Raw genomic sequence first — 115,343 nt, 5'->3', positions numbered from 1 at the left:
CAGGCGCATGACGCATGGCATCAAGTGCCTCTTGCGCCTCGGCAAAGTCTTCCTGGGTGATCGCGGGGATCGAATGCTCGAACAGCCACACTTCAAGCATGGTTCTGATCTCAAACAATTCCTCAATCTCGGAAGGTTCAAGCCGCGTCACCTCAGCTCCCTTGTGGGAGACAAGCGTTATAAGCCCTTCGGCCTCAAGCAGCCTGAGTGCTTCGCGCACGGGAATACGGCTGACACCCAATTCATGCGCCACAGCTTCCTGTCGGACCTGGGCACCCTCTTTGATGTCGCCATTAAGTATGCGGTTTCTGAGTTCGTCAGCCACAATGCTGGTTGTGGTTCGTCTTTCTATTCGAGCCATTTGGCTGGTTCCAAATCGAGGTTACGGCGCATTTTCATGGATTGGCCGTTTTCTGAATAGGTCTCTTTTCAAAACGCTATCATGAGAGTTTCGATCTGGTCGAGCAAAAATGACATAAAATATCCAATTAGGGCCAAGCCCGGCCAACTCCTCCCGATAAAAGCAGTCGGTTCAGCGACCGACTGCACAAATATCGGGAGTTTGATTGATTTTTCAGCATATTGCAGAGGAAACGGAGACGAGTTTCCACATGCCTTTAGGGCTCTTAACGCACTTATTGCGGTGCGATCATCTTTTCAGGACGCACCCATTTGTCATAATCGTCTTCTGAAACAAAGCCCAGATTCACAGCCTCCTCCTTGAGGGTCGTGCCATTCTTATGCGCCGTTTTGGCGATCTTGGTGGCGTTATCATAGCCGATATGGGGGGCAAGTGCAGTTACAAGCATCAAGGACCGCTGCATTAAAGCGCCGATCTGGTCTTCATTCGCAGTGATCCCGACCACACATTTGTCAGTGAAACTATGGGCCGCGTCGGCAAGCAACCGGATCGACTGGATTGTGTTGTAGGCGATGATCGGTTTGAAAACGTTTAGCTCAAAATGCCCCTGCGAGCCAGCCATTGCGACGGCGGCGTTGTTCCCCATCACCTGAGTACAAACCATGGTCATAGCCTCACACTGGGTCGGGTTGACTTTGCCTGGCATGATGGATGACCCCGGCTCATTTTCCGGCAGGGATATCTCGCCCAGACCTGACCTTGGACCAGAACCAAGCAGTCGAATATCACTCGCAATCTTGAACAGGCTGGCAGCGAGCGTGTTCAGCATGGCGTGAGCTTCCACCATGGCGTCATGGGTGGCCAATGCTTCAAACTTGTTTGGTGCGGTGACAAAGGGAAGCCCGGTAAAATTAGCGACTTCTTCTGCAAACTTCTCCGCAAAACCAATTTTGGCATTCAGCCCAGTGCCAACGGCTGTGCCCCCTTGGGCGAGAGCGTAAAGCGCTGGCAAGGCGCTGGAAACCCGGCGAATGCCATTTTCCACCATCGCCGAATAGCCGGAGAATTCCTGCCCGAGCGTAAGGGGCGTTGCGTCTTGCAAATGGGTTCGCCCAATTTTGATAATGTCCTTGAAGGCATCGGATTTCTCGGCCAATGCTGCGTGGAGCTTTTCCAGAGCCGGTATCAGGCTGTTGCTGATTTCCTCAGCGGTCGCAATATGCATCGCCGTGGGGAACGTATCGTTGGATGATTGGCTTCGGTTGCAGTGGTCGTTGGGATGTACAGGCGTTTTCGAGCCCAGTTCTCCACCCAGAATTTCAATGGCGCGGTTGGAGATCACTTCATTGGCATTCATGTTGGATTGAGTGCCCGAGCCTGTTTGCCATACGGACAGCGGGAAGTGATCGTTCAATTTGCCCTCGGCCACTTCTTCAGCGGCACTGATGATGGCGCTCCCTATTTTGGGTTCCATGTTGTCGAGTGCGAGATTGGCTCGAGCTGCCGAAAGCTTGATAATACCAAGAGCGCGCACGATGGGCGCTGGCATGGTTTCTTCGCCGATCGGAAAGTTGATCAGGGAACGCGCGGTTTGCGCTCCATAATATTTATCTGAAGGGACTTCGAGTGGGCCAAATGAATCGGTTTCCACGCGCACATTGCTCATAATTCTCTCCCGTCCTTAATATTGGACATGATTGTAAAATGGCTTCAAGAAGTGAGGCCAGTTGGTTGTCTTTCGACCCATTCAGGCGGTCCAGTCAAAAGAGTGCGGTCCCTGTCCTACATTTGTGGTTGATGAGCGTAACGTCAAGTGTCTGAACTCCCAATTGCGGTGCTGACTAAACAGATAAAGGCCATCTCAAGGGAGATGGCCTTCTTTAAAAGACAGTCAAAATTATTGCGATGGTTGCATCAAGTGAGCTGCAGGCTTCCCTTTGCACCCATCAGCATGGGAACCACTTCTTCTGCCGTTATTACCTGCATGCGTTCGTCGATCTCATCCTCGGAGACGCCGTTGTGAACCATACAGGCCTTGCAGACCAGAATTTGCCCACCCTCTTTGAGAAACGCTTCCTGCAGGGGCTGTGCTGGCTGGAACGGCGCACCGATATCGATGCCTTCAAGAGCCCCCTTCTTGGCCAGATGCACGGCATCCACCATCAGCATGATGGTAGCGCTATGACCTTGAGCAAGGGCCTGCACGCCCATGGTATAAGCCACCGTGATTTTGTTGGGGTCGTCTGCGTTATTGAAGAGCGTGCTGACGTAATCTGTTTGCTTGGCCATTCTCTTTCCTCACTGATTAAATTGGAAATGATCATAAAATGCGATTTGGACCGGTTGGGAATCCGCGTCATGGAAATCTAGTATATTATTTATTTCTTATATTCGAATTTTTCAAGAAAACAATTTGCCACAGGTCGGACACGGTCTTGTGTGGAAAGATCTGCACAAAATTTGACGCAGGATTTGCCATAAGAAGGACTTGAAATTTGCCCTCAAGCCCTGCACTCATTGATTTGCGGAATTTCCTTTGCATCAGGGTGACACCGATCAAAGACAGCTCTCCCAATTGATGCAATCAGACATCCATATTTTGGAAGCGGGTGGGCCACCCGTTATCGGAACTGCAAACAAGGACCGAAAATGAGCACTAAAGCATATAAGCTCTTTCCTATGGGAAAGGATGAAACCACTTATCGCAAACTGACCTCCGACTATGTTTCGGTTGAGTCTTTCAAGGGCAAGGACGTCCTTGTGGTCCAAGAAGAAGGCATCCGCCTTCTAAGCGAAACGGCATTCATCGATATCGCCCATCTGCTGCGCCCGGATCACCTGGCACAATTGCAGAAGATTCTGGAAGATGACGAAGCAACCCAGAATGACAAATTCGTTGCGCTTGACCTGCTCAAGAATGCCTGCATTTCTTCCGCGGGCGTTTTGCCAATGTGTCAGGACACAGGTACAGGCATCGTTGTCGGCAAGAAAGGCAAGAATGTCTGGGTGGAAGGCGATGAAGAAGGCGCACTGAGCCAGGGCGTGTTCGACGCCTACGACAAGAAGAACCTGCGCTACAGCCAGCTTGCACCGCTGACCATGTTCGAAGAAAAGAACACGGCCAACAACCTGCCAGCACAGATCGACATCTTCTCTGAAGGGGAAGACGCCTACAAATTCCTGTTCATGGCGAAAGGTGGCGGCTCGGCCAACAAGACCTTCCTGTATCAGGGAACCCCCTCCCTGCTGACCAAAGATCGTCTGCTTGCCTTCCTTGAAGAAAAGATCAAGACGCTCGGCACGGCTGCCTGCCCGCCATACCATCTGGCCATCACCATCGGCGGCCTGTCTGCAGAGCTGAACCTGAAAACCACCAAGCTCGCTTCTGCTCACTATTATGATGAGCTTCCGACCGAAGGATCCGAGATGGCAAACGCCTTCCGCGATCTGGAAATGGAAGAAGAAATCCTGAAGCTCGCACGCGGCACCGGCATCGGCGCACAGTTCGGCGGCAAATATTTCTGCCATGACGTGCGTGTCATCCGCTTGCCTCGCCATGGTGCATCCCTGCCGATTTCCATCGGCGTTTCCTGCTCGGCTGACCGCCAGTGCAAAGGCAAGATCACCAAAGACGGCATCTTCATCGAAGAGCTGGAAACCAATCCGGCACAGTATCTGCCAGAAGTTGATGAGGAAGCTTTGGGTGGCGAAGTCGTCAAGGTTGACCTCAACCAGCCAATGGCAGAGCAGTTGGCTGTTCTGACCAAATATCCGGTCAAGACCCGCCTCAGCCTTAGTGGGCCGCTCATTGTCGCCCGAGACCTTGCTCATGCCAAGATCCGCGCACGCCTTGAAGCTGGCGAGCCGATGCCTGAATATCTGAAAAACCATCCGGTTTATTATGCAGGCCCGGCCAAGACCCCGTCCAACTATGCCTCCGGTTCCTTCGGCCCAACCACGGCTGGCCGTATGGACAGCTTCGTTGATCAATTCCAGTCCTTCGGCGGCTCGATGATCATGTTGGCAAAAGGCAACCGTTCCAAGGCTGTCACCAACGCATGTAAAGAACATGGTGGCTTCTATCTTGGTTCCATTGGCGGACCGGCTGCACGCTTGGCTAAGGACTGCATCAAGAAAGTTGAATGCATCGAATATCCTGAACTCGGCATGGAAGCTGTCTGGCGCATTGAAGTGGAAGACTTCCCGGCCTTCATCGTGGTCGATGACAAGGGCAATGACTTCTTTGCAGAGCTCGATCTGTAAGTAGAGCTGTCGTTACCCTGTCAGTTGACACTATCAAATCACGCGGGTCCGGCCTATCATGGTCGGGCCCGTTCCTTTTTCCTCTTCCCAGTGACATTTAGTGAAAGGATTATCGCCATGCGCAAGAGAACCATTCTATGCCCACTCATCGAAAATGATGGCGCCTATTTGCTCTGTAAGATGCCGTCTCATCGCGGAGTCTTTCCCGGCCAATGGGCTCTTTCGGGTGGAGGATTGGAAGAGGGAGAAACAATCGAGGAAGGCCTGCGCCGGGAGATTCGCGAAGAACTGGGCGAGGCTCTCACAATAGACAGCGTCAAACCATGGACCTTCCGCGATAATACGCGCGTAAAAACCTATCCTGACGGCTCAACCGAAGAGATCTACATGATCTATCTGATATTTGATTGCCACGCGACCAACCGGGATGTCGCATTCAACGAAGAATTTGAAGCCATCGCCTGGGTAACGCCCGAGGAGTTATCAAGTTATGACTTGAACGAGGCCACCCAGGTAACTCTAAAGGCTAAAGGTTTGATTTGATCCCTTGAATCACAGCGAGCGGATACGGGGGCTTTCCCCGACGAATCAATCAATTTTCCACTTCTGATATACATCATTACCCCGCTCTTCGTTTGATACACTAAAGGGAAATGACTATCGCAAGAAAGAACACCTTTTGGCACCGGAGACCTCTTGAACTGTTGCAAAAGCACCACAAGAAGGGCGTGCTTTTAAAAAATAAACAAAATTGTGATAGCAACAAATTCAAAAAGTCTTGCGTGGTCACTTCATATTTAGAAAATAGCCGTAACGCTTTCTTGGCAACAATTTCGTTTGGCTTTGCTCAGCCGGGGCAGTTTAATTGGCTGTTGACGCGAAGCTTGGCATTTTAAATTCGGGACAAAATAATGAGAAAACTGATCACTCTTGGTGCTAGTCTTCTGTTCGGCCTCGCTGTAGCCGTCACAAGTGCTAACGCTTCCAAATATTTCGACATGGAATCGCAGACTTGGAAAGACGTCAATGGCTATGCCCATGGCGGCAAGTCTCCCATCAAGCGCAAGACCGTCAAATATTCAGGCCCTTTTGCCAAATCGGCTGAAGGAACCATTGTCATCAATACCAAAGAACGTCGCCTCTATTATATCATGGGCAACGGCAAAGCCATGAAATACGGAATCGGCGTTGGTCGCCCGGGCTTCCAGTGGACTGGTACCCACCGCGTGAGCCGCAAGGCTGAGTGGCCAGGCTGGACCCCTCCTCCTGCAATGCGCAAGCGTGTTCCGAACCTGCCCGCTCACATGAAAGGCGGCCCGAACAACCCTCTGGGTGCGCGCGCCATGTATATCGGCTCCACGATTTACCGTATTCACGGGTCTAACGAACCATGGAGCATCGGGCAGGCCGTTTCGTCTGGCTGCATCCGACTTGCCAACGAAGATGTGATTGACCTTTATGAGCGCGTTAAAGTCGGCGCCAAGGTGCATGTCATTCAGGCAAACCAGTAATACAGGCAATAATGCCTTTTGGTTGAAACATTTCAAAGCCGGTCCTTTAAAGGGCCGGCTTTTTGTTTAGGGTACTTGTTGTTTGTTATGCAGCATTCCTAGAGGCAAGAGATACTCCTCTTTTGCTAGCCGCGATCAAGCCCTTGTGCTTCAAGCGCTTGCAGATACTCGGCCCAGATCGCGTCCATCGCTTCTCCTGATTCCTTGAAGTAATCCCAAGTGAAATAGCCAGAATCATGCAAATCGGTAAAAAACAGCCGCACAGCATAATTTCCAACAGGTTCAACCTTCATGATTTCAACATCGCGCTTGCCGCCAATGGTCTTTTTCTGCGAAGGGTGATGGCCCTGCACTTCAGCGCTTGGCGATGTTACCCGCAGGAATTCAGCCGAAAACTCGTAGGCACTTTCGTCATCGAAAGCCACTATCAGGCTTTTTTTGTCCTTCTTCAGGCGGATTTCCGTAGGCCAGGCCTTTGTCATGGTGGCGTTCCTTTTATTTCGTTCAATCAGAGCATGCGCAATAAGCCAGTGCGGGGCAAGACCGGGCCTGTCCATCGTCACTTGTTTGTGAAACGCGCTTTGAAGATTGGCAATTGATGGTTTCTGCGATTGACTTGTAAGGGCGGGTTGTATCAACATCCGGTTTTCTCAATTCATGATGAGACAAGTCATAATTAAATGCAAGGAAGAGCCAATGCGCTTTAGTGACGCTGAGGGACAGACAGGAGCCCCGTTGATCGACCCCTTTGGCCGGACAATTACCTATCTGCGCCTGTCCGTTACGGACCGTTGCGATTTTCGATGCGTCTATTGCATGGCCGAGAATATGCATTTTCTGCCCAAGGCCGAAATCCTGACATTGGAAGAGCTGGATCGGCTCAGCACCGTTTTCATAGACCATGGCGTCAAGCGGCTGCGGCTCACAGGCGGCGAACCTCTTGTGCGCAAGGGCATCATGACGCTTGTCTCGTCCCTGTCGCGTCATCTGGAAACTGGCGCACTTGAAGAACTGACCCTGACGACTAACGCCTCCCAGCTTTCTCGTTTTGCCAAGGATCTAGCGGCCGCTGGCGTTCGCAGGATCAATGTATCCCTTGATAGTCTCAGAGAAGACCGCTTTCGCGCCATTACCCGCTGGGGCCGATTTCAGCAAGTCATGGACGGTATTGACGCCGCTCTGGCTGAAGGCATCAAGATCAAGCTCAATGTCGTCGCCCTAAAAGGGGTCAATGATGATGAATTTGACGACATGATCCACTTTTGCCATGAGCGCAATATGGACATCACCTTTATAGAAACCATGCCGATGGGCGAAATCGATCAGAATAGAACCGATCAATATCTGCCGCTTTCCAAAGTTAAACAGGATCTTTCGCAGCGCTGGACCCTATCGCCCTCGCCGCACAAAACCGGAGGACCGGCAAGCTATGTGACTGTTGGCGAGACCGGAGGCCGCATTGGCTTTATCACCCCGCTGAGCCATAATTTCTGCGAGAGCTGCAACCGCGTGAGGATCACCTGCACGGGCACCCTCTTCATGTGTCTTGGTCAGGACGATGCCGCCGACCTGTGCGCTCCGTTGAGGGCTTCTGAAAGCAATGCGGGGATTATCAACGCAATCCATCATGCCATTGAGCGAAAGCCAAAGGGCCATGATTTTGTTATTGACAGACTAAACAATCGCCCCTCTATTGGCAGGCACATGTCAGTAACCGGTGGCTAGAAGCTTCAAGGGCTCTCTTCAGCGCCCTTCATGCCGGTTTTCATCACGAAAGTCTCACACATGGCAATTGGTCAGAAAAGTGGTGCTGTCAGCAGCACCAAAGGGGCACCTCAGCGCGACGATAGGGGCAACCTCTATGGCATCCTCGTCATGCAGGTTTCGGTCTTTTGCTTCGGCACAAACGATACCTTCAACAAGCTTGTGGGCGACAGCCTGACGACCGGTCAAATGCTCTTTTTCAGGGGTATTTTCGCCACCATTCTTGTGCTGATTTTCTGCGCTTTCCTGCGCCAGCTGCGCTATATGCATCAATTCGCAGATCCGATTTTGCTGCTACGCGGCGTGTGTGAGACATTCTCGGCAATCGGCTGCCTTGTGGCGCTCAAATATATGCCTCTAGCCAATGTCTATGCCGTTTTGCAGGCTATTCCCCTTGCCACCACAGCAGCCGCAGCGCTGTTTCTTGGAGAAACGGTTGGCATTCGGCGCTGGCTTGCCGTGTTGGTTGGCTTTATTGGCGTACTGGCCATCGTACGCCCGGGTCTTGAGAGTTTTAACGCCTTCTCGCTCTTTGCCGTTGGCGCGGTGCTGTTTGCCGCCACCCGAGATCTCATCACTCGCCAGATCAAGCCGCATATCTCGCTCTGGATTGTGACCTTCACAACCATGCTCGTATCCACGATCGGCGGCGGTATCCTGGCGCTCATTCAGTTTTACGTCGGGGGTGATGCCGGTTGGCTGCCGCCAAATCCTGAAAATCTGTTCTATCTGTTCATGGCCGCAGCCTTTCTCACGCTTGGCCAATATTATGTTTCCATCGCCATGCAGAATGGGGAGGTGTCTGTTGTTTCCTCCTTCCGCTATGTCTCCATGCCGATTGCACTGATTTATGGCTATCTCATTTGGGGCGACATTCCCGATATGCTCACATGGTTCGGCATCATTCTTATTCTGGGGTCGGGCATCTATACGATTCAACGCGAACGGCAGGTATCGCGCATGCGGCGAAACCAAGAAAAAGACGAGGCGAAAGATCACCTCGTCGCTACGCGGACAGAATTTGAATAGGGGCTTTGGAGCTTCTGGCGGAGCGGCTTGTAACGGGGCCATCACGCTGCACCAAGACCACTCTTTCCAACCAAGGCGGATTTGAGGCCGCGCATCATCTCACGTTATGAAACAACGCGCGGGCTTGCTATTCGACGACAATGGCAGGTGCAGGCTTGGATGCTCCGGCCAGCCCCTTCATCATGTCGTTGGCTATGGAAAGATAGATCGCAGTATGATCGCTTTCGGGTTCTGAAACGATCACCGGATCGCCAGCGTCGGAACGCTCGCGAATATCCATGTGCAACGGGATCTCTCCAAGGAACGGAACGCCGATCTCCTCAGCGGTTGAACGAGCGCCACCATGGCCGAAGATGTCATGACGCGAACCGCAGGTCGGGCAAGCAAAATAGCTCATATTCTCCACGATCCCGAGAATGGGAATATTCACCTTCTGGAACATGGCAATCCCCTTGCGGGCATCGATGAGAGCCAGATCCTGTGGGGTGGAAACGATGACGGAGCCGCTTAGCGGCACCTGCTGGGCCATGGTCAGCTGAATATCGCCAGTTCCCGGAGGCATATCAACAACGAGCACATCGAGCTCTCCTTCCATATCCCAATTCACATCGCGGATCATCTGAGTAAGGGCCGAGACGGCCATGGGCCCGCGCCAAACCATTGGCGTATCCGGATCGACCAGAAGCCCGATAGACATGGCCATCAGGCCGTAGGCCTTGAGCGGATACATCCGGCGAGAATTAGGAACAGCCGTCGGCTTGTCTGTGATTTTCAGAAGCCGCGGAATGGACGGACCGTAAATATCGGCATCCAAAATACCGACCTTCAGGCCATTGGCCTGTAGCGCCAAAGCAAGATTGACTGCCGTTGTGGATTTGCCAACTCCGCCCTTTGCCGAGGAAACGGCAATGATCTGCTTCACGCCAGCGATATCAATTTTACCACCCCCTTGTGGTGGCTTTTTGGGCGTTGGGCGTTGGGGAGCAGCCGTTGCGTTTCCCTGCCCTGCACCCGGAGCACGTTCGGCGGTCAACACCACCATGGCTTTCTTGACACCATCCAGCGAAGCGACTACGGCCTCAGCCCGTTCACGCAACGGCTCAAAGCTATCAGCCTGCTCGGCTGGCACCGAGATAGAGAACATCACGGCCCCGTCCTTGATGATGATATCAGACACCATGCCCGCCGACACGATATCCTGCGCATTCGGCGCCGGTTTCAATTGTTTCAGTATTTCAAGGATTTTGTCTTCGGTCACCGATTGATCACTCTTGTTTTTCCAAAACACAACACATTATCTCGTCTGGTTTGAAATTGTCAGTTCCCCATTGCTGGAACGGTTTGGACCATCCGTCAAGGGCGATAACCGACAACTGCGCGAATAAGTCGCCTGAAAAGCTCATATTTTTAGGCATACGGTTTTATGAGCGCACAAGCGCACCCTCTTTGGTTCGCATTCATGAGGATTTGACTTCTCTTCGCAGTTGCAAATCATGTAGACTTCTTACCGCTATTGATGCTTCAGATTCCATGAAACGCTTGAAACAATGAAGACTCAACACCAGTCAACTGTGGCCGTTATTCTTGCCGGCGGTCAATCGCAGCGCATGCAAGGGGCCAACAAAGCCCTTTTGTCCCTCAATGGCAAATCACTCATTCAAAACACAGTTGATCGCCTTACAGGACAAGCGGATCACATTCTCATCAGCGCTCCGAAAGGGTCCGCCGCATTTCCTCGTGGGTATGAGGTCGTTTCTGACCCTGTCGAAGGATTTGTCGGACCTTTGGCCGGAATTCTTGCGGCCATGCGATGGGCACAGACAGAAGGCGCAGGAGATCTTGTATTGAGCGTTGCCGTGGATACGCCCTTTTTCCCCGACGAACTACTCACCCGTTTCCTCACTCTTCTGCCCGAACAAGGAACGAGACCGGTGATTGCCCGCACAGATAACGGACTGCACCCCACATTCGGCCTGTGGCCTGTCTCTAGCGCCGATGCACTGGAGACATTTCTCTTGGCAGGAAATAGGAAAATGAGACTATGGGCAGAGCAACACCATTGCGTCTATTGTGATTTTGCCCCGCTGCCAATCGGCTCCCACATGATAGACCCATTCTTCAACATCAATCATCCAGACGATTTGAAACATGCAGAGACAATAAGGAGCGCATAGACGCACTTTCCTCTTCATTTCAGGTCGCTTCGGACATTCTTTTCAAGGACACTGCCCAGATGGACACTCACGGTCACAAGATTTTCGGCGTTACCGGCTGGAAAAATTCAGGCAAAACCACGCTCGTTATCGCTCTCATCAAGACCCTGACTGAACGAGGGTTCAAGATTTCATCAGTCAAGCATGCCCATCACAAATGTGACATCGACAAGGAAGGCACGGACAGTTTCCGTCATCGGGAAGCTGGATCAGGCGAAGTCGCTCTCGTCGCAGCAGGCACCCGCTGGGCAATCATGCATGAATGCAAGGATGAACAGGAGCCTCTCTTGAGCGACGTTCTGGCCCGCCTTGAACCTTGTGATCTCGTGTTGGTTGAGGGCTATAAAACAGAGCCTTTTCCTAAAATTGAAGTAAGGCGCGCCGAGTCGATGAAGACCGACCCGATTGCGCCGGAAGATCATTTCATCACCGCTGTTGCCAGCGACACGCCCCAGACTCTTGGCGCGCCAGAGGGCTTGCCTCTGTTTGCTCTTGATGATGTCGAGGGCATTGCTGATTTTATTATCAACATGATGGACCTATAGCTCCGTTGTCTAAGTGACATTTTGCATCAAAACCGGCAATCCGACACCATATTCGCCTGCCAATTGGCATTTCGCCGAAATTCCTTTCTGGATACCCGCGCAACAGAAATTTTTTAATTGTTCTCGCAGCCTGATTGGACGAAGACTACGCCCATGCGAGACTGGCATTCCATGGCCTTTCAATTTGGGCGGGGGAGCCTTGAAGCCCTTAAGGTCAATCCGTTCGACCGTCTCGCCGATATTTTCGACTTCGAAATGGGACAATCAACATGAAACTCACTGCAAAGTTTGCAATTGCCGCCGCGGCTGCCATGATGGCCTGTGGCGCCGCCTCAGCTGCTGAAAAGGTCCGCATCGGTATTGATGGCGCCTACCCTCCATTCAACCAGCTTTCATCTGCTGGCGAATTGTCCGGCTTTGACGTTGATATCTCCAACGCCCTTTGTGCCGAGATGAAAGCTGATTGCGAATTTGTCATTCAGGATTGGGACGGCATGATTCCCGCTCTCATCTCCGGAAAAATCGACGCTGTTGTCGCGTCCATGTCTATCACACCGGACCGCCTGAAGAAGGTCGATTTCTCCAAGAAATACTACAACACCCCTCCGGGAATTGCAGTTCTGAAAGACAGCGGTCTTGAAGGCAAGGATGTTGGCGAACTGGAAGGTCTCACCATTGGTGCGCAAGTATCCACGACCCATGCTGACTATGCCGAGCAGAAAATTCCGGATATCGATCTGAAACTCTACCCCACGCCAGATGAGTATAAGATGGAGCTGCAATCTGGTCGTGTCGATGCTGTAATCGATGACAGTGTCGTGCTTTCCGATTGGGTCAAATCCGAAGATGGCGACTGCTGCAAAATCCTGATGCAGTTGACGCCGGATCCGAAGATCAACGGCGAAGGCGCCGGTATTGCCGTCAAGAAGGGCAACACGGATCTGGCCGACAAATTCACGGATGCCATCGCTGCAATTCGCAAAAATGGAAAATACAAAGAAATCAATGATAAATACTTTGATTTCGACGTGTATGGTGGCGAATAAGCCAATATCGCATTTGCCGGGAGCCTACTTCTCCCGGCAAATTGCTGCCTTACTCCTACAGACTATCAAACTGACGGCCATACTGCTGCCTGATCCTTTCTTCCCCGCTCTGTAATTGCCCATTTTTTATACTATCCCGCAACTTACGCTTTATAGCCATCCGTGCAGAACCATTTCTGTTTGAAGAATAACCAGACCTATACAACACATCGTTTCGTAAAAGATAGCGCAAACGCACCAATATTCCGGAGACGTCTAATATTTGGGCAAAATTTGGTTATCAAACCGTTTTCCCCGGATTGCCTGTTGTCAAATCCAGCAAAATAATGGGAATATGCGCCCCGAGCGGCAAGTCACCGCCCAATCCAGAGAGGCCTATATATAGGCTCGATATTGTATGACCCATCGGGAATGCCGACGGTCTTATCTTTATACAATATGCAAGAGGGAAAATATTATGCGTCTATTGAACAAAATTGCTATTGCAGCGACCGCATTCATGATGGTTGCTGGTGGCGCGCAGGCTGCAGACAAGGTTCTCATCGGTACCGAAGGTGCCTATCCTCCGTTCAACGAACTGACCGCTGATGGCAAGCTGATCGGCTTCGACATCGACATGGCCAATGCGCTTTGCGATGAAATGAAGGTTGAATGCGAATTCGTCGTACAGGATTGGGATGGCATGATCCCTGCTCTGATCGCTGGTAAATTCGATGCGGTGATCGCTTCCATGTCCATCACCCCGGATCGCCTGAAAAAGGTCGACTTCTCCGAAAAATACTACAACACCCCGGGTGCACTGGCTGTGCCTAAAGATTCCGAGCTGGCTGCAATCGATCCTGCCGATCTGCCTGCGGCTGCTGAAGAACTCAAGGGTTTGGTGATCGGTGCACAGTCTTCCACGACGCACTCCAACTTTGCAGAACAGAAACTGCCAGACACCGAGCTGAAGCTTTACCCGACGTCTGATGAATATAAACTCGATCTGGAAGCTGGCCGCCTCGACGGTGTGACCGACGACGTTGTCGTGCTGGACGAATGGGTAAAATCCGAAGATGGCGCTTGCTGCAAGATCCTCGGCACCTTCCCTGCCATTCCGGAAATCTATGGTCAGGGCGCAGGCATTGCCGTTCGCAAGGGCGAAACCGACCTTGCAGACAAGTTTTCCGCTGCCATCAAGGCGATCCGCGCCAATGGCAAATACAAGGAAATCAACGACAAATATTTCGATTTCGACGTGTATGGCGGCGAATAATCGATACGGTTAAAATCAAGCCCGGCAGCAATCCTGCCGGGCTCTTCATTTCAGCTGGCAGCAAATTATGGATTATCTGACACTCCTATCCTACGGAGACACAGGTTGGGGCGATGAGATTGCGCATGGCGTACTCTATACAGTATCCCTTGGCGTGTGCACCTTGCCTCTAGGCCTGTTTATGGGCTTTTTTCTAGCGTTGGGCATCAATTCCAAGGAACCCAGCATTCAGAGAGCGGCGAAGATCTTCACGATTATCTTTCGCGCCCTACCGGAACTTCTGACGTTGTTTATCGTCTATTATGGTGGTCAGATTCTCTTAAACCTGCTGTTCCAAAAAGTGCTGGGCACCAGCATTGAGGTCAATTCCTTCATCGCAGGTATCATTGCGCTGGCCTTTGTCTTCTCTTCCTATGCCAGTGAGGTTTTTCTTTCCGCCTTCAAAGGCATTCCGCAAGGTCAGTATGAAGGTGCTTTCGCTTTGGGCCTGCCCTGGTTCAAGACCATGCGTCTTGTCATTGTGCCGCAGCTCATCAAGCTGGCTCTGCCCGGGCTTTCCAACCTCTGGCTGGTTTTGCTCAAAGATACGTCTCTTGTCTCCGTCATCGGCCTTACCGACACCATGTATGCCACTGGGCTCGCAGCGCGCAACACAAAGGAAGCCTTCCTGTTTTTCGCACTCGCCTGCGTCATGTATCTGGTTTTGACCTTCATCTCCTCTATGGTACTTCAGTCCATCGAAAAACGCGGTCGTCGTGGGGAGTTGAGCTGATGACCATGCAAACAAACTATGTAGCAGATGCCATTCTGGATGCCCGCCCACGGCCAGATAGCATCAAGAACAAATTCTTTACTGGTAGCAAGATCACCGGGTATTTTCTGCTCGGTATCTGGATCGTCTTTTTCGTTAGCATCATCTGGTTTTTATATGACAGTTATGATGCTGACTATATGGCGCGCTATGCCCCCAAATATCTCTACGGCTTCTTGACCACAATTGAACTGGTGGCCCTTTCTGTTGTCTTTGGCGGATTGCTGTCGTTGCCGGTGGCCTTCGGACGCATGTCGAAGGTTAAGCTCTTCAACCGAATTGCCTTTGGCTACATCTATTTCTTCCGCGGCACACCGCTGCTGGCGCAGCTGTTCCTGCTCTATTACGGCTTTGGACAGTTCCGCCATTTCTGGCAGGATATGCATCTGTGGTGGCTCTTCCGCGATAGCTGGTCGATCGCCCTTTTGTCATTTACGCTGAATACGGCGGCCTATCAGGCGGAAATCCTGCGTGGCGCCATCATGAATGTACCCAAAGGCCAGATCGAAGGGGCGCAGAGCCTTGGTTTGCCAAAGTTTGTCACCTTCTTCAAAATCGTGCTGCCTCAGGCGCTGATCGTCGCACTACGGCCTTACGGCAACGAATTCATCCTGATGATCAAAGGCTCCGCTGTGGTTTCCATCATCTCGGTATACGATCTGATGGGCGAAACCCGCCGCGCCTTCTCCCAAACCTACGATTTTCAGGCCTATATTTATGCGGCGATTTTCTATCTCGTTTGCGTCGAGATCATTCGTCGGCTCTGGGATGTCATTGAAAAACGCCTGACGCGTCATTTGCGGCGTGACAATAGCTGATAGACGCGCACTCATCCAAGGCCCGCTCGATTTAGCGGGCCTTTTCCTTTTTGGGCAAATCGCCAATGTTTGCCCTATTACACCCCATATAAGGCTCTTTGAAGCTGGCTACCTTGTGCGCTTTGCCCCACTGTTTAGCGAAACAGTCATTTTATCAGTGACAAAGCCGCCCCGTCTTGCTAGTCAAAATCCCAAAGACCTTACCCATTATCGATGTAAATAGAGAAGACTATGCCAGACCTTCTGCTTGAGCTTTTTTCCGAAGAAATCCCGGCCCGCATGCAGCGCCGGGCTGCTGAAGATTTGAAAAAACTAATCACCGGGGGTCTGGTGGATGCCGGTTTGACCTATGAGGGTGCCCGCGAATTTGCAACCCCTCGCCGCCTTGCTTTGTCCATCACAGGGCTTGCGGCCTCCTCTCCTGATATTTCAGAAGAGCGCAAGGGCCCACGTGTGGGGGCTCCAGAAAAAGCCCTTCAAGGCTTTCTGCGCGGTGCGGGCCTTTCTTCGATTGAAGAAGCCACGGTTCAGACCGATCCGAAAAAAGGCGACTTCTATGTAGCCATCATCAATAAGCCGGGCCGCAAGGCTGAAGACATTATCGCCGAACTCGTTCCAGATGTCGTGCGAAAATTCCCTTGGCCGAAAAGTCAAAAATGGGGTCAGGCTGGCGAAGGTGCCCTGCGCTGGGTTCGCCCACTGCATTCCATTCTGTGCACGCTTTCGGTTGAAGGCGAAGGCTCTGAAGTGGTTCCCTTCACTGTCGAAAGCATTGAAAGCTCAGACAAGACGCAGGGCCATCGCTTCCACGGCAAGGAAGACTTTGCCGTCAAGCGTTTTGACGACTATGTGGCTGGCCTCAAAGAGCGCAAGGTCGTGCTTGATCTTGATGAACGCAAAGAGATCATCCTCAACGACGCCAAAACCCTCGCTTTTGCGCAAGGATTGGAGCTGGTTGAAGATATGGGGCTGCTTGAAGAAGTCGGCGGCCTCGTAGAATGGCCGGTCGTTTTGATGGGCGAGTTCGAACAGGCGTTCCTCGACATGCCGGACGAAGTCATCCAGACCTCGATCCGCGAGCATCAGAAGTGCTTTGTTCTGAAAGATGCCAAAACCGGCAAGCTGGCCAACAAGTTCGTTCTGGTTTCCAACTTGATTGCTCCGGATGATGGCAAGACCATCGTTGCCGGCAACCAGAAAGTCGTGCGCGCGCGCTTGTCCGACGCCAAGTTCTTCTGGGAAACCGACCTCAAGACCGGCCTAGAAACCCGCCTCTATAAACTCGACTCCATGGTGTTCCATGAAAAGCTAGGCACTCAGAGCGAACGCGTCGAGCGTCTTATTGCTCTGTCCGAAGCACTGGCTCCGACCGTTGGCGCCGACAAGGCTCTGGCTGCACGGGCTGCCAAGCTGGCCAAGGCAGACCTTGTTACCGACATGGTGTTCGAATTCACCGAGCTGCAAGGGCTTATGGGCCGCTATTATGCGCTGGCTCTGAATGAGGACCCCAAGGTCGCTGATGCGATCGAAATGCACTACAAGCCGCAGGGTCCGAGTGATGTTGTCCCGACAGAACCTGTTTCTATCTCCGTTGCCCTGGCTGACAAACTGGATCTGCTGACCGGCTTCTGGGCTATCGATGAAAAGCCGACCGGATCGAAAGACCCGTTTGCTCTGCGTCGTGCTGCACTGGGTGTCATCCGCATTTTGGTGGATAATGACATTCGCCTGCCACTGCAGGCCATCTTTGCCACGGCACGCCCGGGCTTTGAACAGGGCGATGATCTATTGTCTTTCTTTGCCGATCGCCTCAGCGTGTATCTGAGAGACAAAGGCGCACGTCATGATCTGCTCGACGCCGTGTTTGCTCTTGGTGGTCAGGATGACATCGTCATGATCGCCAAACGCGTTGAAGCGCTGGGTTCGTTCCTCGCCAGCGATGATGGTGCCAACTTGCTGGCGGGGTATCGCCGTGCAGCGAACATCTTGCGGGCTGAAGAAAAGAAATCAGGCACAAGCTTTGAAGGCGTTATCGAGGGGGCTCATCTGCATGAGCCGGAAGAAGTCGCCCTCGCCTCAGCCATTGAAAAGGCTAGGATTGCTGCCGCAGACGCCGTAGAGGCAGAAGACTTTGCAGGCGCCATGTCAGCCCTCGCCACCTTGCGGGCACCAGTGGACGCCTTCTTTGAGAAGGTGCTCGTCAACGACGAACGCGCCGAGGTTCGCGAGAACCGCCTCAAAATGCTGACGCAGATCCGCGCAACAACGCGTACTGTCGCCGATTTTTCAAAAATCGCTGGCTAACAAATGTTTTTCGAACAGGGCGGCTCATCAGGCCGCCCTTTTTCTTTTTATGACTAGCATGTTCCGCTCTAACGATATGAGGATTTTGATATGGCCAAAGTTACTTTTCTCGGTCTTGGTGTCATGGGCTATCCAATGGCTGCTCACCTTATGCATAAGGGTGGTCATGATGTCACTGTCTATAACCGCACAGCTGCTAAAGCCGAAAAATGGGTCGCAGAGCATGGTGGTTCAATGGCAACGACACCAGCGGCGGCCGCCGAAGGCGCCGACTTCGTGTTCTGCTGTGTCGGCAATGATGATGATTTGCGCGAAGTGACCATCGGCGAAGACGGAGCCCTTTCCACCATGAAGGAAGGCGCCATCTTTGTTGACAACACCACCGCCAGCGCCAAAGTGGCGCGCGAGCTCTATGAAGTTGCCAAAGCGCAGGATGTTGGATTCATTGACGCTCCGGTTTCCGGCGGACAGGCTGGCGCAGAGAATGGCGTGCTCACTGTCATGTGTGGCGGTGATGAGGATATCTTTGCCAAGGCGAAACCGGTTATCGAATCCTTTGCCAAGATGGTCGGTCTGATGGGCCCATCGGGAGCGGGCCAGCTAACCAAGATGGTCAACCAGATCTGCATTGCGGGCCTTGTGCAAGCCCTTTCGGAAGGCGTTCACTTCGCCAAGGAAGCCGGGCTTGATGTGGAAGCTGTCGTTGACGTTATCTCAAAAGGCGCTGCCGGGTCATGGCAGATGGAAAACCGCGCTTCCACCATGGCGAAAGGCGAGTTCGAGTTCGGCTTTGCCGTTGACTGGATGCGCAAGGATCTGGCCATTGTTCTGGACGAAGCACGCAGCAATGGGGCGCACCTGCCTGTAACGGCCGCAGTTGATCAGTTCTATGGACAGGTCCAAAGCCTTGGTGGCAATCGCTGGGACACCTCTTCCCTCATTGCTCTTCTGGACCGCAAATGATCGTAGGATGGGCGACGGAAACGTCGCCTGTTTTCTGTTCTTAAAAGACATAGAAAAGCCCGCGGCGCCCTAAAGGCTCGCGGGTTTTTTGACTCTCGCTGAACGGCAATATGAAAAAGCTACACGGCTGACTCGCTAGCGCGATTCCTTATCGGGCAGATAATTGAGTGGCAAAGCGGTCGTGTATTTTATCTGCTCCATGGCGAATGTGGTCGAGATGTCGCCCACTTCGATGCGCGCAATAAGTTTTTTGTAAAAAGCGTCATAGGCGTCAATATCGGGCACAACGACGCGCAGCAGATAGTCCACCTGCCCAGCCATGCGATAGAATTCAACGACTTCGGGGAAATCCCTGATCACATCTGCGAAGCGCTTGAGCCAATCGGAAGAATGCTCATTGGTGGTTACCGCAACAAAAGCGGTGACCCTCGTGTTGACCTTGTCGGGGTCCAGTAGCACGACGCGACCGGTGATAACCCCTTCTTCTTCCATTTTCTGAATGCGCCGCCAGCATGGCGTCGTGGACAGGCCCACCCGACGTCCGATTTCAGCGACAGGCATAGTGGCGTCTTCCTGCAGGATTTGCAGAATGCGCCGATCCAAACGATCCAGCATGGCTTTCTCCGATCCCTTAAGGAGCGATATATACCCGATCTTCAGACTGGGCTTATGGCGTCGAGACAATGTCCTGGACAAAGATTTTCTCATAATCGCCCCATTAACAAAATGATATCGAAAGAAAATTCTCAAATCAATGTCAATATGTGAGAAATGCCCCTCATCCTTTTGTAGAGCCAATGTTTTGCAGAAAATTTTTCTGCAGCTACCCAGCTAATATCTTGCGCACTTCTTCTTTCAGAAATGGCAAAATGTCTCTTTCAAACCAAGGGTTCTTCTTCAACCAGGCTGTATTCCTCCAAGAGGGATGCGGCAGCGGCAGAATTCGGGGAGCGGCCGTTTCATTCCAGACGGCCTTGGCTTGCTCCACGGTTTGTGTAAGCGTTTTGGCGCGTCTTTTGCCCAGGTGATAGCGCTGCGCATATTGGCCAATCACCAGAATCACCTCCAATTGCGGCATGCCTGCAAAGATCTCGTCGTGCCATGCCTTCACACATTCCTTGCGCGGCGGCAAATCTCCGCCCTTTGCGTCATAGCCGGGAAAGCAAAACCCCATCGGAACAATGGCAATCCTGCGTTGATCGTAAAAACAAGCTCGATCAATCCCCATCCAGTCGCGCAGACGATCTCCCGAAGGATCGTTAAACGGGACGCCGGTCTCGTGCACCTTCATGCCCGGAGCCTGCCCCGCGATGCAAATGCGCGCCGTTGAAGACAGGCGCACCACCGGCCGTGGTTCATGGGGCATTGCAGCGCCGTTTGGGGCATCGCGGCAAATCCGACAGTTCTCAATTTTTTCTGTTAGCCTGTTGAGCTTGGCAGCCTGCTCCACGCGCCTACTCCTTATTGATTGGCACTGCAATAAATAAGACTTATTTGATCTAAATATTCAAATATATTCAACGCCTTCTCTTTTCCTGCCACAACGAATAGCCCACATCTTTTCACCATTTCATTCTTTATTTACCATCTTCTTCAGGCGGATTTTAATACAAATGGGAAATGATGTTTTCAGGAGCATTTTAATAAAAATGAAAAAGGGCGTCACGCATGACCGGTGTTTATAGCACTGATCGGTCAAAGAAGAATTCCCAGCAGGCCAACAGCGCCCGTGCTGCGAAGAGGCGTGCCGTTTTGCGCACCGTCCACGATGTGCGTGAGCAACTCAACAACAAAGACGGATATCGCCCGAGCTTTCGCCATGAGCTGATGCTGATGTATGCGGAAAACCGCATCTCTGCGGCTTATGCCATGCCGGTTCTATTTCTGATATCTGCGGCCATTTCCACGCTCTGGACGACGCCGATCAATGCCCTTTTGTGGGTGGTCGCTGCATTGATCATTCATCTCGTTACGACCCTCTATGTCAAAAGCTTCAAGAAACATTCCGAAAATGATATCGAGCTGAATGACTGGCAAAGGCGCTTCTTGTTCATGGAAGCTCTTGCTGGCATCGTCTGGGCCGCGATCCTGTTGTTGCCGACAACCAAAGACGTTGGATATCTGGAAGAGTATCAGTTTGCGGTGATGCTCGTCGTTATTGCTGTTACGACGATGCTCAGCTTTCCCATTCCGTCTGCGGTTTGGGCCGGCTCGCTGCCAATTGCTCTGGTCATCAATCATTCAATCCTGATGCATTCAAAAGAGACAGATCCAACCTTGTCCCTTATGTCCATCGGGGCGATTGTCTTCTTCATTCTGCTTTCCAAGCGCCTCTATAGTTCCACGCTGGCCATGCTCAATTTTAGGCTTGAGAAGGATTATCTTATAACCGAGCTGGAACAAGCCAAGGCCATCTCGGATGAGTCCCGTCGTCAGGCAGAAGAGGCCAATACGGCAAAAAGCCGTTTTCTTGCCACCATGAGCCATGAGCTTCGCACGCCGCTGAACGCCATTCTCGGATTTTCCGAGATGATGAAAACGGAAGTTTTCGGCCCGCTGCCAAATGACAAATATCGTGAATATTCCAACGACATTCACGCGTCCGGATCTCATCTGTTGAATCTGATCAACGAGATTCTGGATCTCTCGCGCATTGAAGCAGGACGCTATCGCCTTAATGAAGAAGCGGTGACTCTGGCCTATATCGCAGAAGATTGCGAAAATCTCTTGCGGATCCGCGCCAAGGCCAAAGATATATCCATTACACTTGATGCCGACCAGACGCTGCCCAAGCTTTGGGCCGACGAACGCGCAATCCGCCAGATTATTCTCAATCTGCTCACAAACGCGGTGAAATTTACGCCCAACGGCGGCAGCATTACCCTTACGGTAAAGGGTGTTGAAGATGGCGGTCAGATGGTTTCGGTCAAGGATACCGGCATGGGCATTCCCGAGCACGAAATCGAAACGGTACTCAGTGCCTTTGGTCAGGGAACGGCCGCCATTCAAAGCGCAGAAGAAGGCTCAGGTCTGGGACTTTCGATCGTTCAGGCACTGGTCACCATGCATGACGGCAAGTTCGATCTGAAATCCGAGCTGCGTAAGGGCACCACTGTTACGGCAAGCTTCCCGCCAAGCCGCGTGATGGACATGATCCAACCCTCCAAAAACCGTATTCGTCTCAAGAGAGCTGGATAGTCGTTTCTCCCCTCAGGCACTCGCCAAAATCGATACCCCCAGAAGGATCATGCAGGACCAAATAAGGCGATCTTTCAAATTGCCCTCGCCAAGGAGCAGACTTCCCAATAGTACCGACAGGACAACGCTAACCTCCCTTATTGGCGCGATGTAAATGACGGGCGTAAATGTCATAGCAACAAGCGCGAGAATATAGGCCAAGGGATTGAAAATCGCGATGACCAGCAGGCCAGCTTTATGCTCCTGCCAGATCTTTTTGACGGCCCCTGCGCGCTTTGCTGCGACGGGCGCCAGAAGAATGGACCGCCCGAGACTTGAGCTATAGTCGAGCAGCAACGGCGGCAAAGCGAGCACGGACACTGCATAGGCATCCCAGACTGTGTAGCTACCGATCAGCACCCCAGCTCCAACCCCAAACATCAAGGACGACGCTTGTGCCATCGACTTAATCTTTAAGCCACCAGCCAACATCAACACACCGAAGATGATGACCAGCGCGCCCAATGCGCCCTGTATTGTTGCCTGCTCGCCAAGAATGACAACAGCAAAGATCGTTGAGAGCATGGGGCCTGTGGCGCGGGCCGTGGGATAGACGACAGAAAGATCTCCTGTTCGATATCCTTTTTGCAGCAGAAGGAAATAGCCCAGATGCAAAATGCAGCTACCGATGATGAAGCTGATATTGAGCGTATTGAAGGCTGGCATTTGCAGAAAGAAATACACCGCCAACGGGCTATAGATAACCACCGTTATAGCGGAGAACGTCCACACCAGTTCTGGTCCGGCATTGATGCGTTTAACGAAGAAATTCCAGGTGGCATGGCAAAAAGCGGCAGCCAAGACAAGCATGAATCCAAGAAGGGACATGAGAAAAACCTTTCAAGACTAAAATGGGCGCACGTCTAGCGTGCCCTTTCCATCCCCCCTAGTCTTTTGATCTTTCAGGTGTCTGCCCACTTGGGCTCTTAGCAGCGCTCGGTCCAGACCTGCCAAAGGCAGCGGAACCCTAGCTGAACATGGATAGGCTAAAAAGGAAGTTAGCAGTCCCTCTCGTTTTTGTAAATCTGGCGACGCGGCTTTCGACTTGACTGTGGCTAGATACAACAAAGCCGGCACGCGGCCGGCTTTGTATTGGTTTGAAAAGTCCTAGCTGAACCTTAGGATTAAAGGCCGATATCTGCAAATGTTGCCATGCCGTTATGAGCCTGACAGGCTGCCTTGACAACACCTGCAGCCATTGCAGCGCCGGTGCCTTCACCAAGACGCATGCCCAGATCGAGCAAAGCTGTTTTACCCATGGCATCAAGAGCGCGACGATGGGCACCTTCAGCAGAACAATGGGAGAAGATGCAATGATCCAGCGCGCGCGGGTCAAGCTTGTGAAGCACGGCCACAGCCGCAGTGGTGTTGAAGCCATCGACAATTACTGGGACATTGTTGATGCGGGCAGCAAGAACGGCACCGGCCATAGCTGCAAACTCACGACCACCGAGGCGTGCAAGCACTTCGAGAGGCTTGTCGAGATGATCCTTGTGGGTTTCCAGAGCCTTGTTGACGAGATCCACTTTCAGCTGGATGCCCTTGTCGTCAACCCCTGAGCCACGACCACACCAGTCTTCAGCGGAACCACCAAACAGAGCCGTAAACAGGGCGGCTGAAATGGTCGTATTGCCAATGCCCATTTCGCCAAGGCACAACAAGTCCGTACCGCCTGCAATCGCTTCCATACCATATGCCATGGTTGCGACGCAGTCTTTCTCTGACATGGCCGGTTCGACAGTGATGTCGCCAGTTGGATGCTCAATGGCGAGGTCGAAAACCTTGAGGCCAAGATCATAGGCCGTGCAGAGCTGGTTGATTGCAGCGCCACCCTGGCTGAAATTGTCGACCATCAGCTGGTTCAGCTCATTCGGGAATGCAGAAACGCCGTGTTTCGCGATGCCATGCTGACAGGCAAAAACGCCAACGAGCGGACGGAGAATCTGCGGCTTTTCGCGATTCTGCCAGACAGCAACCCATTCAGCCAGTTCTTCAAGCTTGCCAAGAGAGCCAGCTGGCTTGGTCAGAGACGCTTCTCTCTCACGAACTTTGGCGCGCAGCTCTTCATCTGGCTCCGGCATCTTGTCCAGCAATGCCAAGATGTCATCAAAAGGGAGAGCGGAGGAAGTAGGAATCATTTTATTCTACCTTTTAGATTGTTTTGAACACCGGTCGCGGTGGTGGTAGGCGACGGCCGATAAAGCTGAGTATCCGAATCCAGCCACTTAGGGCTCACAAGTCACAGTGTTATCTTGCGTTTAGCATAGTCTTGCGAAAAGCGCTTGCCTCTCCTTGCCGAATTTGCTCATTTCGGATCATTCTTGCCACGAGATATACTGAGCGGTCTGTCACTGAGCAATACGCAATTGTCACGAAAGGTCCTAAGGGAGGATCAAATGCCGGAAATGTCCACGCCAAATGGAAAGCCTTCTCTTCTTATGAGCGTTATTCGATATATTCAGGGTTGGTGGCAGGATATTCTGGATTGTTTTGCCTTTTTCACCCGCCTCCCGGTTCCCGGATTTTTGGGTAAGCCCAGCGAAGGGATGCCCTCGATGCACCGCACAGCGCGGGCTATGCCTCTCATTGGCTTGTTTCTGGCCTTTTTCGCCCTGATTCCAGCGACACTTTTTGATGCCTTGGCATGGACGGCGCCGCTCCCCTCTTTTCTGCTTGCCTGCATGACCATTCTCTCCATGTCGATCGTAACTGGCGGATTGCACGAGGACGGGCTAGCTGATGTAGCGGACGGCTTCTGGGGCGGGCATACCATTGCGCGCAAGCTAGAAATCATGAAGGACAGCCGGCTCGGTAGCTATGGCGCCACCGCCCTTTGCATGTCACTCTTGATGCGCATTAGCATCGTCTATTATCTCTTTGAAAATTATGGTGTAACTCGAGGAGGCCTTGCCTATCTTGCGGCTGGTGTCGTCTCTCGCGTGCCGCTTATGCATGTATGGCACACGTTGCCAGCGGCTCGCATGAACGGGCTTTCTGCGGGTCTGGGAGCCCCTTCCACGCGCACTTATGCCATCTCCATCGCCATGGGAGCGCTAGCGACGGGTCTATTGATTGTGCCTAATTTCGGGTTGGCCTCAGGCATTTCTGCCTTCGTCATGATTGTTCTGGCAAGCCTGATGATGGTCAAGCTGGCAAATCACCATATCAAGGGTCAGACCGGCGATGTATTGGGAGCTTCACAGCAGGTGGGCGAGATCTTCTTCGGCATTGGCCTTCTGCTGTTTGCCTCCATCGGGTGACGACAGATCACGCCCACATTTGCCCTCCCCATGGATTTGACATGATCCAATCCCTATATGGCAGGGTACAGAGAGTTACCGGGGAGATATTTTATGTTCTATGCGCTGATGGGGATTGTCGTCACAGCAGTGGCCATACTGATGTATAATCATCAGTCCGGCGAACTATTTGGCTATCCGATCGAAGCCATAGGCAGCGTCGCTGTGCTTTCGACATTGCTGCTGTTTCTGCTATCGGGACGCGGCTCCCGACGCAGCGCGCCTCCATTGAAATCCCTTAAGTATCTTGTCTTGTGGGCCGCTTTGGGCCTCTTGCTGGTGCTTGGTTACAGTTTCAAGGACGATGCTCGCATGCTGGTCAGCCGCGTAACGGGCGAATTGGTGCCCGGCTCGGCAATGGTTTCGAGCGATGGCAGCGTATCTTTCCGGCGCTCTGCCGGTGGTCATTTTCAGGTGAGTGCGGATGTCAATGGCTCCTCTCTTTCGATGCTTGTTGATAGCGGGGCCAGCGCCGTAGTCTTGACCAGAGACGATGCAGAAGCGATAGGGATCGATACGGCGCGCCTCAATTATATCGCCCCTGTCAGCACGGCAAACGGGCGCACCTTCACGGCCCCCATTGTTCTGGATAGCATTTCGGTCGGAGGTCTTCAGGCCAACAATGTCCGCGCGATGGTGGCGCAGGACGGGGCCCTGCGCGAAAGTCTACTGGGCATGAGCTATCTGGATCGTTTGGGCAGTTGGTCTGTCAGCGGAGATCGCTTGACGATGTCTCGCTGAAATTCCTTTCCTGATTTACACCATCAGCGCAAGGCCTTGAGCGCCTCAAGCACGAGGTCTGATGTTGCGCCGGGCTTGACCGATTCCACGGTCAGAATCTGGCGCCAGCGTTTGGCGCCCGGGCGACTTTGAAACAGGCCAATCATGTGCCGCGTCACCTGACTGGCGCGGCCACCCCGCGCGATATGCGCATCGATATAGGGGATCATGCCTTCAGCTGCGGCAAATGGGTCAACCGGCTCCCCTTCCCCGAACAAATCACAATCCACTCGCGCCAACAGAGCAGGGCTTTGATAAGCCGCACGTCCTAGCATCACACCATCGACATGCTGGAAATGCTCCGCACAGTCTTCCAGTGTCTTAATGCCGCCATTGATCGCGATATGCACGTTCGGCAGCCGCTGTTTAAGACGATAGACTCGATCATAATTCAGAGGCGGAATATCCCGGTTTTCCTTCGGGCTCAGCCCCTGCAGCCAAGCCTTGCGCGCATGCACTGTCAGTCCGTCGCAGCCCGCCTCAAGAACCTTGTCGACCAAAATATCGAGCGCTTCTTCTTCATTTTGGTCGTCAATCCCGATGCGGCATTTAACGGTGATGGGCACATCCGTCACCTTCTTCATCGCCTCAACACAGCGAGCAACAAGATCCGGCTCAGCCATCAGGCAAGCCCCAAACATGCCGGACTGCACGCGATCTGACGGACACCCCACATTGAGGTTGATTTCATCATAGCCAAAGTCGGCGCAAATTCGTGTTGCCTCGGCCAATTGCTCAGGATCCGAGCCCCCGAGCTGCTGCGCCACAGGATGCTCCGCGTCATCAAACCCGATCAGATGCGCCCTGTCGCCATGAATAACAGCAGGCGCAGTTACCATTTCAGTGTAAAGCAAAGCCTTCTTTGAAAGCAGCCGATGGAAATACCGACAATGCCGATCCGTCCACTCCATCATGGGCGCAACAGAGAAGATTTGGCCTTTGACTTCGAAATGGTCTTGCTGCTTTTCGGTCATTTCCGCTTTATTCCATCGGATTTATTGTTGAGGGCTTTGGTGTCGGGATCGTTTCTCACAAACTCCACTTGAATGCAAATGCTGAATTTCGTGTGAGGAGGACTGAATTTGCGCTCTAGATTGAAAAAAGGCCGACAGCAGCTTGTGCGCGTCGGCCTTACTTATTCGCTTAGGACTATCCTTGGCAGACCAATGCCCTATCGCTGGCTGGTTTGCCAATCTGGGTGAATCCATGGCTCAGCCTCATCACGGGACAGCATTTTGCCAAGAATGTGATCGGCAGCCTTTTCTCCAACGAGGATAGAAGGCCCATTGAGGTTGCCGTTGTTAATCTGTGGGAAGATGGAGCTGTCAGCCACGCGCAGCCCTTCGACACCGATCACCTTGAGGTCAGGATCAACCACGGCCATGGGATCATCTTTTGCGCCCATCTTGCACGTGCCGCACGGATGGAATGCGCTCTCGACATTGGAGCGAATAAACTCGTTGAGGTCCTCTTCGCTCGTCACATGAGAGCCTGGCTGGATTTCCTTGCCCCGATAAGGCGCAAAGGCATCCTGCCCAAACAGTTCACGGGTCAATTCGATGCAAATGCGGAAGTCGCGCCAGTCATCCTCATGAGACATATAGTTGAACAGAATGCGAGGATCTTCTTTCGGATCTGCGGACTTAAGCGTTACCTCGCCACGCGATTTGGAGCGCATCGGGCCAACATGAGCCTGGAAGCCATGGCCTTCGGCTGCCACTTGCCCATCATAGCGCACGGCGATTGGCAGGAAGTGGAACTGAATATCTGGATATTTGACCCCGGCAGCCGAGCGCACAAAGGCACCACTTTCAAACTGGTTGGATGCGCCAAGACCGGTGCGGGTGAAGAGCCATTGTGCTCCCACAAGGCCCTTGCCGAAGAGGTTCCAGTATTTGTACAGGGTGATCGGCTTGGTGCAGGCTTGCTGGATATAGAGTTCCAGATGATCCTGCAGATTCTTGCCAACGCCGGGGCGATCGGCGATTACATCAATTCCGTGGCTCTTCAGTTCCTCCGCTGGACCAATGCCCGAAAGCATGAGCAGCTTGGGGGAATTGATGGAGGACGCAGCAACGATCACCTCGCTGTTGGCCGTGATGACCTCGGTCTTGCCCTTACGCAGCACCTCTACGCCCTTGGCACGCCCATCTTCGATCACAATCTTCTGGGCGAACGCTTTGACCAACTCACAACGGCCCGTCTTCATGGCCGGTTTGAGATAAGCCTTGACGCATGACCAACGGTCACCCTTCCAGATAGTGGCTTCCAGTGGGCCGAAGCCTTCCTGCTTTTCGCCGTTGTAATCGGCGGTCATTTCGTAGCCGGCGTCTTTGCCGGCCTGCTCAAAGGCTTTGATCAGCACATTGTCACGCGGACCACGGGTCACATGCAGCGGACCGTTCTTGCCGCGCCATTCAGGATCACCCCCATGGCCGCCCGAATGCCAGTTTTCCATGCGTTTGAAATAAGGAAGCACATCAGCATAGGACCAGCCAGTAGCGCCATTTTCATCCCAATGATCATAGTCGCAAGCATGCCCGCGCACATAGACCATACCGTTGATGGAAGACGTGCCACCAATAATCTTACCGCGCGGCGTAACGAGGCTGCGCCCGCCAAGATAGGGTTCTGGCTCGCTGGCGAATCCCCAATCATAGATCGGCATATTCATGGGATAGGACAAGGCGGCAGGCATCTGGATGAAAGGCCCGATATCGGTTCCCCCCTGCTCGATGACGATGACGGATTTGCCCGCTTCCGCGAGACGATAAGCGGTTGCGCTGCCGGCAGAACCGGACCCGATAATTACATAATCAGCTTGCATTAAAACGGCGCCTCCGTGTCGCCCATACACACGTAAACAGACTTAATCTGGCTATAATGTTCGACGGCAGTCTTGGAATTCTCGCGGCCAACGCCGGACATTTTTATGCCGCCGAAGGGTGCTTCCACTGGTGTAAGATTGTAGGTGTTGATGTAGCAGGTACCGGCTTCAAACTGCGCGGCCACGCGATGGGCCCGGCTTAGATCTTTGGTAAAGACCCCGGCGGCCAAGCCGAAGGCGGTATCATTGGCCCGCAGGATGGCTTCTTCTTCGCTCTCGAAGGAGAGAACCGACATGACGGGGCCGAAAATCTCTTCGCGGGCGATGGTCATATCGTCCATCACGTCGGCAAAAACGGTCAGCTCCATATAGTAGCCGTCACCAGAGATGGTGTTACCGCCAGCAACGAGGCGCGCGCCTTCTTCTATGCCTTTCTTGATGTAGCCTTCTACGATGGAGCGCTGTTTTTCGGAAATCATGGGGCCGATTGTGGTGGCCTCATTCATCGGATCTCCAATGACGGCCCCTTTCATCCGCTCGGTCAGGCGCGCAAGGAAGGCATCCTTGATGCCACTTTGCACGAAAACACGCGTGCCATTCGAGCAAATTTGTCCGGTGGAATAGAAGTTGCCATTGATGGCAGCGGACACGGAATTTTCCAAATCGGCATCGTCAAAGATGATGATCGGAGATTTGCCGCCCAATTCCATGGTTGCGTGTTTGAGCGTAGATGCTGCGCTTGCATAAACCTTTTGCCCGGTTGGCACCGAACCGGTGAGCGACACCTTGGCAATGCGCGGATCTTCAACAAGCGCGGCCCCGACTTCGCCATAACCCTGAATAACATTGAAAAGGCCCGCCGGCGCTCCGGCTTCCTTCAGGATTTCTGCCAACTTCAGCGCTGTCAGCGTGGTTTCCTCGGAGGGTTTGAAGATCATGGCATTCCCGCACGCCAGGGCTGGAGCGGCCTTCCATGAGGCGATCTGAATAGGATAGTTCCAGGCTCCGAGCCCGACGCAAACCCCAAGCGGTTCCCTGCGGGTGTAGACAAAGTCGTCCCCGGCAACCGGGATATATTCGCCTGTCAGGGTTCCGGCCAGTCCGCCGAAATATTCCAGAGCATCTGCACCGGAGGCCGCATCGGCAATCAGGGTTTCGGATAGCGGCTTGCCGGTATCGTGGGTTTCAATTTCGGAAAGCTCCTGATTGCGCTCCCACATGATATGGGCAGCGCGGGTAAGCACCCTGCCCCGTTCGGTGCCAGAAAGAGCGGCCCATTGTTTCTGCGCTGCGGTGGCTGAGGCGATAGCCTGATCGATGATGGAAGGAGTCGCAGCATAGACACGCGCGATCTCTTCACCCGTTGCCGGATAGATGACCGGAATGGGCACTCCGGTATCGTCTTCAACATATTGCCCATTCACAAAATGGCTTGCGGGTGGTTGAAAAACCATGCTCATGCAAATTACTCCTGCGGTTTGGCAATTGGATCCATCGGGCTTGGGTCAGCCTCTTCGATGGATAAATCTTCATTTTCGTGGATTTCGGTACATTCAGCAGCCAGGGCCCTGAGCACATGCTCACCGGCCTCATGTCCCATATTGTCCGTGCCATCGAGGGCATAGCGAAGGTAGAGACCGTCTATGAGGCCAGCGATTCGGCGAGCAACATCAGGGGCGCGCTCTCCAACAAGGGAGCGTAAATCATAGACAAGGTTGCTGTGCAGACGGCGCTGGTAGACATAAAGCAACCTGCGCGCCTCGGCTGATTTGAGGGCCAATGTGTAAAAATTGAGCCATGCGGCAATGGTTTCACGGCGGAAATTCTTATGCTCAAAGCTGGCATAGGCAATTGCCTTCAACCTTTCTTCAGGTGTTCCGGCCTTGCGTAATTCTTCACGCACTTCCATGCCATACCGCATGAGAATATCGCGCATGGCCGCAAGAAACAGGCTGTCCTTGTCCTTGAAATAGTGAAAGGCCAAGCCAGACGAGACACCAGCGCTCTTGGCTATCTGACTGGTTGTTACATTCAGTGACCCGACGGCAGCTATTTCGCGGATTGTCGCGGCGATCAGCTCTGCGCGTCTTTCATGTTCTGCTTTTCTAACCAAAATGAGAAATCCTGATTGAGGGTTGCAAAAATCATTTACCCTGTTATTTATTGACTAGTCAATCAATAACTTTTTATTCCTACACCTAGCGATTTGAAAGCGAGAGACGTTATGAAACTGGCAACCGCCGCCTCCATCCTTGCCCTGTCCACCACTGCTGCCTTTGCTGATTGTTCGACAGTGACATTCTCGGACGTCGGCTGGACAGATATCACCGCGACGACCGCAGCCACTTCAACAGTGCTGAAAACTATTGGCTATAAAACAGAAACCCGTGTGCTATCCGTGCCGGTTACCTACATCTCTTTGGAAGAAGGCAAAGTGGATGTGTTTCTGGGCAACTGGATGCCGACAATGGAAGCCGACATCAAACCCTATCGGGAAAAGGGAAGCGTTGAGACCGTGCGCGCCAATCTGGAAGGCGCCAAATATACGCTGGCCACCAACGCTGCAGGCGCAGAACTCGGTATCAATAACTTTGCTTCCATTGCAGAGCATGCCGATGAGTTGAAAAGCGTTATCTATGGCATCGAGCCGGGCAATGATGGCAACCGTCTGATCATGGACATGATCGAGAAAGACGCCTTCGGTCTTGGCGATTTCTCCGTGAGGGAAAGCTCAGAACAAGGCATGCTCAGCCAGGTGGAGCGTCTTTCCAAACGCGACAAGCCGATCGTGTTTCTGGGCTGGGAACCTCATCCCATGAACGCCAACTTTGACCTGACTTACCTTAGCGGTGGCGACGACTATTTCGGCCCGAATTATGGCGGCGCAACGGTCTATACCAACGTCCGTGCAGGTTATGTCAAGGAATGCCCGAATGTTGGCAAGCTGCTGAATAATCTCGAATTCTCCCTCAAGATGGAAAATGAGATCATGGGCTCCATTCTCAACGACGGCAAAAAGGCCGAAGATGCGGCAGCTGAATGGCTCAAGGCCAACCCGGCCGTGCTTGATGGCTGGCTTGATGGTGTCAAAACCACGGAAGGTGAGGACGCTTTGCCTGCGGCAAAAACGGCCCTTGGTCTTTGACCGGCTCTTATCATGGACCTCGCCACTGGCGAGGTCTTTCCTTTGGTGTGGCAGCCCCATGCCCAAACAAGAAGAAAATAAGGAACATTTACTGTGGATTGGCTCTATTCCCACAAGATCCCCGTCGGGGATTGGGCGAGTGCAATATTCGAATGGATTCGCACCCATCTGGAGGGTGCTCTGGATACCCTCAGTATCATTTTGGAAAGCGCAATTGACGGCATCCTCTGGATGCTGCACACCCCCCACCCTCTCATTGTCATCGCGCTCTTTGTTCTCATCACATGGTTCCTGCAAAGCAACTGGAAAATCTGTCTTTTTGTCGGACTAGGTTTCCTTTTCATTCTCAATCAGGGCTATTGGCGCGAAACCACAGAGAGCCTGACGCTGGTTCTCTCTTCTTGCGCCGTATGCATGATCATCGGGGTCCCGATTGGTATAGCGGCAGCACACAGGCCCAAAAGCTACGCCCTGATGCGTCCCATTCTGGACCTGATGCAAACCCTGCCGACTTTTGTTTATCTTATTCCTGCGATTGTCTTTTTCGGAATTGGCATGGTGCCCGGCCTCATTGCGACTGTGGTCTTTGTCCTCCCCGCTCCTATCCGGCTCACGCATCTGGGCATTTCATCCACTCCCGAGCGGCTTATCGAGGCTGTCCGCGCGTTTGGCGGTACAGATCGCGATGTGCTTTTCAAGGCTGAACTGCCCTATGCCATGCCGCAGATCATGGCGGGTCTCAACCAGACAATCATGCTGGCACTTTCCATGGTCGTCATCGCCGCGCTGGTTGGTGCCGATGGTCTTGGCGTTCCCGTCGTACGGGCTCTCAATCAGGTCAACACCAGCCTCGGATTTGAAAGTGGTTTCGTCATCGTTGTCGTTGCCATTATTCTTGATCGTATTCTGAACAGGAAGAGTGAACAGTGACCGCAGCCATCAAATTTGAAAATGTGTCAATTGTTTTTGGTGACAAACCGGAAACAGCCCTGCCCCTGATGGATCAGGGATTGGATCGTGCCACAATTCAGGAAGAAACCGATCAGGTGATGGGAGTGCACAATTGCTCTTTCGAGGTCAAGGAAGGCGAAATCTTCGTCCTGATGGGCCTGTCTGGGTCGGGCAAATCCACCCTTTTGCGCGCCGTCAACGGGCTGAACCCTGTGGTACGCGGAGCGGTACAGGTCAATACCGGTGATCGCATGATCGACATCACCGAAGCCAACAACAAGGAATTGCGCTACATCCGCAGCCAGCGCGTAGCGATGGTGTTTCAGCAATTCGGTCTGTTGCCTTGGCGGAGCGTGGCCGAGAATGTTGGCCTCGGGCTGGAGCTTTCCGGTATGCCCAAGAAGAAGCGCCGCGACGTGGTATTGGAGCAACTGGCCATGGTGGGGCTCGCGGATTGGGCCGATAACAAGGTCGGAGAACTTTCCGGCGGCATGCAGCAGCGGGTCGGTCTTGCCCGCGCCTTTGCGACGGATGCCCCAATCCTGTTGATGGACGAGCCCTTCTCTGCTCTTGATCCGCTCATCCGTACCAAGCTGCAGGACGAGTTGCTTGATTTGCAGGAAAAGCTAAGGCGCACCATTCTGTTTGTCAGTCATGATCTTGATGAAGCCTTCAAACTGGGCAACCGCATCGCGATCATGGAGGGTGGTCATGTCAGCCAGATCGGCACACCGCAGCGTATCTTTTCCAAACCGGCGGATGATTATGTCTCTGACTTCGTTGCCCATATGAACCCGCTTGGTGTTCTGCGCGCCATTGACGCCATGAACAAACCAAAGTCTGACAGTTACGAAGAAACGGTCGCCGCAGAAACGCTTCTTGCTGATATGCTCGATATTCTGGCCGAGAATGACAAGCCGCTTGGCGTGACCAAAGCAGGTGAAATCGTGGGCGAGCTTTCAGCGCGCAAAGTGTTGAAATTCCTGTCGGGCCATCTTGGTGAAGACAGCTAAAAGCTAAAAGGATATTGCAAGCGTGGACTATTCAACTCTCCTTGATGAAGACGTCCTCGCTTTCATCAAGGAGACGCTTTCCTTTTATCCCGATGATCTGGCACCGGATGATTGGCCCACCCAAAGAGCGGTTTACGACCGCATGGCGGATCAATTTCGCGCAGCTCGACCAAAGGGCCTGCCGGTTTGCGATGATACCATCGCTGGCGTTCCTGTCCGCTGTTATGGGCACCCCAGCGAGGCCATCATCCTCTATGCCCATGGAGGAGGATTCGTTTTGGGAGGCCTTGAAAGCCACGATGACATCTGTGCCGAAATTGCTGTTGCTAGCGGCGTTCAGGTTGTTTCCATCGACTATCGATTGGCACCAGAGCATCCACATCCGGCAGATTTTGAAGACATGCAGGCTGTGGCAAAGGATTTGACACAGCAGCATTCCATTGTGCTTTGCGGCGATAGTGCTGGCGCAACCCTTTGCGCCAGTGTTGCTGGCGTTTGGAATTCCCCAAGACTGCTTGGGCAAGTTCTTATTTATCCCTATTTAGGATATCCCATGAATGGCGGCAGCTTTGACGCTCATGCCAATGCGCCGTTGCTTTCTCTTAACGACCTCATAGGTTTTGCTGATGTACGCGGAGTAAAGCAAGAGACAGCTCGCGCCATTCCGTGTCTTGGAAATTTGGCCCAGTTGCCGCCGACCTTCCTCTTCCCTGCCGAATGTGACCCGCTGCATGATGATGCCTTCCACTATCATAGAGAGGCTAAATCTGCCGGGGCTGATATGCAGATAAAGACCCATAGTGGTTTGGTGCATGGTTGGCTGCGGGCTCGGCACAGGAGCGGAAGAGCCGCTGCGGCATTTGATGATATCCTCAAAACACTCAAAAGCCTCGTTGGCTGAGGCGCGCTTTCTCACGCGTTCAGGAAACCTGCTGGCGAATGGATTGACCGTAAATCCGCTTGAAAGCCTTGCTCAAAGAGGCGCTGTCGGCATAGCCGCACCGCAAGGCGATCTCATGCAGGCCCAGTTCTGTCCCTTCCGCCAGTTCCCGTGCTCGAGCCAGCCGCATATTCTGATAATAACGCCCCGGTGACATATCCATTTCGCTCTGGAACAAGCGATTGAGGCTACGAGGAGAGACATAGGCACGCTCGGAAAGCTCGCGCAGGGACAATGGCCGTTCCAGCGTTTCAGCCATGATATTGATCACATCGTAAATCTTGTTGCTCCCCTTGCCGGAAATCGACGGGCTATTGAGCTGTTCCTTGATGAAACTGCTGCTGTCCTGCATGAACATGGAAGAGGCCATTACGGCCTTATCGGCCCCAAAGCGCTCTGCGATAAGGTCCAGCATCAGATCCAGACCGCTGGACGCAGCTCCGCAGCTCCAGTAGCGCCCTTCCCTGAGATAACCTTGGCTTGTCAAATGCACCTGCGGGTATTCTTCAGCAAAGTCGGCCTGGATCTGCCAATGGGTGGCCACGGTCTGGTCATCCAACAGCCCGGTCCCTGCCAGAACCCACGCACCGGCATCCGCCGCAATCACCGTTTCGCTCTGGCGCACAAGCTGCCCCAGAATGCGCAAATTGTCGGCAGTCACATGTTGCCTGAAGCTGTTGCTGGCCAGAATGACCAGAATATCCGTGCTTTCAAGATCTGCAATTGAAGCGGTTGGTTTAATCTCAAGCCCTGAGGATGTCCACACCGAACCATCGTCGATACTGAGTATCTGCCTTTGGATTCCTTCGCCATATTGCTCTTCAACAACCCGCAAGGGTTCGAGCAAGCAAGACAAGACAAAATTGGAAAATCCATCAAAGAGAAGAAAGCTGACATTCATGATGCTATTGGCCATTTTGGACGTATATTCGGCAATATAGGACAATTATTCGCTGTCTGGCTACTCTATTCTGCCACCCGAAACACCCAAAACCTGCCCTATGGTTTTTAGCAAGAAAACCAACTGTGCGGGTGACTGGAAGATCCGACCACAAGCTCTGTTTCTTCGGAGTTTTAAATGTTTCCAATCTGTTAGGTCGGGTCGCTTGCAAGTGCACTGCAGGCTTGGGCGCACTCTCGCGCTCGTGATCCAGTTTATAAAACTAGCATGCTGAAGCGCAGCGCGGGGCGTTTAATCCGCGTAATGAAAATCAGGACCGGCAGGCATCTGTAGCCCACCGGAAGAGACACCCAGCACCGCAGCTTTATGCCTTGGCGGTGCAGGAACCTATAAACATTGCCTTTTGAAGCCATCCCATCGCGTTGGCAAGAAGAGGCAAAGACAATGCATGTTTCGGCTCGATCGATCCAATCCATTCCGCCTCATCGGGGCCCCGCGAGCCGCCTCTAATTGCGGATGACACCAATAGTAAGACGGAAAAGCAATGAGAAAGCATTTTGAATTTCTTGCCAATCAAACCATTTCTGGCGGCATGTCCCGCCGCGAATTCATGGGGCGCACCGCAGCGCTCGGTCTGGGGGCGGTTGCTGCCAATTCACTGCTAGGGTCTGTCGCGCAGGCAGCTGGTCCGATTAAAGGCGGCACTGCGAAATTCGGCATTGGCGGCGGCCAGAGCACAGACTCGCTCGATCCGGCGCTATCACTCAACCAGATGACCTTCATGGTTCAGCGGACATGGGCAGAAACGCTGCTCGACGTCAATCCGGATGGTACTCTGGATATGCGTCTGGCCGAATCCTACGACTCATCAGATGATGCCAAAACATGGTCCTTCAAGATCCGCAAGGATGTGACCTTCCATAACGGCAAAACCGTGACCCCTGAGGACGTCAAACAAACGCTTCTGCGGCACTCCGACAAGGATTCCAAATCCGGTGCGCTCGGTGTCATGCGCAACATTTCCGGCGTGAAGGTAGATGGAGACAGTGTTGTCGTCGAACTGACCAACGCCAACGCCGACCTGCCCTATCTAATGTCGGACTTCCATTTGATGATCCAGCCCAATGGTGGTCGTGACGATCCGGCAGCAGCCATCGGCACCAATGCTTATAAACTGGTCGAAGCCGAGCCGGGTGTTCGCTTTGCCTTTGAGCGGAACCCTGACTATTGGGATTCCAGTCGGGGTCATTTCGATGCTATTGAAATGATGGTCATTAATGATGACACTGCCAGAAATGCGGCGCTTCAGTCCGGCCAGCTGCATATCGTCAATAAAATTTCGCCCAAGGTTGCCGGTCTTTTGAGCCGTGCCCCGGGCCTCTCTATTAAGCGTGTTGCAGGTCGTGGGCATTATGTCTTCGTCATGATGTGTGACCGTGAACCATTCCACACGAAGGAACTGCGCAACGCCCTCAAATATGCCATTGACCGCAAGGACATGGTCGACAAGATCCTGCGCGGCTATGGTACCGTGGGCAATGACTTCCCTATCAACTCGGCTTATCCCTTCTTTGATGAAAGCATCCCGCAGCGCGAATATGATCCGGAGAAAGCGGCCAGCCTTTACAAGGCATCCGGTCACGATGGCAGCCCGATCGTATTGCGCGTATCCGACAGCGCCTTCCCCGGCGCAGTGGATGCAGCCCAGCTCTATATGGAAAGCGCCAAAGCGGCGGGTATCCCGCTGGAGATCAAGCGCGAGCCGTCTGATGGCTACTGGTCCAACGTCTGGAACAAACAGCCCTTCTGCGCGTCCTATTGGGAAGGTCGCACGGTGCAGGATCAGATGTATTCAACTGCTTATGTATCTTCTGCCGACTGGAACGACACCCATTTCTACAATGATCACTTCGATGAGCTGCTCATTCAGGCCAAGGGCGAACTGGACCAGAGCAAACGCAAGAAGCTCTATAGCGAAATGGCTTATCTGGTACGCGATGAAGGCGGCCTGATCTGCCCGATGTTCAATGACTTCATCGAAGGCGTTTCTGACAAAATCGGCGGCTGGGAAAAGAACGGCGTCTTCCAGCTGATGAACGGCCTCGCTCCAGTCAAATGCTGGATGGCAAGCTAAGCCTTTCTTTTAGTGCCGAAACAATAAAAGGCCCGGCGGATGCGTCGGGCCTTTTTCCTGTTCGATTCTTGAGCATCTGGAGCCCCTAGAGACCTGCTTCGGCAACTTTGATCAGCCCTTCGACATCCATATGCTCGGCAAAATGATCTGCAAGCGCATCCAGCGTGCTCTCGACACCAAGCTGATAACTCTTGCCCGAAGCCGCATGGCCGAGAGATTTAAGGAAAGCCGCGCGGAACTGATCATCATTGAATAGCCCGTGAATATAGCTTCCCATGACCCGGCCATCTGGCGAGGTTGCGCCCTCTTCCTTCCCCTCTATCGTAAAAATCGGACGAGCGCGGTCTGGTCCTTCGCTGCGACCGACATGGATTTCATAACCATGCATGGGCGAGCCACTCTCCAAATGCGAACCGGCAACTTGTACGGTGCGTTTCTCTCCAGCCATGACCGTATCAATATCAAGCAGCCCCAGTCCTTCGCAGACGGCCCCCTTTTCGGTCTCCACGCCTTCAGGGTCCATGATGCGTTTACCCAACATCTGATAGCCGCCGCATAGTCCGAGCACAGACCCGCCCCGGCGCACAATGGCCTTGATGTCGACATCCCAGCCTTCGCTTGTCATCGCTTGCAGATCGCCAATTGTGGATTTCGACCCGGGCAAGATCACCAGATCACTATCGAGTGGGATTGTCTCGCCACGACGAACCATTGTGAGTGAAACACCGGCTTCGGATTTCAAGGCATCCAGATCATCAAAATTGGCAATGCGAGGCAGAACCGGAACGGCAATTTTCAGCGCCGTTCCACTATGCGCGGAAGCGACGTCGCGCCCGAGATCTTCGCTATCCTCGGCGGGCAGACGTACAGCGTCATCGAACCAGGGCAGAATGCCAAAGCCGGGCCAGCCGGTATGGTTGGTTATGATTTCCAACCCTGAGGTAAAGAGTGAAGCGTCGCCACGGAACTTATTGATAACGTAGCCCTTTACCAGTTCTTTATCCGATGGTGTCAGCAGGTGCTGTGTGCCCACCAGCGATGCAATGACGCCGCCACGATCAATGTCGCCAATCAAGATGACAGGTAACCGAGCGGCCTCGGCAAAGCCCATATTGGCAATGTCGCCTTTGCGCAGATTTACCTCGGAAGCGCTGCCAGCGCCCTCGACAACGACGAAATCGGCTCTATCGCTGATGATCTGATAGGACTGCATCACAGATTCCAGAAGCGAGTGCTTGCTCTGGCTATAGTTTCGTGCCTGCATCTGGCCGACCACCTTGCCCTGCACGACGACCTGACTGCCCACATTGCTCTGGGGTTTGAGCAACACCGGATTCATATGCACGCTCGGTTCCAGCCCACAAGCCAAAGCCTGCAGCGCCTGCGCCCGTCCAATTTCTCCCCCTTCGGGAGTGACGGCCGCATTGTTGGACATATTCTGAGGTTTGAAAGGAGCGACCTTATAGCCCTGCCGTTTAAGATACCGACAAAAACCGGCGACCAACATGGACTTGCCGACGTTGGACCCGGTTCCCTGAAACATGATGGCTGGCATGGGCTTTCCTGTTTGTCTTTTCTTGTCTTAGCTGCCAGATGTTATTCTGGATCTGATTGTGATTGTGTTGCCCCATCTTGTGGCGCATCGGGCTCGCCGTCGATCCATTTGAGAATTGGATCAAGCTCGCTGAATTCTGGGCTTTCGGGCAAATGGGGGCGCTTGACCATGATGACGGGAATATGCAACTCCCGTGCGGCAAGAATCTTGTGCGATGCCTTGCCAGCGCCTGAATTCTTCGTCACCAGATAGTCGATATCATAGTCGAGAAAGAGCGACATTTCCTCTTCCATGGACCGCCCCGGCATTCCTTGAATGAAGGTGGCGGAATGGAACATCTGCTCTTCGGCTTCGGCGATACTGCGGATCACGAAATTGCAATCTTTACGGCTTGCAAAGGGAGCGATGGATTGGCGGCCGACCGAGAGAAAAGCCGTTACACCGGAGGGCAACGCGGCTGCAGCCTCGGTGAGCGTTTTCACGACAGTCCATTCATCCTCGCCGGTTTCGGCCCATTCATGCCGCACGAAACGGGCAAGAGGCACACCAGCACTCTTTGAGGCTTCCACCGCATTGCGTGAAATGGCCGTGGCATAGGGGTGGGTCGCATCAATCAAGAGATCGATACCATGATCCTGCATGTAGCTATGCAAGCCTTTTGGACCACCAAAGCCCCCCATGCGAAACTGGAAATGGTCGCTGTCAAATCCCATCCGACTGCGTAGAACTTCCTCGGCCTTGCTGCCGAGCACCCCAGCAAGGGAATAGGTGACATCATGCTCTGTCGACTTGATCACGGTTTCAAGCAGTTCCCTTGCTTCGGCTGTACCACCGAGAAGAAGAATATGGCGCTGTTTGGTCATGGAGCGTGCTCCAGCTGGTCGTAGGTGAGAATCTCGGACTGCGTCAAAAGTGTACCATCCCTCGCAATTACGACAATATCGAGAGCGATTTCACTCGGCCCCAGAATTTTGAATGCGGCGCGTTGCGCCAAATTTGCCACGTGCGGCACAATGGCGACACCGGCAGCCTCGCAAAGCTGCAACACAGCCAGCGCCGTATTGGCCTGCCGAACCTCCTCGACAAGCTCAGGAAAAGCACCAAGGGACGCCACCTCAGCCGCCATCCAGTCGAAGTCTACCTGACTGCGCCCTGAGTGCAAATCCATATGCCCCTGTGCCAGCTTGGTGAGCTTGGCAAAACCGCCCCCTATCGTAACGCGCGCTACGGGATTGCGCCTTAGATATTTGAGCATGCCACCGACGAAATCCCCCATATCAAGCATGGCGAATTCGGGAAGTTCATAAAGGGTGCGCACGGTTTTTTCTGATGTGGAACCCGTACAACCCGCCACATGCCCCTGCCCTTCAGCCCGAGCAACATCAATGCCACGGTGAATGGAATGTATCCATGCGGAACAGGAAAAGGGAACGACAATACCGGTGGTTCCCAGAATGGAAATGCCACCGACGATACCAAGCCGCGGGTTCCATGTATGTTTAGCGAGCTTCTCGCCATTGCGCACGGAAATGGTGATATCTACATCCGAAGCAAAGCCATGCTCTTTTGCAAGCTCCTGCACCACATCTCGCATCAATTGGCGCGGCACGGGGTTGATGGCCGGTTCCCCCACAGGGATCGGCAGGCCCGGGCGCGTGACCATACCCACGCCTTTGCCAGCAAAGAAGCGTACGCCCGAACCGGCAGGACCAAATCGTACAGTTGAAAGAATGAGCGCTCCATGGGTCACATCCGGATCGTCCCCCGCATCCTTGATGATTCCCACTTCGGCGAAATCTCCTTCCAACCGTTCACAATCGAGCGCGAATGAAGGTGTTTGCCCCTTGGGAAGCGTGATCGATACGGGGTCGGGAAAGCGCGAGGAAACCAGCGCTGAAAGGGCCGCTTTGGTTGCAGCAGTTGCGCAGGCGCCAGTTGTCCAACCGCGCCTTAAAATTTGCTCTTTCTGTGCTTTTTCCGTGTCATCCGTCATGTACTTAGGTATATAGTGGAGCCAATCGGGACGCCACATCTAAAAGAGCCAGAGTTAAGAAATACATGTCGAATTCCCCCGTCCAAGATTCCTATAGCCAAATACTGTTTGATGGACTCCCCGAGTTCGAGCCTGGATGGGTTTGGCTCGTTGGCGGTGGCCCTGGAGATCGAGGTCTCCTGACCCTTCATGCGGTCAATGCATTGCGTCAGGCCGACGCGATTGTCTATGACGCACTGGTAGACAAGGCCCTTCTCTCCTTTGCACGGCCAGATATTATCGTGGAATATGCAGGCAAACGTGGTGGGCGTCCCTCTTCCAAGCAGAAAGATATCAATCTGCGCCTTATTGAACTGGCCAAGGAAGGCAAGCGCGTGTTGCGTTTCAAGGGTGGCGATCCCTTTATTTTCGGGCGCGGCGGCGAAGAAGCCTTGCAGCTTGTAGAGGCAGGGGTTCCTTTCCGTGTGGTTCCGGGGATTACAGCGGGGATCGGCGGTCTCTGTTATGCGGGCATTCCGGCCACCCATCGAGATATCAATCAGTCAGTGACCTTCCTTACCGGTCATGACCACACCGGAGAGATGCCCACAGCCCTTGATTGGGATGGCATAGCAAAGGGCTCTCAGGTGATTGTCATGTATATGGCCATGAAGCATCTGCATGGCATTACGAAAAAACTGATGGATGCGGGACGCGACCCTGAAGAAGGGGCTGCGGTTATCTGCAATGCCTCAACCCCACGGCAGGAAGTGTTGACCTCTACCCTTGCCCATATCGCAGATGACGCCCATAATTCCAACATGGAGCCACCGGCCATCGTTGTGATCGGCAATGTGGTCAAACTGCGTGACGGGTTGGATTGGCTCGGCTTTGCCAATGGTGGCAAGATACTTGTCTCCGATCCCCTTGGCATCAAGTCCTGATTGGTCCCCTTCATGAGCACCATGCCACTTCTGCCCACGGGGCTTATTCTCGCAGCAAGTAGCTCGAACGCAGGCAAGACCACGCTATCGCTTGGCTTACAACGTCTCCTGAGCCGTAGAGGCCTCCACGTCACTCCCGCCAAGTGCGGGCCGGACTATATCGATCCGGCTTTTCATGCTGTGGCATCCGGGCAGTCATCCATCAATCTGGACCCTTGGGCCATGACCCGCGAGGATCTGCAAGCGCGAGCCCTGCGGCAGAGCAGTCTTGGCGATCTACTCTTTGTAGAAGGCGTAATGGGATTGTTTGATGGCGCGGCCAAAGGGCAAGGCTCCACAGCAGCGTTGGCGCATGCTCTCGGACTACCGGTCATTCTCGTTCTGGACGTCAAGGGTCAGGCACAGACAGCGGCCGCGATTGCCAAAGGTCTGTGTGAGTTTGACCCTGCGCTAACGATTGGCGGTATCCTGCTCAATCGCGTCGGCTCCAAAGCTCATGAACATCTATTGCGTGAGGCATTTGAGCCACTTGATCTGCCAATCGTTGGTGCAGTGCGCGGCTCGGATCAGTTGCAATTGCCCTCCCGCCATCTGGGTCTTGTGCAAGCGGGTGAACATGACGGTCTTGACGAGATGATCGACCGGATTGCTGACCATATGTCAGAGGACGTTGATCTTGATCTTATCCTGGAGATTGCCAATAAACATAAGGGAAAGACTCCTGTGCCTTCGGGCATTGCCGCTCCCCTTCAGTCTCTCCCCCCTTTAGGACAGCATATAGCCATCGCGCGGGATGAGGCTTTCAGTTTTATCTATCCGCATCTCTTGCAAGACTGGTCTGATCAGGGGGCCGACCTATCCTTCTTCTCCCCCCTTGCCGATGAGCCCCCCTACCAAGATGCGGATGCCATCTATCTTCCAGGCGGATATCCGGAGCTTCATCTGGACAGGCTGGCTTGTGCCGCAACCTTCAGGCAGGCTATGCGCTCTGCGGCTGAGCGCAATGTTCTGATCTTTGGAGAATGCGGGGGCTATATGACGCTGGGGCGGTCTATTATATCGGCTGATGGGGTTGAAACCCCCATGCTGGATCTGTTGCCCATCACCACCAGTTTCGCCGAGACAAAACTATCGCTTGGTTATCGCCAGCTGTCGCATCAATCCGCTCTGCCTTGGGCTTCCCAACTGGCTGCCCATGAGTTCCATTATGCGACCATTACCCTGATGGGTGAAGCAGACCCGCTCTTTGAAGCACGGACGGCAGCCGACAGGGCTCTTGCTTCAATGGGGCAACGGGTTGGATCCGTACATGGCTCCTTTGCCCATATCATCGCCCCATTGAAAAATCAGGTTTGAAGGGTAAGGCGCTTTAGCCCCTCACCCATTCGCTTAGCCTTTCTTGCTGGCCTTTTTCGGCAGGCGCAGGATATGCTCAAACTCAGCGTCATACAGCTTGGACTCTTCGAAATTCTGCGCGCCCAAAGCAGGACCGACAAGAATGAGCGCCGTGCGGGTGAGTTTGGACTCGCGAATTTTCTGGCGCAAGGTTCCAAGCGTCGCATGGATGAAAGTCTGGTCTGGCCACCCTACGCGATAGGCGATCACTGCGGGGCAATCTTCGCCATAATGCGGCGTTAGCTCCCGCTCGATATGGGCAGAATTGCGCACCGACAGATGAATGGCCATGGTTGCACCGGATTGACCGAGTATCGCGAGGCTTTCCCGCTCCGGCATGGAGGAGGATTTCATCGACGTCCGCGTCAGGATAATGCTCTGGGCAATACCAGGAATGGTCAGTTCCGTCCCCAGAGCTGCGGCAGCGGCAGCAAAGGCAGGAACGCCGGGCACCACTTCATAAGGGATTTCCAGCGCATTAAGGCGCCGCATCTGTTCGGCAATCGCCCCATAGATGGAGGGGTCACCCGAATGGACGCGCGCCACATCCTTGCCCTCGGCATGGGCCTGTTTAATATCCTCGATGATTTCATCGAGATTCATGGCTGCTGTGTCTTTGACGAGAGCCCCTTCAGGCGCCTCGGCCACAGTGGCTTCCGGCACCAGAGAGCCAGCAAAGAGGCAGACAGGGCAGCGTTGGATAAGCTTTAGCCCACGCACGGTGATAAGGTCCGGCGCACCGGGGCCAGCTCCGATAAAATAGACAGTCATTCCCTGTTCTCTCCATCAATTCTTTTTGCATATCCGCGCGGGGTGTAAGCCATCCAGCCATTATCCCCTACGGAGCGATCACCAGAGCGCCACTGGCGCGATTGAGACGAGCCCACAAGCACGACCGTCAACATATCGACTTCTTCGATGTCCAGCGTCGCAAGGGTGCGCATCTTTAGCTCTTCATCCGGTCGGCCCAGATTGGACGCGAGCAGAACCGGCGTTTCTTCCGGGCGTTTGGTGAGCAGCATTTCCTTGGCACGCAACAACTGGGTTCTGCGCTTTTTGGAAACGGGATTGTAGAAGGCAACCACGAAGTCTCCTTCTGCAGCTGCTTTGACGCGCTGCTCAATGGTCTCCCAAGGCGTCAGCAAGTCTGAAAGCGAGATGGTGCAGAAGTCATGGCCAAGCAACGCACCAAAGCGTGCCGAGGCAGCCTGCAACGCAGAAATACCCGACACATGTGTGAGCGCCACCCGCTTGGCGGCATCCGACACGCCGCCATTGTCGGCATCACGGTCCAGCAGCTCCATAACCAGAGCGCCCATAGCGTAGATACCACCATCACCAGAACAAATTAGAGCTACATCATGGCCCTTGCCTGCTTCTTCCAGCGCATAGCGGCAGCGGTCTTTCTCGCTCCCCATGGGGAAGTCACATCTGCGTTCGTCATCGGCCATCGGGCCGAGCAGATCGAGATAGAATTTATAGCCGACGAGTTTTTCAGCACTGGCAATGAGGCTGGTCGCCTCGGGTGTACGCCAATAGGGCGTACCCGGACCAATGCCGATCACGGCCAGTGAGCCGCGCTTCTTACCGGGCATCTCAGCTTTGAAAGGCTCGGCGGCAAGTCCGATGGCGCAGGTGGCTTTATCCGATTTCACTTTGGCAACCAGAAGCGAGCCTTCAGACCCTGCGGCGGCAAGGGCTGCTCCTTCTGCAACGCCATGACACCCAACCTCGGCAAAAACCACATCGGAAGGATTTTTCAAACGCTCTTTCTCGGCTTCCAGCTCTTCTACCGCGAAGAAACGGGCCGGCACAGAAAAGTGTGCAGCAGCCTGATGGATTGCATCTTCATCCATTTTGACATCGATGGATGCCAGCAGGCCTATCGCTTCTGGCGCAAGGCTGTTGCTTGCCAGCACACTTTCAATATGGGTGATCAAATCAGCGGCAGCTATGCCCCGTTCGCAGCCCACCCCAACGACGAGTTTTTGCGGGCTATAGGTCAGGCTTGTTTCCGTGCTTGCTTCCGGCACGGGGGCAAAGCTCGCATCAAGACTGATGGCAGCGCTATCGGCACGGGCAATCTCGCTATTGTCCAGCCAATCCAGATCGGATGAAACAGAGACAGCTTCGCCATCAACGATCCGCGCCATAACGGCGGCTGCCTTTTTGGCATGCTGCAGTTTCCAGCCCTTTGGTGGATTGTCGAGCGCCAAGCGGTAACGGCAATCACCAGCAGTGGTGACAGCAGCATGGGCGCTCAGCGCCTCGGCGAGCAGATGAGCCAGATCGTTGGCGCCATGATGTCCGCCCAGCAGTGGCACGACCGACTTGCCATCGCGAGCAACGGCCAACACTGGTGGCTCATCAAACTTGCTATCGAGAAGTGGCGCAAGGGCGCGAATGACAATACCGCTGGCATAAAGCGCAACGATCGCCCGGCCTTGAGAAAACACCCCCTTGAGATGGGCCAGACTATCAGCAAAGGAGACATCGAAGCCTTCTATCTCGCCCTTGCCATGCAGCTCCACCGGATGACCGGCATTCTTGAGTGCAGTCTTGATGGAGACGGCCAGTTCACCTGCTGCCGCACTTGGGCAGACAATGGTAATAGGCATTAGTTTTTCCATGCTTCGTCCCCGTCATAAATAAGGATCATTGAGAAATAAGGCGCTGTGGCGTCCTCAAGCTCGGCAAGCGGGATGGCCTTCTCATTGGCCAGCGTTGCCCGCTCGACATAACCGGCGCGCTTCATGAGATCGAGTTTATCCAACAGGGAGCGCAGGCGCGGCAAATGACGCCCCACCTTCATGATGGCAAAGGAACCGCCAAGCTTCAGGCGGGCTTCCAGCTCTTCGTCCGACATCGGGCCAGCAAGCACCGTCAGCACATCATTGCGACTGACAAGCGGCTGCTTCAGCCGGCAGGCACAAGCGACAATGGAGGTTACGCCGGGAATGATGTCGGTTTCGAAATCACCAGCCAACCGGTCGTAAAGATACATGAAGGTGCCGTAGAAGAAGGGATCGCCTTCGCACAGGAACACCACGTCATTGCCCGCTTCCAGCTGAGCGCGAACCTCGACAGCCCCAACGTCATAGGCGTCCTGAGCGGCTTTACGCTCCGGCCGCATGGGCACCGCTATGGAAATCTCTTTCGTGCCTTCCGCGATATGTGCCTTGGCGATATCGCGGGCAAAGCTGTCGCCCCCTTCTGGTGCCGGATAGGCAATCGTGGTGGCATTGCTGATAAGCCGGGCGGCCTTGAGAGTGATCAGGTCAGGATCTCCCGGACCAACCCCCACGCCGTAAAGGGTGCCTTTATTCTTGCTAGTCATTGATTGTGTTTCTCGTCTTGGTCTCTAAGGGCTTGATGAAAGCCCATTGTGTCACTGGCATGGATGGTTTCCAGCCGAAATAGGGGCCGACAGGCGTCGCCCTTGATATGGAAAGTCTTGTCAGCTCGCCGCCATGCTTTTCGAACATCTCAAGAAGCAGATGCTCTGAGCCGAGGGTAACCGCATGGGCCACAAGGCGTCCGCCGGGCTTCAAGGCTTCAAGGCAATAGGCAACGACCTCTTGAGACAAGCCACCGCCGATAAAAACAGCATCGGGGGCGTCCTGTCCTTCAAGGCCTGCGGGGGCTGTGTCGGCAATGAGCTTGAAGCCTGGAACGCCCAAGCTGTCGGCATTGTGCCGAGCAAGGGTCCGGCGTTTTTCCTGTGGCTCTATGCCGATGGCACGGCATGTGCGATGGCTACGCAGCCATTCAATCGCAACCGAGCCACAGCCGGTGCCTATATCCCACAACAGCGCGCCGGGATGGGGCATAAGCTTGGCAAGCGCACTGGCGCGGATATCCCGCTTGGTCATCTTGCCATCATGCTCGAAGGCCTCATCGGGCAAACCGGCCTGGATGGGGTACCAGCTTTGCAAATGCTTCGGTAGCGCGATAGCGAGCACATTCAGATCGGCGAAGTGTTCTTCTCCAACAGCCAAGTCTCTGGCTGTTGCACAGACCATGCGTTCTGCTGCACCGCCCAGATGCTCCAGAATGGTCAACTCGGCATCCTCGATACCGCGCGCGCAAAGCTGGCTGGCAACCTCCTTTGGTGACGCCCCATCTCGTGACAAAACAAGCAGGCGTGCCCCCGGACAATAATGTGGCAAGAGTGTTTCGATGCTGCGCCCGTGAATGGTCAGCTTTTCAGCTTTATCCAGCGGCCAACCCAATCGACTGGCAGCGAGGCTGAAAGATCCGGGGAACGGCAGTACACGCATATCATTTCTCTGGAAATGACGTGACAGCGTTCCGCCAATGCCAAAATACATCGGATCGCCGCTGGCCAGCACGACGACGGACGTGCCTCTAAGGCTTTCCAATTCCTCAAAGGCGCCAGAGAATGGCGTTGGCCAGCCTCTCTTGTCAGCGCCGTCGGCCAGATCATCGGGTATCATGGCCAAATGCCGTGCGCCGCCATAGATGGTTTTCGCTTCGGCGATAAGCGACCATGCCAGATCACCAAGGCCATCAAGCCCATCTTCGCCGATGCCGATTACGCTCAGCCATGGTGCTTTTTGCTGTTGGTTCATCAATCCGCTCGCTCCTACATCGGTTTGTCACTCTGACCAAGCGCAGCAATGGCCAAAGCATTGACGGCCGCGCTCGCCATGGGCGTTCCGCCCCGGCGGCCGAGCATTGCGATATAGTCAAGCTCAAGCTCTGCGGCTTCACCGACCAAGGCCTGTTTGGATTCCGCAGCACCAACAAAGCCAACGGGAAAGCCGAGCACCAGAGCTGGCTTCCCTGCCCCTTGCCGCACCATTTCCAAAAGCCGGAAAAGCGCGGTGGGAGCATTACCGATAGCGACGATTGACCCTTCCAGATGAGGCCGCCACAGCTCCATGGCTGCGGCTGTTCTGGTGGTTTTCATTTCATTGGCAATGTCTGAAACTTGCGGATCGTTCAAAGTGACCAGAACGCGGTTCTTTGACAGCGCAGCCCCTTGAGCGAAAAAGCGCGGAGAGATGCCTCCGGCAACCATTTGCGTATCCACCAGAATGGTCGTGCCCCGCGTGAGAGCCGCAAGGCCCGTGTCCGCCGCGTTTGGCGAAAAGCGCAAGTCAGCGACGAGATCCGTCATGCCGACAGAATGCATCAGCCGAACAGCAACCGGTTCAAGCGATGGAGGCAAGGTGGCCAGCGCGTCGCCAGCTTCTTGCCTGATGATGGAGAAGGAGCTGGCATAGATTGCTGCCGGATCCTTCTCATAGTGATGTGACGTCATCTTGATACATCCACCCCTTCTCCGGGCAAGCGATGGCTTAGGCCACCGCTCCCGAGAAAGGTTCAGTCCTTCTTGTACATGCTCTTGGGACCAAGCGGATGATCGGCCTGCGGATAGGGATGGTGATGATGGTCGTGCCCATCGCCATGAGAGTGGTCATGCCCGTGGTCATGACTATGTCCATGGTGATGAACATGATCGTGCGCGTGATCGTGACTGTGATCATGATGGTGAGAGTGACCATGATCATGGCCGTGACCTTGGGAGTGAGCGTGGTCGTGGCCATGATCATGGTGGGAATGCTCCGACGAAGGGTGATGCTTGAGACATTCGTTGGTGCATTTATTATCTTCGCAATATTCGCAGTCTTTGGTGTCCACCCCTTCAACATGATGGTGGTGGCTTTCCTGCTGCAGGCCGACTTCAGCCTCGAACCCCAGAACCTGCGCACGATATTTGCACAGCTGACAGTTCATGTTGTTGGTGCCTTCCAGAATTTCCTGAACGCGATCCTCGAAGGTTTCGATCACATAGTCCTGATCATTCAGATAAGCCGCCTTGACGAACTGGATCTCCGGATGACGTGCAGCGACTTCATCTGTGAAATTGTAGATGCGGCGCACGAGGATGCCGGTGAAGAGGAAATAAGGGAACACGATAATGCGCTTGTAGCCAAGCTTGGCGGCATGCTCGAGGCCCGGTTCGACCAGCGGGAATGTCACGCCAGAATAGCAAACCTCGCCCCAGCCAAAGCCCATGCCTTCCCAAAGCATCCGCATCAGCTTGTTGACGTTTGAGTTGGCATCAGGATCGGAGGCTCCACGGCCTACAACCATCAACAATGTGTCGGTCAAAGGCACTTCGCCATGCTCAACATTGGCAGCGTCCACCGCTTCCTGTACGCGCGCGCCGGCGGCCTTGATCATCTTGATATCGAGGCCAAGCTCGCGCCCATATTCAATGGTCACGCCAGGCTTCTTGGCCTGATAGGCATTGAGAACAGACGGAATATCATTCTTGGCGTGGCCCGCAGCAAATAACATACCCGGCACAGCCAGAATACGGGTGCATCCCTGCTCAACCAGTTTGTCGAGACCATTCGAAAGCACCGGATTGGCAAATTCAAGATAGCCGTAATCAACCGGCCAATCAGGAAAGCGCGGGCGCAGGCGCTCGGCCAGTTTGGCAAACTGGTCGACAGCTTCCTTGTTGCGACTGCCATGGCCGCAAATCATCAGGCCTAGTTTTTCTTCGTGATTGGAACTGGTCATTCTGGTCCCCTGTGGTTTTCTCATCATGAGCCGCAATGGCTCCTTGTCTGGTTTTCAGCAGGGGGTTGAAACAGTCCGGCCGCGCACGATCCGATCTCTTTCTTCCAACCTGCAGGTCAGTCTTGGCATCCGGCTTGGATCGGCCTCACTGACTTGATTTTCAGCCCCCGTCATGGGAGGCGCTGCAAAGCATTGGGCCGGGTTTTCATCTCCCGGCAGTTGGTTTGGTGTCATCTCATCAAAAGATCTGACCATTCTCCATTTTTACGGTTCGCGTCACGACCTTTTCCCGAAAGGCGCGATCGTGGCTGACGATAATCATTGCCTGTGGCAGCGAAAGAAGTATTTCGATAAGCCGAATGCGTGTCTTCTCATCCAGATCGTTCGTCGGCTCATCAAGCAGCAGAATATCTGGCTTCATGGCGATGACCGTTGCCAGCGCGACCAGCCTTTTCTGTCCGCCAGATAGCCGATGCGTGACCCGCTCTTTGAGGTGAGACAGGTTCAAAAGCGCCAAAGTCTCCTCAACGATAGCATCCGCCTCAGCGCGGCTGTAGCCCAAATTGAGCGGACCGAAGGCGATGTCTTCCTTGACGGTCGGACAGAAGAGCTGGTCATCAGGATCCTGGAACACCAACCCGACACGACGGCGTAGCTGGATGAAGTCCTCTTCGGTCACAAAATCCTGCCCGAATGCGGTGATGCGTCCATCGTGGGACTTATAAAGGCCCACCAGCACCTGCAAAAAGGTACTCTTGCCGACCCCATTGTCGCCGACCAGTCCGACCCTTTCGCCTTCTTCAAGCGCGAGTGACGCACCGCTCAGACATGGTGCGCTGCCATGATAGGCATAGCTCAGCTTATCTGTTTCAAGCAGCAACGACATGCAACATCTCCAAGGCCAAGAGCGACAGCACAAAAAGGCACGCTATCATCGAAAAGGTCAAGTCGCGTCTTGTATAGTCGAAATCCTTGAGCAAATGAAATTGTCCGTTAAATCCCCGGCATTTCATTGCCATAAGAATGCGCTCGGAGCGCTCGAAAGACCGAATGAGCAGCATGCCGACAAGATAGCCGACGCTCTTGTAGGTGTGCAGATTGTTGCCGGGAGCAAATCCTCTGCATTTCATCGCCGTTTTGAGCCGCAGATATTCGGCGTGCAGCACCTCGACATAGCGCACAGTAAACAGCAACAGATGTACGAGCCTTTCGGGCACCTTCAATTTGGCCAGCGCTTGCCCGAAGGTAACAGCGTCAATGGTTGCCAACAGCGCCAGAGAGGCCATAACAATGGCATTGGCGCGCAACAGAATGACAATGGCCTGCCTCAAGCCTTCATAACTGGCAGAGAAGCCAAAGACAGATGCCATTTCTGTACCGGGCGTCGTAAAAGGCAGCATGACAAGCAACAGAATGATGAAACTATCCACCGTCAAAACCCGTTTGAGGGAGGTGACAAAAGGCATTCTTGCTTGCAGCAGCAGAAACAGACCACCCAAAAAGGCAATCCCCAGGGGAAGGAGTTTGTCCAATTGGACCACGCAAATGGAGAAGACAAACACGGCGACAATTCTCACGCGCGGATCCAGTTCACGGATCCAGAGGCGATGAGAAAAGATTGCGCCAATGCTGTTTGCCTCTGCCCTGCCCAGCCCTTTGGCTCGACCTGCATCCCCCAGAATATCGCTCATGCGGTTTCCTTCGCTGTAGCCGACAGTTTCTTGCGCTCACCGCGCGCGGCGACATAAAAGCCGATGCCGAACAATCCGCAGATGTAGCCGATACCACCAAGGATCGCCTGCATATCGTTCTTCTCCGTATATTCAGAGATCACTTTACGCAGTGGCTTGGTCTCGTTGCGCACAGCTTTGGCAAATTCTGGTTTGAAAGTTTCGAGCTGTTGGTGAACCTCTGCCGCAATGAGTTTCTGCAAGGCTTCCGGGCTGAGGCCTGCGGTTGCTGCCGCATCACCATCTGTGCCTTCACTGATCTCTTCGAGAACAGCGGACACCTCTGCTATCGCCTCACTTTCTTTTGCGTCACCCCCGATCGCATCGGGAAGTTCATCAACAGCCATATGGTAAGTGCCAATATGCCCAGCACCAAGATTGGCCTTGAAAGTCAGAGGCACCTTCACGGTTGGCGTATATCGGAATATGCCGTCTTCGTCTGTTTTGGTTTCACCAAGTTTGGCACCGTCATCAGCAAACACTTCAACCGTTGTATCCGACGACATATCACCGTTGGAAAATCCTAATTCTCCCTCGATGGCTTCACCATCCGCATAAGCGGACATAATAACCTTGTGGGCCAATGCTGGAGAGGCAAATGCGCAAACAAGAAGAAGCAGGCCTGCCGTCGCCATTTGTTTCAATCGGATCATCGGGCTCCCCCCTTGTTCATTGCATGCAAAAGTTCCGGCTTCACTTTGTGGATGAGGTAGATGGCCGCAGCCGACAGAAGCCCCTCAATGATCATGATCGGGATATGAGCCACGAAGACAATTTTCGCCTGAAGTGCAAAATTGTCACCTGAGAAGCCAAGTGCCAGAGCAACAAAGAGCGTCGTCAAGGCGATGGCCAATGCTCCGGCAAAGCCACCAAATACAGCAGCAAGACTGGACGATGTGGTTCGGATCAAAAACGGATTGACCATCAAACCAACCAATACGGCGGGCGCGGCGATATTCAGGGTATTCACCCCGAGCACCGATATACCTCCGAAGGCGAAAAAGACGGCTTGCAGAAGCAACGCCACGAACAATGCGGGAAAGGCAGCCCAGCCGAGAATAATCCCGGCCAGACCGTTCAGGATGAGATGCACGCTCGAAAATCCCAGCGGAACATGGATCAGCGATGCAACAAAAAATGTTGCACTGAGCACACCCGCAGCCGGAATGAGGTCCATCGTCAACTTCCGCAAGCCTACGACGATGCCAACTGCGGACATAGCGGACCCCACAATCAGCACCTCGTTGGAAAGAGCACCATCAACGATATGCATGGCGCACCCTCCGGCTGTGACATGGAAGGCTATTTGAGGTCATAAGCTCTCACCCAAATAACAGCATCCTGGGAAAGCTCCTTGCCTTCAAACTCGGTATCAGGCCCTGTGCCAAGAGCCGCAAAGCCCCAGAAGCCAGCCTTTGGAATACCGAAGGTGAAATAGCCATTCTCATCGGAAAGAGCGACAAGCGCTCCACCCGGAGCCGGTTTGGCAGACGCCATTTGCGGCTTGTTGGCATCCATATCCGGCTCCGCCGCCATATATTCGATCTCGATTTCAGCACCTGCCACCGGCTTGCCTTGCGAAAGGACGCGCCCGGTAAAAGTGGATCCGGCAAGAATATTGGTCGGCTTGTTGAGCGGGACTATTTCGGTTTTGAGCCCAGCGGGTTCATTCCAATCAGTGGGAAGCCCGCCCTTATTCAGATAGCTCTTAGCGATCTGCTGGATATAGATATCTTCGCTCTCTTCATAATAGGGAGCAGGCCGCACGACGAGCGTATAGTCGCCGCTGCGCTTAACCTTCACACTGGCGTCGAACGCATCTGCGTCATTGGCTGAGCCCTGAAAACGCATGGGCACCAGTGTGTCCATCAGGTCAATCTTCTTGCCTTTATGCAGGGCATAAAAGGCTTCCGGCGTGCCCATATCCATAACATGGCCATTTTCAAACGGATGCCAGAATATGAGTTTCAGCGGAACATCGCCCGCTTTGACCAGATTAACCTGTGGGGTATAGACCAGCTGAAAATGCGCATTAGCGGCGCTGGAAACCATGAGGGCGGAAGCTAAAAGCGCCCCTGTCAGTAATTTATGCATAGAGTCATCTCCTGTCGGCAACAAGCCAATTTGGAGACGCTGTGGGAATGGAAGTATCGGCAAGGGACTGCTGGTGTAAAATAGGGCACCAGACTATCTCTCTACCCAACGCTCACCCCGGCGTCTTGTTTAGAGGCGGCAAGGCTGACTATTCAGCCTGTACCAGTCTGATGGCAGGTCTCCTGGCTCACGGGTCATAGCAATTGACTAAACCTTCCCAACACCCCGGTGTCAGTGGATTTCTCTAATCAATCGCTCGCCGCTTACAGTTGCGGGGGCAGCCATGGAGTCGGTCCCTGATGGGTAAGCCTCACCATGTTCCCTTTTCATTTTCTCATCACGCCTGGACGAGAAAAACCATCGAACAATTCATGTGTAGGATTGCAAGCAAGGCATGTCAACTCGCCTTTGGCCCGCCCTATGATTTGGACACAGAAAAGCTGAATTAAATCAGCAATTTTCCTAATACTCGATGCCTTCCTGTGCCTTGATACCAGACCGGAACGGATGCTTGATCAGCGTCATTTCGGTCACCAGATCCGCAATTTCAATTAGCTCATCCTTTGCGTTGCGACCGGTGATAACAACATGGGTATCATCTGGCTTTTCTTCGCTCAGGAACTCCACGATTTCCTCAATCGGCAGATAGTCATAACGCAAGACGATGTTTAACTCATCCAGCAGCACGAAGCGGTTTTCCGGATCGAGAATCGCTTCCTTTGCCGCGTCCCATGCTGCGCGGGCATTGGCGATGTCCTTGTTACGATCCTGCGTCTCCCAAGTGAAGCCCTCGCCCATGGCCTTGATCGTTACCTGCTCGGGGAACTTTTCCAGCATACGCTTTTCGCCCGAATCCCAAGCACCCTTGACGAACTGGATGACGGCGATCTTATGCCCGTGTCCGATGGAGCGGAAGGCCATGCCGAAGGCGGCGGTGGATTTGCCCTTGCCCTTGCCCGTATGAACGATGATCAGGCCTTTTTCCTCGGTCTTGGTGGCGAGGATTTTTTCACGCGCGGCCTTTTTCTTTTTCATCTTTTCTGCATGGCGAGCGTCGAGCTCTTCCTGCGTCATACCGTCTGTCTTTTTCATAGGAACTCCCCTTCCTGCTGAGTGGCTGGTTTCTTGTTTTCTTCCAGATTGAATCGGGCACTGTTAGACTTGGGCGTCCAGAGGCCTCGATCAAGCGCCTCCAAAAAGCGATCAATCATATCATCATAAGCGGGCCGGTTCTTGTCCTTGAGGAAATCGGCAACAGCATCATCCTCGATATAGGCCTCATAGAGCTGATCGAAATGGTGATCGCCAACGGCGTTGGTCGTCGCGGCAAAGGCAAACAGGTAATCAAGCGTTGCTGCGATTTCGAACGCGCCCTTATAGCCATGGCGCATCACACCGGCGATCCATTTCGGGTTCGCCGCCCGCCCACGCACAACGCGTGCGATTTCCTCATCCAGCGTGCGAATAACGGGGCGCTCGGCGCGGGAATGATCATTGTGATAGACCTTCGGTGCAGCGCCACGGAAGCTCTCGACACTGGCAGCAAGCCCGCCTTCAAACTGGTAATAGTCGTCCGAGTCGAGCAGATCATGCTCGCGATTATCCTGATTCTGGATCACCGCATCGACTTTTGACAAACGGCGCTTGAGACTGTCGGCGGCACGGTCACCATATTGCCCGGCGCCATAGGCAAATCCACCCCATGCCACAAAGGCCTCGGCAAAGTCCGAGCGCTTGTCCCAGATTTTCTCGTCGATCAGCGCCTGAAGCCCCGCCCCATAAGCCCCCGGCATGGACCCGAACACACGGAACGTAGATTGCCTGCGGGCCAGATCAGCGTCAACGCCCTGCGCTTCGGCCTCGGCCCTTTCGCGGCGCACACGGGCGGCCAGCGGGTTGGCGTCCTCGTCTTCATCTAACTCGGATACCTGCCGCACGGCGCTATCGAACAGATCGATCTGATGGGGAAAAGCATCGCGGAAGAAGCCCGAAATGCGCAAGGTCACATCCACGCGCGGGCGCCGCAATTCTTCAAGCCGCAGCACCTCTATGCCTGTCACACGTCCCGATGCCGGTTCCCAGACCGGACGGACACCCAGCAGGGCCAGCGCCTGTGCAATATCATCGCCACCTGTGCGCATGTTGGACGTGCCCCAACAGGTCAGTACGATGGCTTGAAGCCATTCCCCCTCATCCTGAAAGTGGCGTTCCATCAGCCGCTCGGCAGAGAGTTCTCCGATGGCCCAAGCCGTTTTGGAAGGCACGGAGCGCACATCGACTGCAAAGAAATTGCGTCCCGTTGGCAGAACGTCCGGCCGGCCTCTTGTGGGGGCTCCCGAGGGACCGGGCGGCACAAACCGTCCGCCAAGACCAGCCAGCAGATGACTGGTTTCTTCGGGCCCGCAGGCATCAATCGCTGCGCTGAGGTCTCCCTCTACCCAATTGAGCACAGCCATTGTTGCCTCAAACCCGTCAGGGCAGACCACCTCCCCTGCAACCAACGCCTTGGCGAGCAGCTCGATCCGCTCGACCGTATCGCCGCAATGGCGCCACAGGGCGTCTGAAAGACGGGCAAGAAGATCAGGGCGCGGACCGTCCCATGCTTTGGCAAAATCGCAATCCAGAGGATCGAAGCGGACGCCAGCCACTGTAAGGTCGAGATCCGCAGCTATGGCGCGGTGGAGAGACTGCTGAGCGGGTTCGTTGCCGCGCGGCACGCGCGCTATGGCGACCAGCAAATCGGTTCGATAGCCCCCTTCAGGCGAGGCACCCAGAATATGCAAGCCATCGCGGATTTGCAGCTCTTTCAGGTCGCACAAATGGGTGTCCAGTTGCTGCAGTGCGGTCTGGTTGTCATCATCCGCCCCCACGCCAGCATCCTTATCAAGGCCGGTTCGGCTGGCCAGAAAGCGGATTTCCTCCAGCAGCTTGTCCGATCGGCGCGGATCCACCCCTTGCGCGGTGTAGAATTCATCCACCAGCGCTTCCAGCTCTTCGCCTGCGCCATGGCTTTCGGCGCGGGTGAGCGGCGGTGTCAGATGATCAATGATCACCGCGCTGGTGCGGCGCTTGGCCTGACAGCCTTCGCCTGGGTCATTGACGATGAAGGGATAGAGATGCGGCACCGGCCCGAACACGGCTTCGGGATAGCAAGCTTCACTGAGCGCGAGGGCCTTGCCCGGCAGCCATTCAAGATTGCCATGCTTGCCTGCATGAATGACCGCATGGATGCCATAGACCTGCCGCAGCCAGAAATAGAAGGCGAAGTAATTGTGCGGCGGAACCAGATCAGGATCGTGATAGGTATCTTTGGGGTCGATATTATACCCACGGGCGGGCTGCACCCCGATGGCCAGATTTCCAAAGGTGAGGATCGCTAGCTGGAACGCTTCGCCGGTGACCATCGGGTCATCCTCTGGCGGTCCCCAGCGAGCCACGACGCCGTTCTGAACGGCCTCAGGCAGTGCCTCAAACATGGCCCTATAGTCGGCCAGAGTCAGCTGGTTCTCGCTCTGGCGGATGGCCTTGCCCAGTGCGTTGGTCGGCCCTTTGAGGATCTGCTGCATCAGCGCGTCGGCATCTTCGGGCACAGGGCCAACCTTATAACCCGCATGTTGCATCGCCCTCATCAAGGCGACAACGGAGGCTGGACTATCCAGCCCAACCCCATTGGCGATGCGGCTGTCCTTGTTGGGATAGTTTGCCAACACCACGCCAACCTTGCGGCTTTTGGGTTCGGAACTGCGCAAGCGCGCCCAGCCTTTCGCCAAGGCAGCGACATACGCAATCCTGTCGCCATGTGGAACCAATTCGACGGGCTTATAGTACGTCTTGCTATCCAGCGCGCCCTCTTCCTTGAAGGCTATGGCGCGGCTAAGAATGCGTCCATCCAACTCGGGCAGAACCACATGCATGGCCAGATCTCGCGCAGAGAGACCGCGCGGGCTTTCTTCCCACGCCAGCTTGCTGGAACCAGAGAGAATGACCTGGAGCACCGGACAATCATACTGATCCAGAATGGTAGGCTCGTAAGCCTGCCCGGCCTTGGATAGAGCAAAAGCGGTGCAATTGAGCAATACAGCGGGTGGCAACTGGGCTAAAGCGCCTTGTAGGAATTCCTGCGCCTCGAAGTCCTTCAAGCTCGGTAGAAAGATCGGCAAGGCATGCAGCCCGTTTGCCTCAAGCGCTTCTGCAAGCGCATCAATCGGCGCCGTCATAGCGCTTTGCACGTAAGACCGGTAAAAGAGAATTGGCACCACAGCTTTTTGCGTTTCATTGGCTACATCAGCCAAATAGCGCTGTAGACCCTCCTCGCCGCTAAAGCTCTCCCCGTGTTTGAGAATGCCCACGCGCGGCAAAGGCACAGGATGGGGCACAGCCTCTATGTCCCCCGCGATCAACGCCTCGGCAAACCGAAGCGCAAGGGCCATATTCTCTACTCCCCCCTCAACACAATAGCGCCAGAGTTGCCGCACAATGGCCACCGGTTCGCTCGACCATTCTGCCAGGCTTTCATCCCACTTGTCATCGCCGGGCATGACGAGCAATTTGACATCATAGCCGCGCGAAAGCTTCTTGAGCTGCTCTAGCCCGTAACGCCAATATTCAACACCGCCAAGAAGACGCAGCACGATGACTTTTGCGTGGCTCGCGGTCTGATCCACATAGAGATCAACCGAATAGGGATGCCCCAGCGCCATAAGGTTGGCCAGACGCACCGAGGCGGCCTCATCGGGGCGAGACCGTGCCGACATGGCAAATGCTGAAAGTTCGCTATCAGCAGAAGACAGAATGAGGATATCACCGGGGGTCTGCCCCAGATCTACGGCTTCTTCGCCGTCATCAATCCGTCCTGCATCAGGCGCCAGTATATGCATGTGGGTACGGTCCTTATTGTCTTCGGCCTTATTATCGTTGGTCTTCTTTAGCCCAGTGTCTTGTTGGCGCGATCAAGATCGAAATCCTTAAGACCAATGACCACCAGCCCAGTCGAGCTCTCAGCCCCCGGATCAAACCAGCTTTCCACGCGGCGCCCGACCGCTTGCACCACAACGCGTGCTTTTTTGCCTTCAATCGCCGCATAGCCTTTGACGCGCAGGACACCGGACTGAGCCAGAACATCTGATACGGCCTGTTTAAGCGCATCCATCGAGGCAAAGGCGCGCGGTGCGACAACTGCCGAATGGAAGTCATCATGGTCGTGATGGTGGTGATGATGGTGATGATGGTGGAGGTCATGATCATCATCGTGCTCGTGATCGTGATCATGGTCGTCATTGTGATGGTGATGATCATGCGCGGCTTCTCGGCTGTCGAGATCCTCTTCCGCGCCCGCTTCAAGGCCCAAAAGCACAGCGGTCGAAACATTGCCATTGGCCGAGTGAATGGTTTTCACCCCATCGCGCCGATGCTCCGCAATGATCGCTTCCACCCTCGCCATGGCATCTTCATCAATGAGATCAGCCTTGGAAATCACAATCATGTCCGCGCATTTGAGCTGATCATTGAAGAGCTCATCAATCGGATTTTCGTGATCGATTGAGTCATCCTGTTCCCGTTGACGCACAACGGCCTCTTCATCGACGCTATAGTGGCCTTCGCTCAGCGCTGCGGCATCGGCGATGGTAATCACGCCGTCGACGGTCACTGAAGCGCGCACGCTGGGCCATTGGAAGGCCTGAACAAGAGGCTGAGGCAATGCAAGACCAGACGTTTCGATAACGACATGCTCCGGACGCGGTTCGCGCTTGAGCAACATTTCCATGGTCGGCAGGAATTCGTCGGCCACCGTGCAGCAGATGCAGCCGTTTTTCAGTTCGACAACATCGTCTTCGGTGCAATTGGGATTGCCGCAGCTGGAAATCATTTCGCCGTCGAACCCCATATCGCCAAATTCATTGACGATGAGGGCAATTTTCTTGTCCCCGGCCTGTTCAATCAGATGGCGGATAAGCGTGGTTTTGCCGGAGCCGAGAAAGCCGGTCACAACGGTGGCTGGAATTTTGGGCGATGACAGAGGAGCCTTGAAAGACATGATGAGCCTCTAGGAGTCGTTTGAGAATTCAGAAGGGAAAGGATGTAACCGGGCGATGGTGTTCTTGCGAATATGCTGCGGGCGTTCGCGCCATTGCGGCAAGCCGTCTTCAGCCTCGACATAGCTTTTTGCAAAGGCAACAAGATCGTCGACCCTGTCGGCGCTGCTGTCGAGTTCTCCGACGACGAACTGATATTTGTCCTTTGCCAGAAGAGCGACAACACAGCTGCGCTTGCAGCTGCTCATGCAACGGGCGGCCTGAATGACGAGTTGGCCATCCAGATCGGCATCGGCCTTCACAGCGGATTGCACCGCGCCAAGCAGCTTCTCGCCCTCAGGACATTCTGTGGCTAGTCTTTCCGGATTCTGTTTGACTGCCGCGCTGTTGCAAGTGCTGCAGATTTGCAAAATTGCCTTATTTTTCAAAGCATGATCCTAACTTCGCATCAAAGCATGAAGGCTTTTGATACCGAGTTCAACGAAACACGCCGATAGCAGGGAGGGAAAAGCAAGGAAGCAAAAATCAATTTGCCTCATCTCCGATACACCCCGACCGGTTAGTGAGAATAGTGGTGGCTGGCAGGTCTCCTGGCTCACGGTCTTGCGCCCTGCTCCCTTCCCAAACCCTTTGGTTCAGTGGTTACAAAACAAGGCAATCCGCTTACAGTTGCGGGGGCAGCCATGGCATAGGCCCCGAGTTGGGTCGTCCGCACCATGTTCCCTTTTCATCTTCCCTGAGTCTGTCTAGGGAAGAACCATCCGATCTCTTTTTGCGTGATTGGCCCGCTGATGTCAATCTTGTTCAAAATCATTATGGTGCCTGAGGCTGGAATTTCTCCAAAGTGATACTGCGGCAAATTCGAGACCAAGACAAAGAAAAAGCCCGATACCGGATGGATCGGACTTTTCACGATAAATCGAAGCGTAGCGGCTATTTAGAGGCACTCAACAACGCTTTCGGCTTGCCTTCATGCCGGACTAGCGGTTACGCGCATCCAATTCGTCAACAGCATTGACGTTGCCTGCGGAGCGCCCGTTGACATCAAAGAATTCCGTGTTTTCAAAAAAGGTATCCGCAATGGTTTTTGCCAATTCAGCACCGATCACCCGTGCGCCCATCGTGATAATCTGGGCATTGTTGGAAAGCGCAGCGCGCTCGGCGGAATAAGTATCATGGCATTGTGCAGCCCGGATGCCGTGCACCTTGTTGGCTGACATGGCAACCCCGATACCGGTGCCGCAGCAAAGAATAGCGCGATCATATTCGCCCTTCACAACGGCAGTCGCGACGCGTTCTGCCATGTTGGCGTAGAATGGATCGGCTTGGCCCGCAACCCTTGAGACCTCGGACACCTCATATTTGCCCTGGCCTGCAAGATATTCTGCCAAAATGTGAGCAAGACCTTCGCCTGCACTATCACCGGCAACAGCAATTTTCATGATATTTCTCCCTATTCTAACTGCTGGTCATGAACAGCGACACACTCTCCCAGGCTTTCGAAACAATCAGAAAGCTTCCATGCAATGAACCCTGACGGGGAGACATTGCCGTGTGGTCGCTGGGTCGTTCTCCGGTTACCGGCACACTTTAAGGCAAGCCGGGCCAGAGAATATGAGGAGGCATGAGCACGCGCAGGGAAAACTGCAGCGCACGCCTCAAGGGGCCGAAGAGCAAACTGCATTTGCTCGGAAAGGAACCCGCACCAATTGACCGCAGCAAGAAAGGGAGAGGTCATGCACCCTCCCGGTTTGCTGCATCAGCAATGGTCAAACTGAGGCCAGCTCCCTCTATGGCGGACAGGGCACCAGCAGAGGGCGCAGTGTCTGTTATAATGTGATCAAACTCTTCAAGGTCGGCGAGTTTGTGCAAGGCGGTGTGATCAAAGCGTGCGTGATTAACCAGCAGACAGCACTTGGTGCCCGAGCGCATCATGGCGCGTTTGCTTTTGACCACCACGTCATCCATATGGAAGACTTCCAGCCCTGAAATAGCTGGCGTGGAGATGAAGGAAATATCAGCGCGCAAATTGGCAAGACAGGTTTCTGTCAGACTACCAAAATAGGCGTTGAATTTGCTCGAATAGCTTCCCCCAAGAGAAATCACTTTGATACCGGATTCTGCCCTGAGGGAATCCAGAATTGCGGCATTGTTGGTGATCACGGTCAACGGGCGTTTTCTTGGCAGGTATTTGCCCAGGAATGCTGCCATTGAGCCATCATTGACCATGACGGTCATGCCCGGATCGATCAGGTTCAACGCAGCTTCTGCCATCGCCATTTTCGCGCCTTGGCTTTGCCTTTCACGATATCTGAAGTCGCTTTCAAAGCGGGTGCCGGACTCTATGGTCGCGCCACCGCGGATCTTGCGGATCATGCCTTCGGCTTCCAGATCATCCAGATCGCGGTGAATGGTCATTTTCGAGACAACAAACTGCTCTGACAGCTTGTCGACCTCAACCTCACCCTGGGTGACCAGAAGGTCCATGATCGCCTTTTGACGGTCCTCGCGCTTCATACGGGCTCCTTTCGAATCCATCTGTTGTTACGCAATGGGCGACTATCGGACAGACTCGAGAAAAATTCAACATAACACCTATTTCACAACAAATAACACATTGCAAATGTTATTTTGAGATTTTTTATTGCATTGTTTTTCACAAAGGAGTAGTCCAAAGGCAACATGGAGGGAAAAATATGTCGGCCTATTCTTCTAAGACAGCACTTGAACACGCACGCCGCGATGCATTGGCCTTTTCTCTGGCCAACTGCATTCGGGCACTGAGCATCGATGCCGTGGAGGCCGCCAATTCGGGCCACCCCGGTGCGCCCATGGGCATGGCTGATGCGGCTACGGTACTCTATAAGAACCATCTCAAATTCGATGCCACTGCGCCTGATTGGCCAGATCGCGATCGTGTCGTGCTTTCCAATGGCCACGCCTCGGCCATGCTCTATAGCCTGTTGCATCTGACCGGTTATGAAGACATGACCAAGGAACAGCTGAAAAACTTCCGCCAAAAGGGAGCCATCACGGCGGGCCATCCTGAATATGGCCACGCCAAAGGCATAGAGACGACCACCGGTCCGCTTGGTCAGGGTATAGCCAGCGCCGTGGGCATGGCCCTCGCCGAACAGATCATGGCCAAGGATTTCGGCCCGGATCTTGTTGATCACCATACTTATGTGTTCATGGGTGACGGCTGTCTGGAAGAAGGCATCGGACAGGAAGCCATTTCCCTTGCAGGGCATCTCGGTCTTGGCAAACTGATCGTGCTATATGACGACAATGGCATCACCATTGATGGCCCGACATCGGTTTCCTTCTCCGATAACATACCCAAACGCCTGTCGGCCTGTGGCTGGCATGTCCAGAGCTGCGACGGGCATGATGCAGCCTCCATCGATGCGGCCCTGACCCTTGCCAAAGCAACCACAGACAAGCCGTCTTTGATTGCCATGAAGACGGTGATCGGGCTCGGCTCGCCAAACAAGGCAGGCACAGAATCCTGCCATGGGTCTCCACTTGGTGCGCAAGAAGCCGCCGCAGCCAAAGCAGCGCTTGACTGGACAGCGGAGCCCTTTGAAATTCCGGGCAATCTGTTGCAGGAATGGCGGATTATCGGCTCCAAGGGCAAGGAAGTACGGATGGCATGGGAAAGCCGTCTGGCACAGTCTGATGAGGCGCTGCAAGCTGAATTTCTGCGCCGCACGGCCCGCACCCTGCCCGCCGAGTTCAAGGCCGCTGTAGCGGATGCACGCAAAGCACTGTTTGACAAGCCACAAAAGGTCGCCACCCGCAAAGCCAGCCAGATGGCCCTTGAAGCGCTGGCGCCAGTATTGCCGGAATTGATCGGAGGCTCAGCTGACCTGACCGGTTCCAACCTGACGCGCGTCCCCGCACTCGACAGCCAGTTCAAAAGAGGCGAACCCGGCCGCTATATCGGCTATGGCGTACGTGAATTTGCCATGGCCGCAGCCATGAATGGCATGATGGCGCATGGAGGCATCATTCCTTATGGCGGCACCTTCATGGTCTTCTCCGATTATGCCCGCAACGGCATTCGCCTGTCAGCTCTCATGGGGATCGGCACCATTTATGTGATGACCCACGATTCCATCGGCCTTGGGGAAGATGGCCCAACTCACCAGCCGGTGGAGCATCTGGCCTCTTTGCGCGCCATGCCAAACCTGCTGACCTTCCGCCCGGCAGATGCGCTTGAAACGCTGGAATGCTGGGAGCTGGCCATTCGGAACCGCAACCGGCCTTCGCTGCTGGCCTTGTCCCGTCAGGCAGTGCCGCAGCTGCGACTGGAGGAAAGCGGCCAAAATCTTGCCGCACGCGGGGCCTATATTCTCAGGCAGGTCGGAGACGGCGAACGCGCCTTGACGCTGCTCGCGACAGGAACCGAAGTCAGCCTTGCGCTGGAAGCTGCTGAAAAGCTTACCAAAGACAAGGGCATCGCCGTGGCTGTGGTCTCCATGCCAAGCTGGGAGCTGTTCAAGGAGCAGGATGCCGACTATCGCGCCAACGTTCTTGGCACTTGCCCGCGTATTGCTGTGGAAGCAGCCGCCAAATTCGGCTGGGCCACCTTTGTTGGTGACGAAGACAATGTCATCGGCATGGACAGCTTCGGCGCCTCCGCTCCGGCAGAAGAACTGTACGAGACATTCGGCATAACAAGCGACGCCATCATCGCGCGCGCCAAAGCGCTTCTCGGACTTTAACGCGCCTTGCGTGGCGCACTGTGTTGTCGCCACGCATACACAAGACTTGAAACGCATGTCCTATACCCTCGCCACTCCCCCTTTGCGAGAGACGACATGCCAATGGGAGAGAGAGAATGAAATTTTTCGTTGATACCGCTATCATTGAAGACATTGTCGAGCTTAATGACTATGGTCTGCTTGATGGTGTGACAACCAACCCGAGCCTGATTGCCAAATCCGGACGAGACTTCAAGGAAGTCATCGCCGAGATCTGCGGCGTGGTCAGCGGACCGGTTTCCGCTGAAGTCGCCTCGATGGACTTTGACACCATGATGGCCGAAGCCGATTGCCTGAGCAAAATCGCCTCCAACGTCGTGATCAAGCTGCCGCTTACGCTTGATGGCCTCAAAGCCTGCCGTACACTGACCGATAAGGGCATCAAGACCAATGTTACCCTTTGCTTTGCAGCCAATCAGGCCCTTCTGGCCGCCAAGGCCGGTGCAACCTACATTTCGCCGTTCGTCGGTCGTCTTGATGATCTCAATCTGGATGGCATGGATCTTATCCGCGAGATCCGCACTATCTATGACAATTACGACTTCAAGACTGAAATTCTCGCAGCCTCCATCCGCTCGGCCAATCATGTGAAGGAAGCAGCATTGGCAGGCGCTGACGTGGCCACCATTCCACCATCCGTCATCAAGAGCCTGGCAAATCATGCCCTGACGGACAAAGGCCTTGATCAGTTTTCCAAGGATTGGGCTGCGACAGGTCAATCCATTCTGTGATTAGGTTCTTGTGATTGGAGCCCTTTAATTGGGCTAAGATTCAATAACATCCTCCAAGAAGAAGAGATGAAGCGGGGAAAAGCAGCCTCTGTTCCCGCTTCACATTATCGGGCTTCCTTCAATCCTATCCAGTAAGAGCCCCACCTCCCCGTATAAGCAACCAGATCCAATTGTCGTTCTCACGGCAATTGGTTTTTTTTGCATCGTCGATTGCAACAATCTGTTCGATCCGAGCATAAAAAATCGGCAGCCCTTAACAAAAGGACTGCCGAGTGAGGTATCTGTCATGGAGAACAGATAGCTTCTTTTTGTGGGGGTTGGGGAATTTCTATCAGCCTTGCATACGCTGCTTGATGCCCTTGGCAAGAGTTTGCAGGATGAGGCAGCAGGAGGTGGCACCAGCATCCAAAACGCCACGAGAGCGTTCACCAAGGCGAGATGCGCGCCCGACCTTGGCCACCATATCGACCGTGGCATCACGCCCCTTTTCGGCGGCAGCTGACATCGTATCAAGGCTTTCGGCAAAATCCTTGCCGGAACGCCACGCTTCATCAAAGGCCTCTGTTGCCGGATAAAGCGCATCAAGAAGGGTCTTGTCACCGACATCCGCAGAGCCGATTTCCTTGACGCCCTCAAAGGCTGCATGCATCATTTTGGCAAAGACCTCGGCATCAAGCCTTTCCTGACCTTCCAGCTCATCAGCCATACTCGAGAAGAGATAGCCGTAAAGTGGCCCCATGGAACCACCCAGATCCTCAATTAGGGTTTCGCTGAGGGTATTGAGGGCATCCGGCAAGGAAGGCAACGGATCGCCCAGCTTTGCGCCGGCCGCCGTGAAGCCCTTGCTCATGTTGATGCCATGGTCGCCATCACCGATGGCGCCGTCAATCTCGGATAGCCAGCCACGGTTGGCGTTGATCGCCTCAATGAGTTCAACGACCAGGCCGCCAGCGTCCTTTATAGCAATGGATGCAGTCATGATTAAATCCTCGTCAGACCAAGAGAACGCGCAGGTGCGGACAACAGACGATCAAGCTCGCTATCCAGCCGCATCATCGTCAGGGTGACGCCCTGCATTTCAAGTGAAGTGAAATAGTTGCCAATGAAGAGATGGCGCGTGTTCATGCCACGAGCTTGCAACACCTCAGCCAGACGATCATAGAGAATATAAAGCTCCATGATTGGGGTCGCGCCAAGTCCGGAAACCAGCAAGGCAACGTCATCATCTTTTTCAAACGGCAGATCCGGCAGGATGTGGTCAAGCATCAGATCGGCAATTTCATTGGCCGGTTTGATTGGCATAACGGCAACACCCGGTTCACCATGGTGCCCGATGCCGACTTCCATATGCCCGTCTTCGATGGAGAAATTGGGCTTGCCAACAGCAGGAATGGTGCAGGGTGAAAGGCCGATGCCGATGCTGCGGGTTGCGTCTATCGCCTTCTGGGCAGAAGCAATCACTTCATCCAGATCAGCGCCTTCATCTGCGCGGGCACCGCCCACCTTCCACATGAGGATTTCGCCAGCCACACCACGCCGCTTCTTGATTTCATCCTTGGGAGCGGATGGAACATCGTCATTGGCCACGACCGTCTTGACGGTCAGGTCATGTTTTGCGGCCTGTTTGACGGCAAGTTTCACATTCATGTTGTCGCCCGCATAGTTGCCATAGAGGCAAGCAACACCGCGCCCGCCATCAGCAGCAACGAAGGCGTCGTGGAAGGCTTTGGCAGAAGGCGAGGAAAAGATTTCACCCACGGCAACGGCATCCACCATGCCATCACCGACATATCCCAGAAAGGCGGGCTCATGGCCAGACCCGCCACCCGTCACGATGCCAACCTTGTCCTTTTGCGGGGCAAGCGGACGCCGCAACACGCGCGCATTCTCTGTGGCCGCGAGAATATCCGGGTGGGCTTTCAAATAGCCGCGGACAGCATCTTCCACGACGAAATCGGGATTGTTAAAGATCCGGTTCATTTGCTTTCTCCATCGTACTTTTCATGGGAGAGTTTGACATCGCAGAGGCAGACATATCGCCGACAATGCGCCCCAGCGCCCTGAGGCTACTGCTGGCTTCTGGTCACCCCATAGTGCATCTGTTTCATTTGGTTCATGACGCGCACCATCTCTTCACTAGAGAGAACAGGCGGCTCACCCATCTGGCGCGCGGTGATATACATATGCGCCAGCGTTTCCACCTCGATCGCCAAGGCGAATGCCTGCTTGATTGTTCCACCCAGAGCGATCTGACCATGCTGGCCAAGTAGACAGGCCTTGCGTCCTTCAAGGGCTTCAAGAGCGGAGTCCGAAAGCGCCTGCGTGCCGAACGTTGCGTATGGGGCACAACGGATATCGTTTCCTCCGGCAACAGCGACCATATAGTGGAAGCTTTCGATCCCCATCTGATGGCAGGCAAGAGCTGTGGCATGCGTCGAATGGCAATGCATCACAGCATCGACATCAAGGCGATTGGTAAGGATATCGTGATGAAACCGCCACTCGGACGACGGCTTGCGTTTGCCTTCAAAATTGCCGTCCGCATCCATCGCAACGATGTCCTCGGCCTCCATCTCGTCATAAGGCAATGAGGTTGGCGTAATCAGGATCTTGTCACCGCTCCGGGCTGAAATGTTTCCTGATGTTCCCTGATTGAGACCAATGTCATTCATTCGTCGACATGCCGCAACCATCTCTTGCCGCAGCTCTAATTCTTCCATCGTCCTTCCTCCAGTTTGGACGGAGCGGCTGGTCTTCTAGAAAATCAGCACAGATCTCCTGTTTCCGGCGCCAAGGGCATTCCCCTGCCCTTGTTAGCGCCAGATTGAACGGTTTGTTTCGTTCTGAATTGTAGGTGGTCCTACCCGCTTACTTCAGGTCAGCTTTCAGCTGGCCATTGGCAAGGTGGGGGCCGAATTCATGAGTTTTTCGGTTTCTTCAAAGCTGACGATACCCGCGTCCGAGCCAAGGCCAGTGGAGACCAATGCGCCACAAGCGGAAGCAAATCGTGCTGCCTTTTCGATATCCCAATCGTGGTTCAACCCTGCAATCAACCCTGCCGTAAAGGCGTCGCCGCAGCCGGTCGTATCCTTGACGTCAATATCAAAAGCAGGCAGCCGGAACATGGCGTCCTGTGTCGCCACGATGCAGCCGTCTCCGCCCATGGTCAGGCAGCAATTGGTTGCGCCGGCATCCAGGAAGAATTTGGCCGCATCTTCAGGAACGCTCAGGCCACACATGGCTTCGGCATCTTCGATGCTGGGAACGAAATAGTCGACAAATGGCAGCGATGGTTTGAGAACATCCAGCGTCTCTGCTGTAGCGGACAAAAGGTCAAACGTCGTCTGACATCCGGCTTCCTTAGCCGCTTTCAGCAATGCGGTGGTCGGGGCTCCATCCAGCTTGGCCAGCAGTGGCATTCCGCCGACATGCACGAATTTGGCATCCAGAATGGCCGGATAGTCCTTTTCGCCAAGGGTCAGCTCATCAGATGCACCACGGCGATGCAACGCCGGACGGTCACCGTTGGGGCGGACATTAAGAATAGTGGATGATGTGGGCACACCGGTTAGCTTGCGCATTTCGGCGATATCGACGCCGAAGCCGGTCAGCGTGTGCAGAATGAAATCGCCCTTCTCATCGTCACCGATGGCACCAACCGCACGGGTATTGAGCCCGAGTTTGGCACAATCGATTGCCGATCCCCCTGCCGTACCAGCGACGGTCAAGCGGATCTCGTCGATGAAGCGTAGCTGTCCTCCCGGCGGGATTTCTTCTACGGGTCGGCCAAGGATATCCAGAATATACAGTCCAACCACACTTACATCAAAAGCCATGATTTTCCTCCTTGCAGTAGACTTTGCAATTATAGCCTCGGCGCGCATTATTCAGCCTCCCGCACCATGGCCATATCTTTGATTTCAGGGTCTCCGGCCAGCTTCTCCCTTAAAGGAGCACGCGCTGACCGGTATAACATTCAATGCCGGTTTGGCTTTTCAACCATACGCCTCATCAGCGGTTTGACGAGTTGGCGAAAAGAGCCCCGGCCAGGATGATGAAACATCCGATAACAAACGTTTGCCAGGTGCTCGGGATGCCAGCCAGAATGAGGACATTGTCGACCAGCGTGATCAACACGACCCCGAGCATGGCGCCGATGACCGTGCCGCCACCGCCGGTTATCCGCGCTCCGCCCAGAACGACGGCTGCAATCACATTCAGCTCATTGCCAGAGAGATCAAACGGGTTTGCCAGACGGTTACTCGCCACATGGATCACACCTGCGATACCGGCCAGCAGCCCAGCATAGGCAAAGACGAAAACCTGTACTTTGCGATGATCATAGCCAAGCCTCTCGGCGATTCCTGCGCTGCCGCCGACAGCAAAGATGGCGCGGCCCATCAGCGTACGGTTTAAAATCCACCATGTGACCAGAGCAGCAACAACCAGCACCAGAACATAGGCTGGCAGAATGGCGATCGAGCCACTTTGCGTGCCGACCCGCATCAGTTCGGCTTTGCCGAAATTCTCCATTGAGAGAGGAATGTTGACGAACAGTTCCGTGCCGATGAAGGTCAGAAGGAAGCCATGGATGACATATTGCGTGCCGATGGTCACGATGAGAGCCGGAGCCTTGAGGTAGTGCACCAGCAGGCCGTTGCCGACACCAATGATCATGCCCCCTAGAGCTGCCATCAGAATGATGACCGGCATCGGCAGCCATGGCATATAGGCGGCAACGGCTGTGGTGATCCAATACATCATCAGACCGGCAATGGCAGCAAAGGACATATCGATGCCACCAGCGGCCAGAATGACCAGAAAGCCAAGTCCGAACAATCCTGTTACCACAGATGCACGGGCAATATCGAAGATGTTGGAAATCTGCCAGAATTCCGGAGATATCGTGCCGATCACGACACAGACGACCACGATCAAGAGCAGAGTGAATATCGGCGGATAGCGGATCATCCAGCTCGCAATACGGGAGATCTGGCTATCGCTTTTCTCACCGTTGATGCTGTCTATTGTAAAATCACTCATGACCGTTTCCCCGTTGGATTTTCCGCTACCATTGCCTGGTAAAGGGTATTTTCTTCCAGATTTTCCGCTTCGAATGTTTCAACCACCCTGCCCCGACGCATGACGAGGATGCGGTCACAGTTCTGAAGCAATTCGGGCAAGTCATCGCTCACGATGATCACGCCCATGCCCTGACTGGCGAGCTTTTGAATGATGCGGAAAATTGTGTCCTTTGACCCGACATCAACGCCCACGGTCGGTCCGTGCAAGACGAAGACCTTCGGCACGATGGTAAGCCCGCGCCCGATCAGAACGCGCTGCTGGTTGCCACCCGAGAGGGATTGAACCGGATCATTGAGATTGGCGATCACGATCTGCAGGTCCTTGACCAGTCGCTCGGCCATCTTCTTGCTACGTAGCTTGCTGACCATACCCATCTTGTCACGCAAATCATCCAGGATCTGGGCAATGATGTTGGATTGAATGGGTTTGGTCAGGAACAGCCCTTCCGAAAGGCGATCCTCCGGCACATAGCCGATCTGTTCCTTAATGGCATCCACCGGTCGGCGCAGATGAATGGTCTTGCCATCCAGCACGACCGAGCCCCCGTCAGCCGGTTCAACGCCAGCCAGGGCACGTGCCAGCTCATTGCGCCCCGAGTCCAGCAACCCCGTAACACCGATGATCTCGCCATGAGCCAGAGAGAAGGACACATCCGCAAAGGCGTTGCGCCGCTTCAGCCCATCGACAACAAGCAGATCCTTCTCACCGATCTCCGTTGAACGATAGCGCACGACATCAATCTTGCGCCCGGTCATCCAGTAGCTCAAATCGCTCTTCTGATGCCCGGCAACGTCGCCTTCCTGTACCTTTTCACCATCACGCATGATAATGAAATGGCCACCAATGGACATCACCTCATCGAGCTTGTGGGTCACGAACAGCACAGCGACACCACGACTGCGCAACTGGTCCACGATTTCAATCAGATTGTCGACTTCGCGCTTGGTCAGCGCGGCGGTCGGTTCATCCATGATCACGAGTTTGGCGTCCGAAGCGATGGCGCGCGCAATCGCGATCAACTGCCGGGTCGCAATGGGAAGCCTGGAGACTTCCGTAGAACAGAAACGTGCGTCTGTCGGCAAATTCACGGATTTCAGCGCCCGCGTTGCTGTTTCTTTCAACTTGCCAAGATCAAGACCTCGCGACAGCTTGCCATCGGCGCCCACCAGCTGTTCCGAAAGAGCAATATTCTCGGTGACGGTGAGGTTTGGCAGAAGCGACAGATCCTGATACACGGTCTCGATGCCGTTTCTCAGAGCGCCAAGAGGATCCAACCCCGAAACCTTTTCTCCACTGATCAGGATTTCCCCTTCATCAGCAGGCTGCGCACCGGAAATGATTTTGATGAGCGTACTCTTGCCGCAGCCATTTTCACCCATGAGGTGATATATTTGCCCCGGATGGATGCAAAGATCGATACCGCGCAGGGCATGGACGCCGCCAAAGCGCTTATGAATCCCACGAACTTCCAGAAATGGCGTTTCATCCTGAGATGCTTCCGCATCAACCTGAGAAAACTTGGGAATGGTGCCTATGCTATTCATGCTATATCCCGCAAACCCTCGGTTCCTCGCGATCAGCTCCGGTTTTACGAAAAAGGGGCCAAATCTGAACGGAGAGACGACCGTTCGACACAGACCAAGAGGGTTTTGTGTCTATGAGTAAACCTTAGCGCCGTGTCCTCATGGCGTGGCGCCAATTTTGATGCAGCCCCTCTGCCCTGCTTCCCTTTGTGCTCTCCAATGCGCTCAAAGTGAGAAGTAGGTTCTTGTGATTGGCTGCATCCTTTGGCCTGAAGAGCGTCACCCGTTGCCGGAAGACGCTCTCCCGGGGAGATTTTCGCGAAAGGAACCGTTGCTGGCTGCTGCGCGAAAAAACTCCATCAACCTTCAAGACTCTGTCTTAGAATTGATATTCGTCGACATTGTCCTTGTTGATGTCGAGCCAAGCCTGACCAACAAGAAGAACCCCTTTACCCGGGCCTTTTTTCAGTTTCATGTTGGTGTAGCCAGGTACACCCAGATCCATGCCGTCTTTGAGTTCTTCACCATTGAGAACCAGATGCGCGATCTTGTTCATGATGAAGCCGGCGTCTTTCGGATCCCAAAGGCTGATGCCGGTGACAGCACCACTCTTGAGGTAGCGGCTCGTATCGGTAGGCATGCCGATACCATAGACACAAACCTTACCGGTCAGCCCGGCTTCCTCGATGGCGCGACCGATGCCGATCACGTCAACAGCAGAACCACCCTGGAAGCCTTTGATGTCAGGATACTTTTTCAGAAGTTCCTTGGCTTTGTTATAAGCGGTGTTTGCATCGTTGAACGACTCATTCTTTGCGGAGACGAGTTTCATATTCGGATATTTTTCTTTGGCGTTTGCCGCAGAAGCATCAGCCCACTGTACGTGGGTCAGGCTGCCGAGCGAGCCAACGAAAGATGTCCAGGTGCCTTCTTCGCCCATGCATTTGGCGATCTGGTCGTTGAAGTGCGCACCAAAGGCATCATTATCGAACGCTTCCATGTCGACCTGGGTGTTTTTCAGGTTGGAGGCTTCGTGTGTAATGACGGTGATGCCGCGATCCATGGCGCGTTTCAGAGCACCTTCCATCATGGGCGGATCAAATGGTACGACCGCGATGGCGTCTACGCCTTTTGCGATCAGGTCTTCGACGAGACGGACCTGCTGGGCAGCATCGCCTTTACCCGGGCCGATTTCCTTGGTGGTTACGCCTTCGGTAACTTTACCATATTCTGTTACGCCCACATCCATACGACGGAACCAGGTTTCGCCGAGCAGCTTGACAACGGTAACGATTTCCTTGTCGTCCTGTGCAACAGCCTGACCTCCCGAGAACATCGTTCCCACCATCAGGGCGCACATTGCGAGTTTGTTCAGTTTAGACATTGCGGTAGTTCCTTTCTCTCCCTAAAACCTTAAAGAACTCCCTCTGGCTCAAATGCCCGGCATCGAGGGTGCCTGCCGGACAGACCGGTCCTTCCCCTTTCAAGATTTGGTGAGGCGCCAGACCCTGAGGTCAAACTTGGACACAGCCAAGAAGACCAGCAGAAGAACGCCCCAGGCGAAGTCCCGGAAAAAGTTCGAGATGTTCAGAAAATTGAACATGCTCGATAGAATCTGCAGCGCAGCTGCTGACAGAATCACGCATGAGATGCGGCCATATCCCCCTTCAGGCTTTACGCCTGCCATCACAACGATCAGGATGGCGATGAGGACATAAGAGGTACCATAGTCCCATTTGACGCTCGAAATGCGCGCAGCAATGATGAAACCAGCAACCGAGGCCAACATTCCGGAAATGGTGTAGGCCGTCAGAAACAGTCTCTTTTCATTAAAACCGGCGAAGCGAGCGGCTTTCGGATTACTTCCAAGGAGGAAGAGCCGCGTTCCGAATGGCGTGAAACGCAGAACAGCACCGATAATGATGGCAATGACCAAGAACAGGGCAAAGCACATCGGAACTCCCATGATGGGCGAATGGCCGAAAGCATCAAGTGGCTCGATATAGCCCAGACGTACACCAGACCCGTTGGTCAGAACGACACTCACCCCTGTAAAGGCAAGCGAAGTGCCGAGCGTTGCGATAATCGGCGTCAGATTGGCACGAGACACCAACAGACCATTGACGATGCCACCTACAAAGCCAACACACAGACAGACAAATCCGAAGACGAAGACATATGTCATCGGACTATCGTCAGGTGATATGAATTGAGGGACCAGCAAGGCTGCGGTGATGCCTGAAAGGTTGGCCAACGCGATGCCAGACAAATCAATGCCACCGTTGCCCGAAATCATCGCCAGGGTCACGCCAATTGCGAGAAGCCCGAGCTCGGGGATCTGGATAGCCATCGATTGAAGGTTATAGGCGTTGACAAAGTCAATTCCAGAAATGGAGACCGCGGCGGTTAAAACCAGCAGATTGACAACAACAAGAAAATTGAACTGGCGGTCGGACGTGACGGATTGCCACAGAGACCTGTTCGACACACTATTGGACATGTATTCCTCCCTTATTGTGACGCAAACCCAACAACCAGGTTCGCGGCCCAATGAATTTTGTTCGCTCGGACCTCACCCCGATTGAACCTGCCAATGCCCTTTGCAAGATCCCTTCCCCCACACATTCGACAAGCCAAACATCTCCCGTTAACTGACGAGCCCATCGACTCCCAGTTGGACTTTGACTTGACCGAACTCGGGTAAAACACCTATTACAGCAGCAAAAGCAGTTGTGACGTTTGGATACCGTTATCCTCTCGTCATATGGACGGTAACCTTTGTCAGATATTTTTGTCAAGTGTCAAAATAGGAATAGTAACCGCACAAATCCCTTGATTTATTTGGGATTGCAACCACAATGACTTTTGCTATAATAATTTGACAATTGAAAAATATAAGTTCGGGAAGGCCTAAGGGATATGAAATCGCCGACAAAAACACAGTCTGGGAAAACGGCTTCGGTGGGGAAACCACCGGCGGCGAATGGCGTTGCAACACCGGCGACCTATCAGAACGACCCTAGATTGTGGGCGGCATGGCTTTATTACCATGACGAATTAACTCAGAACCAGATCGCGTCGCTATTAGGCGTGTCGCGCGCAACTGTTGTCAATTACCTACAAGAAGCACGTGCTAACCACTATATCAAGATCTCGGTACGTAGTGATCTACTCACTAGCATCAATCTGGCACAGACCCTCAAGGATAAATTCGGCCTGAAAGAATGCATGGTCATACCCGATGATGGCGGCCTGCTTTCCCCGACACAACGCATCGGCAAAGCCGGAGCAAGTTTTGTTGAAGGGGCACTGGCGCCTGATGATGTGGTTGGGGTTGCCTGGGGCCGCACCGTGCAGGCACTCGCCAACAATCTGACCGACCAGTCCATGTCGAATCTCTACGTGGTTCAGGTCGTTGGTAGCCAGCGCGGCACATCGGACGGCTTCAGTTCAGAGGAGTGTGTATCCCTCATTTCTCTCAAGCTGCACGCAAAGACTGCCAATCTCCATGCACCGGCCGCTCTGAGCAACAAGGAATTGCGCGATGCCTTGCTGAAGGAAACCATCATACAGGAACAGTTCGCACGCATTCGCTCCTGCAACAAGATCCTGTTTGGCGTCTGTTCGGTCAAGGACAACAGCCTTGTCTTTGCCAGTGGATTGACCAACGCCGAGGAAAGCAAATATTACATTGCAAACGGTGCTGTCGGAGTGATTTCCGGGCGCTTCTTTGACGCGAATGGCAACTGGATTCAAGGACCACTGGATGACCGTCTGATGGGCATCACGCTTGATGAGGTCAGGCAGGTTCCCACACGAATTGCCGTTGCTGGCGGCACCGACAAGACCGCCTCCATGCTCGGCGCGTTGCGAGGGGATTTCATCAATGTGCTTGTTACCGACGAACAAACGGCCCTGAGCATTCTCGACAAAGCCTGACAGTCTGGCCATTACAACGTTTCCGTCCACGAGCGTGCGATGCTATTTAAAGGTTCTTTCACTGAGCGGAAGGCTGAATATCCTCTCAGTGCAAAGACGCAGGAATTCTGCCTCCGCATCAGACGCGCGCCGTTTGGGATTGGAAACCAGAAAGACATCCACAAGCGGCAGATTTTCATAGGGGGGCAATTGGTACAACAGCCCCCGCTCCACATCCCTTCTGGCAACATGGACCGGCAAAGCACCAATTCCGATATTGGCGACGATCATGCGGCGCACCTCGACAAGGTTGGATGAGACCCCATGCCAGCGAGTCGCGGCCTGAACCCGCGCCCGCAGATTCGCCACAGGCTCCAGAGCCCCCCCTTCCACTTCTGTTTGGAAGGATACGCTGGGCTCGCCGATCAATTCCGCAACATCTATGTCTTTCTGTCTGAAGAGCCGGTGGTTCGGACCACAATAAAGAGCGAAATACTCGCGATAGAGAATCTCCGCATCCAGCGTCTCGGCGCTGTTGTTGACGAGGCAGACGCCGAAGCTGGCGCGATTCTGCCCCACCCGACTGACGATCTCTTCACTATCAGCCACAGAGATAGAAAAGGTCACCTTGTCGTGCAGACGGGCATATTGTGCCAACACTTCGTCGAATTGGGGACAAACCACATGGCTTGCAACAACCAACGTAATGTGTCCTCTGAGCTCATCCTCACCACGATCCAATAGAGAGGGAAGCTGGGACACACTGCCGAAGATCGTAGAGCATTCATAATATAGAATATCTCCGGCCCTCGTTACCCTGAACTGGTTGGGTTTGCGCACAATCAGCTTGTGGCCCGTTATTTCTTCAAGCCTTTTAAGCGCAGCACTGACCGTAGGTTGTTTCAACCCCAAGAAATCTGCAGCTTTGGTGATGCTTTTTTGCTCAACCACAACCATGAAGGTTCGGAGCAGGTTCCAATCAAGATTCCAGGGAAACCGCTGTTCATAGGGCCTCATCATAGATCCAATCTATACTCATCATTGGAATTATTTATTTGCTTGATGATACATCCCATGCAACCTTCAAGACAAGGTGGCAAAAATTTAGTCACTGCTAAAAATTAGGCAAAACGCCAGGGAACAGTTTTCGCTTCAAACAGGAGAATCTTAATGATCAACCGTCGCAGCTTGTTGAAGTTTGTCGCAGCCACCGGCACGCTCGTGCTGGCAAGCCTTAGCATTTCCGCTCCGGTTCTCGCCGACGAACTCGACACCATCAAGGAAAAAGGCGTAATTCGCATTGCCATGAGTGGCGCCTATCCTCCATTCAACTTTGTCAATGACGCCAACGAAGTGGTCGGCTTCGACCCGGCCATCGGCACCGAAATCGCCAAGCGCATGGGCCTTGAAGTTGAAATCATCACCACCGCATGGGACGGCATCATCGGCGGCCTCTTGGCCAACAAGTATGACGCGATCGTCGGCTCCATGACAATCACCGAAGAACGCGACAAAGTTGTTGACTTTGTTGGTCCTTACTATGCCACCAAGCGCGCCATCTTCACCAAGGAAGGCTCTGAAATCACAAGCGTATCTCAGCTTGATGATGCCACTCTGGGCGTTACTCTGGGTGAGACCCACGAACAGTGGGCCCGTGAAGCCGGCTACAAGATCCGCACCTATAAAGGCCTGCCGGAATTGCTCATGGAACTGGACAATGGCCGTGTTGATGCGATCGTCAACGACCGTATCGCAGCCATGCTCGCCATCAAGGAAAACGGCTACAAAATGGTTGAACTGCCAGACCTTGATACCGAGGCCTTTGGTGCTGGTATTGCCATCCGCGAAGGCAACCCGGATCTGAAAGCAGCCATGCAGAAGGCACTGGATGACTTGATGGCTGACGGCACCTACCTCGAAATTGCCAACAAATGGGTTGGCGGCGACATTCGCTAATTTCAAAACCAAATATTTTTCAATATAATATGGTCCGCAGGTTTTCTGCGGGCCAATTTTTCCCGAAAGACTTTTCTCATGCAGACTGACTATGGCAAGCTCAGCTGGGAAGAGGTGCGCGATATCGACAAAGACCGCGTCGTGATTCTCAACGTTTCAGCAACAGAAGATCACGGGCCCCACATGCCTCTTGATACCGATACGGTTCTGGGCATGGCGGTTGCAGAAGGTGTAGCCAAAGCCATACCTGATCAGGTTCTTGTCATGCCGCCCATTTCCTATGGCTTCAATGAGCATCACAAGGATTTTCCGGGTGTTATCTGGATACAGCCCGAAACACTGATTGCATTCGTGACCGATGTAACCAAATCCCTCGCGCATCATGGTTTCCGGCGCATACTGCTGCTCAATTCTCATGGGTCCAATCACCCGGTTCTGGATTTGGCAGCGCGAAAGACCGTCATTGAAACCGGCATTCTTTGTGTTTCGGCCTCTTACTGGAACCTGTGCTCGGACAAGATCAATGCGGTTCGCGCGTCCGATATCGGCGGCATCGCCCATGCAGGCGAATTTGAAGCGGCGATCTACAAATATCTGCATCCGGATCTGGTGCATCTGGAAAAGGCCCAGAACCAGAATCTGCATGATGGCAAGAGCAAATTCTTCAACCTCGATTTGGCGCGTGGAGGTGGCAAGGCGATGTTGATGCGCTGGTGGTCTTCGGTGTCCCCTGATGGCACCATGGGCGATCCTGCGCTCGCAACAGCCGAAAATGGCGAAGCTTTCCTGAAAGCTGCGATTGAAGAAACAGCCGATCTGGTGCGTGAAATCCGGGAGCTACCGCTTCTGGAGCGCAAGGATCATCATTGAGGACTGCACTATATGGATATTGATCTTATCCTCCGGGTCTATCCCCACTTTCTCAAGGCGGCCGTACTGACCATCGAACTGTCGGTTCTCACGGCTATTCTTGGCCTTATCTGTGGTTCACTGGGCGCAGCGGCGCGACTGTCGCGCCTTAAGGCAATCCGTTTCATCGGAGCAGCCTATGTTAGTCTGTTTCGTGGCACCCCTGCCCTCATCCAGTTATTTTTGCTCTATTTCGGTGGTCCGCAGATCGGCATTCAGTTGGATGCCTTTCAAGCCGGCGTTATCGGGCTCGGTCTCAATATCGGGGCCTATATGACAGAAACCATTCGTGGCGCCATCATTTCGGTTCACAAGGGCCAGACAGAAGCGGCCAGAACGTTGGGCATGAGTCGTTGGCAGGCCACGCGCTATGTGATCTTGCCGCAAGCCTTTCGCCTGATGGTGCGCCCGCTGGGCGTTAACATCAATGCGCTCATCAAGGGCACGGCCCTAGTTGCGGCAATCTCGGTTGTCGAGCTTACCTATACCGCTCAGCGCTATATCGGCTCAACCTACAAGCCATTTGAAATGTTCATTCTGGCTGGTGTTCTTTACATGATCATCATCTATGCAACCGGACGCGGCATCAGCTGGCTCGACAAGAAGGTGCGGATTCAATGATTTTTCAAGATTTGATTGGAGGCCGTCATGGGGCTTGATTTTTCGGTCGTACCCGGCTTCTTCGACGTCATCATGCAAGGCGTCTTCTGGACAATTGCCATTACGGTGGCGGCAGCTGTTCTCAGTTTCTTTGGCGGCATCTTTTTCGCCGTTATCGCGCTTTATGCGCCGCGTGTGATCAGTTGGCCGATGAAGGGCTTTGAATGGCTCTTCATGGGAACACCACTACTGCTTCAGCTGTTTCTCATCTATTTCGGTCTCATTCAGATCGGCATTGACCTTCCTGCCTTTGTGGCCGGATCGCTAGGGCTCGGACTGCATTTCGCGGTTTATAACTCGGAACTGATCCAGACCAGTATTCTGGCGGTGGACAAGGGCCAGATGGAAGCTGCGCGAACCCTCGGACTCAGCCGCGGCCAATCCCTGCGCTATATCGTGATCCCGCAGGCTGTGCGCGATGTCATTCCCCCGATTGGCAACAACATGATCGCTCTCTTGAAGGACTCGGCTCTGGTCTCGGTTATCGGCGTTACGGAGCTGACCCTGTCGGCGCAGCTGGCCATCGGGCGCACATACCGGCCGTTTGAATTCTACGCGGTTGCCGCGGTTTGCTACTACATCATCAATCTGGGCATGGAAGCGGTGTTGCGTCGTCTCGAACGCCGTGTTCAAGCCTCTCGTTAAGCCTGTCGGAAGGATCATTCCATGACGCATCATCGTCCCTTTGTCGATATTCGCCACGCCCAGAAATGCTTTGGTGAGCTGGAAGTTCTCAAGGATATCAGTCTGCAGGTCGAGCAGCAGCAAATCGTTGCCATCATCGGCCCCAGTGGCTCGGGCAAATCCACGCTCCTGCGCGCAATCAACGATCTTGATCCGCTGACCTCCGGCGAGGTCTGGCTGGATGGGGTTCAGGTCAACAAGCTGTTGCCACACGCCCAATATGAAAAGCATATCAATCAGGTACGCCAGCAAATCGGCATGGTGTTCCAGCATTTCAATCTGTTCCCTCACCTGACCGTGCGGGAAAATATCACGCTGGCACCCAAGCTGCTCAAGGGTGTTTCCGATGATGAAGCCAATGCGCTCGCCGAGCAGCAGCTCGAGCATGTCGGGCTCATCGACCGGATTGACTATCACCCCTCGCAATTGTCTGGCGGCCAGAAGCAGCGCGTGGCTATTGCGCGCGCGCTCGCCATGAAACCCAAACTGATGCTGTTTGACGAAGCAACGTCAGCGCTTGACCCGGAACTGGTCGAAGAGGTCAACCAGGTCATGAAAATGTTGGCTGAGGAAGCCATGACCATGATCATCGTCACCCACGAAATGGGATTTGCCGAGAGCGTTTGCGATCGGGTTCTGTTCATGGATGGCGGTGTCGTCGTCGAGGAAGGCGCCCCTGAGGTTGTCTTCCACAATCCGACGCAAGACAGAACCAAGAATTTCCTTAGAAAGCATCTCGAAGGCGCAAAATGAGCAACAAGACGTCTAATCTCTTCTATCAATCCCGTGCTCCAAGGCCATTTCTGGACCGCGCAGAAGGGATCTATATGTATGACCAATCCGGAAAACGCTATATCGATGGCTCTTCCGGCGCCATGGTTTCCAATATCGGGCATTCCAACCCCAATGTGCTGGAAGCGATGAAAGCGCAGATGGACAAGTCCACCTTCGGCTATCGCCTGCATTTCCGCACGGAACCGTCCGAAGATCTGGCTTCCATGGTGGCAGAACGCATGCCGGGCAATCTGGATCGCGTGTTCTTTGTCTCAGGCGGCTCAGAAGCCGTTGAAAGCGCCATCAAACTGGCGCGCCAATATGCCATCACGCAGGGCAAATCGAGCCGCTGGAAGGTCATTTCCCGTTTTCCGTCCTATCATGGCAGCACCTTCGGAGCGCTGGCTCTGACAGGCTATGATCCGCTTGCCCGCCCATTTGACCCGATGATGCGGGATATGCCCAAGATCGCGGCGCCTGCATGCTATCTGGATCGGGACAACCTGACGGATGAGCAGCGTGGTCTGAAATATGCCGAACTGCTACGTGACGAAATCATCAAACAAGGCCCGGAAACTGTTCTCGCCTTCATCATGGAGCCGATTGGAGGCGCTTCTACCGGCGCTCTGGTTGCCCCAGACAGCTATTACGGACGCATTGCCGAAATCTGCAAGGAATTCGGCATCCTGCTGATCTATGACGAAGTCATGACCGGTGTTGGCCGCACGGGGTCTTTCCTTGCTGCCAATCACTGGGATATCGAACCGGACATCGTAGCGATGTCCAAAGGCTTTGCCGCCGGCTACGCGCCGCTTGGGGCTGTGGTTGCCCGCGAAACCATGGTCGAAGCGTTGCTCGATGCCGGCGGCTTCCTGCACGGCTATACCTATGCCGGCAATCCGCTTGCTTGTGCGGCGGGTGTTGCCGTGCTCAAGGAAATTGATCGGCTAAGCCTCATCGACAATTGTGCCGCCATGGGCGCCCTTCTCAAGTCCCGTCTTGAAGGCCTTATGGAGCGCTATCCCTTTATTGGCGATGTCCGTGGCAAGGGCTTGCTGCTGGCGTTTGAACTTGTCAGCGACAAGGACAGCATGACACCGCTCCCCAAGGAATATAACTGCTATCTCGAACTGGTCGAGCTGGCTTATGAGCGTGGCCTCATCATCTATTCGCGCCGCACGCGTGGAGGAGTGGAAGGAGATCACTTCCTCGTTGCTCCGGCCATGATTGTCAATGAATCCCAGATTGACGAAATCATGGGTATCCTCATCGAGAGCCTTGATGCTCTTGCGGCGAAATTCGATTTGCCAGTGAATGCCTCATGAGACTGCCTCAAAAAGAGCGCTCCATTGAAGATGCCGTCGCCCAAATCAGCGACGGCGCTTCCATCATGGTGGGCGGATTCGGCGTGCCGGGCACGCCTTTCAACCTGATTGCCGAGTTGGTACGGCAGGGGCAGAAAGATCTGACCCTCGTCAAGAATGACGCCAATGAGGCGGGCATGGGCATCGACCATCTGCTGGCCAATGGGCAGGTGCGCAAGCTGATCGTCACCCATCTGGGGCTCAATGGCCATGCCATCGAGATGATGAATAGTGGCGCGCTGGAAGTGGAATTCTGCGCACAAGGCATTCTGGCTGAACGCATTCGGGCTGGCGGCGCTGGTCTTGCCGGTTTCATCTCGGATATCGGCATCGGCACGGAGCTTGCCGAGGGCAAGCAGATTGTCTCGGTAGACGGCAAAGATTTCGTTCTGGAAACAGCCCTGCGCACGGATGTGGCGCTGGTGCATGCAGAACAGTGCGATGCTTACGGCAATTTGTGCTTTGCCAAAACCGCACGCAATTTCAACCCGTTGATGGCAATGGCAGCCGATTGCGTTATCGCCGAAAGCCAGAATTGCCTGCCTATCGGCGATCTTGATCCGGATGCCATCCATACCCCTGGCCCCTTTGTCGATCATGTGGTCGCCCTTAAAGACTTGCACAAGGAATATGCCATTGTCCGACGCTAGACAAAGAATGGTTGCCCGCGCGGCCCGTGCGATTGAGCCGGGCATGCTGGTCAATCTCGGGATCGGTTTGCCGACTCGTGTCGTCAATTACCTCTCTTCGGACATGGAAGTGGGGCTGCATACGGAAAATGGTCTTGTGGGTGTCGGCCCGACGCAGGATTACGACCATGCAGATCGCGATCTGATTGACGCCGGTGGGGCTTATATCAGCGCCCTACCCGGAGGTGCCTTCATCGACAGCGCGGTGTCCTTTGCCATCGTACGGTCCGGCAGGTTGGACCTGACCATGCTGGGCGCCTTCGAGGTGGCCCAGAATGGCGATCTGGCGAACTGGAAAATTCCGGGCAAATTTTCTCCCGGCGTTGGCGGCGGCATCGAGCTGGCACAAAAGGCTGCCCATGTCATGGTGCTGACAACCCATACAGACCGCAAGGGCAATCCCAAGCTGCTTGAGCGATGCTCCTTGCCTCTGACCGCGAAGGGTTCGGTTGAGCGCATCTTCACAGATATGGCCGTTGTGGATGTCACCCCTGAAGGCTTTGCCCTTAAAGAACTGGCAGAAGGCGTCTCGCTTGATGACGTTATTGCAGCGACGGGTGCGCCGCTGATCATTCCGGAAGGTGATATTCCCACCTTCTGATCCGATCACACAAAATATTGGAGGGAGCGACAATGGAAAAGGACATTGCACTCAAAATTCTTTCCGCAGTTGAAGCCAACTTTGACAAACAAACGGATTTTCTTTCCGAACTGGTCAGTCATCCTTCCACGCGCGGTCAGGAACAATCGGCCCAGGCCTATATGGCTGACGCTTTGTCAGAACGCGGTTATTCAGTGGATCGCTGGCAGATCAATGTTGATGATATCCGCCAATTGCCGGGCTTTTCACCTGTCATCGGTTCCTATGATGATGCGGTCAATGTGGTCGGCACCCATAAAAGCGCAACCAGCAAGGGGCGTTCCCTGATCCTTAATGGCCATATCGATGTGGTGCCCGCGGGTCCCCTTGATATGTGGAAAACGCCGCCCTTCTCTCCCAAGGTTGAAGGGGACTGGCTTTATGGGCGCGGGGCTGGCGACATGAAAGCCGGTTTGGTTGCCAACCTGTTTGCTCTTGATGCCCTGCGGTCTGCCGGTTTTGCCCCAGCCGCAGATGTGTTTTTCCAATCGGTGGTCGAAGAAGAATGCACCGGCAATGGCGCTTTGGCATGTTTGCAACGAGGCTACAAGGCTGATGCAGTCCTCATCCCCGAACCCTTCGATGAAACACTGGTCAAGGCCCAGACAGGCGTCATCTGGTTTCAGGTCCATCTCAAGGGGCTGCCCACCCATGTGGCCTATGCGGGCGATGGGGCCAACGCCATCGAAGCGGCCGTGCCTCTGATCAATGCCTTGCACGCGCTTGAAAAACGCTGGAATGCGCCAGAGCACCGGCATCATGATTTTGCCCATCATGATCACGCCCTCAACCTCAATGTCGGCAAAATTGTCGGCGGCGATTGGGCCAGCTCTGTACCGGCATGGTGCGTGTTTGACGTACGCATGGGCGTGTTCCCCGGACAGGACTTGGAGGCAGCCCGCGCTGATATCGAGACCACCTTGCTGCAAGCAGCTGAGGAAAACAGCTTCCTGAGAGAGAATAAACCCACAGTTGTTTACCACGGGTTCATGGCTGAAGGGTATGCCTTATCAGACGATAAGAGTGAACCGGCATCCAGTGCAATCAAGGCGCTTGGCGCAGCCCATAAGGCCGTTACCAACAAGGACCTTGAGCAGATGGCGATCACCTGCACCACGGACACGCGGTTCTTCGGACTTTATGCCAATACACCAGCGCTCGTTTATGGCCCGCATGCCGAAGCCATCCATGGTTTTAATGAGCGTGTCTCGCTGGAAAGCATCAAGCGCGTAACCATGGCTACGGCCCTGTTCATCGCCGACTGGTGCGGATTGGAAGCTCAATAACATATGCTGGCGGCCCCGCCGCTGGCGTCAAAGCCGATCAAAAATCAAAGCGTTGCCCTTTTCGCCCAAGGCTGGCATGTAAGCAACGCCGGAGGAGACAAATATGCGCCAAGCCGTCATTGTTTCAACAGCCCGCACTCCCATTGGCAAGGCCTATCGTGGCGCATTCAACAATCTTGAAGGGCCAAGTCTTGCAGCCCATGCGGTAAAGGCGGCCATGGAACGCGCGTCGCTTGAGGGCGATGCGCTGGAGGAAATCACCTTCGGCTCGGCTTTGACCCAAGGCAGCACGGGCATCAATGTGGGGCGCCATATCGTGCTTGCGGCAGGGTTGCCGGACACGGTGGCCGGCTCCACGATCGACAGACAATGTGCATCTGGCCTTAATGCCATAGCCATCGCTGCGCACATGATCATCAACGAAGGTGTCGATGTCGCCATTGGCGGCGGACTAGACAGCATCTCTTTGGTACAGCTGGAGCAATATTGGAACCAGTATCGTTATCGCGATCCCAATGTGCGCGACAGCTATTATATGTCTATGATCGAAACAGCCGAGCTGGTGGCCGAGCGCTATGGCATCACCCGCGCAGCACAAGACGCTTATGCCCTGCAAAGCCAACAACGCACGGCCCAAGCGCAGAAGGACGGGCGATTCGACGAAGAAATCACTCCCGTAGAAGCGGTCAAGGTTTCTCGAGACAAAGAAACCGGTGTTTCTCAGGAAGAGCGCGTGACGCTGTCGCAGGATGAGTGCAACCGGCCGCAAACCACGCCAGAAGGACTTGCACGTCTCAAACCCGTACTGGGGGCAGACAAGAGCATCACGGCAGGCAATGCCAGCCAGCTCTCCGATGGCGCGGCAGCCTGTGTTCTCATGGAGGCTGCGGAAGCCAAACTGCGCGGATTGAAACCTCTTGGCATTTTCCGCGGCTTTGCTGTGGCAGGATGTGCAGCAGAAGAAATGGGCATCGGTCCCGTACGTGCGATCCCGAAATTACTGGCCCGAAACGGCCTGAAGGTTGAGGATATCGACCTCTGGGAAATCAACGAAGCCTTCGCCTCGCAGCTGCTCTATTGCCGCGATAGCCTTGGCATCGATAATGACAAACTGAATGTCAATGGCGGTGCCATTTCCATCGGGCATCCTTACGGTATGTCCGGAGCACGCATGGCAGGGCATCTTTTGATCGAAGGCCGCCGTCGGGGGGCGAAATATGGCGTGGCAAGCATGTGCATTGGTGGCGGCCAAGGGGCAGCCGGTCTGTTCGAGATCCTTGCCGACTAGGCTGCAATCTAACGCGGATTGGGGGGCCTTGCCTCCTCTTCGCTTCACTTGCGCAGCAGTACGGCACGCTCGATCATGAATTTTTCCGCTTCGATCATATGCTCACGCATGATGGCACTGGCCAGCAGAGCATCCCCCATTTTTAGCGCACGCAGCAATTTGACCTGATAGTTCACGCCCATTTCCCTTTGCCCCCAGGGTGTCGGCTCTGAATAGATAGCGCGACATTCGGACTTATCCTGCAACAGGCTATGCAAAAAACGACAGACGAATCCCATCAGGCGGTTCTTGCTGAGATTGGCCAAACCGGAATGGAAGTCCAGCTCGGCCAAGCGCTGACGATATTCGTCTTCGGCTGATACGGGTTCATCCTGATAGAGATAAATCAGCGACTGCAGATGGACAAACTGCTCGTTAGACAAGGTTCCCGCCACCTCTGCGGCCAGCACGGGCTCAAGCTGCTTACGCAAGGCATAAATATCGGAGATGGATGGCGGCTCGGCGAGAAAAAGATTGTCCAGAAACCGGATGGCATCTTCCGGATCGATGGAGGAGACGAACAGGCCCCCACCCGGCCCTGTCTTACTGACGATGAGGCCCTCAATCTCAAGGATCTTGAGTGCTTCACGCACTGTGCCTCTGGAAGCATTGAGGGTTTCGGGGGTCACCCAGTCTGCCGGAATACGATCCCCAACCCGCAGGTCGGCGGTCACGATCTGGTCCCTCACCTTATCGGCAATCACATCGGGGCGTTTGCGTCGACGGCTGGACAGAGTGTGATGGGGCGAAACGGCTCTCCGCCCCAGATCGTCTTCGATAGACATCTAGTCTTTGTTCTCCGGATTGAAACAGGCGCTGAGGTGATCGGCCTTTTTGCCCGCTGCGTCAAGTTTGGGTGCCTCGTTTGTGCACATATCCAACCGTCTTGGACAACGCGCATAAAAGGCACAGCCCGGTGGCGGATTATAAGGGTCGGGCAGCTCGGTGTTCGCATCTTCAGACAACATCGACTTGCGCCCGGGTACGGGAGCGGACTTTAACAAAAGACGGGAATAGGGATGATGTGCCTCTGCAAAGACATCCGCAGCATCGCCCAGTTCGACCATGCGCCCAAAATACATCACCGCAACGCGATCACTGATGCTTTCGACGACAGACAGGTCATGGCTGATAAAAATGTAGGTCAGGCCGAATTTTTCTTTCAGATCGTCGAGGATATTCAGCACCTGAGCCTGAACGGATACGTCCAACGCCGAAACCGGCTCATCTAGCACGATCAGTTCGGGGTCAGCCGCAAGGGCGCGGGCAATCCCGATACGCTGCGCTTGACCGCCGGAAAATTCATGCGGATAGCGGTCAAGGAATTCCGGAGCCAGATTGACCGCTTCCATCAGCTCCACCAGCCGCGCTTCCCTCTCTTCTGCATTCAGCTTCAAGAGCTGGATCAATGGCGCTTCCAGAATGGTGCGGATCTTTTTGCGCGGATTGAGCGAGGCAACAGGATCCTGAAACACATATTGCACCTTGCGGGCCATCTGCCGACGGTCTTTCTTGACCTCAGCCACCATGTCCTTGCCCGCAAAAGTGATCGCACCGTCTGTTGGGAGATCGAGCCCAACAACCAAACGAGCAAGCGTTGACTTGCCACAGCCGGATTCGCCAACGATGCCTAGCGTTTCGCCCTTGCGGACCTTGATATTGACGTTCTGCACCGCATGGACAGCTGGCAAGACTTTGCCGAACAGGCTTTTGCCACCACCAAACAGGCGGCTGACATCACTGATTTCGAGAAGCGTATCGGCTTGGTTCATGGTCATGCTCTCAGACATCGCACTCTCCTTGCTTTGCCTTGTCACCGGACACTGGATAGAGACAACGCACCGTGCGCCCCTCACCCAGATCTGTCAAAGCTAGGTCGCCCTTGCGGCAATCGTCTTTGGCATAAGGACAACGCTCGGCAAAGGCGCAACCATCAGGCAGTGCGTTGACAACGGGCGGGCGTCCCTCAATGGCATCCAGTCGCCGGTCCGGCTCACCAAGCACAGGCACGCAGGCGATGAGCTTTTCTGTATAGGGATGGGCCGGAGAGGAAAGAATTTCCTCCGTCGTACCCGTTTCCACGATCTTGCCGCCATACATCACCGCAATCCGGTCGCACATGGTGGAGACCACACCGAAATCATGGGTGATGAAGAGAATGCCGACATTGCGTTCCTGCCGCAATTTATTGAGTAGCGAAAGCACCTGCGCTTGCACAGTGACGTCGAGCGCGGTGGTTGGTTCGTCGGCGATGATCAGCTTGACGTCGTTGGCCAGTGCCATGGCTATGCAAACCCGCTGACGCATACCGCCCGACAATTCATGCGGATAGACCTTTAAACGCTCGGCGGGGTTCGGGATACGAACCGTCTTGAGCAGTTCTTCAGCCCTTGCCATGGCGTCCTTGTGCGAGATCACCTGATGGGCTCGGATGGCTTCCACCAATTGATCACCGATGGTAAAGAGCGGATGCAAGGTTGAGAGCGGATCCTGAAACACATGGCTGACGGCGAGCCCACGCAGCAGGCGGATTTCTTCGTCGCTCTTGGAAAACAGATCCTCGCCCTCAAGCAGCGCAGCACCGCCCACGATACGGCCGGGAGGCGTTGGCACCAGACCCATGATGGACATGGCAGTCACGGACTTGCCCGAGCCGGATTCTCCTACAAGGCCAAGGCACTCCCCTTGGCGCACTTTGAGATCCACGCCGCCAACAGCCTTGTAGACATCTGAACCGACATGGAACTCGGTTTTAAGCCCCTGCATATCAAGGGTGGCGTCTTCCTGCGGGGCAATGTCTGGCACCTGGTCGCGCATGACGGCAGTCCGCATGACAGGCCGCGCCAGAGCACCTGATTTCAAGCGCGGGTCCAGCACATCGCGCACACCGTCTCCCAGCAGGTTGATGCTCATCACGAGGATGAAGATCATCACACCGGGAATGATGGAAACGTGCGGTGCCGTAAAGAGAATCTTGCGCCCATCCCCCAGCATGGAGCCAAGGTCAGCCTGCGGCGGCTGTGCCCCGAGACCGAGGAAGGAAAGACCGGCAGTTTCAAGGATCATCCAGCCAATGGTGGTGGACATGGTGATAATGATCACCGGCAGCACATTGGGCAGGATCTCGCCAAACAGGATTGATGCATTCGACTTGCCCGAAAGCCTTGCCGCGTCGACAAATTCCCGCCGGGAAAGTCCGACGGTGATGCCCCTGATATTGCGGGCAAAGAAAGGGATATTGACAACGGCAATGGCATATAGCGCGTTGAGCAGCCCCGGCCCCAGCGCAGCCACGATGGCCAGCGCCAACAGGATATAGGGAAAGGCCATGATCATGTCGATGCCGCGCATAAGGAGATTATCCGTACGCCCTCCGGCATAGCCAGCAACCAGACCGATCAGAGAGCCGATGAAGGCGGCGATCAATGTGGCTGAGACGCCCACAGCGAGACTGACGCGCGTGCCCCAGATCAAACGGGAAAGGATGTCCCGCCCCAGCGCGTCGGTTCCCAAAAGATGACCATCAGCGAAAAGGGGTTGCAGGCGATTGGCAGGCTCTGTCACATCGGGGTTGACCAGTGGCAACAAGGGAGCTGCCAGCGCCACAACAAAGACGAACGCCAGCACAACGAGCCCAGCGGTTGCCAGCGTGTTGTTCAGCAGCAGACGCAAAGTGCTCGGTCTGCCGCCGGATTTCTTCTTTTTGGTGGGTGTTTCGATCGTGGTCTCGGACATCAGCGCAACCTCGGATCAAGAATGGACTGGATGACATCGACCAGCAGATTGAATAGCACATAAGCGGCGGCAACAACGAGCACACCGCCCTGCACCAGCAAAAGGTCGCGCGTGGAAATGGCCTTGACCAGCATGGAGCCGATGCCCGGCCACTGGAACACCGTTTCGATATAGACCGCACCGCCGAGCACGAAACCGGCCTGAATGCCAATCACAGGAATGACGCTGACCATGGCGGCCTTGAAGGCATGAACATAGATGACGCGCCGTTCCTTGATGCCCTTGGCGCGGGCCGTGCGGATATAATCCTGCCGCAGCACTTCAAGCATGGAGGTGCGCGTGAGGCGCGCAATAACGCCCGTGGCGACAACAGCCAATGTAATGGCTGGCAGTGTGAGATGATGGATGAGATCAGGCAGATCGCCGCCGCCATAGATCGCATACATGCCGCTTGGCGGGAACAAACGCCATTTAACGGCAAAGGAAAAGATCAGGAGCAGGCCAAGCCAGAAAGATGGCATGGAAATACCAATGAGCACCGTGAAGGTTAAGCCCTTGTCAGCCCAGCTATATTGTTTCACCGCCGAGATAACCCCGGCCAACAGCCCGAAAATGGAACACAGCACCAGCGCAGGCCCGGCCAGAATAAGAGTGGCGGAGAAGCGCTCCAGCACTTCATCGATCACAGGTCGGTTGAGCGTGTAGGAACGGCCGAAGTCGCCCTGCAGCATGTTGCCCAGCCAGATGAAATATTGCTGCACCATCGGCTTGTCGAGGCCGAGATCCTGATTGAGTTTGGCAACATTCTCAGGCGTGGCAAAAGAGCCAAGGATCGCCAGAGCCGGATCGCCCGGAATCAGAGCCATGATGACGAAAACAATGATGGATAGTCCGAACAGAACCGGAATCGCAGCAAGCAGCCTCTTTGCGACATAGGCACCCATGGCCCTACTCCGAGTTTTTGAAAATGGCCGCCCCGCCCTGCTGTCAAATATGACAAACAGGGGTCGAAATGCGGGACAGCGGATCGGCGTTGGTCAGATTATGGCTCCCCCTTCGCCATATGTTGGAGACGGGGGAACCGGAGCTCTCACGGTTTGGCAACATCCTGCAGCATCAGGAAGAAGGATGGCTGCAGCTTGAAGTTCTCGACAGCAGCGCTGGTTACAGCATTCTGTTTCCAGTTGGCCACGAAGACCCAAGGGGCATCTTCATGAACGATCTGTTGCATTTCCTTATAGAGCTTGGCGCGCTCTTCCTGCGACGTGGAGGTCCGTGCACTTTCTAGCAGTTCGTCCACTTTCGGGTTGGAATAATAACCCGAGTTGAATCCGCCCTTATCCGGGAAGGCTTCCGTGCGCAGGGCAAGGAACGGCAGGGTATCCGGGTCATTGGTCATCCAAGCCATTTCAGCCATGTCGGCTTTGCCTTCAAGACCCGGATTGACCTTACCAAGGAAGGTGTTCCATTCGTAGGTCTCGATTTTAACCTTCATGCCAACGGCTTCAAGATCGGCCTGAATGGCGGTGCCCATGGCAGTCGGGTCGAGCATGCCGGATCCACCTTCGGTGACATAGAAGGTCACTTCGGAGCCATCATAGCCAGCCTCTTTCAGCATGGATTTGGCTTTTTCCGGATCGTAAGGGTAAGGCTCAAGAGTCTCGTCATAAGCCCATGCAAAGGCCGGAGGCGTCGGACCTGCGGCCACTTCAGCCGTGCCCTGCAAGATATTGTCGACCAGCGCGGTCTTGTTGATGGCATAGTTGGCTGCCTGACGGATTTCCTTTTTCGCAAAAGGACCTTCCTTGGCATTGAGAATCAAGAACCACAGATGTGGGCCAGCCTGCTCATGCACGGCGAAGGCATCATTGTCACGGAACTGGGCAAGGTTATCAGGTGGCACCTCAACCATCACATCCAGACCACCGGCGAGCATTTCGGCGACGCGGGTGTTGGCATCCGTGATCGGGCGGTAGATGACGGCTTCAAGCGCAGGAGCACCATCCCAATAGTCGGCATTCTTTTCCAGAACGACCTTGGCGTTGGATTCCCATTCGGCGAACTTGTAGGCGCCTGTGCCTGCCGGATGACGGCCCACTTCCTTGCCATATTCCTCAACGGCGGCCGGAGAAATCATCAGGCCTGTCGGGTATGCAAGGTTGGAAAGGAAGGGCGCATAAGGCGCGTTCAGTTCGAACTTGACGGTCAGAGGATCAACTGCGGTCACTTCCTTGACCGAAGAGAAGAAGAAAGCAAGCGGGAACGGCCCCGTGTCATGATAAGGGTGATCGTCCTTTAGCATGCGATCGAAATTGAATTTCACGGCTTCTGCGTTGAAGTCCGTTCCGTCGTGAAATTTAACCCCTTCACGCAATTTGAAGATGTAGGTCATTCCATCGTCGGAAATGGTCCAGCTTTTGGCCAGAGAAGGCTCCACTTCGAGCGTGCCATCCTTATAGCGCACCAGACCGTCATACATATTGACCAGAATACGGAAATCATTGACTGCCGTATCGGCGGCCGGATCAAGGGATTTCGGTTCTGCAATTTGTCCAACAATCAAAACATTGGGTGGGGTTTGTGTATAGCCCGGAGAGGCAAACAGCAATGAGGCCGCGGCAAGTGCTGCGGCTAGAAATCGTTTCATGACGTTCTCCCTCAATTATTATCAGGAACAATTAGGGCGCAGAATTGTTTATTTTTCAAGCATTGATTATGATAAATTAGGACCAATCGGATAATTGATTATAATTTATGCAAACTCGTTTAAATTGAGCAGTCCCAACTTTCAATTTGAACAGTCCGCAAACAGAAAAGAGGCTGGCATGTCTGATATCTCCCCCAAGATCAACTCCGAGCGCCTGAAACGCCTCTTCGACAGCATCAACAAATTCGGACTCAATGTTGAAACCGGCGGCTATAATCGCATCGGCTTTTCGGACGCGGATCTGTCCGTGCGCAAGTGGTTTACCGAACAGATGAAAGGTGATGGCCTTGCGGTCCATAGCGATGCTGCGGGTAATCTGTTTGGTCGATTGGGGGATGCGGACAAGCCCTGCGTCATGGCGGGCTCTCATCTGGACACAGTGCCTGAAGGCGGTGCCTTTGACGGCGCGCTAGGCGTAGCTGTGGCGCTCGAATGCGCCCGCAGCATCAAGGATGCCGGAATAGAGCCGACGGTGCCGCTTGTCGTGGTGGCCACTTCAGAAGAAGAAGGCCGGTTCGGCGGCATGCTCGGGTCTCAGACGATCAGCGGACAGCTGCCCGCCGGTTGGGTCGAGGCAGCAACCGATGCCGAAGGGGTCAAGCTCACTGAAGCGATGACGGTTCAGGGCTATGCCCCCGAAGCTCTCGAAGAAGCGGCTTGGAACAAAGACAGCATTCGCGCCTTTCTGGAGCTGCATATCGAGCAAGGCCCCGTGCTTGAAAGCGAAAATCTTTCAGTCGGCATCGTAGAAGGCATCTCTGGCGTTCTGGTGCTTGGCGTCAATCTGAAGGGCGAAGCCAATCACTCCGGCACAACGCCGATGCATTTGCGCGCCGATGCCTTCACCGGCCTAGCAACCATTGGAGCGGCCATCCCCGGAGTGATTGATCGATTGGGAGGGGAGCAGTCGCGGATCACCATCGGCAAGGTCGACATCAAACCGAACTTTCCTCATACGATTCCCGGTGAGGCAGATTTCACGATTATCATTCGCGATACCTCTGCAGACATTATGGCAAACTTGCGCAAGGCCATTGAAACGGTCGTGGAAACTGTCGCAGAGCGCAACCACCTTTCCTTCACCATCAAGGAACGCAGCTATCTACCGCCGCAAGAGCTGAATGAGAACATCCGCGAGGCTTTTGTGGCAGAGGCCAAAAAACGGACACTTTCCTATACTGTCATGCCGTCTGGCGCGGGCCATGATGCGCAGACCATGCAGGCATTTTGTCCTTCCGGCTTGATTTTCGTACCCAGTCGCAATGGCATCAGCCACGCGCCGCAAGAATGGACAGAATGGGCGGATATTGAAAATGGTGCACAATTGATGCTCGACATGATCGTCCGCCTCATAACCAAGAAGGATTAGCATATGTGCCAATTCTGCGACTATACCATCCACGCGGCACATCATCATTTTGGCTGGGATAATTCCATTGAGCCGGTAGCGCGTATCATGCCGGGTCAGACGGCTGAATTCACCTGCATTGACGCATCGGCCGGACAGATCATCCGCTCCAGCACGGTTGATGATCTGATGGCACGCGATGCCTCCAAGGTCAATCCGGTGACGGGACCGGTCTATATTGAAGGCGCAGAAGCTGGCGACATACTGAAGGTAAAGATCGAACAGTTCGTCCCTTCAGGCTTTGGTTGGACGGCCAACATCCCCGGTTTTGGTCTATTGGCGGATCAGTTCACCGAACCAGCCCTGCATATCTGGAACTATGACGCCGAAGGTCTGACCCCTGCCCTTTATGCGCCCAATGCACGCGTTCCGCTCAAGCCTTTCGCAGGCACCATGGGCAATGCGCCAGCGGCCAGCGGCCGCCACGACATCATCCCGCCGCGTCGGGTTGGCGGCAATCTGGACATCAAGGATCTGAGTGCAGGCAGCGTGTTGTATCTGCCGGTCGAAGTGAAAGGTGCGCTCTTCTCGGTTGGTGATACGCATGCTGCACAAGGCGATGGTGAAGTGTGTGGCACAGCCATTGAAAGCCCGATGAATATCGTTCTGACCTTCGACCTCATAAAGCAGTCACCACTCAAGATGCCACGTTTCACCACTCCGGGTCCTGTGAGCAATCACCTCGACAGCAAAGGCTATGAAGTCACCACCGGGGTTGGCCCTGACCTGATGAGTGGCGCCAGAGATGCTGTTGCTGGTATGATCGATCTGATTACAGCCGAGCATGGCATGTCTGCGGTGGACGCTTATATGCTATGCTCGGTTTGTGGCGATCTGCGCGTCAGCGAAGTGGTGGACGCCCCCAACTGGGTGGTATCCTTCTACTTCCCGCGCGTGGTTTTTGACTGACACGGACGATCAGGCTTGCGGGCCGAGATCATCGTTGTCCGCATCCTTGGTCAGATATTGTTCGGCCTCATCAACCGGCTGCTTGGTAAAGCCTACGATCCCCTCGGTTGTTGGCTCGAAGTCGCGCTGTATCTCAACGTGACTGCCAACATAGGCGGTGATCAGCTCTGAAAGCGAACGCAAGGCATGCATATGGATGCGCTCATAGCCGTGGGACGCATCGACACCAAAGGTAATCAGCGCAGTGCGCACATCTGCCCCCGCCTCTATGGCACTGGCCGAATCCGAACGGTAATATTTGAAGATATCCTTCTGGTAGCGAATATCATTTTCCTTGCAGAGGCTGACCAGCTTGCGATTGAGATGATAATCAAACGGGCCGGTCTGATCTGCCATGGCGATAGTCACGCCAAATTCGGAAGAGTTCTGCCCCGGCGCAGAGGTGCCATTGTCTACAGAGATCATGGAAGCGACTTCCGGCGTCAGAACCGACGATGCCCCCACCCCGACTTCCTCGGCGATGGTGAAAAGGAAATGGATATCGACCGGTGTCACCTGATGGGCCTCCTGCATGGCCTTGAGCGCAGTGAGCGCCACAGCCACACCGGCCTTGTTGTCCAGATGTCGCGATACGATGAAACCGTTGTCGATGAATTCGGTCTGCGGATCAATGGCGACGATATCGCCAACCTCGATACCGAGGCGCTCGAAATCCTCGAAATTGCGCGCCAAAGCATCGACACGCAGCTCCACATAATCCCAGCCGATTGGAGCCGTGTCGACTTCTTCATTGAAAGTGTGCCCCGAAGCCTTGAGTGGCAAGATTGTGCCGCGATAGGCCCCTTCTTCGGAGAAAATGGTCGCCCGAGCCCCTTCGGCAAACCGCGCCGACCAGTGACCAACCGGCACAAGCGCCAGTCGGCCATTTTCCTTGAGAGCCTTGACCTGTGCTCCCAATGTGTCCAGATGCGTGACGATGGCCCGGGCCCCCTTGCGGCGTGATCCCTGCCTTATGGCACAAATCGCACCGCGTCGGGTAAGAGAGGCCTCAAGCCCCAGTTCCTTCAACTCGCTCGTCACAAAGCGGACAATCGAGTCGGTGTAGCCAGTAGGGCTGGGGATGGACAGAAGCTTATCAAGGGTTTTCTGCAGATATTCCGTGTCTATCGCCAGCATTGTCATCACTCACGCTCTTTCCATTGCTCAAACCTTCGGTCAGGTTGAGTTTGTTTCTCGATTCTGAAGCTCCTGTCGCGCAGATGCAGGCATGGACCTTGGGAAAAGAAGATCGACAAACCGCTCTGCCGTGGGCTGAGGCTCATGGTTGGCAAGGCCTGGCCGCTCATTGGCTTCGATGAATACATAATCCGGTTGTCTGTGATCTTTGACCATAAAGTCAATACCCGTTACGGGGATATCAATGGCTTTGGCCGCCTGAATGGCAGCATAGACGAGCTGCGGATGCACTTCTTCGGTCACATCGACAATCGTGCCGCCGGTGTGCAAATTGGCGGTTTTACGCACCATTAGCTCCACACCAGCCTCGGGAATGGCATCCATTTCGTAGCCTGCCAAAGCGACGCAGCGTTCCGTTTCCGCATCCTTGGGAATAACGCTCTCTCCACCGGTGGCAGCAGAGCGTCTACGGCTTTGCTTTTCAATCAGCTGTTCAACGGTGCTGCGTCCATCGCCGATCACGCGAGCGGGCAGACGCAAGGCTGCGGCAACGAGCTTGTCGTTGATAATGACCAGTCGCAGATCATGGCCCTGATAGCATTCTTCCAGAAGAACATCCTCACAGACCTGAGCGGCTCTCTCTATGGCTTCGCGCACTTCTGCAGGCTTGGTCAGGCCGACGGAAATGCCTTTGCCCTGCTCGCCTCTTGCCGGTTTGACCACCAGCTGCTCATGCTTTTCCAAAAAGGCCTTTAGAGCTTCATCATCACTATATTCAAGCTGTTCGGGCACGCGCACACCAGCGGCTTCCACCACATTGCGTGTCATGCGCTTGTCGTCACAAATGGACATCGCCACAGCGCTGGTCAAATCGGTCAGGGATTCGCGACAGCGGACAGAGCGCCCGCCGTGGCTGAGACGGAAAAAACCATTGGCAGCGTCGTTGACTTCCACATGGATTCCACGGCGCAGCGCCTCATTGACGATGATCTTCGCATAAGGGTTGAGCTCGGTTTCCGTCTGTTCGCCAACGAACAGCTTTTCGTTGATCTCGTTCTTGCGCTTGACCGCAAAGACATTGACCCTGCGAAACCCCAATTTCTCATATAGGGCAATCGCCTGCTCATTATTGTGGAGCACCGAGAGATCCATATAGGAAGCACCGCGTGCCTTGAATTGTTCGGCCAGGCGACGCACGAGAGATTCACCCAATCCGGAATGCGGAGCACTCGGCGAGACAGCCAGACACCAGAGCGATGACCCTTTATCGGGATCATCGAAGGCCTTGGCGTGATCAACGCCCATGACAGACCCCAGTATTTCGCCCGTTTGTGCATCTTCAGCCACCAACATAGTTACCGTTCCGGCATCCCTGTGGGACCAAAAGAATTCTGGAGGCACCGTAACCATTCCACGCTCGGCAAGAATGGTATTGATCGCATCAGCATCGGCTTGCGTGGAGAGGCGACGAATATGAAACGTCGTTTTGCGTTGCCGTGCTGGCCGATACACAGAAAGATCCAGCCGATAGGTGTGGGATGGGTCGAGGAAATATTCCTGCGGAGCCTGCGCCAGTACCACATGCGGATCGCGAACGTAAAATGCGATATCGCGCTGATCCGGCCGCTCCTTACGCATCTCGTTTATCAGATCCTCAGGGGTTTCAAACGTGTTGCCGAAGATCAGACGCCCCCAGCCGCAATCCAGAGCGACATTCTGATGCGTGAGCTTGTGGGATGAGTAGAGTGTACTCATCCCTTCCTGCCTGATACGGCGCAGTCGGTGCTGCCCCAATGGTTTGGACTTTTCACGATCAGTAGACATGGCCCTAATCCTCCAGTGCCTGCAACCACATTTCCAGAAGCGCAACCTGCCACAGCTCGGACCCACGCAGCGGTGTGATATGATCCGATGGTGCGGCGAACAATGTATCCAGATAAGACTGCTGGAAGATGCCACGATCCTTAGCCGCCTGCGAAGTCAGAGCATCTTTGACCATTTCCAGATACGGCCCTTCGATATATTTGAGCGCCGGAACAGGGAAATAGCCCTTGGGCCGGTCAATCACCGCTGAAGGAATGACTTTTCGCGCGGCTTCCTTGAGTACGCCCTTGCCACCATGGGCAAGCTTGTGACGGCTTGGCATGCGGCCAGCCAGCTCGACCACTTCATGATCAAGGAAAGGCACACGCGCCTCAAGCCCCCAGGCCATGGTCATGTTGTCCACGCGCTTGACCGGATCGTCCACCAGCATCACGTTGGTATCAAGGCGCAGGGCCTTGTCGACCGGATCAGGCGCGCCCGGACGAGAGAAATGCTCGGCGACAAAGGCCAGGCTGGCATTGTGATCGGCCAGATAGTCCGGATTGAGATGGCTCGCCATGGCTTTCTGGTTCCGGTCAAAGAAGGAAAGTGCATAGCTTTCTACCGGACTGGAGGTCGCCTGCAGCGGTGGATACCAGTGATAGCCGCCAAAGACTTCGTCTGCCCCCTGCCCGGACTGCACGACCTTGATCGATTTGGCGACTTCGCGGCTCAACAGATAGAAGCCGATATTGTCATAGGAAACCATCGGTTCGGACATCGCCTTGATGGCGCCAGGCAGATTTTCCATCATCTCGCTGGAGGGGATGTGGATCTTGTGGTGGTTGGTACCATAATGCTTGGCGATCAGGTCCGAATATTCAAATTCGTTGCCCTTTTCGTTATTGGCATCTTCAAAGCCAATCGAATAGGTGGAAAGGCCCGTCTGCCCCTGTTCGGCCAACAGGCCAACGATCATGGAGCTGTCCACGCCACCCGAAAGCAGCACACCAACCGGCACGTCACATACCATGCGACGCTGAACCGAGGTGCGCAGGCCATCGAGCAACAGGTCACACCATTCTTCTTCGCTGCGCTCTTCATCTTCCTGAGAGCGTTCAAAGGTAGGCACCCAATATTGTTTCTCACAGGAAGTGCCATCAGCCTCGACAATGCGAATGGTTGCAGCGGGCAGCTTACGCACACCTTCCAGAATGGTGCGCGGCGCCGGCACGACAGCATGCCATGTCATATAGTGGTGAAGCGCCACTCGGTCGATCGAACGGTCCACATCGCCACCAGCCAGAATAGACTGCAGCGAAGAGGCAAAGCGCAGATGCCTGTCGCTTTCGTTTAGATAGAGCGGTTTGATGCCAAAGCGGTCGCGCACCAGAATGGTTCGCCCGCTCAGCTCTTCATGGATTACAAAGGCAAACATGCCCTGAAGGCGCGGAATAGCGTCCTCGCCCCACTCGGCCCATGCCTTGAGAATGACCTCGGTATCGCCAGAGGATTTGAATGTGTGCCCCTTGCCTTCCAGCTCGGACCGCAACTCTGGGTAATTATAGATACAGCCATTGAAGACCATCGCAAGGCCGGTTGACTGATCAACAAACGGCTGCGCCGATGCATCGGACAGGTCGATGATTTTCAATCGTCGATGGCCCATGCCCATGTTGTTTCTGAAAAAAGTCCCTGATGCGTCTGGCCCTCTTGAGGCCAGGCGGTCTGTCATCGACTCGATTTTTTCAACATTAGGACTGGATCCATCGAATCTGACTTCGCCGCAAATACCACACATAAGCTCTATCATTCTCCTTCTGATTGTTTGACTAGTAATTATTAGTACACTAATCTTTAATATACAACAGTTTGGACAAAATTTGGTTCCATCAAAAAATAGATAGTAAAAATGACGCCGAATGAAGAAATGCGTGTCGTGCTCCAATCCATCCGCACGATCGCCAGAGCCCTTGATATCCATTCCCGCTTCTTGAACAAGAAAAGCGGGCTGACCCTGCCCCAACTCATCATTCTGCGCTGTGTGCGCGATTTGGGAGACCCCACAGGGAGTGCCATATCGAAACAGGTCGATCTGTCACCGCCGACCGTACTGGGTATTCTTGACAAACTGGCCGCAAAAGGGCTTATCGAGCGTATTCGGCCCGCAAACAATCGCCGCGTGGTGATCTCAACCCTAACCGATGCAGGAAAAGCCCTTCTGGAGCAGGCGCCTTCGCCGCTGGGGGACACATTTGCAAGGCATTATTTCGATCTACCCGACACTGAGCGCGAACGGATCATGACGACCCTGCTGCATGTCGCCGAACTGACCAAAGACGATGGGTTCGAGCAGAAAGCCAAGCTGGTCGATACCACCAAAGGGCATGAGAATCTGCACGCCTGAGAGCCCATCTCGCCTACAGAGCCCAAAAGAAGGCTCTCATATGTGGTCATAAAAAGAGGGGCAGGATCTGCAAAGACCCGCCCCGAGTTTAACCAGCCCTTATCGAACCAGTCCGTGTTTTTCTATTCTATCAGGCCTCAAAAGCTGGGATGATCTTCTCGCCATATTCAGCGATGATCTGTTCTTCCTTACCGTTGTCCAGGTAGATATTGAACTGGGTGACGCCCGCGTCCTTCAAAACACCAAGCTTGGCGATATGTTGCTCGGCAGCGCCCAGAACACTGAAGCCCTCAATAATTTCATCAGTAATGAAATCAAGATACGGATTATCGCTCTGGCCATGCTTAGAATAGTCATAGCCCTTTCGGTCCTTGATATAGGCGGTGAGCGCTTCGGGGATATCGTCCCGCTCTGTGCCGTATTTCTCAACGATGTCAGCCACATGGTTGCCCACCATGGCAGGGAACCAGCGGGTTGCGGCGATGCATTCTTCCTTCGTGCCGAAATAGGCTGGCGCGGCGGACATGACCTTGAAGTTGGACATGTCGCGGCCAGCTTTTTCGCCCTCTGCGATGGCCGTGCTTGCCAGCCATTTGACAATGCTTGGCTCGGCGATCTGCAGGATGAGACCATCCCCAACCCGTCCGGCGGAGCTTAACGCTTTTGGACCATAGGCAGCCACCCAGATTGGCAGTTCATAACCCTCAGCCCAAGGAAATTTGACCGGCTCGGGGCATTCGCCATATTGCGCTTCGTCACCGCGCACCAAGGCCTTGACCACATGGGTGAATTCTTCCAGACGCTTCAGCGGTGCGGGCTTGAGCCCCATGACACGCACTGCGCTATCGCCTCGGCCAAGGCCAATGTCGAACCGGCCTTCCGACTGCTTGGCAAGAGAGCCAAACATCGAAGCAGCAAGCGACCAGTCACGGGTGTTCGGATTGGTCACGCATGGACCGAAGCGCATTTTGGTCGTGTGCTCCATGCACATGGCCATCGCCATGTAGCTTTCGCGCCAAAGGATGTGGCTATCGTAAAACCAGCAATAGGTAAAGCCGGCGTTCTCGGCCTGTCGCACAAGGGCGCGGGCACGCTTGGGCTCGACGAAGCCTTTAAAGCAAATACCGAATTCCATCTCTCTCTCCTGTCCTTGTTCTTCAAGTCTTTTCAAAGGTCGGTTTGGTGATTGTTCTGTTTATCAGTGAGCCGGGGCCTGAATCTTCACACCGGCATGGGTGAAGGGCACCTGCTTGGAAATATTGATGCGAATGAGAATGGGCGTGATCGCCTCGATGCAGCGAGCAGCTTCAGCGTCGCCAGCATTGTAAGCGACGACACCGAGCGTCTCGACCAGCGCCATGACCTTCTTGCGGGCGGGAAGCGAATTGCCACACACAAGAATATCGCAGTTGATATCCCATTCGAGGGTCTTCAGCGTGGTTGCGGACACATTGTGCAAGGCCCCGACGACGGGAATATCCGGGCCAAGCAGCGCTTGGGCTGCTTCTGTCGCCGAGCCTTCGGGCGGCATCTCGACCTTTTTCGGGTCGCCCTCTTTCAGAGGCACGACGATATCGACAAGGATCTTGCCTTCCAGATGCGGCTTGAGCGCTGCCAGCGTGGCGTTGTGGCCAGCAAAGGGCACCGCGAGAATGACCAACTCATCAGCCATCATAACGGCTTCCTCGTTCGCAACACCCGTAATTGGAGCGGCGGCGGCGTCCAACTGCGCGCGCAGGGCAACGCCGATTTCCGCGGCACGCGTGGCATCACGCGAGCCCAGAGCCACTGGCACACCGGCGCGCGCAAATCTCAAGGCAAGCCCCTGCCCTTGCGGCCCTGTGCCGCCAATGATTGCGATCGTCATCTGAACATATCCTCTTGTTTTCCTCTCAACAGATCCTCGGCCTTGCTCCGGGACGGGCTCCAGTCGAGCCCACGGAACAAAACGAGGGGTGTTTTTGCAGCCTTCTTGACCACGAGACCGGAGGCAGCTGCCAGCTCATCAGCAAAGGCCGCCTCAGTCACTTTCATTGTGCGGCCCCATGCATCTTCGTTGCCCTGCTCACGCAAGGTGGCAGGCACACCAGCCAGCCCTATGGCCACATTGACCTGCGCGATGCGCCAAGGCCTACCAAAGGTGTCTGTCATCACCACACCAATGCGACAGCCGAAGCGAGCTTCCAGCGCGTCCCGCATGGCAACCACGCTCGCGTCGGGGTCCGGCGGCAGCGTCATGGCGGCATCCGTTTCGGCAATGTTGGATTCATCGACGGCAGCATTAGCGGAAATGAAGCCCAGCCTGTGGCGGCAAATCATGGTGCCTTCACTCTGACCGGGGTGGCGGAAGGCACGCACAACTTCGGCGCTTTCCCGCAGCACGATTTCCACCTTGCGCGGGTCCTTGCCCAGCTCTTCGGCGTAACGCAATGCTTCGGGCGATGGCGTAATGGTCGAAAGCGGATAGATACAGCCTTCAGCTTTGGAAAAGATCTTTTGCGCTACGCAAAGAATGTCTCCTTCAACGGGCATATGTCCGCTTGCCACAAGGCAATCGCCGACAATCGCCGCCAGATCGTCGCCCTCGACAATATCGGGCACATTGGGGATGGCAGTGATGCAAAGAGAAGACGCCATGCTATCGCTCATGCTTCCTCCCTGTTCATGATACCTATCGTCCGGTTGTCATCGAGATAATCCAGATCGGCCAGCGTATCGATATCCCGCCGCAGGCTCTTGAGCGGTAATATGACAGGCATAAGCCCACGGTCCGCAGCCAGACTGAAATGTCGTGTGAATGACTCTGGTCCGAAGGCAAAAGGCATGGGGCTTGGCAGGGTTACGACCAACGCATTTGTCCCCAAATCCTGCGACGGACAGAGGGCTATCGTCCCCTCGTCTACCGGATATGAAAGCAGCCGCATAATGTCTGAAGCCGATGGGTCGGCTAGATCACCGGGAAGAATGCACAGGCGCTTATAGCCGCGCCAACTGGCCTTTGCCGCAGCTTCTTCCACCGCAGCGACCAGACCGGCTCCAGCCTCTTCCGCCAGATAGATGATCCCGAGGTCAGCGGCGATGTCTTCGATAGTCTTGCTGCTCGAGACGACCGCGATGTCAATGACCTTGTGAGGATTGCCAGCCTTTTTGATGCTTTGGACGGCCCCCATGACTTGCGCCACAACACCCTTGAACAAAGCCAGAGCCAAAGCCGAGCGCTCCCTATCGCTCAACACAGTTTTGAGGCGTGACTTGGCTTGCGTGGGTGCCTTCATGGGAATGAGAACCAGCGTTCTTTCGCTCATGCCGCCGCTCCATTCTGCCCTTGAGCTCTGGCGAGGTCGACAATCTCCGAGGCGAGCCGCATCTTGTCAGACATATCCTTCATCATGATGTCCGAGCAGTGAGGCGCGATGGAAAGGTCCAAGATCTCTGCGGACAGAGCCACATCCTGATGATCAATCAGCAAGATATCGGCAAGCCCCTGATAGCGGGTGGCCACACCAACAGCGTCTGCGCGCATCCCCAGAGCGCTCATCATTCTGTCAGCAGGTCCCTTGACCACCTTTCCGGCAATTAGCGGACTGACAGCGATGGACGGCACTGCACGCTTTTTCAAGGCCTCGCGAATGCCCTTGATGGCAAGGATCGGTTCGATGCTGACCAGCGGGTTTGAGGGTGCAATGACCAGCAGTTCTGCGCTCGCAATGGCTTCCAGAGCTTCAAGTGTTGCGCTCGCCTCTTCGATACCAGCAAATTCCAGCGCCTTGACAGCGGGGGCGCATTTTTCCTTGACGAAATATTCCTGGAAACTGAGCCAACCCTGTTCCGTCTTGACCCGCGTTTGAACCACATCGTTGGTTGGCAGCAGGATTTTGGATTTGACGCCGAAGGCCTTGGCCACATCGGCGGCGATATCGCTCGGCCTATCCCCCTTCATTCTGCGCATGGTGCGGTAGATATGCAGGCCGAAATCCCTGTCCCCCAACATCATCCATGTATCTTCGCCCAAGCTTGTCAGAGTCTCTAGCGCGCGTGTGCCTTCGTCCGCCAGCCCCCAGCCCTGCTGACGGTTGATCCTGCCCGAGAGGGTATAGGTCATGGTGTCGATATCCGGTGATACCCACAGACCGTGAAACGCCTCATCATCAGCCACGTTGCCGATGATAGTGAGATCGACGTCCTCCAGCGAAGCAAAGCCTTCGGCCATCTTCGCCCCGCCGACCCCGCCGGCCAGCAGGGTAACCTTTAGCTTCTGTTTCTCGCTCATTCGGCCGCCTCCAGACCCGAAGAGGCATCTGGGAACATCTTGAGGAAGTCGAGAGGATCTTTGTCACCCCGCTCGATCAGCGGTGCGAGCGGTTGCGGGTCATGATCGTCGTAAATATCCAGAATACGATAATCGCTTGAGCGGCGCGCTGGCGTGCGCCCCGACGCTCGTACGATCTGCGTCAGCTCATAGGCGGTGATCTCTTGCCCATGATCAGCGCCTGCGGCGCGTGAGATGCTCTCTTCCATCAAGGTGCCGCCCATGTCATTGGCGCCGCGGTTGAGCATGGCCATGGCATGGTCTGGTCCCAATTTGGTCCAGGACACCTGAATATTGTCAATGAACCCATGCAGCATGATGCGGGAAACCGCATGCATCTTGTCGATTTCGTCCGTGCTCGGCCCCATGCGCACCTTGCCCGGATTTTCGGAATAGAGAGCGGTGCCCACATGCTGATAGGACAGCGGCACAAATTCGGTAAAGCCGCCGGTATCTTTCTGGATGGATCGCAGCAGATCGATATGTGCAGCCCAATGCTCCGGCGCGTCGATATGGCCATACATGATGGTGGCAGTTGTCTTGATGCCAACCTCATGAGCGGTGCGGATGATCTCGACCCATTTCTCCGTGCTGAGCTTGTCCTTGGTCAGCTGTTTGCGGATCTCGGTATCAAGAATTTCAGCGGCCGTGCCCGGCATGGTGCCCAGACCGGCATCTTTAAGCCCTTGCAGAAACTCTCGGTAAGGCTTGCGGCTTTTCGATGCGCCATACCAGACTTCAAAGGGCGAGAAAGCATGAAGATGCATATCCGGGAGCTCGGCCTTGATGGCGCGGCAGAGCTCTTCATAATAGGTGCCGGGAAGCTTGGGGTGGAGCCCACCCTGAATGCAGACTTCGGTCGCGCCACGGTCCCAGGCCTCATGGCAGCGGCGTAGCACCTCTTCCACCGAGTGCCATTGGGCATCTTCTTCGTCGGCGCGTTTGGCAAAGTTGCAGAACTTGCACCCCATGTAGCAGACATTGGTGAAATTGATGTTCCGGTTGACGGCAAAGGTCACCAGATCACCATTGGCTTTTTGGCGCAACAGATCCGCGGTGTGATAGATCGCCTGCTTGTCGGCATGCCCATTTGCCTTGAACAGCGTGACAGCCTCCATTTGCGTAATCTCACGCCCTTCCAATGCCTTATCAAGAACATCTCTGACGGGATGGGAGATAGCAGACGCATCAATCTCAATATCATTCTCAATATAATTTACTATTTCATTGGTCATGATCTTATTCTCCCTGCATCAGGTGTCGTTGTTCTTGAGCCAGACCGTCGCGTGCAGCCATTGCAGCGACGCGGTCTTGCAGTTGAGGGCTTAAAAATGCGGAGCCCCGTTTCAAATAGTCGGGATAAATGGGAAGGCGTTCCTTGAGCGCAAAGCCAGCGCTTTTGCAGCTCTCGGCCAAGACATCGATTTGCGGCCAGACATGCTGGGGATTGATGAAATCGATCGTCACGGGTGAGATGCCACCCCAGTCGTTGATACCTGCATCGAGATAGGCGATGTGGCGGGCGCTAAGATTTGGTGGCGCCTGCAAGCTGATATCGGGCGACAGAATGAGCCGAGCGGCAGCGATGGTTCTGAGCATATCCTCAAGGCTGGGTTCCTTATGGTGCGCCATGGCGATATCTGGTTTGGTCTGGAAATTCTGGATAATGACTTCCTGAATGTGACCGTGGCGCTTGTGACTCTCATTGATGGCGTGGAGTGCCTCTATGCGCTCTTCCCATGTTTCGCCGATACCGATGAGCAAGCCGGTGGTAAAGGGCACCTTGCGTTCCCCTGCCCTCTCCAGCGTACGCAGACGCTGCAAGGGCACTTTGTCCGGACAGGCATAATGCGCCTCGCCCTTTTGCGTCAGACGGCGGGAGATGGTTTCGAGCATCATGCCCATGGAAGCGGAAACCGGGCGCAGCTTTTCCAATTCTTCATCGCTGAGCGTGCCCGCATTGACGTGGGGCAGCATGGTGGTTTCTTCCAGCACCAGCGCGCACATGTCCGCCAGATAGTCGGTCATGCTGTCATAGCCCAGCAGAGAGAGTGCAGCCCTTGCGCGCTCATAGCGCAATTCGGGCTTTTCTCCCAAGCTGAAGAGCAATTCCTTGCAGCCTTGCGCCTCACCTTTGCGTGCCGTTGCCAGCACCTGTTCGGGCGACATGATATTGGCGTCGGGATGGTCGGGATGCTTGACAAAGGTGCAGTAGGCGCAGGTATCCCGGCACATGTTGGTGAGCGGAACAAAAGCCTTGCGCGAATAGGTCACGGTGCGGCCCCAACGCGCCTCACGAATGACACAGGCTCGCGCCATCAGGCTTTCCAGATCGGCCTTTTGCAGATATCGCGCTTCATCATAAAGCTCACGGGTTCCCGTTGAGAGGGCCCCATAAACCTCATGAGATCGACTGTTGCGTTCACTCTGTACCAGCATCTTGTCGCACATGCCCTTTTTGAAAAATCAAACTGTTTCGAACAATCTCCTGACAGGGTTACCAGCCCTGAAATTGAGACAAAGCGGTCCTGTTCGCACAAATCCGGTCCAGATGCCCCGGAAAGCCTGCGCGGTATCAGATGTCTTTTATTGTTCGGTGCCTTTGGGGCTCACTCTCTCCGCATCCGAGACAAACCCGGATGCGGATCAAGTCAGACCACTTTATTGCTGAGCTGGCTTACTTCAGAGCCAGATCAGTAATCTTGTGGGTCCAGGCGCCTTCTGGTGCCTTGGAGATAACCGGAGCAGAACCACCGCTCATCAGGGTCTTGACGGTGCGCTCATAGTCGGCCGGATCAAGAGCGCCGTTGGAGCCTGCGGTCAGCTTGGCAACTTCGGCCATCATACGCTTCTGGTGCTTTTCGGTCTGGGCACCTGTTTCGTCATATTCCAGAACGATATCGGCCGCTTCATCGGGATTGGATTCTGCCCATTTCCAGCCTTTCATGGAGGCTTTCACGAAGCGGGCCAGTTTGTCGACTTCGGCATCGTCAGCCAGCTTATCTTCGAGCACATAGAGACCGTCTTCCAGCGTTGCAACGCCCTGATCTTCATACTTGAAAGTGATCAGTTCATCTTCAGAGATGCCAGCATCAATCACCTGCCAATATTCGTTGTAGGTCATGGTGGAGATACAGGAAGCCTGTTTCTGGAGCAGAGGATCGACGTTGAAGCCCTGCTTGAGGACGGTTACGCCATCATCACCGCCTTCGGTGGGAATGCCCAGAATACTCATCCAGCTGAGGAATGGATATTCGTTGCCGAAGAACCAGACACCAAGGGTTTTGCCCGGGAAGTCTTCAGGGGTTTTAACGCCGCTTTCCTTAAGGCAAGTCAGCATCATGCCGGAGGATTTGTAAGGCTGAGCGATGTTCACCAGCGGCAGGCCCTTTTCGCGAGCAGCCAGAGCGGATGGCATCCAGTCAACCACGACATCAGCACCGCCACCAGCAAGGATCTGCGTGGGAGCAATATCCGGACCGCCCGGCTTGATGGTGACATTGAGGTCTTCTTCTTCATAGAAGCCCTTTTCCAGCGCAACATAATAGCCGGCAAACTGGGCCTGGGTCACCCATTTGAGCTGAAGGGTAAAGTCATCTGCCGCGTTGGCTCCGGTGGCTGCAAAGATCGAGGCAGCTGCACATGCGCCAATCGCAAAAGTCTTGAAAGTGTCTCTCATCTTCTATTCCCTTTGGTGTTCCATTAAGGATTTTGGTTAAGGTGTTGCTTTTCTTAGGTTATTAAATGGGGTCTTTTAGCCCCTTTGAGAGGGATGCCAGAAGGTCACCCCTTTTTCGATTGCGGCCACAGCTCCGTAGAAAAGAGAGCCAGCGATGGCCGCAACCGTAATTTCTGCCCAGACCATATCGAGCCCGAGCTTGCCGACTTCGGTTGAGATACGAAATCCCATACCGACAATCGGAGAGCCAAAGAATTCAGCCACAATCGCGCCGATGAGCGCCGAGGTCGTCGAAATTTTCAGACCATTGAAAATGAATGGCATCGCCGCTGGCAGGCGCAGTTTGAGCAATGTATCGGCGTAACTCGCCGCATAGGTCTTCATGAGGTCGCGCTGCATGCTGTCTGTATCCGAGAGCCCCTGCACGCAGTTGACCAGCATGGGGAAGAAGACCATCACCACGACCACGGCTGCCTTGGAATGCCAGTCAAAGCCGAACCACATGACAAGGATTGGCGCAATACCAACAATGGGCAACGCGGCCACGAAGTTGCCAACCGGCAGCAGGCCAAGCTGCAAGAAAGGCACACGGTCGATCAGGATCGCTGTCAGGAAGGCCGCTCCGCAGCCCATGATATAACCGGTCAGCGCACCCTTGACGAAGGTCTGCACGAAATCCAGCCAAAGAATGTCGGTGGATGCGGCAAAGCGCGTGGCGATGGCCGATGGCGGCGGCAGGATGACCGACGGGATGTCTAGTCCACGAGCCAGCAGTTCCCACGCCACGATGATAGTGACGCCGAAAATAAAGGGCACCAGAAACCGCACCAGAAGCGTGTTATGGGCCGAGGATCGGGACAGCTTCACATTGATCCAGGAAGCCACGATCCAGATGACAATTGCAGCGAACACCAGGGTCATCGCACCATCCCCATTTTCTTCAGAACAGATTTCTCAGCCAATCCGACGAGCGCCACAAGGCCGGCTGCCAGCAGAGCTGCGGCGAACAGTGCTGCCCACATCTGGATGGTCTGGCCATAATAGGACCCTGTCAAAAGACGTGCACCCAGTCCGCGGATCGCACCGGTTGGCAATTCACCCACGATGGTACCGACCAGCGAGGCCGCTATACCCACCTTCATGGAGGTGAAAAGATAAGGCACTGAAGACGGCAGGCGCAGCTTGTAGAAGGCGTCGCTCTTGGAGGCATTGTAAGTCTTGAGCAAATCCATCTGCATATGATCGGGCGCGCGCAAGCCTTTCACCATGCCCACCAGCACGGGGAAGAAGCTCAAATAGGCCGAGATAATCGCCTTGGGGATCAAGCCCTGAATGCCGACCGAGTTGAGCACGACGATGATCATCGGTGCGATGGCCAGAATGGGCACGGTCTGGGAGGCAATGGCCCATGGCATGACGCTCATATCCATGGCGCGGATATAGATGATGCCAACCGAAAGCGCGATGCCCAGCAACGTGCCAGTGATAAAGCCCAGCAGGGTTGCCTCGAGCGTGATCCAGCCATGAAAAATAAGAGACCGCTTGGAGGTGATCTTCTTGCCAACCGTGGTTTTCCAGAGCTCGGTCATCACCTGATGCGGCGCTGGCAGAACCGGACGCTCCTGCGCCCAGGTGTCTTTGACCAGCTCCGAGAAAGAGATCTCGACCTTTGCGCGGGCGGCCTGATCATAGGCCCATTTGGCGTTCATCTTCACTGCGGCGGCATACCAGATCGCTACGATGACCAGAACGACAGTGAAAACAGCAAACAGCTTACGCATCATTCGCTCCATCGCCATGACCGGCTCTCAGGCCCTCGCGCACGCGATGGGCAATGTCGATGAATTCCTGACTGTCACGGATGGAAAGCGGGCGGTCCTTGGGAAGCGTGCTCTCGATGACATCCGTGATACGGCCCGGACGTGGGCTCATGACAACAATCTTGGTAGAAAGATAAACAGCCTCTGGAATGGAATGGGTCACAAAGCCGATGGTCTTGCCCGTGCTCGACCAGAGCTTGAGAAGCTGTTCGTTGAGATGGTCTCGTACGATCTCGTCCAATGCCCCGAAGGGTTCATCCATCAGCAGGATATCAGCATCGAATGACAGTGCGCGCGCAATGGAGGCGCGCTGCTGCATGCCGCCGGAAAGCTGCCATGGGAACTTGTTGCCAAAGCCTTCCAGATCCACCAGCTTGAGCACCCTTTCGACCCGCTCATTCTGCTCGGCTCTGGTGAAGCCCATGATCTCAAGGGGCAATTTGATGTTGCGCGCAATCGTGCGCCATGGGTAGAGGCCAGCGGCCTGAAACACATAGCCGTAGGCGCGGTCTTTTCGCGCCAGTTCGGGCGTCGTACCATTCACCGTCAGCTCGCCGGAGGTGGGATTTTCCAAAGCAGCGATGGCACGCAAAAAGGTTGTCTTGCCACAGCCGGACGGGCCAATGAAACTGACAAAATCGCCCTTGTCTATTTGTAAATTGACATCCTTGAGCGCATGGACCGGCCCATCATTGGTCTGAAAGGTCAGACAGAGGTCTTTGGCTGAGACCACATGGAAGTCGGAGTGCATCATCGTTGCTTGTTCCCGTTCGGAGTATGCTTGTTATCGTCATTCTTCAATCTATCCTGCGGACGCATAAGGCACCCGCAGGCTATTTGTTGACTCAGCGTGCGTCAGAGCTACGCTTAGACGCCACTTGGCGGAATGCCTGAGCGGGCGATCGGACGCGGCGAAACCAGTTCCTTCCAGGTGGAAAGCGCCTTGTTGACTGCCGTGTAAGGCTGGCGCGCTACGAATTCGCCGTGACCCTCTTCAGTCTTCAATGTGCTTTCCTCGACCATCACCTTGCCTCGCGACAAGGTGAAGCGTGGCAGGCCAGTGACTTCCTTGCCTTCGAAGACGCTGTAATCGATGGTGGATACCTGATTGGCCGCGGTGATGGTTTTGGAGCGCTTGGGATCCCAAACCACGATATCGGCATCAGCCCCAACAAGGATAGCGCCCTTCTTCGGGTACATATTGAGGATCTTGGCGATGTTGGTTGAGGTGACAGCAACAAACTCATTCATCGTCAGACGACCGGTGCCGACACCATAGGTCCAAAGCATCGGCAGGCGATCTTCAAGGCCGCCGGTGCCGTTCGGGATCTTGGTGAAATCACCCACGCCGTAGCGCTTCTGATCGGTTGTAAAGGCGCAGTGGTCTGTTGCCACACAGGAAAGAGAACCGGCCTGCAAGCCTGCCCAGAGGCTATCCTGATGCATCTTGTTGCGGAATGGCGGGCTCATCACACGACGGGCGGCGTGATCCCAGTCCTTGTCGAAATATTCGCTCTCATCAAGCGTCAGATGCTGAATGAGCGGCTCACCATAGACGCGCATGCCTTTCTGTCGGGCACGGCGGATGGCTTCGTGGCTCTGCTCGCAGGAGGTATGCACCACATAGAGCGGGACGCCTGCCATATCGGCCAGCATGATGGCGCGGTTGGTGGCTTCCCCTTCCACTTCCGGCGGACGGGAATAAGCATGGGCTTCTGGTCCGACATTGCCCTCTTCCAGCAGCTTGGCAGACATGGAGGCAACCACATCTCCATTTTCAGCGTGAACCAGCGGCATAGCCCCCAGTTCGGCACATCGCTGGAACGAAGCGAACAACTCGTCATCATTGACCATCAACGAGCCTTTATAGGCAAGGAAATGCTTGAAGGTGTTGATGCCCTTCTCACGCACGACGGTCTCCATTTCATTGAAGACCTGCTCGCCCCACCATGTGATGGCCATGTGGAAGGAATAATCGCATGTAGCAAGGGTGGATTTGTTATCCCAGCGCATCAGGGCGTCCATCAGGCTCTGTCCCGGATCAGGCAAGCAGAAGTCTACCACCATGGTCGTTCCGCCGGAAACGGCAGCACGCGTGCCCGAGGCGAAGTCATCGGCGGAATAGGTGCCCATGAAAGGCATTTCCAAATGCACATGCGGATCAATGCCGCCCGGCATCACATAACAACCAGACGCATCCAGAATTTCATCGCCGGAAAGATCAGGACCGATTTCGGTGATGACACCGCCCTCGATTTTCACATCGGCTTCATAAGTCAGATCGGCGGTAACGACCGTGCCGCCTTTAATCACTTTGCTCATTGATTTTCCCCTTTTAGATATGCAACCCTTAGACAACCTAGTGTTGTGAGGATTGATCTATGCGCGAACCTATTAAGTACTTGTTCCTTCGGGAGCTTCGTAAAATATTTAAAGAAGCCAAAAATGCAGGCATTTCCGTTGTCGAAATTCGCGCTAGCGACTTGGCAGAGCGAGCGGGAAAGAAATACCGAATACCAGCATGCTGCAATGCGATGCGAAGCATCATGACTGATAAAGACCAAGAGATCCTTCGCCCAACAGTTCAGAAGGACAGCACCACAAATATCTACCGGTATGATCTGTCTGGTAGATAAGGTCATCTTCCTTATTCCGAGATCTCAGCTGTTTCCAGAACCGCCTGCAAAAGCACATCGGCCCCGGCGGTGGCCCATTCCTTGGAGATATCTTCGGCTTCGTTGTGCGAAAGACCATCGACGCAAGGACACATAATCATGGTAGCTGGCGCAACTTTGGCAGCCCAGCATGCGTCATGACCGGCCCCAGAGACGATATCCATGTGGGAATAGCCCAAATCGATGGCTGCGTTGCGTACGCGATCCACCAAGGTTGGATCGAAGGTCACCGGATCGAACTGGCCAACCTGTTCCACCGAGCAGCCAACGCCCAGCTCTTCGCAGATAACAGCGGCCTTCTCCTTAATGGCATCACGCATACCATTGAGCTTTTCGATATCAACCGTGCGAATATCGACCGTAAAGGTAACGGTGCCCGGCAAAACGTTGCGCGAGTTTGGCGAGAAGGTTACCTGCCCCACACCACCTACAGCGTTCGGCTGAGCGGCCATGGTCACCTCTTGCACCATCTCGAAGATGCGTGCCATGGCAAGGCCCGCATTGACGCGCATGGCCATCGGGGTGGACCCTGTGTGCGCTTCCTTGCCAGTCAAGGTGAATTCAAGCCACCACAGCCCCTGACAATGGGTCACAACGCCGATTTCCTTTTCCTCGGCTTCGAGGATCGGCCCCTGCTCGATGTGATATTCGAAATAGGCATGCATCTTGCGGGCGCCCACTTCTTCTTCGCCGACCCAATCGATGCGCTTCAATTCTTCGCCATAGGTCTTGCCTTCCAGATCCTTGCGGCCATAGGCATAATCCAGCGAATGAACACCAGCAAAAACACCAGAGGCCAACATCGGCGGGGAGAAGCGCCCGCCCTCTTCGTTGGCCCAGTTGACCACACAAATCGGATGTTTGGTCTTGATGTCTGCGTCATTGAGCATGCGCACCAATTCCAGAGCGGAGAGCACACCAAGAACGCCATCATATTTGCCACCCGTCGGCTGGGTATCAAGGTGGGAGCCAACATAGACCGGCAAGGCATCCGGATCGGTGCCCGGACGGGTCATGAACATGGAGCCCATCTTGTCGACGCCCATGGTAAGGCCCGCATCATCGCACCACTGTTTGAACAGCGCGCGTCCTTCGGCATCCTCATCGGTCAGGGTCTGGCGATTGTTGCCACCGGCAACGCCAGGACCGATTTTTGCCATATCCATCAGAGACTGCCAAAGACGGTCTCCATCCACTCGCAGATTCTTCTTCATGATCTGGTTCCCCTGTCAATTCACTGCGCCCAACGGGCAATTCTGGAAGCGCGCCCTTTCCGGTTATCCGGTTATATTTCAGGCGCTTATAGTCTTTTCTTTACACCAGGAGCGTATGGCCCCGCCGCTCTCCCTAGCTTGGGAAAGTGAATACAGCGCCCTCGGTCAGTCCCTCGGGCCAACGCGTCGTGGTGGTCTTCAATTTGGTATAGAAATGGATGGCTTCCGGTCCGTAAATACCATGGGAGCCAAAGCTTGAGCGTTTCCAGCCGCCGAAGGAATGGAAGGCGACCGGAACCGGAATGGGTACGTTGATCCCGACCATGCCGACTTCGATCTGGCTGGCGAATTTGCGGGCAGCGTCTCCATTGCGCGTGAAGATCGCAGTGCCGTTGCCATATTCATGAATATTGATCAGATCGACCGCAGTCTCAAAGCTTTGCGGTTCTAACACAGAGAGCACCGGTCCGAAAATTTCGGTCTTGTAGATGTCCATCTCCGGGGTCACCTTGTCAAACAGGGTACCACCAACGAAATAGCCATTTTCATAGCCTTGCAGCTCAAAGCCACGGCCATCGACAACCAGATCTGCGCCCTGCTCTACACCGCTATCAATCAAGCCGACGATGCGCTCCTTGGCTGCAGACGTGATCACGGGGCCCATTTCGGCAGCCTCATCGCTAGCTGGCCCGATCTTTAAGGCCTCTACCTTTGGCTTGAGACTGGAAACGAGACGGGTGGCGGTTTCTTCGCCAATCGGCACAGCGACGGACACCGCCATGCAACGCTCTCCGGCAGA

Annotated in this window: 105 protein-coding genes and 2 riboswitches (2 of these 107 cut by a window edge); of the genes, 40 read left to right on the top strand and 65 right to left on the bottom strand. The window is 54.5% G+C overall.

Annotated elements, in window-relative coordinates:
- The 3 genes from BM258_RS03135 to BM258_RS03125 all read right to left on the bottom strand — a co-directional run.
- A protein-coding gene (locus BM258_RS03135; protein ID WP_090068719.1) for a GntR family transcriptional regulator crosses the window boundary here: on the bottom strand, nucleotides 1-361 show its 5' portion. It extends 290 nt beyond the left edge of the window; 361 of the gene's 651 nt are visible here — the first part of the coding sequence; it begins with the start codon at nucleotides 359-361; its stop codon lies beyond the left edge, outside the window.
- 274 nt (nucleotides 362-635) lie between these two features.
- A complete protein-coding gene (fumC, locus tag BM258_RS03130; protein WP_090068717.1) occupies nucleotides 636-2,027 on the bottom strand; it encodes a class II fumarate hydratase in 1,392 nt (463 codons plus the stop codon).
- Between the two features lie 248 nt (nucleotides 2,028-2,275).
- Nucleotides 2,276-2,650: a DsrE family protein gene (locus BM258_RS03125; RefSeq protein WP_090068715.1), complete on the bottom strand. Its 375-nt coding sequence runs from the start codon at nucleotides 2,648-2,650 to the stop codon at nucleotides 2,276-2,278.
- A 360-nt stretch (nucleotides 2,651-3,010) separates the two neighbouring features.
- Here BM258_RS03125 and BM258_RS03120 point away from each other — a divergent pair, with 360 nt between their 5' ends.
- The 3 genes from BM258_RS03120 to BM258_RS03110 all read left to right on the top strand — a co-directional run bounded on the left by BM258_RS03120 (nucleotide 3,011) and on the right by BM258_RS03110 (nucleotide 6,135).
- Nucleotides 3,011-4,624 (top strand): fumarate hydratase, encoded by a 1,614-nt coding sequence (locus BM258_RS03120; RefSeq protein WP_090068713.1) that lies wholly within the window; start codon nucleotides 3,011-3,013, stop codon nucleotides 4,622-4,624.
- 117 nt (nucleotides 4,625-4,741) lie between these two features.
- A complete protein-coding gene (nudI, locus tag BM258_RS03115) occupies nucleotides 4,742-5,167 on the top strand; it encodes a nucleoside triphosphatase NudI (RefSeq protein ID WP_090068711.1) in 426 nt (141 codons plus the stop codon).
- Between the two features lie 368 nt (nucleotides 5,168-5,535).
- On the top strand, nucleotides 5,536-6,135 hold the full coding sequence (locus BM258_RS03110) for a L,D-transpeptidase (protein ID WP_090068710.1): 600 nt from the start codon (nucleotides 5,536-5,538) through the stop codon (nucleotides 6,133-6,135).
- 125 nt (nucleotides 6,136-6,260) lie between these two features.
- On the opposite strand, the gene BM258_RS03105 is transcribed toward BM258_RS03110, so the two are convergent.
- Nucleotides 6,261-6,617 carry a gamma-butyrobetaine hydroxylase family protein gene (locus tag BM258_RS03105; protein WP_090068985.1) on the bottom strand — a complete coding sequence of 119 codons (357 nt, stop codon included), beginning with the start codon at nucleotides 6,615-6,617 and terminating at the stop codon, nucleotides 6,261-6,263.
- Between the two features lie 214 nt (nucleotides 6,618-6,831).
- On the opposite strand from BM258_RS03105, the gene moaA reads away from it, so the two are divergent.
- Both moaA and BM258_RS03095 read left to right on the top strand, forming a co-directional pair.
- Nucleotides 6,832-7,860, top strand: a complete 1,029-nt coding sequence (gene moaA, locus BM258_RS03100; RefSeq protein ID WP_090068708.1) for a GTP 3',8-cyclase MoaA — start codon at nucleotides 6,832-6,834, stop codon at nucleotides 7,858-7,860.
- 60 nt (nucleotides 7,861-7,920) lie between these two features.
- On the top strand, nucleotides 7,921-8,928 hold the full coding sequence (locus tag BM258_RS03095; RefSeq protein ID WP_175527890.1) for a DMT family transporter: 1,008 nt from the start codon (nucleotides 7,921-7,923) through the stop codon (nucleotides 8,926-8,928).
- Between the two features lie 127 nt (nucleotides 8,929-9,055).
- On the opposite strand, the gene apbC is transcribed toward BM258_RS03095, so the two are convergent.
- Nucleotides 9,056-10,186: an iron-sulfur cluster carrier protein ApbC gene (gene apbC, locus BM258_RS03090; protein ID WP_090068983.1), complete on the bottom strand. Its 1,131-nt coding sequence runs from the start codon at nucleotides 10,184-10,186 to the stop codon at nucleotides 9,056-9,058.
- A 289-nt stretch (nucleotides 10,187-10,475) separates the two neighbouring features.
- Between apbC and mobA the strand changes: the two genes are divergently transcribed.
- The 8 genes from mobA (at nucleotide 10,476) to BM258_RS03050 (ending at nucleotide 18,883) form a co-directional block, all read left to right on the top strand.
- Entirely contained in the window at nucleotides 10,476-11,102 is a 627-nt protein-coding gene (gene mobA / locus BM258_RS03085; protein ID WP_090068704.1) for a molybdenum cofactor guanylyltransferase MobA, read from the top strand.
- Nucleotides 11,103-11,161: 59 nt separating this feature from the next.
- Entirely contained in the window at nucleotides 11,162-11,686 is a 525-nt protein-coding gene (mobB, locus tag BM258_RS03080) for a molybdopterin-guanine dinucleotide biosynthesis protein B (RefSeq protein ID WP_090068702.1), read from the top strand.
- Between the two features lie 269 nt (nucleotides 11,687-11,955).
- Nucleotides 11,956-12,732: a transporter substrate-binding domain-containing protein gene (locus BM258_RS03075; RefSeq protein ID WP_090068700.1), complete on the top strand. Its 777-nt coding sequence runs from the start codon at nucleotides 11,956-11,958 to the stop codon at nucleotides 12,730-12,732.
- A 457-nt stretch (nucleotides 12,733-13,189) separates the two neighbouring features.
- A complete protein-coding gene (locus BM258_RS03070; protein WP_090068698.1) occupies nucleotides 13,190-13,987 on the top strand; it encodes an ABC transporter substrate-binding protein in 798 nt (265 codons plus the stop codon).
- A gap of 67 nt (nucleotides 13,988-14,054) precedes the next feature.
- Nucleotides 14,055-14,759 (top strand): ABC transporter permease, encoded by a 705-nt coding sequence (locus BM258_RS03065; protein ID WP_210186631.1) that lies wholly within the window; start codon nucleotides 14,055-14,057, stop codon nucleotides 14,757-14,759.
- On the top strand, nucleotides 14,759-15,616 hold the full coding sequence (locus BM258_RS03060; RefSeq protein ID WP_407062693.1) for an ABC transporter permease: 858 nt from the start codon (nucleotides 14,759-14,761) through the stop codon (nucleotides 15,614-15,616). Before BM258_RS03065 ends, BM258_RS03060 begins: the two co-directional genes overlap by 1 nt.
- Before the next feature lie 231 nt (nucleotides 15,617-15,847).
- Nucleotides 15,848-17,920, top strand: coding sequence for a glycine--tRNA ligase subunit beta (gene glyS, locus BM258_RS03055; protein ID WP_090068693.1), 2,073 nt, complete (start codon nucleotides 15,848-15,850; stop codon nucleotides 17,918-17,920).
- Between the two features lie 90 nt (nucleotides 17,921-18,010).
- Nucleotides 18,011-18,883, top strand: a complete 873-nt coding sequence (locus tag BM258_RS03050; protein WP_090068691.1) for an NAD(P)-dependent oxidoreductase — start codon at nucleotides 18,011-18,013, stop codon at nucleotides 18,881-18,883.
- A 135-nt stretch (nucleotides 18,884-19,018) separates the two neighbouring features.
- Here the strand turns inward: BM258_RS03050 and BM258_RS03045 are convergent, their stop codons facing one another.
- Both BM258_RS03045 and BM258_RS03040 read right to left on the bottom strand, forming a co-directional pair.
- Nucleotides 19,019-19,495: an Lrp/AsnC family transcriptional regulator gene (locus BM258_RS03045; protein WP_210186647.1), complete on the bottom strand. Its 477-nt coding sequence runs from the start codon at nucleotides 19,493-19,495 to the stop codon at nucleotides 19,019-19,021.
- Nucleotides 19,496-19,706: 211 nt separating this feature from the next.
- A complete protein-coding gene (locus BM258_RS03040; RefSeq protein ID WP_244544568.1) occupies nucleotides 19,707-20,333 on the bottom strand; it encodes a uracil-DNA glycosylase family protein in 627 nt (208 codons plus the stop codon).
- A gap of 218 nt (nucleotides 20,334-20,551) precedes the next feature.
- On the opposite strand from BM258_RS03040, the gene BM258_RS03035 reads away from it, so the two are divergent.
- Nucleotides 20,552-22,081 (top strand): sensor histidine kinase, encoded by a 1,530-nt coding sequence (locus tag BM258_RS03035; RefSeq protein WP_090068686.1) that lies wholly within the window; start codon nucleotides 20,552-20,554, stop codon nucleotides 22,079-22,081.
- A gap of 12 nt (nucleotides 22,082-22,093) precedes the next feature.
- Here BM258_RS03035 and BM258_RS03030 read toward each other — a convergent pair whose 3' ends face one another.
- Both BM258_RS03030 and cobT read right to left on the bottom strand, forming a co-directional pair.
- Nucleotides 22,094-22,948, bottom strand: coding sequence for an EamA family transporter (locus tag BM258_RS03030; RefSeq protein WP_090068684.1), 855 nt, complete (start codon nucleotides 22,946-22,948; stop codon nucleotides 22,094-22,096).
- A gap of 296 nt (nucleotides 22,949-23,244) precedes the next feature.
- Nucleotides 23,245-24,258 carry a nicotinate-nucleotide--dimethylbenzimidazole phosphoribosyltransferase gene (gene cobT, locus BM258_RS03025; RefSeq protein ID WP_090068682.1) on the bottom strand — a complete coding sequence of 338 codons (1,014 nt, stop codon included), beginning with the start codon at nucleotides 24,256-24,258 and terminating at the stop codon, nucleotides 23,245-23,247.
- A gap of 258 nt (nucleotides 24,259-24,516) precedes the next feature.
- Here cobT and cobS point away from each other — a divergent pair, with 258 nt between their 5' ends.
- Nucleotides 24,517-25,380 (top strand): adenosylcobinamide-GDP ribazoletransferase, encoded by an 864-nt coding sequence (gene cobS / locus BM258_RS03020; protein WP_090068680.1) that lies wholly within the window; start codon nucleotides 24,517-24,519, stop codon nucleotides 25,378-25,380.
- 93 nt (nucleotides 25,381-25,473) lie between these two features.
- On the top strand, nucleotides 25,474-26,160 hold the full coding sequence (locus tag BM258_RS03015) for a retropepsin-like aspartic protease family protein (protein WP_175527889.1): 687 nt from the start codon (nucleotides 25,474-25,476) through the stop codon (nucleotides 26,158-26,160).
- Between the two features lie 23 nt (nucleotides 26,161-26,183).
- Here BM258_RS03015 and dusA read toward each other — a convergent pair whose 3' ends face one another.
- From dusA to betI, 4 genes are all read right to left on the bottom strand, one after another.
- Complete coding sequence (gene dusA, locus BM258_RS03010) at nucleotides 26,184-27,173, bottom strand: tRNA dihydrouridine(20/20a) synthase DusA (RefSeq protein ID WP_090068676.1); 990 nt, start codon at nucleotides 27,171-27,173, stop codon at nucleotides 26,184-26,186.
- Between the two features lie 197 nt (nucleotides 27,174-27,370).
- Nucleotides 27,371-29,026 carry a choline dehydrogenase gene (gene betA, locus BM258_RS03005; protein WP_090068674.1) on the bottom strand — a complete coding sequence of 552 codons (1,656 nt, stop codon included), beginning with the start codon at nucleotides 29,024-29,026 and terminating at the stop codon, nucleotides 27,371-27,373.
- Nucleotides 29,026-30,480: a betaine-aldehyde dehydrogenase gene (betB, locus tag BM258_RS03000; protein ID WP_210186646.1), complete on the bottom strand. Its 1,455-nt coding sequence runs from the start codon at nucleotides 30,478-30,480 to the stop codon at nucleotides 29,026-29,028. Before betB ends, betA begins: the two co-directional genes overlap by 1 nt.
- 11 nt (nucleotides 30,481-30,491) lie before the next feature.
- Nucleotides 30,492-31,139, bottom strand: a complete 648-nt coding sequence (betI, locus tag BM258_RS02995; RefSeq protein WP_090068670.1) for a transcriptional regulator BetI — start codon at nucleotides 31,137-31,139, stop codon at nucleotides 30,492-30,494.
- A gap of 111 nt (nucleotides 31,140-31,250) precedes the next feature.
- Here betI and BM258_RS02990 point away from each other — a divergent pair, with 111 nt between their 5' ends.
- From BM258_RS02990 to BM258_RS02975, 4 genes are all read left to right on the top strand, one after another.
- A complete protein-coding gene (locus BM258_RS02990) occupies nucleotides 31,251-32,171 on the top strand; it encodes a choline ABC transporter substrate-binding protein (protein WP_090068668.1) in 921 nt (306 codons plus the stop codon).
- A 93-nt stretch (nucleotides 32,172-32,264) separates the two neighbouring features.
- On the top strand, nucleotides 32,265-33,101 hold the full coding sequence (gene choW, locus BM258_RS02985; RefSeq protein ID WP_090068666.1) for a choline ABC transporter permease subunit: 837 nt from the start codon (nucleotides 32,265-32,267) through the stop codon (nucleotides 33,099-33,101).
- The gene (gene choV, locus BM258_RS02980) at nucleotides 33,098-34,135 is read left to right on the top strand and encodes a choline ABC transporter ATP-binding protein (protein WP_090068663.1); all 1,038 of its coding nucleotides are present in this window, start codon (nucleotides 33,098-33,100) and stop codon (nucleotides 34,133-34,135) included. Before choW ends, choV begins: the two co-directional genes overlap by 4 nt.
- A gap of 22 nt (nucleotides 34,136-34,157) precedes the next feature.
- A complete protein-coding gene (locus BM258_RS02975) occupies nucleotides 34,158-35,036 on the top strand; it encodes an alpha/beta hydrolase (protein WP_090068661.1) in 879 nt (292 codons plus the stop codon).
- A 19-nt stretch (nucleotides 35,037-35,055) separates the two neighbouring features.
- On the opposite strand, the gene BM258_RS02970 is transcribed toward BM258_RS02975, so the two are convergent.
- Nucleotides 35,056-36,021, bottom strand: coding sequence for a GlxA family transcriptional regulator (locus BM258_RS02970; RefSeq protein ID WP_090068659.1), 966 nt, complete (start codon nucleotides 36,019-36,021; stop codon nucleotides 35,056-35,058).
- Nucleotides 36,022-36,520: 499 nt separating this feature from the next.
- Between BM258_RS02970 and BM258_RS02965 the strand changes: the two genes are divergently transcribed.
- The gene (locus BM258_RS02965; protein ID WP_090068658.1) at nucleotides 36,521-38,110 is read left to right on the top strand and encodes an ABC transporter substrate-binding protein; all 1,590 of its coding nucleotides are present in this window, start codon (nucleotides 36,521-36,523) and stop codon (nucleotides 38,108-38,110) included.
- An 85-nt stretch (nucleotides 38,111-38,195) separates the two neighbouring features.
- Here BM258_RS02965 and BM258_RS02960 read toward each other — a convergent pair whose 3' ends face one another.
- From BM258_RS02960 to BM258_RS02950, 3 genes are read right to left on the bottom strand one after another with little or no spacing between them, the layout of a single operon-like run.
- The gene (locus BM258_RS02960) at nucleotides 38,196-39,665 is read right to left on the bottom strand and encodes a cobyric acid synthase (RefSeq protein ID WP_090068656.1); all 1,470 of its coding nucleotides are present in this window, start codon (nucleotides 39,663-39,665) and stop codon (nucleotides 38,196-38,198) included.
- Nucleotides 39,666-39,706: 41 nt separating this feature from the next.
- Complete coding sequence (locus BM258_RS02955; protein WP_090068654.1) at nucleotides 39,707-40,528, bottom strand: precorrin-6A/cobalt-precorrin-6A reductase; 822 nt, start codon at nucleotides 40,526-40,528, stop codon at nucleotides 39,707-39,709.
- Nucleotides 40,525-41,658 carry a cobalt-precorrin-5B (C(1))-methyltransferase gene (locus BM258_RS02950; RefSeq protein WP_090068652.1) on the bottom strand — a complete coding sequence of 378 codons (1,134 nt, stop codon included), beginning with the start codon at nucleotides 41,656-41,658 and terminating at the stop codon, nucleotides 40,525-40,527. Before BM258_RS02950 ends, BM258_RS02955 begins: the two co-directional genes overlap by 4 nt.
- Before the next feature lie 65 nt (nucleotides 41,659-41,723).
- Here BM258_RS02950 and cobA point away from each other — a divergent pair, with 65 nt between their 5' ends.
- Nucleotides 41,724-42,581: a uroporphyrinogen-III C-methyltransferase gene (gene cobA, locus BM258_RS02945; RefSeq protein ID WP_090068650.1), complete on the top strand. Its 858-nt coding sequence runs from the start codon at nucleotides 41,724-41,726 to the stop codon at nucleotides 42,579-42,581.
- Between the two features lie 12 nt (nucleotides 42,582-42,593).
- Nucleotides 42,594-43,937 (top strand): cobyrinic acid a,c-diamide synthase CobB, encoded by a 1,344-nt coding sequence (locus tag BM258_RS02940; protein ID WP_244544567.1) that lies wholly within the window; start codon nucleotides 42,594-42,596, stop codon nucleotides 43,935-43,937.
- 33 nt (nucleotides 43,938-43,970) lie between these two features.
- Here BM258_RS02940 and cobM read toward each other — a convergent pair whose 3' ends face one another.
- The 17 genes from cobM to BM258_RS02855 all read right to left on the bottom strand — a co-directional run bounded on the left by cobM (nucleotide 43,971) and on the right by BM258_RS02855 (nucleotide 62,907).
- Nucleotides 43,971-44,747, bottom strand: a complete 777-nt coding sequence (gene cobM, locus BM258_RS02935) for a precorrin-4 C(11)-methyltransferase (protein WP_090068648.1) — start codon at nucleotides 44,745-44,747, stop codon at nucleotides 43,971-43,973.
- On the bottom strand, nucleotides 44,744-46,594 hold the full coding sequence (gene cobJ, locus BM258_RS02930) for a precorrin-3B C(17)-methyltransferase (RefSeq protein ID WP_244544566.1): 1,851 nt from the start codon (nucleotides 46,592-46,594) through the stop codon (nucleotides 44,744-44,746). The genes cobM and cobJ overlap by 4 nt, the downstream gene beginning before the upstream one ends.
- On the bottom strand, nucleotides 46,594-47,313 hold the full coding sequence (cobI, locus tag BM258_RS02925; RefSeq protein WP_090068644.1) for a precorrin-2 C(20)-methyltransferase: 720 nt from the start codon (nucleotides 47,311-47,313) through the stop codon (nucleotides 46,594-46,596). The genes cobJ and cobI overlap by 1 nt, the downstream gene beginning before the upstream one ends.
- A complete protein-coding gene (gene cbiE, locus BM258_RS02920; protein ID WP_090068642.1) occupies nucleotides 47,306-48,568 on the bottom strand; it encodes a precorrin-6y C5,15-methyltransferase (decarboxylating) subunit CbiE in 1,263 nt (420 codons plus the stop codon). Before cbiE ends, cobI begins: the two co-directional genes overlap by 8 nt.
- 14 nt (nucleotides 48,569-48,582) lie before the next feature.
- Entirely contained in the window at nucleotides 48,583-49,263 is a 681-nt protein-coding gene (locus tag BM258_RS02915; protein ID WP_090068639.1) for a precorrin-8X methylmutase, read from the bottom strand.
- 62 nt (nucleotides 49,264-49,325) lie between these two features.
- Entirely contained in the window at nucleotides 49,326-50,534 is a 1,209-nt protein-coding gene (locus tag BM258_RS02910; RefSeq protein ID WP_090068637.1) for a sirohydrochlorin chelatase, read from the bottom strand.
- Nucleotides 50,535-50,772: 238 nt separating this feature from the next.
- Nucleotides 50,773-51,420, bottom strand: a complete 648-nt coding sequence (locus tag BM258_RS02905; RefSeq protein ID WP_090068635.1) for an energy-coupling factor ABC transporter ATP-binding protein — start codon at nucleotides 51,418-51,420, stop codon at nucleotides 50,773-50,775.
- Nucleotides 51,404-52,225: a cobalt ECF transporter T component CbiQ gene (cbiQ, locus tag BM258_RS02900; RefSeq protein WP_090068633.1), complete on the bottom strand. Its 822-nt coding sequence runs from the start codon at nucleotides 52,223-52,225 to the stop codon at nucleotides 51,404-51,406. The genes BM258_RS02905 and cbiQ overlap by 17 nt, the downstream gene beginning before the upstream one ends.
- Complete coding sequence (locus BM258_RS02895) at nucleotides 52,222-52,917, bottom strand: cobalt ABC transporter permease (protein WP_210186630.1); 696 nt, start codon at nucleotides 52,915-52,917, stop codon at nucleotides 52,222-52,224. The genes cbiQ and BM258_RS02895 overlap by 4 nt, the downstream gene beginning before the upstream one ends.
- Nucleotides 52,914-53,537, bottom strand: coding sequence for a cobalt transporter CbiM (gene cbiM / locus BM258_RS02890; RefSeq protein ID WP_090068632.1), 624 nt, complete (start codon nucleotides 53,535-53,537; stop codon nucleotides 52,914-52,916). Before cbiM ends, BM258_RS02895 begins: the two co-directional genes overlap by 4 nt.
- A gap of 29 nt (nucleotides 53,538-53,566) precedes the next feature.
- Nucleotides 53,567-54,358: a DUF4198 domain-containing protein gene (locus tag BM258_RS02885; RefSeq protein WP_090068630.1), complete on the bottom strand. Its 792-nt coding sequence runs from the start codon at nucleotides 54,356-54,358 to the stop codon at nucleotides 53,567-53,569.
- Nucleotides 54,359-54,513: 155 nt separating this feature from the next.
- Nucleotides 54,514-54,735, bottom strand: a riboswitch (cobalamin riboswitch).
- A gap of 85 nt (nucleotides 54,736-54,820) precedes the next feature.
- Entirely contained in the window at nucleotides 54,821-55,450 is a 630-nt protein-coding gene (gene cobO, locus BM258_RS02880) for a cob(I)yrinic acid a,c-diamide adenosyltransferase (protein WP_244544565.1), read from the bottom strand.
- Entirely contained in the window at nucleotides 55,447-59,235 is a 3,789-nt protein-coding gene (gene cobN, locus BM258_RS02875; RefSeq protein ID WP_090068627.1) for a cobaltochelatase subunit CobN, read from the bottom strand. Before cobN ends, cobO begins: the two co-directional genes overlap by 4 nt.
- A gap of 47 nt (nucleotides 59,236-59,282) precedes the next feature.
- Entirely contained in the window at nucleotides 59,283-60,392 is a 1,110-nt protein-coding gene (gene cobW, locus BM258_RS02870) for a cobalamin biosynthesis protein CobW (protein WP_090068625.1), read from the bottom strand.
- 9 nt (nucleotides 60,393-60,401) lie between these two features.
- The gene (locus tag BM258_RS02865; RefSeq protein WP_090068623.1) at nucleotides 60,402-60,818 is read right to left on the bottom strand and encodes a DUF1636 family protein; all 417 of its coding nucleotides are present in this window, start codon (nucleotides 60,816-60,818) and stop codon (nucleotides 60,402-60,404) included.
- Between the two features lie 135 nt (nucleotides 60,819-60,953).
- Nucleotides 60,954-61,167, bottom strand: a riboswitch (cobalamin riboswitch).
- A 203-nt stretch (nucleotides 61,168-61,370) separates the two neighbouring features.
- Nucleotides 61,371-61,832, bottom strand: coding sequence for an RpiB/LacA/LacB family sugar-phosphate isomerase (locus BM258_RS02860; protein WP_090068620.1), 462 nt, complete (start codon nucleotides 61,830-61,832; stop codon nucleotides 61,371-61,373).
- Nucleotides 61,833-62,124: 292 nt separating this feature from the next.
- Nucleotides 62,125-62,907, bottom strand: a complete 783-nt coding sequence (locus BM258_RS02855; RefSeq protein ID WP_090068618.1) for a DeoR/GlpR family DNA-binding transcription regulator — start codon at nucleotides 62,905-62,907, stop codon at nucleotides 62,125-62,127.
- Between the two features lie 179 nt (nucleotides 62,908-63,086).
- Between BM258_RS02855 and tkt the strand changes: the two genes are divergently transcribed.
- Together tkt and fsa are read left to right on the top strand one after the other, a co-directional pair.
- The gene (gene tkt / locus BM258_RS02850; RefSeq protein ID WP_090068616.1) at nucleotides 63,087-65,117 is read left to right on the top strand and encodes a transketolase; all 2,031 of its coding nucleotides are present in this window, start codon (nucleotides 63,087-63,089) and stop codon (nucleotides 65,115-65,117) included.
- Nucleotides 65,118-65,233: 116 nt separating this feature from the next.
- Entirely contained in the window at nucleotides 65,234-65,887 is a 654-nt protein-coding gene (fsa, locus tag BM258_RS02845) for a fructose-6-phosphate aldolase (protein WP_090068614.1), read from the top strand.
- 331 nt (nucleotides 65,888-66,218) lie between these two features.
- On the opposite strand, the gene dhaL is transcribed toward fsa, so the two are convergent.
- The 8 genes from dhaL to BM258_RS02805 all read right to left on the bottom strand — a co-directional run bounded on the left by dhaL (nucleotide 66,219) and on the right by BM258_RS02805 (nucleotide 74,995).
- Complete coding sequence (gene dhaL / locus BM258_RS02840; RefSeq protein ID WP_090068612.1) at nucleotides 66,219-66,866, bottom strand: dihydroxyacetone kinase subunit DhaL; 648 nt, start codon at nucleotides 66,864-66,866, stop codon at nucleotides 66,219-66,221.
- 2 nt (nucleotides 66,867-66,868) lie between these two features.
- The gene (locus BM258_RS02835; RefSeq protein WP_090068610.1) at nucleotides 66,869-67,867 is read right to left on the bottom strand and encodes a dihydroxyacetone kinase subunit DhaK; all 999 of its coding nucleotides are present in this window, start codon (nucleotides 67,865-67,867) and stop codon (nucleotides 66,869-66,871) included.
- Nucleotides 67,868-67,953: 86 nt separating this feature from the next.
- A complete protein-coding gene (locus BM258_RS02830) occupies nucleotides 67,954-68,607 on the bottom strand; it encodes a class II aldolase/adducin family protein (protein WP_244544564.1) in 654 nt (217 codons plus the stop codon).
- A gap of 165 nt (nucleotides 68,608-68,772) precedes the next feature.
- On the bottom strand, nucleotides 68,773-69,723 hold the full coding sequence (locus BM258_RS02825) for a carbohydrate kinase family protein (protein WP_090068608.1): 951 nt from the start codon (nucleotides 69,721-69,723) through the stop codon (nucleotides 68,773-68,775).
- A 175-nt stretch (nucleotides 69,724-69,898) separates the two neighbouring features.
- The gene (locus tag BM258_RS02820) at nucleotides 69,899-70,858 is read right to left on the bottom strand and encodes an ABC transporter permease (protein WP_394705198.1); all 960 of its coding nucleotides are present in this window, start codon (nucleotides 70,856-70,858) and stop codon (nucleotides 69,899-69,901) included.
- A gap of 68 nt (nucleotides 70,859-70,926) precedes the next feature.
- A complete protein-coding gene (locus tag BM258_RS02815; protein WP_090068604.1) occupies nucleotides 70,927-72,516 on the bottom strand; it encodes a sugar ABC transporter ATP-binding protein in 1,590 nt (529 codons plus the stop codon).
- Between the two features lie 358 nt (nucleotides 72,517-72,874).
- Entirely contained in the window at nucleotides 72,875-73,879 is a 1,005-nt protein-coding gene (locus tag BM258_RS02810; RefSeq protein ID WP_090068602.1) for an autoinducer 2 ABC transporter substrate-binding protein, read from the bottom strand.
- Nucleotides 73,880-73,978: 99 nt separating this feature from the next.
- Nucleotides 73,979-74,995, bottom strand: a complete 1,017-nt coding sequence (locus tag BM258_RS02805) for an ABC transporter permease (protein WP_090068599.1) — start codon at nucleotides 74,993-74,995, stop codon at nucleotides 73,979-73,981.
- Nucleotides 74,996-75,456: 461 nt separating this feature from the next.
- Between BM258_RS02805 and BM258_RS02800 the strand changes: the two genes are divergently transcribed.
- Nucleotides 75,457-76,434, top strand: coding sequence for a sugar-binding transcriptional regulator (locus BM258_RS02800; RefSeq protein WP_210186629.1), 978 nt, complete (start codon nucleotides 75,457-75,459; stop codon nucleotides 76,432-76,434).
- Nucleotides 76,435-76,476: 42 nt separating this feature from the next.
- On the opposite strand, the gene BM258_RS02795 is transcribed toward BM258_RS02800, so the two are convergent.
- Nucleotides 76,477-77,433 carry a LysR family transcriptional regulator gene (locus tag BM258_RS02795; protein WP_244544563.1) on the bottom strand — a complete coding sequence of 319 codons (957 nt, stop codon included), beginning with the start codon at nucleotides 77,431-77,433 and terminating at the stop codon, nucleotides 76,477-76,479.
- Nucleotides 77,434-77,583: 150 nt separating this feature from the next.
- On the opposite strand from BM258_RS02795, the gene BM258_RS02790 reads away from it, so the two are divergent.
- From BM258_RS02790 to BM258_RS02745, 10 genes are all read left to right on the top strand, one after another.
- A complete protein-coding gene (locus BM258_RS02790) occupies nucleotides 77,584-78,369 on the top strand; it encodes a transporter substrate-binding domain-containing protein (protein WP_090068595.1) in 786 nt (261 codons plus the stop codon).
- A 78-nt stretch (nucleotides 78,370-78,447) separates the two neighbouring features.
- Nucleotides 78,448-79,239, top strand: coding sequence for a creatininase family protein (locus BM258_RS02785; protein WP_090068593.1), 792 nt, complete (start codon nucleotides 78,448-78,450; stop codon nucleotides 79,237-79,239).
- A 12-nt stretch (nucleotides 79,240-79,251) separates the two neighbouring features.
- Nucleotides 79,252-79,899 (top strand): amino acid ABC transporter permease, encoded by a 648-nt coding sequence (locus tag BM258_RS02780; protein WP_090068591.1) that lies wholly within the window; start codon nucleotides 79,252-79,254, stop codon nucleotides 79,897-79,899.
- 27 nt (nucleotides 79,900-79,926) lie between these two features.
- Nucleotides 79,927-80,583: an amino acid ABC transporter permease gene (locus BM258_RS02775; RefSeq protein WP_090068589.1), complete on the top strand. Its 657-nt coding sequence runs from the start codon at nucleotides 79,927-79,929 to the stop codon at nucleotides 80,581-80,583.
- Between the two features lie 21 nt (nucleotides 80,584-80,604).
- Nucleotides 80,605-81,375, top strand: coding sequence for an amino acid ABC transporter ATP-binding protein (locus BM258_RS02770; RefSeq protein WP_090068587.1), 771 nt, complete (start codon nucleotides 80,605-80,607; stop codon nucleotides 81,373-81,375).
- A complete protein-coding gene (locus BM258_RS02765) occupies nucleotides 81,372-82,721 on the top strand; it encodes an aminotransferase family protein (RefSeq protein WP_090068585.1) in 1,350 nt (449 codons plus the stop codon). The genes BM258_RS02770 and BM258_RS02765 overlap by 4 nt, the downstream gene beginning before the upstream one ends.
- Complete coding sequence (locus BM258_RS02760; protein ID WP_090068583.1) at nucleotides 82,718-83,410, top strand: CoA transferase subunit A; 693 nt, start codon at nucleotides 82,718-82,720, stop codon at nucleotides 83,408-83,410. Before BM258_RS02765 ends, BM258_RS02760 begins: the two co-directional genes overlap by 4 nt.
- Nucleotides 83,397-84,050, top strand: a complete 654-nt coding sequence (locus tag BM258_RS02755; RefSeq protein WP_244544562.1) for a 3-oxoacid CoA-transferase subunit B — start codon at nucleotides 83,397-83,399, stop codon at nucleotides 84,048-84,050. The genes BM258_RS02760 and BM258_RS02755 overlap by 14 nt, the downstream gene beginning before the upstream one ends.
- A gap of 32 nt (nucleotides 84,051-84,082) precedes the next feature.
- Nucleotides 84,083-85,375, top strand: coding sequence for an ArgE/DapE family deacylase (locus tag BM258_RS02750; RefSeq protein WP_090068580.1), 1,293 nt, complete (start codon nucleotides 84,083-84,085; stop codon nucleotides 85,373-85,375).
- 103 nt (nucleotides 85,376-85,478) lie between these two features.
- Nucleotides 85,479-86,663, top strand: coding sequence for a thiolase family protein (locus tag BM258_RS02745; RefSeq protein ID WP_090068578.1), 1,185 nt, complete (start codon nucleotides 85,479-85,481; stop codon nucleotides 86,661-86,663).
- Between the two features lie 44 nt (nucleotides 86,664-86,707).
- On the opposite strand, the gene BM258_RS02740 is transcribed toward BM258_RS02745, so the two are convergent.
- From BM258_RS02740 to BM258_RS02720, 5 genes are all read right to left on the bottom strand, one after another.
- Nucleotides 86,708-87,487 carry a FadR/GntR family transcriptional regulator gene (locus BM258_RS02740; RefSeq protein ID WP_090068576.1) on the bottom strand — a complete coding sequence of 260 codons (780 nt, stop codon included), beginning with the start codon at nucleotides 87,485-87,487 and terminating at the stop codon, nucleotides 86,708-86,710.
- Nucleotides 87,488-88,492, bottom strand: a complete 1,005-nt coding sequence (locus tag BM258_RS02735; RefSeq protein ID WP_244544561.1) for an ABC transporter ATP-binding protein — start codon at nucleotides 88,490-88,492, stop codon at nucleotides 87,488-87,490.
- Entirely contained in the window at nucleotides 88,485-90,437 is a 1,953-nt protein-coding gene (locus BM258_RS02730; protein ID WP_090068574.1) for a dipeptide/oligopeptide/nickel ABC transporter permease/ATP-binding protein, read from the bottom strand. The genes BM258_RS02735 and BM258_RS02730 overlap by 8 nt, the downstream gene beginning before the upstream one ends.
- Complete coding sequence (locus tag BM258_RS02725) at nucleotides 90,437-91,381, bottom strand: ABC transporter permease (protein WP_090068572.1); 945 nt, start codon at nucleotides 91,379-91,381, stop codon at nucleotides 90,437-90,439. Before BM258_RS02725 ends, BM258_RS02730 begins: the two co-directional genes overlap by 1 nt.
- Nucleotides 91,382-91,527: 146 nt before the next feature.
- Entirely contained in the window at nucleotides 91,528-93,084 is a 1,557-nt protein-coding gene (locus BM258_RS02720; RefSeq protein WP_090068570.1) for an ABC transporter substrate-binding protein, read from the bottom strand.
- 178 nt (nucleotides 93,085-93,262) lie between these two features.
- Between BM258_RS02720 and BM258_RS02715 the strand changes: the two genes are divergently transcribed.
- Together BM258_RS02715 and BM258_RS02710 are read left to right on the top strand one after the other, a co-directional pair.
- On the top strand, nucleotides 93,263-94,513 hold the full coding sequence (locus tag BM258_RS02715; protein WP_090068568.1) for a Zn-dependent hydrolase: 1,251 nt from the start codon (nucleotides 93,263-93,265) through the stop codon (nucleotides 94,511-94,513).
- A gap of 3 nt (nucleotides 94,514-94,516) precedes the next feature.
- Entirely contained in the window at nucleotides 94,517-95,461 is a 945-nt protein-coding gene (locus BM258_RS02710; protein WP_090068566.1) for an acetamidase/formamidase family protein, read from the top strand.
- A gap of 9 nt (nucleotides 95,462-95,470) precedes the next feature.
- Here BM258_RS02710 and BM258_RS02705 read toward each other — a convergent pair whose 3' ends face one another.
- Genes BM258_RS02705 through BM258_RS02695 form a run of 3 tightly spaced genes read right to left on the bottom strand, consistent with a single transcriptional unit; the run spans nucleotide 95,471 to nucleotide 100,241 of the window.
- A complete protein-coding gene (locus BM258_RS02705; RefSeq protein ID WP_090068564.1) occupies nucleotides 95,471-96,643 on the bottom strand; it encodes an osmoprotectant NAGGN system M42 family peptidase in 1,173 nt (390 codons plus the stop codon).
- Nucleotides 96,644-96,676: 33 nt separating this feature from the next.
- The gene (gene ngg / locus BM258_RS02700; protein WP_090068562.1) at nucleotides 96,677-98,461 is read right to left on the bottom strand and encodes an N-acetylglutaminylglutamine synthetase; all 1,785 of its coding nucleotides are present in this window, start codon (nucleotides 98,459-98,461) and stop codon (nucleotides 96,677-96,679) included.
- Nucleotides 98,462-98,465: 4 nt separating this feature from the next.
- Complete coding sequence (locus BM258_RS02695) at nucleotides 98,466-100,241, bottom strand: N-acetylglutaminylglutamine amidotransferase (protein WP_090068560.1); 1,776 nt, start codon at nucleotides 100,239-100,241, stop codon at nucleotides 98,466-98,468.
- A 111-nt stretch (nucleotides 100,242-100,352) separates the two neighbouring features.
- Between BM258_RS02695 and BM258_RS02690 the strand changes: the two genes are divergently transcribed.
- Nucleotides 100,353-100,847, top strand: a complete 495-nt coding sequence (locus tag BM258_RS02690) for a MarR family winged helix-turn-helix transcriptional regulator (RefSeq protein WP_090068558.1) — start codon at nucleotides 100,353-100,355, stop codon at nucleotides 100,845-100,847.
- A gap of 130 nt (nucleotides 100,848-100,977) precedes the next feature.
- On the opposite strand, the gene BM258_RS02685 is transcribed toward BM258_RS02690, so the two are convergent.
- The 12 genes from BM258_RS02685 to hydA all read right to left on the bottom strand — a co-directional run bounded on the left by BM258_RS02685 (nucleotide 100,978) and on the right by hydA (nucleotide 112,977).
- Nucleotides 100,978-101,982, bottom strand: coding sequence for a TIGR03842 family LLM class F420-dependent oxidoreductase (locus BM258_RS02685; protein ID WP_090068556.1), 1,005 nt, complete (start codon nucleotides 101,980-101,982; stop codon nucleotides 100,978-100,980).
- 63 nt (nucleotides 101,983-102,045) lie between these two features.
- A complete protein-coding gene (npdG, locus tag BM258_RS02680) occupies nucleotides 102,046-102,714 on the bottom strand; it encodes an NADPH-dependent F420 reductase (RefSeq protein WP_090068554.1) in 669 nt (222 codons plus the stop codon).
- A complete protein-coding gene (gene cofE, locus BM258_RS02675; RefSeq protein WP_210186628.1) occupies nucleotides 102,711-103,496 on the bottom strand; it encodes a coenzyme F420-0:L-glutamate ligase in 786 nt (261 codons plus the stop codon). The genes npdG and cofE overlap by 4 nt, the downstream gene beginning before the upstream one ends.
- On the bottom strand, nucleotides 103,493-104,152 hold the full coding sequence (gene cofC, locus BM258_RS02670; RefSeq protein WP_090068552.1) for a 2-phospho-L-lactate guanylyltransferase: 660 nt from the start codon (nucleotides 104,150-104,152) through the stop codon (nucleotides 103,493-103,495). Before cofC ends, cofE begins: the two co-directional genes overlap by 4 nt.
- Nucleotides 104,149-105,117: a 2-phospho-L-lactate transferase gene (gene cofD, locus BM258_RS02665; protein WP_090068550.1), complete on the bottom strand. Its 969-nt coding sequence runs from the start codon at nucleotides 105,115-105,117 to the stop codon at nucleotides 104,149-104,151. The genes cofC and cofD overlap by 4 nt, the downstream gene beginning before the upstream one ends.
- The gene (gene cofH / locus BM258_RS02660; RefSeq protein WP_090068548.1) at nucleotides 105,114-106,391 is read right to left on the bottom strand and encodes a 5-amino-6-(D-ribitylamino)uracil--L-tyrosine 4-hydroxyphenyl transferase CofH; all 1,278 of its coding nucleotides are present in this window, start codon (nucleotides 106,389-106,391) and stop codon (nucleotides 105,114-105,116) included. The genes cofD and cofH overlap by 4 nt, the downstream gene beginning before the upstream one ends.
- A gap of 4 nt (nucleotides 106,392-106,395) precedes the next feature.
- Nucleotides 106,396-107,595, bottom strand: a complete 1,200-nt coding sequence (gene cofG / locus BM258_RS02655; protein WP_175527888.1) for a 7,8-didemethyl-8-hydroxy-5-deazariboflavin synthase CofG — start codon at nucleotides 107,593-107,595, stop codon at nucleotides 106,396-106,398.
- A 238-nt stretch (nucleotides 107,596-107,833) separates the two neighbouring features.
- Nucleotides 107,834-108,835 carry an ABC transporter substrate-binding protein gene (locus BM258_RS02650; RefSeq protein WP_090068546.1) on the bottom strand — a complete coding sequence of 334 codons (1,002 nt, stop codon included), beginning with the start codon at nucleotides 108,833-108,835 and terminating at the stop codon, nucleotides 107,834-107,836.
- A gap of 75 nt (nucleotides 108,836-108,910) precedes the next feature.
- Nucleotides 108,911-109,756 carry an ABC transporter permease gene (locus BM258_RS02645; protein WP_090068544.1) on the bottom strand — a complete coding sequence of 282 codons (846 nt, stop codon included), beginning with the start codon at nucleotides 109,754-109,756 and terminating at the stop codon, nucleotides 108,911-108,913.
- Nucleotides 109,753-110,634, bottom strand: a complete 882-nt coding sequence (locus BM258_RS02640) for an ABC transporter permease (RefSeq protein WP_210186627.1) — start codon at nucleotides 110,632-110,634, stop codon at nucleotides 109,753-109,755. Before BM258_RS02640 ends, BM258_RS02645 begins: the two co-directional genes overlap by 4 nt.
- Nucleotides 110,609-111,409 carry an ABC transporter ATP-binding protein gene (locus BM258_RS02635; RefSeq protein WP_090068543.1) on the bottom strand — a complete coding sequence of 267 codons (801 nt, stop codon included), beginning with the start codon at nucleotides 111,407-111,409 and terminating at the stop codon, nucleotides 110,609-110,611. The genes BM258_RS02640 and BM258_RS02635 overlap by 26 nt, the downstream gene beginning before the upstream one ends.
- A gap of 113 nt (nucleotides 111,410-111,522) precedes the next feature.
- A complete protein-coding gene (gene hydA / locus BM258_RS02630) occupies nucleotides 111,523-112,977 on the bottom strand; it encodes a dihydropyrimidinase (RefSeq protein WP_090068541.1) in 1,455 nt (484 codons plus the stop codon).
- Nucleotides 112,978-113,036: 59 nt separating this feature from the next.
- Here hydA and BM258_RS02625 point away from each other — a divergent pair, with 59 nt between their 5' ends.
- Entirely contained in the window at nucleotides 113,037-113,291 is a 255-nt protein-coding gene (locus tag BM258_RS02625; RefSeq protein WP_090068539.1) for a hypothetical protein, read from the top strand.
- 11 nt (nucleotides 113,292-113,302) lie between these two features.
- On the opposite strand, the gene BM258_RS02620 is transcribed toward BM258_RS02625, so the two are convergent.
- Together BM258_RS02620 and BM258_RS02615 are read right to left on the bottom strand one after the other, a co-directional pair.
- Nucleotides 113,303-114,544 (bottom strand): Zn-dependent hydrolase, encoded by a 1,242-nt coding sequence (locus BM258_RS02620; RefSeq protein WP_090068537.1) that lies wholly within the window; start codon nucleotides 114,542-114,544, stop codon nucleotides 113,303-113,305.
- Between the two features lie 133 nt (nucleotides 114,545-114,677).
- Nucleotides 114,678-115,343, bottom strand: the final stretch of a protein-coding gene (locus BM258_RS02615; protein WP_090068535.1) for a CoA-acylating methylmalonate-semialdehyde dehydrogenase. The gene runs 825 nt beyond the window's last position; the window shows 666 of its 1,491 coding nt (coding positions 826-1,491); the start codon falls outside the window, past its right edge; its stop codon occupies nucleotides 114,678-114,680.

Source organism: Cohaesibacter marisflavi, from assembly GCF_900115225.1.
Lineage (GTDB): Bacteria > Pseudomonadota > Alphaproteobacteria > Rhizobiales > Cohaesibacteraceae > Cohaesibacter > Cohaesibacter marisflavi.
Note: the sequence above shows the minus strand (reverse complement) of the source record. Positions and strands in the feature narration are given on the sequence as shown.

Excerpts from the sequence above, each read along its gene's own strand:
- BM258_RS02640 (WP_210186627.1), bottom strand. The coding sequence starts at position 110,634 with ATGGCGATGGAGCGAATGATGCGTAAGCTGTTTGCTGTTTTCACTGTC.
- cbiE (WP_090068642.1), bottom strand. The coding sequence starts at position 48,568 with ATGAACCAACAGCAAAAAGCACCATGGCTGAGCGTAATCGGCATCGGC.
- cobW (WP_090068625.1), bottom strand. The coding sequence starts at position 60,392 with ATGTCTTTCAAGGCTCCTCTGTCATCGCCCAAAATTCCAGCCACCGTT.
- BM258_RS02645 (WP_090068544.1), bottom strand. The coding sequence starts at position 109,756 with ATGACCCTGGTGTTCGCTGCAATTGTCATCTGGATCGTGGCTTCCTGG.
- tkt (WP_090068616.1), top strand. The coding sequence starts at position 63,087 with ATGTCGGCCTATTCTTCTAAGACAGCACTTGAACACGCACGCCGCGAT.
- BM258_RS02775 (WP_090068589.1), top strand. The coding sequence starts at position 79,927 with ATGGGGCTTGATTTTTCGGTCGTACCCGGCTTCTTCGACGTCATCATG.
- cofH (WP_090068548.1), bottom strand. The coding sequence starts at position 106,391 with ATGACCAATGAAATAGTAAATTATATTGAGAATGATATTGAGATTGAT.
- BM258_RS02895 (WP_210186630.1), bottom strand. The coding sequence starts at position 52,917 with ATGATCCGATTGAAACAAATGGCGACGGCAGGCCTGCTTCTTCTTGTT.
- BM258_RS02960 (WP_090068656.1), bottom strand. The coding sequence starts at position 39,665 with ATGCCAGCCATCATGTTTCAGGGAACCGGGTCCAACGTCGGCAAGTCC.
- cobA (WP_090068650.1), top strand. The coding sequence starts at position 41,724 with ATGTCGAATTCCCCCGTCCAAGATTCCTATAGCCAAATACTGTTTGAT.
- BM258_RS02790 (WP_090068595.1), top strand. The coding sequence starts at position 77,584 with ATGATCAACCGTCGCAGCTTGTTGAAGTTTGTCGCAGCCACCGGCACG.
- cobJ (WP_244544566.1), bottom strand. The coding sequence starts at position 46,594 with ATGCCTATTACCATTGTCTGCCCAAGTGCGGCAGCAGGTGAACTGGCC.
- BM258_RS02710 (WP_090068566.1), top strand. The coding sequence starts at position 94,517 with ATGTGCCAATTCTGCGACTATACCATCCACGCGGCACATCATCATTTT.
- cofC (WP_090068552.1), bottom strand. The coding sequence starts at position 104,152 with ATGAGCGAAAGAACGCTGGTTCTCATTCCCATGAAGGCACCCACGCAA.
- betB (WP_210186646.1), bottom strand. The coding sequence starts at position 30,480 with ATGGTTTTTCAACCACCCGCAAGCCATTTTGTGAATGGGCAATATGTT.
- BM258_RS02825 (WP_090068608.1), bottom strand. The coding sequence starts at position 69,723 with ATGGCTTTTGATGTAAGTGTGGTTGGACTGTATATTCTGGATATCCTT.
- BM258_RS02795 (WP_244544563.1), bottom strand. The coding sequence starts at position 77,433 with ATGATGAGGCCCTATGAACAGCGGTTTCCCTGGAATCTTGATTGGAAC.
- cobN (WP_090068627.1), bottom strand. The coding sequence starts at position 59,235 with ATGCATATACTGGCGCCTGATGCAGGACGGATTGATGACGGCGAAGAA.
- BM258_RS02740 (WP_090068576.1), bottom strand. The coding sequence starts at position 87,487 with ATGTCTATCGAAGACGATCTGGGGCGGAGAGCCGTTTCGCCCCATCAC.
- BM258_RS03015 (WP_175527889.1), top strand. The coding sequence starts at position 25,474 with ATGTTCTATGCGCTGATGGGGATTGTCGTCACAGCAGTGGCCATACTG.
- BM258_RS03030 (WP_090068684.1), bottom strand. The coding sequence starts at position 22,948 with ATGTCCCTTCTTGGATTCATGCTTGTCTTGGCTGCCGCTTTTTGCCAT.
- cbiQ (WP_090068633.1), bottom strand. The coding sequence starts at position 52,225 with ATGAGCGATATTCTGGGGGATGCAGGTCGAGCCAAAGGGCTGGGCAGG.
- BM258_RS02830 (WP_244544564.1), bottom strand. The coding sequence starts at position 68,607 with ATGGAAGAATTAGAGCTGCGGCAAGAGATGGTTGCGGCATGTCGACGA.
- BM258_RS02915 (WP_090068639.1), bottom strand. The coding sequence starts at position 49,263 with ATGACGTCACATCACTATGAGAAGGATCCGGCAGCAATCTATGCCAGC.
- cobI (WP_090068644.1), bottom strand. The coding sequence starts at position 47,313 with ATGACTAGCAAGAATAAAGGCACCCTTTACGGCGTGGGGGTTGGTCCG.
- BM258_RS02620 (WP_090068537.1), bottom strand. The coding sequence starts at position 114,544 with ATGAAGAAGAATCTGCGAGTGGATGGAGACCGTCTTTGGCAGTCTCTG.
- cofG (WP_175527888.1), bottom strand. The coding sequence starts at position 107,595 with ATGCTGGTACAGAGTGAACGCAACAGTCGATCTCATGAGGTTTATGGG.
- BM258_RS03065 (WP_210186631.1), top strand. The coding sequence starts at position 14,055 with ATGGATTATCTGACACTCCTATCCTACGGAGACACAGGTTGGGGCGAT.
- BM258_RS03110 (WP_090068710.1), top strand. The coding sequence starts at position 5,536 with ATGAGAAAACTGATCACTCTTGGTGCTAGTCTTCTGTTCGGCCTCGCT.
- BM258_RS03035 (WP_090068686.1), top strand. The coding sequence starts at position 20,552 with ATGACCGGTGTTTATAGCACTGATCGGTCAAAGAAGAATTCCCAGCAG.
- BM258_RS02760 (WP_090068583.1), top strand. The coding sequence starts at position 82,718 with ATGAGACTGCCTCAAAAAGAGCGCTCCATTGAAGATGCCGTCGCCCAA.
- BM258_RS02810 (WP_090068602.1), bottom strand. The coding sequence starts at position 73,879 with ATGTCTAAACTGAACAAACTCGCAATGTGCGCCCTGATGGTGGGAACG.
- cobS (WP_090068680.1), top strand. The coding sequence starts at position 24,517 with ATGCCGGAAATGTCCACGCCAAATGGAAAGCCTTCTCTTCTTATGAGC.
- BM258_RS03075 (WP_090068700.1), top strand. The coding sequence starts at position 11,956 with ATGAAACTCACTGCAAAGTTTGCAATTGCCGCCGCGGCTGCCATGATG.
- npdG (WP_090068554.1), bottom strand. The coding sequence starts at position 102,714 with ATGACGATCGCAATCATTGGCGGCACAGGGCCGCAAGGGCAGGGGCTT.
- BM258_RS03120 (WP_090068713.1), top strand. The coding sequence starts at position 3,011 with ATGAGCACTAAAGCATATAAGCTCTTTCCTATGGGAAAGGATGAAACC.
- BM258_RS02955 (WP_090068654.1), bottom strand. The coding sequence starts at position 40,528 with ATGACCAAACAGCGCCATATTCTTCTTCTCGGTGGTACAGCCGAAGCA.
- BM258_RS02720 (WP_090068570.1), bottom strand. The coding sequence starts at position 93,084 with ATGAAACGATTTCTAGCCGCAGCACTTGCCGCGGCCTCATTGCTGTTT.
- BM258_RS02650 (WP_090068546.1), bottom strand. The coding sequence starts at position 108,835 with ATGAGAGACACTTTCAAGACTTTTGCGATTGGCGCATGTGCAGCTGCC.
- cofE (WP_210186628.1), bottom strand. The coding sequence starts at position 103,496 with ATGAGCGATAGCATGGCGTCTTCTCTTTGCATCACTGCCATCCCCAAT.
- BM258_RS03050 (WP_090068691.1), top strand. The coding sequence starts at position 18,011 with ATGGCCAAAGTTACTTTTCTCGGTCTTGGTGTCATGGGCTATCCAATG.
- BM258_RS02625 (WP_090068539.1), top strand. The coding sequence starts at position 113,037 with ATGCGCGAACCTATTAAGTACTTGTTCCTTCGGGAGCTTCGTAAAATA.
- BM258_RS02785 (WP_090068593.1), top strand. The coding sequence starts at position 78,448 with ATGCAGACTGACTATGGCAAGCTCAGCTGGGAAGAGGTGCGCGATATC.
- mobB (WP_090068702.1), top strand. The coding sequence starts at position 11,162 with ATGGACACTCACGGTCACAAGATTTTCGGCGTTACCGGCTGGAAAAAT.
- betA (WP_090068674.1), bottom strand. The coding sequence starts at position 29,026 with ATGCAAGCTGATTATGTAATTATCGGGTCCGGTTCTGCCGGCAGCGCA.
- BM258_RS02735 (WP_244544561.1), bottom strand. The coding sequence starts at position 88,492 with ATGTCTGAGAGCATGACCATGAACCAAGCCGATACGCTTCTCGAAATC.
- BM258_RS03105 (WP_090068985.1), bottom strand. The coding sequence starts at position 6,617 with ATGACAAAGGCCTGGCCTACGGAAATCCGCCTGAAGAAGGACAAAAAA.
- BM258_RS02905 (WP_090068635.1), bottom strand. The coding sequence starts at position 51,420 with ATGTCGTTGCTGCTTGAAACAGATAAGCTGAGCTATGCCTATCATGGC.
- BM258_RS02820 (WP_394705198.1), bottom strand. The coding sequence starts at position 70,858 with ATGATCCGCTATCCGCCGATATTCACTCTGCTCTTGATCGTGGTCGTC.
- BM258_RS02695 (WP_090068560.1), bottom strand. The coding sequence starts at position 100,241 with ATGTGTGGTATTTGCGGCGAAGTCAGATTCGATGGATCCAGTCCTAAT.
- BM258_RS02885 (WP_090068630.1), bottom strand. The coding sequence starts at position 54,358 with ATGCATAAATTACTGACAGGGGCGCTTTTAGCTTCCGCCCTCATGGTT.
- BM258_RS02635 (WP_090068543.1), bottom strand. The coding sequence starts at position 111,409 with ATGATGCACTCCGACTTCCATGTGGTCTCAGCCAAAGACCTCTGTCTG.
- cobM (WP_090068648.1), bottom strand. The coding sequence starts at position 44,747 with ATGACTGTCTATTTTATCGGAGCTGGCCCCGGTGCGCCGGACCTTATC.
- glyS (WP_090068693.1), top strand. The coding sequence starts at position 15,848 with ATGCCAGACCTTCTGCTTGAGCTTTTTTCCGAAGAAATCCCGGCCCGC.
- BM258_RS02950 (WP_090068652.1), bottom strand. The coding sequence starts at position 41,658 with ATGACGGATGACACGGAAAAAGCACAGAAAGAGCAAATTTTAAGGCGC.
- BM258_RS02855 (WP_090068618.1), bottom strand. The coding sequence starts at position 62,907 with ATGAAGCGCGAGGACCGTCAAAAGGCGATCATGGACCTTCTGGTCACC.
- moaA (WP_090068708.1), top strand. The coding sequence starts at position 6,832 with ATGCGCTTTAGTGACGCTGAGGGACAGACAGGAGCCCCGTTGATCGAC.
- BM258_RS02745 (WP_090068578.1), top strand. The coding sequence starts at position 85,479 with ATGCGCCAAGCCGTCATTGTTTCAACAGCCCGCACTCCCATTGGCAAG.
- cobT (WP_090068682.1), bottom strand. The coding sequence starts at position 24,258 with ATGATTCCTACTTCCTCCGCTCTCCCTTTTGATGACATCTTGGCATTG.
- fsa (WP_090068614.1), top strand. The coding sequence starts at position 65,234 with ATGAAATTTTTCGTTGATACCGCTATCATTGAAGACATTGTCGAGCTT.
- BM258_RS02805 (WP_090068599.1), bottom strand. The coding sequence starts at position 74,995 with ATGTCCAATAGTGTGTCGAACAGGTCTCTGTGGCAATCCGTCACGTCC.
- BM258_RS02965 (WP_090068658.1), top strand. The coding sequence starts at position 36,521 with ATGAGAAAGCATTTTGAATTTCTTGCCAATCAAACCATTTCTGGCGGC.
- BM258_RS02750 (WP_090068580.1), top strand. The coding sequence starts at position 84,083 with ATGGAAAAGGACATTGCACTCAAAATTCTTTCCGCAGTTGAAGCCAAC.
- BM258_RS03125 (WP_090068715.1), bottom strand. The coding sequence starts at position 2,650 with ATGGCCAAGCAAACAGATTACGTCAGCACGCTCTTCAATAACGCAGAC.
- BM258_RS02835 (WP_090068610.1), bottom strand. The coding sequence starts at position 67,867 with ATGAACCGGATCTTTAACAATCCCGATTTCGTCGTGGAAGATGCTGTC.
- BM258_RS02725 (WP_090068572.1), bottom strand. The coding sequence starts at position 91,381 with ATGGGTGCCTATGTCGCAAAGAGGCTGCTTGCTGCGATTCCGGTTCTG.
- nudI (WP_090068711.1), top strand. The coding sequence starts at position 4,742 with ATGCGCAAGAGAACCATTCTATGCCCACTCATCGAAAATGATGGCGCC.
- cofD (WP_090068550.1), bottom strand. The coding sequence starts at position 105,117 with ATGAGCGAGAAACAGAAGCTAAAGGTTACCCTGCTGGCCGGCGGGGTC.
- ngg (WP_090068562.1), bottom strand. The coding sequence starts at position 98,461 with ATGTCTACTGATCGTGAAAAGTCCAAACCATTGGGGCAGCACCGACTG.
- hydA (WP_090068541.1), bottom strand. The coding sequence starts at position 112,977 with ATGAGCAAAGTGATTAAAGGCGGCACGGTCGTTACCGCCGATCTGACT.
- BM258_RS02770 (WP_090068587.1), top strand. The coding sequence starts at position 80,605 with ATGACGCATCATCGTCCCTTTGTCGATATTCGCCACGCCCAGAAATGC.
- BM258_RS02940 (WP_244544567.1), top strand. The coding sequence starts at position 42,594 with ATGAGCACCATGCCACTTCTGCCCACGGGGCTTATTCTCGCAGCAAGT.
- mobA (WP_090068704.1), top strand. The coding sequence starts at position 10,476 with ATGAAGACTCAACACCAGTCAACTGTGGCCGTTATTCTTGCCGGCGGT.
- BM258_RS02990 (WP_090068668.1), top strand. The coding sequence starts at position 31,251 with ATGAAACTGGCAACCGCCGCCTCCATCCTTGCCCTGTCCACCACTGCT.
- BM258_RS02705 (WP_090068564.1), bottom strand. The coding sequence starts at position 96,643 with ATGACAATGCTGGCGATAGACACGGAATATCTGCAGAAAACCCTTGAT.
- BM258_RS02860 (WP_090068620.1), bottom strand. The coding sequence starts at position 61,832 with ATGAAAATTGCTGTTGCCGGTGATAGTGCAGGCGAAGGTCTTGCTCAC.
- cobO (WP_244544565.1), bottom strand. The coding sequence starts at position 55,450 with ATGAAAAAGACAGACGGTATGACGCAGGAAGAGCTCGACGCTCGCCAT.
- dusA (WP_090068676.1), bottom strand. The coding sequence starts at position 27,173 with ATGACCGAAAAGCAGCAAGACCATTTCGAAGTCAAAGGCCAAATCTTC.
- dhaL (WP_090068612.1), bottom strand. The coding sequence starts at position 66,866 with ATGACTGCATCCATTGCTATAAAGGACGCTGGCGGCCTGGTCGTTGAA.
- BM258_RS02765 (WP_090068585.1), top strand. The coding sequence starts at position 81,372 with ATGAGCAACAAGACGTCTAATCTCTTCTATCAATCCCGTGCTCCAAGG.
- BM258_RS03060 (WP_407062693.1), top strand. The coding sequence starts at position 14,759 with ATGACCATGCAAACAAACTATGTAGCAGATGCCATTCTGGATGCCCGC.
- BM258_RS03095 (WP_175527890.1), top strand. The coding sequence starts at position 7,921 with ATGGCAATTGGTCAGAAAAGTGGTGCTGTCAGCAGCACCAAAGGGGCA.
- BM258_RS03070 (WP_090068698.1), top strand. The coding sequence starts at position 13,190 with ATGCGTCTATTGAACAAAATTGCTATTGCAGCGACCGCATTCATGATG.
- cbiM (WP_090068632.1), bottom strand. The coding sequence starts at position 53,537 with ATGCATATCGTTGATGGTGCTCTTTCCAACGAGGTGCTGATTGTGGGG.
- BM258_RS02815 (WP_090068604.1), bottom strand. The coding sequence starts at position 72,516 with ATGAATAGCATAGGCACCATTCCCAAGTTTTCTCAGGTTGATGCGGAA.
- BM258_RS02690 (WP_090068558.1), top strand. The coding sequence starts at position 100,353 with ATGACGCCGAATGAAGAAATGCGTGTCGTGCTCCAATCCATCCGCACG.
- BM258_RS02910 (WP_090068637.1), bottom strand. The coding sequence starts at position 50,534 with ATGACCAGTTCCAATCACGAAGAAAAACTAGGCCTGATGATTTGCGGC.
- BM258_RS02780 (WP_090068591.1), top strand. The coding sequence starts at position 79,252 with ATGGATATTGATCTTATCCTCCGGGTCTATCCCCACTTTCTCAAGGCG.
- BM258_RS02715 (WP_090068568.1), top strand. The coding sequence starts at position 93,263 with ATGTCTGATATCTCCCCCAAGATCAACTCCGAGCGCCTGAAACGCCTC.
- BM258_RS02685 (WP_090068556.1), bottom strand. The coding sequence starts at position 101,982 with ATGGAATTCGGTATTTGCTTTAAAGGCTTCGTCGAGCCCAAGCGTGCC.
- fumC (WP_090068717.1), bottom strand. The coding sequence starts at position 2,027 with ATGAGCAATGTGCGCGTGGAAACCGATTCATTTGGCCCACTCGAAGTC.
- BM258_RS02730 (WP_090068574.1), bottom strand. The coding sequence starts at position 90,437 with ATGTCCGAGACCACGATCGAAACACCCACCAAAAAGAAGAAATCCGGC.